The sequence below is a fragment of the Mesorhizobium sp. CO1-1-8 genome (assembly GCF_020164875.1).
GTDB lineage: Bacteria > Pseudomonadota > Alphaproteobacteria > Rhizobiales > Rhizobiaceae > Mesorhizobium.
Genome location: NZ_JAIUGZ010000002.1, coordinates 115,343 through 230,685, shown reverse-complemented (window position 1 = coordinate 230,685; position 115,343 = coordinate 115,343). Strand labels below are relative to the sequence as shown.

Sequence of the window (115,343 nt, the reverse complement as noted above, 5' to 3'; positions counted from 1 at the left end):
TTTCGCCTGCAAGGCGTTGACATCGTCGGTGGTCATTTCACCGTCGGTCGCCACCTTGCCGTCAACGATCTTCCACAGCCGGAACGGGCCGGTGATGTCACCATATTTGTCGAAGGCGACCGGGCCGATGACGCCTTCATAGCGGATCGCCTTGCCGTCCTTGATCAGGCCGAGCGCCTTGGCGAACTCTTCCTTGCCTGCAAAGATCGGCGTGCCGGCCGGATCGACCGCCTTGTACATCGCGTCCTTGATCTTGGCCGGATCCTCCGAACCGGCAATGGCGATGGCCAGACCTACAATCGCGCCGGCATCATAGGAACGGTCGGCCGCCGGATTGGTCGGTTCGATGCCGGAGAATTCCTTGTAGTTCTTGGTGAAATACTCCGTCGAGGCGGTCGGGCTGGTGCCCGATGACGTGCCATAGGCTTCCTTCAGATAATCGGCGCCGACTGATTCGATGAAGTCAGGGCTGTTCATGCCATCATTGAGCAGGAATTTCTGCACGCCGCCCTGCGAGATCCAGGTACGAGCGACCGTTGCGCCGTCGACCGGCGTGCTGACGAGATAAAGGCCGTCGGGCTCTCCGGCCATGGCAGCCGTGACTTCCGAGGCATAGCTCGACTGCTTCTCGTTGTAGGGCGTGTCGGAGACGATGGTGCCGCCGAGCGCTTTGTAGGCGCGCGAGAATTCGGCCACCATGTTGACGCCGAAATCGTTGTTGACGTGGATGATCGACAGCTTCTTGAAGCCCTTGTCGACGGCATATTTGGCGGCGGCGACGCCCTGCAGCGCATCCGAGGTGATGGTGCGGAAGAAGATGCCGTTGGTCTTGCCGTCGCGGCCGAGCGCGGTCAGCGTCGGCGAGGACGAAGCCGGCGAGACCTGGACGATCTTGGCTGGTGCCGTCACCGAGGTCAGGATCGGGATCGACACCGAGGAGATGATGCCGCCGATGATGACAGGCACCTTCTTGACCTGAACCAGCTGGGTGGCTGCGTCAACGGCTATGTTGCCCTGGCTCTGGCTGTCGCGCGTGTCGGTGACGAGATCGCAGCCGCGCACACCGCCGGCGTCGTTGATGTCGCGGAAGGCCATCTCGACCGACTTGGCGCCGGCCTGGCCGTATTCGCCGGCCGGGCCGGTCAGCTCCATGACGAGGCCGACGGTGATCTTGCAATCGGCGGCTTGCGCAGCACCCGCCATCGTGACGAGAGCGAGCGCGGTGGTGAGTTGGAGTATCGTCTTTGTCATTGTTGTTTCCCCTTTCGTTACTCGACTGTTATTTGAATTCTGTAGCCTGTTCAGCGTTCCGGCACCTGCAGCCAGGTTTCATGCAGATGTCGCCATTCGACGCCGTTGGGCGCCGATGAACTGGTCGTGAAGACGGCGCTCGACTGGCGGCGGCTGTGCTTGCCTGCGCGCAGCTGCGCTTCGACATAAAGGACGACGATGGTATCGGCGTCCTGCCAGCCGGGCCGGATGTCCTCAATCGAAATGGCAAAGCCGTCGTCACAAGAAGCGCGGCTGGTGCGGACATGATCGACGACCGCGTCCCGATCGAGGACCTGCCCGTCCGGCGCGACCATGCCGAAGCCTTTGCCCATGACGCGCTCGAAGCGGCCGAAGTCCGCCTTGTCGGCGCGCGCGGCGACGAACCAATCGACGAAGAAGCGATGCAGGTCGATGATTTCGGCACTGGCACGTGAAAACAGGGAGGGTTCGCCGCTCATTTCTTCCCCGCATTGAGGTTGTAATGCATGATCGAACCGTGGCGGCCGTGGCGGTCGCGCTCCAGCGTGTAGACGTCGCCCTCCAGGCCCGTGCCTTGCGCGATGACGGCCGCAATCCGCGCCCGGTCCTCGGCGTCGAGCGCAACGTCCATGATTTTCGCATTGGCCAGCGCATGCGCCTGATTGCGGGCACCGACGATGACGGCCGCCACTTGCGGCTGCTCCAGCACCCAGGCGCTGGCGATGGTGGCGATGTCGACGCCGTGGCGGTCGCCAACGGCCTTCAGCGCCTGCAGCAAGTGCTGAAACAGGTCCCAGCCACCGAAATCATCGATGATCAGCTTGTATTTGATCAGCGAGCGGTTTTCGAGCGGCGTGGCGGGCTCGACCGCACCGAGCCATTTGTCGCTGAGGAAGCCGCCGGCCACCGAGCCGTAGCAGAGGAAGCTGATGCCGTTCTGCTTTGCGAGTGCGGCAAGGCTGTTGCCGGGCCGCTGATCGAGCACCGAATATTGCAGCTGCTGGCTGACAAGAGGGATGCCGGCCGCCAGAATTTCGGCCAGCCGCGGCGTGTCGAAATTGGTGGCGCCGAGATTGCGCACCTTGCCTTCCAGCCGAAGCTCGTCGAGCCAGCCCATCGCCTCGACATAGCGAGGTTGCGCATAGTCCCACCAGTGGAACTGAACGAGATCGAGCCGTTCGGTCTTCAGCCGCCGCAGCGACTGGTCGACGATGCCCCTGATGTAGTCGCGGCTTATGCTGGCCAGCCGTTCCAGGTCGGGCACCAGCTTGGTGTGCACCTTCATCCTGGCGGCGACATCGAGACCACGCTCGCTGGCCAGCCGCAGACGCGCCGCGCCTATGAGTTCTTCGACACCGGTGTAGATGTCGGCGCAATCATAGGTCCAGATGCCGGCATCGAAGGTGGCGATCAGGTCGGCCACCGCCTGGCTGCGGTCGATGGCGCCGTGACCGCCGGCCAACTGCCAGCCGCCGCGAATGACGCGCGAGATGGTGTAACCGGGGCCGAGTTCGAAGGTCTTGGCGGTCATCTCAGGTCATCCTCCTTCGGCAGCGGCACCGCCGTGGTCTCGGCATGGCTGAACCGCCGCTTGGCCACCCTGACGATCCGCAGCCGGCTGGCGCAATTGGGATCGGGACAAGCGATCTCAGCGTCCGAGGTCATCCAGTCGTTCGGGTGGGTGGGGCGCTGCTTCGCCGCCAGCAGCGGCAAGACGGCGGCGAGCGAATAGATCGAAAAACCCAGCCCTGCCGGCATCGACAGCATCTCGCCCTTGAGCTCGAAATAGTCGCCGGCCTTGGCGCCGCAATAGATCGGTTTGCCCTCAGGAATGACCGCCTCGACGCGAAGGTCGAACAGCTCGAAACTGTCGTCGGCCATTTCAGGCCTCCACCAGGCTGAAGGTGACGTCGCAAGCGCCGTTGCGGCGGATGACACCGCAAGCGGCGGCGAACTGATCACGCTCCCCGGCGCGCACTTGTGCCACCACACTGCCGGCCAACCAGCCGATCGGGAACAAAAGCCGCGCCCCCTGCCCGTAATACAGGCCGATGTCGAAGATCGGATTGGGATTGCCGCCCCACATGCGTGGCGGCACATAGGACAGCACGATGTCGCCCGGCTGCGGCGTCAGCGTCGCGTTCTCGGCCGGCAACGGCCTGGCATAGGCCTGGCCCTCGAGGTCGGCTGATGGAACCGGACAGGAGATTTCCGGCCCTGTCCACATCGCATGGATGCCCGGGACGACGCGTGGCGTGCCGAGATGGGCCAAGAGGAAGGCGGCGTTTTCCGGTGCCTTCTCGGGCAGCAACAGCGCCGTGACGGAAAGCTTCGAGCGCGGCTCGGTGATTCTGATGGCGGTCATGTCTGGTCTTTCGCGGCGGCTGCCTGCAGCTTGCTGCGCAGGAAGGTGAAGGGGCGGCTGATGTCGGCGACCAGCGACTCGCGCGCCGCCTGCGCATCCTGCGTGGACAGCGCGGTGACGATGCGGCGGTGATACTGGGCGGTGTCGACTTCGCCGGCTTCCGAGAAGGCATAGATGGCGACGCGAATGCAGGGGCCCGATTGCAGCCACAGGCTCTCGATCATCGGGATCAGCACAGCCGAACCGCAGGAGCGGTAGATTTCGAAGTGAAAGCTCTGGTTGAGCGTCACTTCGCGATCGACGTCCTTCTTGTGCTTCAGCGCCCGCATCTCGTCCCATTCGCCGAGAATGGTCTCGATGGTGGCGATCTGGCGCGGCCCCATGCGGGCGGCGGCAAGCGCGATCGCCTCGCCCTCGATCAGGACGCGGGCGCGCAGGAGATCATCGAGGCGCTCCAGCGTGATCGGCGGCACGCGCACCGAACGGTTGGGCAGCGCCTCCAGCGCCTTTTCCGTGATCAGCCGGCCGAGCGCTTCGCGCACCGGCATGGTCGAGGTGACCAAAGCGTCAGCCAAGCCCCTGATGGTCAGCACCTGGCTCGGCTCGAATAGGCCGCCGATCAGGGCGCGGCGCAATTCCGAGTAGACACGATCCTGCACCGTTTCGCGGCCAACCGGCGCCAGCTGGGCCGCGATCGCCTCGTTGTTCTTTTCGATGGCAGCCTTTTGCATGGAATTCCGTTCTTGGCCGGTTTTCGGCTTGCAGAGGAAATTAAAGCCGAATAGCGTGATCAAAGCAAGTGTGATCACAAATCATAATCAGGAGACGGCAACGATCGTCTTCGGCCAGAGGGTTTGATGAGCCAGGCAACCAAAGGGCAAGGGGAGACCCGCGCGCCCGTTCTGACGGCAAGAAATGTCGTCAGGCGGTTCGGCGGCCTCGTCGCGGTCAACGATGTATCGTTTGACGTCAAAGCGGGAGAAATCCTCGGCCTGATCGGCCCCAACGGCGCTGGCAAGACGACGATGTTCGACCTGCTCGCCGGCAGCATCCTGCCGACCAGCGGCGATATCCTTCTCAACGGCACGCCTGTCTCGGGCGAAGCCGCACATCTGCGCATCGGCCGTGGCCTTGGCCGCACCTTCCAGATACCGCGGCCGCTGCCCAATTTGACGTTGATCGAAAACATCATGCTGGCGGCACAGGGCCAGGCCGGCGAAAAGCTGCTCGCCAACTTCGTCACGCCATGGCGGGTGGCGGCGCAGGAAAGAGCCGCCAGGGCAAAGGCGCTCGAACTGCTGGAGCTGGTCACCCTCACCCATCTCGCGCAGGAGCCGGCGCGCGTGCTTTCCGGCGGCCAGCGCAAGCTGCTCGAACTTGCCCGCGTGATGATGGCTGACCCAGCGATCATCCTGCTCGACGAACCGGCGGCGGGCGTCAACGCGACGCTGCTCGAAGTCATCATCGACCGCATCCGCGACATCAATGCGCGCGGAATCACCTTCCTGCTGATCGAGCACAACATCGACATGGTGACCCGGCTCTGCCACCGCGTCCTGGTCATGGCGAGCGGCCAGTTGCTCAGCGAAGGCACGGCGGAAGAGGTCGCGCGCGATCCGCGCGTCATCGAGGCCTATCTCGGAGGCGCGGTATGAGCGAGATCGTCCTCGACGTCCGCGATCTCGAAGCCGGTTACGAGCCTGGCGTGCCGATCGTGCGCGGCGCCTCTATCACCGTCAAAAAGGGCGAGATCGTCGTCGTGCTTGGCCCCAATGGAGCCGGTAAGTCGAGCTTTATCAAGGCCATCGCCGGCCTCGTCCCGATCACCGGCGGCACCGTGTTTCTGGACCGCAAGGACATCACGGCCGCCCCCGCGCATACCATGGTGCGCCTTGGGCTGGCTTTCGTGCCGCAGACCGAAAACATCTTCCCGCTGATGTCGGTCGAGGACAATCTCAGGGTTGCCTGCGGCATCCTCGAGCGGCGCGAAATCCCCGGCCGCATCGAAGAAATGTATGCCGCCTTCCCCGACCTCGTCCGCCAGCGCCGCACCGCCGCCGGCAATTTGTCGGGCGGGCAGCGGCAGATGCTGGCCGTCGCCCGCGCACTGATTGTCCACCCCAAGGTGCTGGTGCTCGACGAGCCGTCGGCCGGCCTGTCGCCGAAATTCGTCTCGATGGTGTTCGAGATGCTGGCAAACATTCGCAAGTCCGGCGTCACCATCCTGTTGGTCGAGCAGAACGCCAAGGCGGCGCTCGCCATCGGCGACCGCGCCTATGTGCTGGTCGAAGGCAAGGACCGGCACGAGGGCATCGCCTCCGAACTGTGGAACGATCCGGTCGTCGCCGAACTCTATCTCGGCCAGCGTCCGCTTGGCGCAGAGAAGACTGGGCACGCAGCCAAAGGAGGGACGGCATGAGCCTGCAATTTGTCGTCGACGGATTGCTGACGGGTTCGATGATCGGCTTGGGCGCCATCGGCGTGACGCTCACCTATTCGATCCTGCGCTTCTCGAACTTCGCCCATGGCGACTTCATGGCCTGGGGCACCTATGCGACGCTGGCCGTCGTTGGCGCCATCGGCGCGACATTCGGCAAGGTGGCCCCGATCGCACCGCTGTCCTTCGGCTGGCCGCTGATTGTCGCCCTGGTCGTCGGCATGGCGTTCACTGCCCTCTTGGCGCTGCTGCTCGACAGAGTGCTGTTTTCGCGGCTGCGCTCGCAAGGCCAGGCGATCATAGTGGTGATGGCGAGCTTCGGTGCCTCGATGGCGCTAAGAAGCCTGCTCGAATTCACCTTCACCTCGCGGCCGGCCTATTTCAGTCGGGCGATCCAGATCGCCATGCCGGTCGGCTTCGGCATCCGCATCACGCCCGACCAGATCGCCTTGCTGCTGCTGACAGCCGTGCTGGTGCTCGGCGTGCATTTGTTGATGACGCGCACGCAAACCGGCCGCTCGATGCAGGCCTTGAGCCAGAACGCGGCACTGGCCCGCATCGTCGGCATCGATGTTGCCAGCGTGGTGCGCGTCACCTGGGTCATAGGCGGCGCGCTAGCCTGCGTGGCCGGCGTGATGATCGGCATTCTGGTGCAGATCCGCCCGTTCATGGGCTTCGACATGCTGCTGCCGATGTTCGCCGCCGCCATTCTCGGCGGCATCGGCAGCATCCCCGGCGCGGTGCTCGGCGGCCTGATCATTGGGCTAGCCGAAGCCGGTGCCGTGCAATTGATCGGCGCCGAATGGCGCGCCGCCGTTTCCTTCATCATCCTGATGGCGGTGTTGTTCGTGCGGCCGATCGGCCTGTTTGGTGTGAGGGAGCGCTGATGGACCTGCTCGGCTACGGCGCCTTCTTCCTGACCACCGCGCTGATCTTCTCGCTGGTCACGCTGGGGCTCAATTTGCAATGGGGCCTGACCGGCCTGTTCAATGTCGGCCTCGCCGGCTTCGTCGCCATCGGCGCCTACACCTCGGCGCTGCTGACCACTCCCGACGACGCCGCGCGGCTGGGCGGCTTCGGCCTGCCGATCGTTGTCGGCTGGGCGGGCGCCATGATCGTCGGCGGCATCGCCGCGGCGCTTACCGGCATGGCGACGCTGCGGCTGCGATCCGACTATCTGGCGATCACCACCTTCGGTGTTGCCGTGGTGGTGCAACTGGTCGCGCTCAATGCGCAGAAATTGACCGGTGGCCCGTTCGGCATAGGCTTCATCCCGCGCCCCTTCGGCGGCCTTGCCGAGAAGCCGCTGCTGTTCAACCTGTCGAACCTTGCCGTCGTCTCGGCAGTGACGCTGATCGTCTACCTCGCCTTGGAGCACCTGTCGCGGAGCCCGTGGGGCCGCGTGCTGAAAGCGCTGCGCGAGGATGAGCGGGCGGCGATCTCGCTCGGCAAGAGCGCGCGTTTCTACCGCGTCCAGGCCTTTGCCGTCGGCGGCGCCATCATGGCATTGGCCGGCGCGCTCCAGGCGCATTTCACCGGCTTCATCGCGCCGGACAATTATTTGCCGATCCTGACCTTCCAGGTCTGGGTGATGCTGATCGTCGGCGGCTCGGGCAGCAATCTCGGCGCCGTCATCGGCAGCATCCTGGTGTGGGCGATATGGGCCGGGTCGGGCACGCTGACCAGCATCCTGTTCCCGCCGGAACAGCAGGCGCGCGCCGCCGCGCTGCAGGTCGCCGCGATCGGCGTCATGCTCTGCGTCATCCTGCTGATCCGGCCGAACGGCCTGCTCGGCGACAGGCCGCGGCGGCCGTGGTTTGGTAAGCGGGCGAAGGTAGCGACGGCCAAGAGCATCTCCCCGTCATGAATGCCGCGATCCGGCAGGAGGCGCATGGCGCTTCGATCTGGCACGCGGTCAGCCGCAATCGCCGTGACCGGCCGGCGCTGCAGAGCGGACTCGATGTGGACCTCGCCATCGTCGGCGGCGGGTTTTCCGGCCTTTCAACCGCGCTGCACACGGCGGGCAAAGGCCTTTCCGTCGCCGTTCTCGAAGCCGGATTCATCGCCTGGGGTGCGACCGGCAGGAATGCGGGCTTTGTCGTGCCGAACTTCGCCAAGAAGGATCCAGTCGACATACTGGCCCATCTCGGACCGTCGCGCGGCGACAGGCTGATCGATTTCGCCGCCGGCAGCGCCGATCTGGTTTTCCGCCTGATCCGGCAGCACGGCATCGACTGCGACGCCGTGCAGAACGGATGGATCCAGCCGGCGCATTCGCCTGCCGCCTTCGAGAAGGTCAAATCACGTGCCGGGCAATGGGCGCAGCGTGGCCGGCCGGCAGTCACATTGGATCGGCAGGAAATCGAAGCCCTGACGGGCGTGCCAGGCTATGTCGGCGGCTGGATGGATCGTTCCGGCGGCGTGCTCAATCCGGTCGCCTATGCGCGCGGGCTTGCCGATGCGGCGGAGAAGGCCGGCACAAAGATCTTCGAGCAGACGCGCGTCACCTCGGTTGATCGCATAGCCGATGGTTGGATGCTGAAAACACCGGCAGGATCGGTACGCGCCGCAAAGGTGTTGATCGCCACCAACGCCTATGGCTGGTCCCTCAATCCGTCATTGCAGCGAACCTATTTCCCACTGAAAGTCTTCCAGATCGCGACTCCGCCAGTGCCTCGTGAAGTGCGCAGCCGGCTGCTTCCCGGTGGGCAAGGCGTCGGCGACACCAGACGCAATCTGTTCACCTTCCGCTTCGACGCCGAAAACCGGCTGATCAGCGGCGGGATGCACATCCTTGGCGCCGGTGCGGATACGCGCGTGCCGCAGGCGATCTGGCGGCGGCTTGGCCGGCATCTCGACCTGCCCGATCTGCCGCCGCTTGCCTACAGCTGGTCGGGAATGGCGGCGGTCGAACCGGATTTCCTGCCGCACCTGATCGACCTCGGGCCAGACCTGATCGCCGGCCGCGCCTGCAACGGCCGCGGCATCGCCATGACGACGGCGATGGGCAAGGTGCTGGCCGACTGGGCCGCTGGAACCGACGCCCGCGTCCTGCCGCTGCCCTTCGCGGCGCCGGCGCCGATCCCGTTCCATGCGGTGCTGCGGCACGCACCCAACATGCTGCTTGGCTGGAGCATGCTGCGCGACCGGCTGGACGAGGCGCGATAGGCGGATAGTCAGCCGGCAGCGTCAAGGTTTGCCGACAGCACGGCGGCTGCCATGATGATGTCCTCTTCTATGAACATCCGCGCCGTGGGACCGTTGCGCTGCTCCAGCGCGGCGACGATCTTGCGGTGGGCGTCGTTCGACCGCGGAATGTAGCGGTCGGCCTGCATCAGCAGCTTGAGATAAGGTCCTACCCGCCCCCAGAGGTCGCGGATCATGTTGAGCAGGATGGGCGCGCCGGCATGATGGTAGATGGCGAAGTGAAAAGCCTCGTTCAACGAGAGATAGGTTCTGGCATCGCCCGCCTCGATGGCTCGCTGCATGCCGGCGAGCGTCGCCTGTATGTCGACCAGCCCGCTTTCGCTCATCCGCGAGGCAGCCATCTCGCCGGCCAGTCCCTCGACGGCGATGCGGATGCGCGTCAATTCCTCGAAGGCCGACGCGGACAGCAGGGGCACGATGACCGAGCGGTTGTTCTGCATCTCGAGCAGCCGCTCGGCGACAAGCCTTTGCAGCGCCTCACGGATCGGTGTCGTCGATATGCCGAAGGTCTCGGCGAGCTTGCGGATCACCAGCGTCTGGCCCGGGCCGAAGCCGCCGGAAATCAACTCCTGCTTGAGCGCACCATAGGCGCGGTCATTCAGGGTTTGATGTTCGAGCTTCAGCACGCGCGGTCCGCTCCGATCACCAGTTCGACAGCGCGCGATCGAGCGTCTCGGCCAGTTGCTCGGCATTGTCCCTGGCAAACGGCAATGGCGGCCTGATCTTCAGCACATTGCCGCGCGGGCCGCAGGACGAGATCAGCACGCCGTCCTCGCGCATGGCTTCGACGACCGCCGATGTCTTGGTGGCGGCCAGTGCCTCGTTACCGTCCGCCGTCAGTTCGACGCCGAAATAAAGGCCGTTGTGCCTGACGTTGGCGACCGCGCCATGCCTGCCCTGCAGCGCGTGCAGCAGTTCACTCGTATAGGCGCCGACGATGCGCGCATTCTCGATCAGCCCCTCGCCGTCGATCACCTCCAGCACGGCGAGGCCGACGGCGGCCGCGACCGGATTGCCACCGAATGTGTTGAAGTAACCGGTGTTCGAGCCGAAGGAGGCGACAAGCTGCGGCCGTACCAGCACGGCGCCCATCGGATGCCCGTCGCCGATCGGCTTGCCCATCGTGACGATATCAGGCTCGATGCCATAATTGGCGAAGCCCCACATGCCCTGGCCGAGCCGGCCGAAGCCGGACTGGACTTCATCGGCGATGACGATACCGCCCGCCTTTCTGACGTGATCCGCCGCTTCGCACATCACCGCCGCATCGGGAAAGAAGATGCCGTCGCTGGAAAAGGCCGAGTCGAGAAGCAGCGCCGCCGGCTTGATGCCTTTTGTGCGCATGTCCTCGATGGCGGCGGCGACATTTTTGGCGAAATCATGCGCGGCCCGGCCATGATCTCGGAATGTGTCCGGCGCCGACACGGTGCGATGGTGTGCGGGCACGCCCTTAGCTCCTACCGCCGCCGGCGACAGTTGCGCCGTCGCAATGGTGGCGCCATGATAGGCGAAATCGGTGATGATCACGCCGGTGCCGCCGCTGGAATGCTGGGCGATGCGGATGGCGAGGTCGTTAGCCTCGCTGCCGGTGCAGGTGAACATGGCATGGCCGAGATGGGCCGGAACGGTGCCGAGAAGCTTTTCCGCGTAGTCGAGGATGATCCCGCTGAGATAGCGCGTGTGGGTGTTGAGCGTGGCGGCCTGTCCGGAGAGCGCCTCGACGACACGCGGATGGCAGTGGCCAACCGAGGCGACGTTGTTGTAGGCGTCGAGGAACTTGCGGCCCTGTGCATCGTAGAGCCACACGCCACTGCCGCGCACCAGATGGATCGGGTTGCGATAAAAGGCGCGGTAGGTCGGACCGAGCAGCCGGGCGCGGCGCTCGAGCAGCGCGCGCTCCGATGCAGCCGCGTCGGCATTTGCGGGGTATGGCGAGGACTGGGACACGAGCATCTACTCCGGATTGGAATGGTCGAGAAAATAGCGGCGGGCATCAGCGGACGACAGCTCGTCCAGCCGTTCGAGTGAAGCCCAGACCTCGGTGGCGAGGCGCAGCACATAGTCGCGCTTGGCCGGGAACCGCTCTGCCTGCCAGCTGGCGATGTTGACGATCAGCGCAAGCCGGGCACGAATCAGATCGAAGAGAATGCCGATCTCGTCCTCCTCGAGCGGCTGCACCGATTGATAGCCGGCGACAAAGCGCGCTGCCGGCGCCAGCGGATGGGCTTTTGACGGCCAGCGGTAGACGGCGCCGATGGCGAGGTCGCAGATCAGCGGCGAATGGATCATGTCGCCGAAATCGAGGATGCCGCTGACGACCTCCGGTCGCGACGCGTCCATCACCACATTGTAGGAGTTCATGTCGTTGTGGACGATCTGCGCGCGCAGGCTCGGGATGACCGGCGCCGCGTGTTCCTCGAAAGAGTCGATCGCACGTTCGACCATCGCCCTCCGACTCGGATCAGTGATGTGCGCCATCATCGGCCGTGTCTTGGCGACCTTGCGGATGTCCCAGAGCAGGTCATTGCCAGCGGCCGGGTGGAAGAAGCCGCGCAGCGCCCTGCCGAGGCGGGCGAGGAAGACGCCGAGATTGCGATCCTGCGCCTCGGAAGTCGGCGATCGCGACAGCAGCTGGCCGGGCAGATAGGTGACCACCCGGATGATGCGCGGCGCCGACCCACCGACGCTGACCGCGAACTGCGCCTCGCCCTCAAGGCTCTTGCGCACCGAGGGAACCGGCAAGGTGGGGTCGACCGCAAGGATGTGGTCGAGCGCCTTGTTCTGGAAGTCGGTGAAGCCGGCCCCTTCCGCCGGATGGGAAATCTTGAGGACGAACTCGCCTGCGCCGTCGGTCTGGATGTGGAAGTTGTGATCGCGTTCGCCAGGCAGCGGACGCGCAGTGCCGGTGAGCCCATAGTGCCGGCGCAGGATGGCGAGCGCGTCGGCCGTCGACACGTCAGGCGCATCCTCGGCGAGCGTTTCGCCGAACGCATCGGGGACGGCCGCATTCATGGCCTAGCCTCGATAGGCTCGAGGCCGCACCAGTCGGCGATGAACAGCGCGATCGTCTGGGTGACCTTGCGCACCGAGTCGAGATCGACGGCCTCGTCATAGCCATGCGGCATGCGGCAGATCGGGCCGTAGACCATCGCCGGCGTGTCGGCATAGAGGCCGAAGAAGCGTGCATCCGTCGTCGCCGAGGTGACGTGCTCCGTCAGCGGCTCGCCCCAGACGGCGGTGTGGCTGCGGCGCAGCACCGCTTCCATCTCGTCGGCGCCCTCCAGCACATAGCCCTCGGCCATGAAGCCGTTGTAGGTCATCGTCGGTGGGCGATTGGCCAGGAACGGATCGGCACGCGCCGCATCGGCAATGCAGGCTTCAAGCTCCGCCCTGGCGTCTTCGAGCCTCTGGCCGGGATAAGTGGCGACGCGCATCTCGAAGACACATCGCGCCGGAACGCTCGATGTCCATTCGCCGCCTTCGATCTTGCCGAGATTGAAGCGGATCGGGTGCGGATGATCATGGAAATGCGGATCATCGACCTTGCGCGCGTTCCAGACGATTTCGAGCTGCTTCAGCGCCTGGATGATGACGAAGGCTTTTTCGATGGCATTGGCGCCGGCCGAGAATGCACCAGAGGCATGCTGCGGATCGCCGTCGACCTCGACCTGGAACCAGATCGGCCCGACCTGCGCCCGCATCAGTCTCGGCTCCAGCGGTTCGGGAATGAAGGCGGCGTCGGCGCGATAGCCGCGCTGCAGGCATGCGAGCGCGCCATTGCCGGTGCACTCCTCCTCGACCACCGACTGGAGATACACGTTCGCGGCCGGCTGATAGCCAAGGCGGCGCAACGCGGCCAGCGCATAGAGGCAAGCGGACAGGCCGGCCTTCATGTCGCCGGCGCCGCGGCCATGCATCCAGCCATCCTCGATCGCCGGATCGTAGGGATCTCTGACCCAGCGGTCGAGGGGCCCGGTCGGAACGACATCGATATGACCGTTGAGGATCAGCGAGCGGCCGGTCGCGTTTCGCGGCGTGTGCGAGGCAACGACATTGAAGGCGTCGTCATAGGAGACGGCTACAGGGGAAAAACCCGGCAAGTCGCGAATTGCATCGACGTCGACACGCCACATATCGACCGCGTAGCCGTCAGCCTCATAGGCAGCCGCCATGAACGATTGTGCGGCATGTTCCTCACCACGCTGCGAAGGAAACCGCACGAGGTCTTGCAGAAACGCGACCTGTCTGGCGAAGCCGTCATCGACCGCGCTGAGAATGGCCTCGTCCGCAATCCGCTCAGGCATCATATTTCGCTTTCATCTGGATGGTGTATCATATCTCATATGCCATTCCTGTGAAATGCAAGAGGCATACGCGCCAAACTTTCAGTCCAGGACTTGCCGCCGATGCTTGGGAGTTGGCATCGGATGCGGCAAGCCGATACTGCTATCTCTGGAAGACATGACGAGGAATGCATTGATCACCGAAGACACGATGCCGGCCGAAATCACCGACCTCGCCATTGGCTACCATCGCCTGCCGGCGGGCAAGCTTGCCAATGCGGTGACGTGGATGGAAGCGCGCGCGCCACAGCCCGGTCTCGCGCACCCCTTGGCCATGACACGGATCACGACGCCCAACTGCGCTTCCTACCGAGCGATCTTCCTCGAGATGGGCGCGCCCTGGCTGTGGGACCGCGTTTCCGAAATGTCCGATGCCGAAATCGCGGTGCATTTCGCTGACCCGCGCCAGCATCTCTTTTACGGCTACGATGAAAGCGGCGCGCATCTCGGCATGGTCGAATTCTTCGTCGCCGACAGCAGCGAGATCGAGATCACCTATTTCGGCCTGTTCCCGTCCCTGACCGGCAGGGGTTTCGGCAAACGGCTGATGGCCGGGGCCCTGGACGTTGCATGGCGTCTCAACCCGAGCCGCATCTGGCTGCATACAAGCAGCTTTGATCATCACAGTGTCATCGGTTTCTACAGCGCCTGCGGGTTCGTGCCCTTCGCGACCGGATTTGAGATCGTCGACGATCCGCGGATCAAGGGAACCTTGCCGCGCGATGCCGCACCGCAGATTCCCCTGATCGAAACGGAGTGGAGTAATGGCAAGGGAGCCTCGCCCTCCCCGGAGAAACGGCAGGTTGCGCGGACCTAGATGAGAACAGCTCCGCAATCTGTCAGCCCAGCGTCGCCGCACCATCGCCGATGGGTGCGCCGCGAGACCATCCTGTCGACGCTGGAGCGCCATATCGACACGCGCATCGTGCTGTTCGCCGCGCCCGCCGGCTTCGGCAAGTCGACGACGATGGCGCAGTGGGCCGCGGAAGTCGCGCGCCACGGCCGACTGACCGCATGGCTGTCCTGCGAGGCAACGGACAATGATGAGGGCGCCTTCCTGTCGCATCTGGTGGGCGCGCTCCGCCATCTCGTCCAGAGCCCGGCGGAACTCGACCTCGCCTTCCAGTCGAGCCCAATCCCGCAGCTCGATGTCATGCTCGCAGCACTTGTGGCGGGTCTGGCGGCGCGCGAGGCCGGCATCACCTTGTTCTTCGACGACTACCACGCCATCGAGGCACCCGCGGTGAAGCGGTTCATGGAGCGTCTGACCCGGCAGGCGCCGGCAAACGTCGCCTTCGTCATCGGCTCGCGCAGCCTGCCTGATCTGCAGCTCGGCAAGCTCAGGGTGCTTGGCGACGTTTTCGAGATCGGCCTCGACGATCTGCGCTTCGCCTCGTCCGAGGCCGAGGCATTCTTCAACGAGAAGCTGGGCCTGAGCGTCAGCAGCGGCACGGTGGAAACCTTGTGCTCGCGCACCGAAGGATGGGCCGCCGGCCTGCAACTGGCCTCATTGTCACTCAGCGCTGCGCATGCCCCCGAAACCGTGATCGGCAATTTCACCGGCGCCAACCGCAACGTCGCCGACTTCCTCATGGGCGAAGTGTTCCTGGAATTGCCGCTGGCAATCGCAAAGTTCCTGCTCTACAGCTCGATCTTCGAACGCTTCAGCGCCGAGGCCTGCCGGGCGGTGATGCGGGCGGCCGATGCCGAGGCCGCGATCACCGAGATCGAGACGCGCAACCTGTTCCTGGTGCCCCTAGACGAAGAGCGGCGCTGGTTCCGCTATCATCACCTGTTCCGCGATTTCCTCAGCCGCGAAATGGAACGGCGCGAACCGGAGATGATCGCGCCGCTGCATCTGGCGGCAGCCGAATGGTTCGGCGAGCGCAAGATGCTGATCGAGGCGATCGGCCACGCGCTCGCCGCCGGCGACCAAGCCCGCGCGGCGGTGTTTGTCGAAAACAACGCGCTCGACCTCATCGCCCAGTGCCAGCTCCTTTACGTGCGCCAGCTGCTGGCGCTGCTGCCGAGGCAGCTCATTGACCAGCGCATCCGGCTGCAGCTCGTCGTGCTGTGGCTGGCGGTGCACAGCAGCTAACCCGAGATTGCCCAGCAGACGCTCAGCAATGCGCGCAAGCTGGTCGAGACCGGACCGACCGACAGCAACGACCCAGGCACGATGACCGGCACAACGATCGAGGCCGAGCTCGTGGTCCTCGCCGCTGCCGTCCACAGCACGCTGGAGCAGTTCGATGAGGCGCGCGACACGGCACTTGCGGCCCTGCGCGTCATCGCGCCCGATGCCTGGTTCATGGAGGGCGCAACCGCCAACGTCATTGGCTACAACCTCTATGCGCTGGGTGACCTCGACGGTGCGCGCGCCGCCATCGATGCCGCGCGACGGGCGCACGAGCGAAGCGGCAGCCTGCTCGGCGTCACCATCGCCAATTGCTACATGGCAGTGATCGAGCGTTCGGCGGGGCGCCTGCCCGCCGCCGAGCGGCTGCTGCGCAACGCCATCATCGAGGCCAGGGCGCGGATCGGTGCGAACTCCTATGCCGAGGCCCTGGCCGGAACGCTGCTTGCCGAACTCGCCTACGAGACCAATGCGTCTGGCGAAGCGCTGACCCTGGTCGAGAATCTCGGACCGCAGATCGAAGGCGCGGCGGTCATCGTCTATCCCCTGGCCAGCGTGCCGACCTATGCCCGCGTGCTACAGCTGACGGGTCGCACCGAAGCGGCGCTGGATATGCTGGAGCGCGTCTATCAACGCGTGCGCGGCACGGTCTATCGCCGCCTGGCATCGATGATCGTGCATGACCGCATACGTGTGCTGCTCGACCAGAAGCGTGCCGCCGAAGCGCGCGCGCTGCTGACCGAGCATCGCGGCGAAGGGACCGAGGCTTCGATGGCCATCACCACCGCCAACGAGTTCGAATTCTTCGCCGAGGCCCGCCTGCTGACGGCGGAGAAATCCTATGCCGATGCCGCGCGGATTTTCGACGCGCTGCTGGAGCGCACGAAAGACAGCGGGCGTATGCGCCGCCATATATTGGCGCTGATCCTGCGCGCCAAAGCGGCCAGCGCTGCCCACGACCAACGCGAGGCAGACCGCAATCTCCTCGATGCGTTGCGTCTCGCCCAACCCTCCGGCTTCATCCGTTCCTTCGTCGACGAGGGAAAGCCCGTTATCGAAGGGTTGATGCGGCTGCGCGCAGCTCAGGCGAAGACCGATCCCGCGCTGTCAGCCTATGCGACGCGCATCATCGACGCAGCGCAGGCAATGCCCATGGCGACGCGCAAGCTGACCGCACCAGCCGCCGAGAAGGAACATCTCACCCAGCGCGAGACCGAACTGCTGCGCCATCTCGCCGAGGGCATGTCCAATCGCGATATCGCCCTTGCGCTGTCGGTGAGCGAAACCACGGTGAAGTGGCACCTGAAGAACATCTTCGGCAAGCTCGCGGTGACCAACCGGGTCCAGGCCGTGCGCGCCGCGCAAGGGTCCGCGGACGTCCATACCCCTCCGAAAGGAGGGGCACAGATAACAGGCGCAACCCCTCTTTCGGGTCGGGCCACATGATCGTTAGCCTGCTAGCGTCACCTGGTTTTCAGAGGACGCTGCGGATGGCGACAGGTTACGTTTTTCACGAACAGCTGATGTGGCATGACACCGGCTCCAGCGCCGACATGATGCCGCCCGGCCGCTTTGTGGAACCCGGCCGACATCTGGAATCGCCCGGCTCGAAGCGCCGGCTGAACAACCTCATCCAGGTCAGCGGCCTGTCGCGCCATCTGGTGCCGATCATCCCCGAGCCGGTCTCGGTCGAGGACCTGCTGCGCGTGCACACACAACGCCATGTCGACGATATCCGCATGCTCAGCGAACGTGGCTCCGGTTTCGCCGGTCCGCAGGCGCCGATCGGCCTCAACAGCTTCGACATCGCGCTGCTGTCGGCCGGCACCACCTACGCCGCCATGCGCGCCGTGCTGACCGGCCGCGTCGACAATGCCTATGCGCTGGCACGGCCGCCGGGACACCATGCCGAGCCCGACCAGGCGATGGGCAACTGCCTGTTCTCCAACATCGGCGTCGCTGTCCGCCGGCTGCAGCATGAAGGCCTGCTCGGGCGCGCGGCGATAGTCGACTGGGATGTGCATCACGGCAACGGCACCGAGACGGTGTTCTATTCCGACCCTTCAGTGCTGACCATTTCCGTGCATCAGGACAATCTCTATCCGACCGGGCGCGGTGCGCTGGCCGACAGCGGGAAAGATGCCGGCGAAGGCTACAACATCAACATCCCGCTGCCGGCCGGCAGCGGCACCGGCGCCTATGAAGCGACTTTCGGCCGCGTCGTCGCGCCGGCGCTGCGTGCCTACAGACCTGACCTCGTCATCGTCGCCTCCGGCTTCGATGCCTCCGGCTTCGACCCGCTCGGCCGCATGATGCTCAACAGCGAATGCTTCCGGCGCCTGGCCGCACGCATGGTGGCGCTGGCCGCCGAAACCTCCCAAGGGCGCCTGATGATGACCCATGAAGGCGGCTACTCCGAAGGCTATGTGCCGTTCTGCGGCCATGCCGTCATCGAGACCTTGGCCAACCATCGCACCGAAGTGGTCGACCCTTTGTCGGACCATATCGACGAATGGGCGGGGCAAGACCTGCAGCCCCATCAGGCCGCAGTGATCGATGCCGCCGAAGGCCTGCTTGCGGGTCTGCGCCAACGTCTCGCCAGTGCGGCCTGACGCGATGGATTTCGTCATCACCACGCTGCTCAATGCGCTGACGCTGATCAGTATCCTGATGCTGGTTGGGCTCGGGCTGGCTATCAGCTTCGGGCTGATGAACGTGACCAATTTGGCGCATGGCGAGTTCGTTACCGTCGGCGCTTTCGCGGTCTACTTCGTCCAGAGCATGGGCGGCTCGTTCTGGCTCGGCCTGGCCGCGGCACCCATCGCCGGCGCGGTGGTAGGCTGTATCCTCGAATTCGCCATCATCCGCCATCTCTACTCCAGACCGGTGTCGACCGTGCTCGCCACCTGGGGCGTCAGCCTGATCCTGCAGCAAGGGCTTGAGCTGACCTTCGGTCTCGGCGCCAAGCCGGTGACGCCGCCGATCGAGGGCACGCTCGACCTCTTCTTCACCGTCTATCCGGCCTACCGGCTGATCCTGATCGGCATCGCCATGCTGACCCTGCTCGGCGTCGTCCTGCTGATCAGCCGCACCTCCTTCGGGCTCGACATCCGCACCGTCATCCAGAACCGCGAGATGGCCGAAGGCGTCGGCATCAACACGCGGCGCACCTACGCCGTCGCCTTCACCTTCGGCGCAGCCATCGCCGGCCTCGCCGGCGGACTGGTGGCGCCGCTGGCGATCGTGCTGCCGCAGATGGGGGTGAACTATCTCGCCAACGCGTTCTTCGTCGTCATCGTCGGTGGCGTCGGCTCGATCGGCGGCCTTGTCGCCGGCAGCGTCTTCGTCGGCGGGCTGACCAGCATCCTCAACTATCAGATCTCGCCGTCGCTGGCGCAGGCGATCGTGCTGCTGGCGGCCATCGTCGCTGTCCGTCTGCGGCCCAACGGCCTGTTCAACGGGGCATCGCGATGATCGCCCGCGACCGCAATTGGCTGCTCATCTTCGCCGTCTGCGTGGCGCTCGCCGTTCTCTATCCGCTTTTCGCCGACGGCTATCAGCTGACGGTGATCCGCGACGCGCTGATCTTCGGCCTGTTCGCCGCAAGCCTCGACTTCTTCTGGGGCCGCACCGGAATCCTGTGTTTCGGCCACGCCGCCTTCTTCGGCATCGGCGGCTACATCATGGCGCTGGTCACGCTCAACGACGCCATCCCCTTCGGAAGCCTGCTTGGCATCATCGGTGCCGTGGCCGGTGCGGCCTTCGTCGCCGCCATCATCGGCTACTTCCTGTTCTTCGGCGGTATCCGTGGCAGCTATTTCACCATCGTCACGCTGGCCATGGGTGTCATCTGCCAGCAGGCCGCGGTTTCCTGGAGTTCTGTCACCGGCGGCGACAGCGGCCTGATCGGCATTCCGCCGATCGCGTTCGATCTTGGCGGGCTGCATGTCGATCTGAGCCAAGATCTGCCCAGTTATATCTTTGTCACAGCCATCGTTGCGGTGGTTGTGCTGGCGCTGTGGTCGATCAGCCGTGGCCGCTGGGGTACGGTGCTGACCGCCATCCAGGACAATGAAGTCCGGGCGGCAGCGCTCGGCCACAATGCGCCGTTGCGGCTGCTCGTCACCTTCGTTCTGTCGGCGGCCATCGCCGGACTTGCCGGCGCGCTCTATGTCTGCATGGCGGGGTTGGTGGCGCCCGACCTGTCCGGGCTGCTTCTGTCGACGGAGGTCATCGTCTGGGTGGCGGTTGGCGGGCGCGGCACGCTGCTTGGGCCGGTGCTCGGCGCCATCTTCATCCAGCGGGCGCAGCAGACCATCAGCAGCTTCAATCCAAGCCTGTGGCCGCTGCTGCTGGGCTGCGTCTTCGTCATCATCGTTTTCGTCCTGCCGGATGGCATCCTGTCGATCTACGCACGGCTGAAGGCCCTGTTCAAAGGCGGAAGGCGGGCGCAATGAGCGACATCCTGCTCCAGGCCGAGAATGTCGGCATCCGCTTCGGCGGGCTGCAGGCGCTGGAGGATTTGAACCTTACCGTGCGCGACAAGGAACTCTGCTGCATCATCGGGCCGAACGGCGCTGGCAAGAGCACCTTCCTCAACGTGCTGACCGGCACGCTGCGCTCAACCAGTGGCAGCGTGCGCTTCCTCGGCCACGACATTGCCGGCCTGCCTTTGCATCGCATCGCCCGGCTCGGCATTGCCCGTAAATTCCAGATCCCGTCTGTCTTCCCGAGCCTCTCGGTGGAGGACAATCTGAAGGTCGCGCGGTGGGGCGCGCCCTCGCCTGTGCGCCCCGTTGGCGAACTGTTGGAACTGGTCGCGCTGAGCAATCGCGCCGCCACACCGGCCGGTGAACTCGCGCACGGCCAGAAGCAATGGCTGGAGATCGGCATGGCGCTGGCAATCGAGCCGAGGCTTCTGCTGCTGGACGAGCCGACCGCCGGGATGACGCCACAAGAGACGCTGGCGACGGCCGAGATGCTGCTGCGGCTCAAGGGCGAGTTCTCGATCGTCGCGGTCGAACACGATATCCGCTTCGTGCGGGCACTGAACTGCGAGACGCTGGTGCTGCACCAGGGACGCCGGCTGCGCAGCGGTCCTTTCCATGACGTCGAGACCGACGAAATGGTCCGCGACGTCTATCTGGGGAGGCGCTGACCATGCTGCGCACACTTGCGGTCTCGGCCGGCTACGGCCTGCTCCCGGTTCTGAACGGCATCGGCCTCAGTGTCGCCCCGGGCGAGGTCGTCGGCCTGCTCGGCCGCAACGGCGCCGGCAAGACGACGCTGCTGCGCGTCATCGCCGGTGCGCTGCGGGCAAGTGGCGGTGCGGTGGTTCTCGGTGACAAGGACCTCACCAACGCGCCGGCTTTCCGCCGCGCGCGCGCAGGCATCGCGCATGTGCCGCAGGGACGTGGCATCTTCAACCAGCTTACCGTGCGGCAAAACCTGGAGGTCGGCACCCGCGCCGCCAAGGACCGTGGCGACAGCGGTATTCCGGCCGACATCTTCGGCTATTTTCCGATCCTGCGCGAACGTGAAGCCCAGGTCGCCGGCACGCTTTCGGGCGGCCAGCAGCAGATGCTGGCGATCGGCCGCGCATTGTGCGGCCTGCCGTCGGTGCTGCTGCTCGACGAGCCCTCTGAAGGCATCCAGCCGAACATCGTGCAGTCGATCGCCGAGCTGGTGCCGCGCATCGCCCGCGAGCGCGGCATCGCGATCGTTCTCGTCGAGCAGAATCTCGATCTCGTTCTCAAGGCGGCGGACCGCTGCCTGGTGATGGAGAAGGGCAGGATCGTCCATGAAGGCGCGCCGGAGGCGTTCGCCGACGAGACCCTGCTGAAGGACCTGTTGGCTTTGTAAGGCGTGCATGGGGCGCGCCTGGGACTGGAAGGGAAACACAACAATGATAAGCAGAAGAACTGTCTTGAAATCGGGCGGTGCTGCCGCCGTCCTCGCCATGGTCGGCGCGCCATCGATCCTGCGCGCCGCCGACACCGTCAAGGTCGGCCTATCGATCCCCATCACCGGGCTGCAGGCGATCCTCGGCGAGACGCTGCTCAATTGCTACAAGCTCGCCGCCGCCGAACTCAACGCCGCCAACGGCATTGGCGGGCGCCAGGTCGAGCTCATCATCGAAGACAACCAAACCACCACCAAGGGCTCCATCGACAAGGCGCGCAAGCTCATCAACGAAGACAAGGTCGACGTGATCATGGGCACGATCATTTCGCCGGAGCGCAGTGCGACGCTGTCGGTGACATCGAGGGCCAAGAAGCTGTTCTTCTACCCGACCAATTTCGAAGGCGGCGAATGCAACCGCTACTTCGTCGCCACCGGCCCGATCCCGATGCAGCAGGTCGACCCGATGATGCCTTGGGTGGCCGAGAACCTCGGCAAGACCATCTATGTCATGGCTTCCGACTATGCTTGGCCGCAGAAGATGACCGAGGCGATCACGGCGGCCTATGAGAAGGCCGGCGGCAAGATCATCGGCGCCGACTACTATCCGTTCGGCACCACCGATTTCGGCCCGGCCTTCCAGAAGATCAAGTCGCTGAAGCCCGATGTGGTCTGGTCGATGGTGGTCGGCAACGACGCCGTCACCCAGCTCAAGCAGTATCGCAGCTTCGACATCAAGCAGCCGCTGATCGCGCCGCTCGACGAGGTCTTTAACAAGGACGCTCTGCCGCCCGGCGTCGCGGCCGGGACTTACGCGCCGCAGCCCTACTGGATGGCGCTCGACAACCCGGTCAACAAGAAGTTCATCTCGAGCTTCCGCGAAAAATTCGGCCAGGAGAAGATGGTCAACGGCATCGGCGAGGCCGGCTACAACGGCCTGCATCTGTACGCGCTGGCCGCCGAGAAAGCCGGATCGCTGAAGGATGACGATGTGCTCAAGGCGCTGCCGTCGATCGAGTTCGACGCGCCGCAAGGCAAGATCCGCGTCGACGCCACCAACAACCACACGCTGTGCCATTCCTATGTCGGCAAGGCGGCGGCAGACGGCATCGGCTACGAGATCGTCAAGGATTTCGGGACGATCGCGCCGGTCACGCCTTACTGCAAGCTGTAGGGCTTCCGCCCAAGCAATCCTGACGGCGGCCTTGTCGCTGCCGTCAGGGCGTCTGCGGCGCCGGCAGCCGCTCGCGCAGGTCATCGACAAGCACCCTGGTGTTTTCGGAATAGTCGATGGGCACGACAACGAGATGCACGCCGCCGCCGGTGAAGGCCTGTTCCAGCACCGGCCGCAAGTCGGCGATCTCGCCAACCCTGGTCCCCTTGGCGCCATAGGCCTCGGCATACTTGACGAAATCGGGATTGCCGAACGTCATGCCGAAATCCGGGAACGCGTCGACCGCCTGCTTCCAGCGGATCATGCCATAGGCATGGTCTTCGAGCAGCAGAACGACGAGGTTGAGCTTGAGCCTGACGGCGGTCTCCAGTTCCTGGCTGTTCATCATGAAGCCGCCATCGCCACAGATGGCCATGACACGGCGCAGCGGATAGAGCAGTGCCGCCATCATCGCCGACGGCAGGCCCGCGCCCGTGGTGGCCAGCGCATTGTCGAGCAGGATCGTGTTTGCCATGCGCGTCCGGTAGTTGCGCGCGAACCAGATCTTGTACATGCCGTTGTCGAGGGCAAGGATTCCGTCCGGCGGCATCACGGCGCGCACGTCATGCACGATGCGCTGCGGCGTGAAGCGATCTTCGGTGGCGCGCGCGGCGATCCGGCTCAGAATGCCTTCCCGCAGCGGCAGCAGGGCCTGCGCATTGGGGATCTTGCCCTCGATGCGGTCGGCCAGCAGCGCCAGCGAAGGGCCGAGGTCGCCGACGATTTCGGCTTGCGGGAAATAGACCTGCTCGACATCCGCGGACTGGTAGCCGACATGGATGACCTGCGGCCCTTTCGCCCCCATGATGAAGGGCGGCTTCTCGACCGTGTCGTGGCCGACGGTGATGATCAGATCGGCCTGCTCTATGGCCTCGTGCACATAGTCGCGCTCCGAAAGGGCTGCCGTTCCCATATAGAGCTCCGTGCCGCCGGGCACGGTGCCCTTGCCCATCTGGGTGGTGAAATAGGGAATTTGCGTGCGCAGCACGAACTGGGCGACATCGGGGGTCACGCGCGGTCGCGACGCCGCCGCGCCGAACATCAGCAGCGGGCGCCTGGCTTCCATGATCATACGAGCGGCGCGATCAAGCGCAGCCGGGCTGGCCAGCGGCAGTTCGACCGGGTGCGTCGGCACAAGCGCGATCGGTTCACACTCGGCCGCTGCAATGTCTTCCGGCAGTTCCAGATGCACGGGGCCGGGACGCTCTTCCTGGGCGACACGGAAAGCTTCGCGCACCAGCGAGGGGATCATCTTCGGCGAGACGATCTGGCGCGACAGCTTGGTCAGCGGCTTCATCGCCGCAACGATATCGACGATCTGGAAGCGCGCTTGCCGGGATGACAGGATGCCCTTCTGGCCGGTGATCATGATCATCGGCATCGCGCCGAGCAGCGCATAGGCCGAACCGGTCGAAAGATTGAGCGCGCCTGGGCCAAGCGTGGTGATACACACACCCGGCTTGCCGGTAAGCCTGCCATAGGTGGCGGCCATGAAGGCCGCGGCCTGCTCGTGGCGGGTCAGGATCAGCTGGATCGACGAGCGGCGGATGGATTCGACGATATCGAGATTTTCTTCGCCCGGAATGCCGAAAATCCGTTCGACCCCTTCGTTCTCGAGGGCCGCGACGAACAGATCCGAACCTTTGGTCATAACCGTCTCCCGCAACATTCCGTCGGCCACCTTCATATGGCATCGGAATGCGACGCCTCAAAGAGGCATCTTCGGCCGCGGATCAGAGGCGCGTGTTGCAGCTCGCCGCTTTCGGCGAAGCGAAAAGTTCCTTCGGCGCAGACCATTGGCTGATCGGCGCGCCGCGCGTGCCGGTAATCAGCGACCGCAGTTCCGACAGATAGGTCTGCACGAAGAACGAGGTTTGGCTTTCCAGCGGCGTGTAGGGTCCCGGCCGGTAGGCGCGTGACATGATGCCGTCGGCATTGTCCTCGGTGATCTTCTTGTCCTGCATTGTGGTCACGTCCCACATCCAGCTGATCGCATCGGCGTCCACGGCCTCATCGGCATCCTTGTCGACAAGCCAGGTCAGGACGACGTCGGTTTCCGTGGCGCTGCGCGGTATCATCTGGAACAGCGTGACATAGTCATTGGCAGCACTTGCAAACGACAGGCGCCCGAGGCGGAAGCCGCTTTCGCCGCCATCATAGGCGTGACGGCCACCCATCAGGCACGAGACCCCCTCACCCGTATTGGACAGCGTGTTGCGGCCGGAGCCGATCGGCTTGCGATGCATGGCGAACGGCATCGTGTCGAGGCCGCCCGCCTGCCATGCACCCTTGTGGAACTCGGCATCGCCAATGACGCTGTGCCAGGCTTCGATTTCGTTCTGCCACTCGACCGCCTTGTCGGCGTCGCGGGTCGCGGTCACTTTGACATGGCCGTTGACGCGGTAATATTCGGGATGGGCTGGCCGGCAGTGATAGCATTCGAGGAAATTCTCGAGCACCAGCTTCCAGTTCGCCTTGGTCAGATAATTCTTGCGGGCAACGATGCGCGCCCGGTCAAGACCGTTTTCGCGCAAGCCGCCGGCCAGCCCGTCCGCGACAGGCTGGATGTCGGGCAGCGAATTGGCATCGAGACCGCAGAATACCAGGCCGCCGAAACTTTTGCAGGGCACGCGGTGCAGCCCCAGTGCTTCCGGGTCGACGCTTGCCGGTAGATCCTGCCGCGACTGCAACTCGCCGGTCAGCCTGAACGACCAGGCATGATAGGGGCAGACCAGAAGCTTGCTGCGACCATCCTTGGCGCAGAGCCGCGAACCTCGGTGGGTGCAGACATTGTAGTAGGCCGCGATGTCCTCCTCGCCGTCGCCGAAGCGCACGACGATGATCTCCTCGTCGAACAGTTGGCGCACGATATAGCGGCCCTTTTCGGGGACTTCGCTGGCATGGGCGACAAGCATCCATTGGCGCGGAAACCACAAGTCCCGCTCCAGCGCAAAGATTGCCGGATCGGCATAGAACGCCTGTTCCAGCGACCAGTCCGGACGTTGCCGGTCGATCAGCCTGACGGTCTCGCTTGTGTCGATGGGCTGGCTGTTCGGTGTGTAGGCCTGCACGGCGAACACCTTTCTGCTTGCTGGCGTTAGGATGATATTTCGATAGAGTTTGCGTTACGGAGATGCTTGCGGCAAATACAGAAATGATAGACCTTCATATCGAAAAGGCATCAAAGCTGAGACCGGATGGTGAAAACACTCAAGACATCGCTTCCCCTGCTGAACGCCATGGTCGTCTTCGAGGCTGCCGCAAGGCATGGCGGGCTAACGCTTGCTGCCCAGGAACTCAACATCGCACAATCCGCGGTCAGCAGGCATGTCGCCAATCTCGAGCGCCAGCTGTCGGTCGAGCTGTTCACGCGCAGGGGCAACCGCGTCGCCGTCACCGGGGCGGGCAACACGCTGGCCGAAGCGATCCGCGAGGGTCTCGGCACCATCAGGCAAGCGGTCGAGGATTTGACCGCGCACGACAGCGATACATTCGTGGTCGGCTGCAGCCACGACTTCGCCCAGGCATGGCTGATGCCGCGCTTCGGCCTCATCACATCGCAGATTGCCGATGGCCGGGTGCTGCTGCAGACATCCACCGACTACAGGGATTTCGACCAACCCGAGGTGGCATTGTCGATCCGTTTCGGCGAAGCCGGGCAATGGTCCGAATTCGTGACCGAAAACCTGCTCGACGGTGAATGGTTCCCGGTCTGCGCGCCGGCGTTCCTGGCGCGTTATCCGGCGCTCGCCTCGGAAGAGCCGGAGGCCTTCATGGCAGTGCCGCTGTTGCATCAGGTGACGCCGCCGGGCGCGATCGACAGCTGGCAATCTTGGATCGGAACCGACCGGAAACTCGATGGACCTCGGTTCACCGGCTACATGTCGATGATCCACGAAACCATCGCCGGGCGCGGCGCGGCACTCGCCTGGGCCGGGTTTGCCGACGAGCATCTGCGCCGCGGCCAGCTCGTTCGGCTGACGAAGACCTCGCGTCGCCATGCCGGTTCCTTCCACATCGTCACGCGGAAGAATGCCGGCCCGACGGTCAGGGCGGTGGCGCAGGCGCTGCTGGCCAGCGTCGACAACAGCTGACGTATCGCGTCGGCAACAAGCTGACAAGCCAGCCTCGGGACAGCTGACGATCAGGCCTCGCGACCGAACCGCGACGCTTCCTGACGCGCGCCCCAGGCCGGCATGGCGGCCTCGATCTCGGCTTCCGACTTGAAGGCATCGGAGGCGTAGCGATCGACACGGAACCGCTCGGCGGAAACGAACGGGGTCTGCCCGAGGACCAGCTCGCTGGAGAGCCGGCCAAGACCCGGGCCGTGGGTGACGCCACTCTCATTGTCGCCGCCGACAACCACGATATTGTCGCTGCCGGGGACCTTGCCGACAATAAGGCCGTTGTCGGGCGTGTAGCACGGCACGCCTTGCGCCCAGCTCGCGATCGTCGAACCGCGCAGCGGCGGGAACACCGTCTGCAGCTCGGCAAGCTCCTGCTCGGACGTTTCCTGCATCAGTTCGAGATTGTGCGGCTGGCCGGGTTCGATTTCGCTGTCGTTTGTCTTGTACAAGGGTTTGTAATGCCGGCCGGTTCCCCACATGACTGCCCCGAATGTCTCGCGCAGCCACAGCCGCAATTCGCGGCACTGGACGGTGGGGATGGTCGACGGCAGCCCGCGGTCGTCGGTGACGATGCGCGTTGCGACGACCCGCAGCAGCGGCAACTGCCAGCCAAGGCCAGATATGACCTGGTTGTTCCAGGCGCCAGCGGCAACGATCACGCCATCGGCCTCAAGGCTGCCCTGGTCGGTCTCGATCGTCACCCGGTCGCCGGCATCACGGACGGCCGTGACGCGTGTGCTGCTGCGGAAGATGCCGCCAAGCTCGCTGATCTGGCCGGTCAGCACCCCCATCGCCAGCTTGGTGTCGAGCTGGATGCCATGCGGATTGTAGGCCGCTGAATGGACCCGCGCCGGATCGATGAGACCCTGCATCTTCTGCCCGATCTGCGCGGCGTTCAGGTCCTGCATTTCCGGCGGCGCATAGGGAGAGTCCAGCACCGGGCGGACAAAACGTTCGCGGCCGTCCTCGGTCAGCGCCATGATCAAGGTGCCGTTCGGCCGATAGCCGATCTCAACGCCGACCTCATGCAGCCGGCGATAGAAATCGAGGCCATATTGCTGCAGTTGAAAACCCTCTTCGCCGAGCGGGATCATGCCGGCGGACCAATGGGAGACGAATCCGGCGCCAGCGCTGGTGGTTGCGGCACCCGGCTGACCCGCATCGATGACCGTCACCCGACCCACGCCGGATTGCAGCAGATGGAAAGCCGCGCTGCAGCCGACGATGCCGCCGCCGATCACGGCGAAATGTCTGCTATCGCCCCCGCAATGGCTGCCGTTTGAACGCATCATTTGTTCTCCCTTTGCCGATGAACCGGTCTGAGCGGCATGCAGCGACGGCGACCATACAGGCTCATCCCGCCCTGTCTAGACACATGTGTCTGTGGCCTGATACTTGATGCACACTGCATCTGGATCACACGTCCGGAACGCCGCTTGATCCGGCCTTCCGTTGTGTTGGTGTTGCCAAGAGAGTGAGGAAAAAGTGAGCGTTTCGACTGCCGCCCAGGCCATTTTCGACAGTGAAATCATATGGGACGCGCATTCCGGCTTCATGCCGGACCCGGCTGCGGACCTGAACAATCTGCAGATCTGGCGCGATGCCGGCATCAACTATCTGTCGATCGATGTCGGCTTCGACCTGTTGCCCTGGGAGCAGACAGTGCGGACGCTCGCAAATTTCCGCCACTGGATCCTTGCCAATCCTGAGCACTACGCACTGGTCTCCTCGGTAGCGGAAATCCGCAACGCCAAGCTCGAAGGAAAACTGGCGATTACCTTCGACATCGAGGGCATGAACGCGCTCGACGGCCGCATCGAGATGGTGGAGTTCTATTACCATCTGGGCGTCCGTCAAATCCTGTTTGCCTACAACAGGAACAACCTCGCCGGCGGCGGTTGCCACGATGTCGAGACCAGCCTGACGTCGTTCGGCCGCGACGTCATCGACGAAATGAACCGTCTTGGCATGTTCGTCGACGTCACCCACACCGGCTACCGCACCTCGATGGAGGTGATGGAATATTCCAACCGGCCTGTGATCTTCTCGCACTCCAACGCCAAGGCCTTGTGCGGCCATGGCCGCAACATCACAGACGAGCAGATCAAGGCCTGCGCGCGCACCGGCGGCATCGTCGCGATTGTCGGGCTCAATCGTTTCCTGGGAGAGGGACGCACGGACTCGGACAGGCTGGCCGACCACATAGAATATCTCGTCGATCTGGCTGGCCCAAATCACGTTGGCATCGGCCTGGACTACGCCTTTCCGGTTGACGTGAAAGGCATCGACCGCATCATTTCCGACAATCCGCAATTCTGGCCCAAGAGCGAATATCCGGAGGGGGCAACGACCTACGCGGCTCCGGGTCAGATGCGCGAACTGACCGAGGTGCTTCTGCGCCGCGGCCAGTCCGAGCAGACCGTGCGCAATGTCCTGGGCGGCAATTTCATGCGCCTGGCGGCTGAAATCTGGAAGTGACCGGCGGCGGAGAAGCCCATCTCCGCTCCAGCTCTTGATCCAGGCCCTACCGAATGGCGGGCCAGGCCGCACCGTGTGCGCGATCACATTTCGCCGCCTGCTTGCCCAAGCCGACGCGTCGGCAGGGTCGGAACAGATGTCGAGATTTTCCGCAAGATCGTCCGTATCCGAGATTCGGACATGCCGGCAAAATTTTCGCTAGACATAGATGTCTATTATTAGCAGTTTTAGCGGACCGATACATTGGCCCGGCTTGGAGAATGGCCCGCGGCCTGAAAACAAGACAACGAAACAGCAGAGGGGTAGAGCATGTCCATTCTAGCCGACACCAGGGTTTCGCGCCGCAGCCTGCTTGCCGGAGCCGGCGCTTTCGGCCTCGCCTCAATGGTCAATCCAAAAGTTTCCTGGTCGAGCGACGGGCCGATCCTCAAGGTGCGATCCTACGCCGACATCCAGACGCTCGACCCTTGCTTCCGTCTGGCGGCGCCTGAAGGCGACATCACCAGCGTCATCTTCGCCGGCCTCGTCGTCACCACGCCAGGCGACAGCTGGGGCTGGCGGCCGATGGCGGCGGAAACGATCAAGCAGCTCGATCCGCTGACCGTCGCCTTCCAGCTGCGCGACAATATCGGCTTTACCGATGGCTACGGCCAGATGACGGCCGAAGACGTCAAGTTTTCGATCGAACGCATTGCCGACCCCGCCAATAAGAGCCCCTATTCCGGCGACTGGGCGACGCTCAAGGAGGTCGAGGTCAAGGACAAGCTCTCGGGCCTCATCCACCTGAAGCAGGCCTTCGCGCCGCTGTGGACGTCGACCTTGCCGACGCCGTCGGGCACCATCCTGTCGAAGCGCGCCATCACCGAACTCGGCGGCAAGATGGGCGTCAAGCCAGTGGCTCAGTCGGGCCCCTACATCCTGAAGGAATGGCTATCCAAGCAGCGCACGGTGCTGGTGCGCAATCCCGACTGGAAGTACGAGCAAGGCGCCTTCGCGGAAATCCACATCCATCCGATCGAGGACGAGAAGACGGCCGAACTCGGCTACGAAGCCGGCGACCTCGACTACACCTGGACCGCGGTCTCCTCCATCTCGCGGCTGAGGCAGACGCCACCGCCAAAGACGACCGTGGCGGAGAAGCCTTCGCTGGCCTTTGTCTGGCTGGGCATGAACCAGGATGTCGCGCCCTTCAACAATCCCAACATGCGCCGTGCGGTTCAGTACGCCGTGGACCGCAAGGCGGTGGTCGATGCCGCCTATTTCGGCGCCGCCGCAACCGCCACCGGCATCATCGCGCCTGGCCTGCCCGGCCATCGCGAGAAGAACCTCTTCGATTTCGATCCGGACCGCGCCCGCGACATGATCGCCAAGGAAGGATTGGCCGGCACGACGATCACGCTCGACATCCTCAACAAGACCGAGCGCCTGACCGCGGCGCAGGTCGTGCAGTCGAACCTGCAGGATGTCGGCCTCACCGTGGAGATCAAGCAGAACGACAGCGGCACCTTCTGGACGCTGGGCGCCAAGGAAGGCGACTACTACAAGAAGCTGCAGATGATCATCAGCCGCTTCTCGATGCAGCCGGATCCGAGCTGGGCGACCGCCTGGTTCACCCGCGACCAGATCGGCGTCTGGAACTGGGAGCGTTTTTCCAGCGAGGAGTTCGACAAGCTCAATGCCGAAGGCATGGTCGAGCTCGACCCGGCAAAGCGGGATGTCATCTACAAGAAGCTACAAAACCTGATGGAGGAGAACGGCAATTACGTTTTCCTGACGCATGAGGTCACCGGCATCATGAATCGAGACACGCTTGTCGCCGGCCTGAAGCCGAATGGCGAGCCCGTGTTCACCGATTTCAAACCGGCATGATATCGGCGGGCGGGGCTCGTTCCCGCCAAAGACCGTTCGACAGGTACCGAAAATGATCCGCTACGCCCTCAAGCGTCTGTGGCTTGGCGCCATCATCATCAGCGTTGCCATGATGATGATGTTCGCCATGGTTTACCTCATTCCCGGCGACCCGGCCTCCGTCGCGCTGGGGCCGCGCGCGACACCGGAGATGATGGAGGCGCTGCGCGTGCGCATGGGCCTCGACCAGCCGGTGTGGCGGCAGTTCCTGCATTTCTACGGATCGGTCCTGCGCGGCGACCTGGGCACAGAGGTGCTGTCGAACCGGCCGGTGCTGGACGTGGTGATGGAGCAGCTGCCGTTCACGCTGGCGCTGGTGGTCGGCGGCATCACCTGGTCGGTGGCGCTCGGCATTCCGCTTGGCTGCATCGCGGCGGTGCGGCGCGGCGGCTTTGTCGATCAGGTGATCGGGGTGCTGTCGGTGGCGATGATCGCGGTGCCGTCCTTCGTCGTCGCCATCTATTCGCTGCTGGTGTTTGCGGTCGCCCTGCAATGGCTGCCGGCGATCGGCGCCGGCGAGCCGGGCGACCTCGCCAGCCGGCTCCAGCACCTCATCCTGCCCTCGCTGGCGGTCGGCCTTGGCTGGATCGGCTACATCTCTCGCATGGTGCGCGCCTCGATGCTGGAGACGCTGGAAGCCAGCCATATCCGCACGGCGCGCGCCTTCGGCCTGACCGAAAACAGGATCGTCTACACCTATGCGCTGCGCATCGCCGTGCTGCCGACGATCACCCTGCTTGGCGTCGGCATTGGCCATATGCTGTCGTCTTCCGTTTTCGCCGAAATCGTCTTCGCCAGACCCGGCATCGGCAAGCTGGTCTATGAGGCGATTTCGGTGCGCAACTATCCGATTGTTTCCGGAGCCGTGCTGGTCACCACGGTGTTCTTCGTCCTCGTCAACGTAGCGGCCGACATTCTGGTCGGCCTATTGGATCCCCGTGTCAGATCAAGTTTCAACTGAGCTGCCATCCCGCAGCTTCCGTCTCGGCATGATATGGCGCACCGTGCGCCGTATCATGCGTGAGCCGCTGGGCGCCGTCGGCCTGACGCTGGTGACGGTGGTGGTGCTATCGGCGGTCTTCGCCAGCCTCCTGACCAGCTATGCGCCGAGCAAGATATCGCCGGCCGAACGCTTCGCTTCGCCGAGCCTGCTGCATCTCCTCGGCACCGACCATCTCGGCCGCGATCTTCTGACCCGGGTGCTCTATGGCGGACGCGTTGCGCTTTTGATCGCGCTCGGCGCGACGGCGGTGTCGCTGGTCGTCGGCGTCGTGCTCGGGCTGATCGCCGGCTATGGCCCGCGCTGGCTCGACAATGTGCTGCTGCTGATCTTCGACGCAGTGAAGAGCTTTCCCACCGTCATGCTGGCGCTGACCCTGGTCACCCTGTTCGGTCCCTCGCTCTATGCGGTGGTGCTGGTGGTGATGCTGGTCAATGTGCCGGGTTATGCCCGCATCATCAGGACGCAGACGCTGGTGCTGAAGTCAGCCGAACATGTCATGGCGGCGCGCTCGATGGGCGCCAGTGCCGGCCGCATCCTGCGCGTCCACATCCTGCCCAACATCATCGGCCCGATCCTGATCCTGATATCGATGGACATTCCCGTGGTGGTGGCGATCGAAGCCGGGATGAGCTTCCTCGGGCTCGGCGTGCGGCCGCCGACACCAAGCTGGGGCGCAATCCTCAATGACGGCTTCGCCAACATCCGCGATTCCTATTGGATCGTGATTGCCGGCGGCCTGCCGATCGTGCTGACCACGCTCGGCTTCACCTTCTTCGGCGAGACGCTGCGCGACCTCTTCGATCCCCGCCTGAAGGGACGGTCATGACGGTTCTCGAGGTCAAGAATCTGAACGTTGCCTTCCACACCGAGAGCGGAAGGCTGGAAGCGCTGAAGCAGGTGAGCTTTTCCGTGCCGGCCAACCGCAGCGTTGGCGTGGTCGGCGAATCCGGCTGCGGGAAGTCGACGCTCATCAACGCCATTCTCGGCCTGCTCGCCGACAATGGCGAGATCACATCGGGCGAGATCATCTTCGAGGGCAAAAAGGACCTTGCCCGGCTCGACCACACGGCGATGCGCGGCCTGCGCGGTCTCAGGATCGCCACCGTGTTCCAGGATCCGATGGGCGCGCTCAACCCGGTGCTGTCGGTGGGGCGGCAGATGCGCGACATCCAATATCGCTCGGGTCAGTCGAAGCGAGACAAGGATGCACGCTCCGTCGCCATGCTGCGCAAGGTTCGCATTCCCGATCCGGAAAGCCGGCTGACGCAGTTTCCACACGAGTTCTCCGGCGGCATGAAGCAGCGCATCGCCATTGCGATGGCGCTGATGATGGAGCCGGCGCTGCTGATCGCCGACGAACCGACGACGGCGCTCGACGCGACGCTGGAGGTGGCCACCATCGAACTGCTCAAGGATCTGCAGCGCGATATCGGCTGCTCGGTGCTGTTCATCTCGCACCATCTGGGGGTGATCGCCGAACTCTGCGACGAGATGATCGTGATGTATGCCGGCGAAGTGGTGGAGAGCGGAACGACCCGCGAGATCTTCCACGATGCGCGTCATCCCTACACGCAAAAGCTGTTGGCTTGCGATCCCGCGCGGCTGTCGCAGCGTGTGCCCCGGCTGCCGACGATTGCCGGGACCTTGCCGGATCTGCGCCGTCGGCCAAGCGGTTGCGTCTTCCAGCCGCGCTGCGATCGCGCCGGCGCCCAATGCCTGACGACGCCGCCCGACGCCCCTGTCGGCGGATCTCATATCGCCCATTGCTGGCACGCGGACGTTCCCCTGGGGGCGATGAGCGCATGAACGAAGACCTGCTCCGTGTCAGCGACCTGCGTGTCTCGTTCCAGGTTGGCGGCCTGTTAGCCAGGCTCGCGGGACGGGCCACCGAGATCGAAGCGGTCTCCGGCGTCAGCTTCACGCTTCAACGAGGCAGCACCTTCGCGCTGGTCGGCGAATCCGGCTCGGGCAAGACGACGCTGGCGCGCACCCTCAACGGTCTTCAGCCGGTGAAAGCGGGCACGATCGTGTTTGAAGGTCAGGAACTGCAAGGCCTGTCCAACGCCGCGATGAAACCGGTGCGGCGACGCATGCCGATGATGTTCCAGGATCCGGTCGGATCGTTGTCGCCGCGGCTCAGCGTGCGGTCGCTGCTGTCGGAGCCTTTCGTCATCCACGGTTTGTCGCATCGCGATCTCAACGCCGAAGTCATACGACTTCTTGCACTGGTCGGGCTGCCGCGCGATTTCGCCGACCGCTACCCGCACCAGCTTTCCGGCGGCCAGGCGCGCCGCGTCGGTGTGGCGCGGGCGATTGCGCTGGACCCGGTGCTGGTCGTCGCCGACGAACCGACCGCCGGTCTCGACGTCTCCGTGCAGGGAGAGGTGCTGAACCTGCTCAACGATCTGCGCGACCGCATGGGCCTGTCGATGCTGATCATCACTCACAATCTGCATGTCGTGCGCCAGATCGCCGACCGCATGGCGGTGATGTATCTTGGGCGCTTCGTCGAGCAGGGCGAAACCGAAGCGATCTTCCGCGCCCCGCATCATCCCTATACGGCGGCCCTTCTGTCCGCCAATCCGGAGCCGGATCCCGACAGGCTGCATCAGCGCATCACCCTGCCGGCTGACGTTCCGTCCTTGCTGGCGCGCCCCTCAGGCTGCGAATTTCACACACGCTGCCCGCAGGCCCAAGGCCGTTGCGCAGTGGATGTCCCCATCCCGGTTGCGGTCGGCGACAGCCGCCTGACCTGCCATTTCCCGCTGAACACATAAGGATCGTCACCGGCGCAAGTGTCGGCCGGGGCGTTGAGAGGAGCCGCCATGCAAGATATCCGCGTCGTCACCGATTTCCCGCGAAAAGCCCGCGAGATCGAGAACCTGTGGATTCCGATGCCTGACGGCATCAAGCTGGCGGCGCGTGTCTGGCTGCCGGAAGACGCGGAGGCCGATCCGGTGCCGGCGATCCTCGAATATCTGCCCTATCGCAAGCGCGACGGAACGGTGGAGCGCGATGCGCTGACGCATCCCTATTTCGCCGGTCACGGCTATGCCGGCGTGCGGGTCGACATGCGCGGCTCGGGCGACAGCGAGGGGCTGTGCAAAGGCGAGTATCTGAAGCAGGAACAGGATGACTGCCTGGCGGTCATCGAATGGCTAGCCCGCCAGCCTTGGTGTTCGGGAAGCGTCGGCATGATCGGCATCTCCTGGGGCGGCTTCAACGGGCTGCAGGTCGCGGCCCGCCGCCCGCCGGCACTGAAAGCCGTCGTCTCGCTGTGCTCGACCGACGACCGCTACAACGACGACGTGCATTATCTCGGCGGCGCGATGATGTGCGACAATCTGATGTGGGGGACCACCGCCTGGGCCATCGCCATGACTCCGCCGGATCCGCTGATCGTCGGCGATCGCTGGCGCAAGCTTTGGGAGCAGCGGCTGAACGGCAACGGCATCTGGATGCATGACTGGTTCGAACATCAGCGCCGCGACGATTTCTACAAGCACGGTTCGATCTGCGAGGATTATGCCGATGTCGAAATCCCGGTCTATGCCGTCGGCGGCTGGGCCGACGGCTATCCCAATCCGATCTTCCGGATGCTGGAAAAGCTGAGCGGTCCCTGCAAAGGCCTGATCGGACCCTGGGGCCACAAATATCCGCACTTCGCCATGCCCGGGCCGCGCATCGGCTTCCTGCAGGAGTGCCTGCGCTGGTGGGATCAATATCTCAAGGGCATCGACACCGGCATTGCCGACGAGCCGGTGCTGCGCGCCTGGATTCAGGATCCCGCACGGCCAGCGGCGATCTATGACGAGCGGCCCGGCCGCTGGGTGGCGGAACCGTCGTGGCCCGGACCGGGTGTCGGCGAAAAGGTGCTGAACCTTGGCCCCCATGTGCTGAGCGAGGCCAAGGGCGAGGATACGATCCTGAAGATTTCATCGCCGCAGACGGCTGGCCTGTCGTCCGGCGCCTGGTGTGGCTATGGCGTCATGCCGACCTTGCCTGTCGACCAGCGCATGGAAGAAGGCAATGCCCTGATCTTCGAGACCGCGCCCTTGACCGAAGCGGTCGAGATCCTTGGTTTCCCGGAATTCGAGGTCAAGCTCTCCTGCGACAAGCCCGTCGCGCTTCTGTCCGCCACGCTGTCGCAGGTATTCCCGGAAGGTGCTGCCTCGCGCATCAGCTACGGCGTCCTCAACCTGAGCCATCGCAACGATGATCTGGACATCGCACCCATGGTGCCGGGCCAGGCGGAAACGGTGCGCATCAAGCTGCGCTGTTGCGGGCAGCGTTTCGAGGTTGGCGAGCGTATCCGGCTGGCACTGGCGACATCGCATTGGCCGATCGTCTTTCCGACCGCAGAGCAGGCGACGCTGTCGATCCATTGCGGCGACAGCCGGCTGATCCTGCCGGTGCGCCCACCGCAGCCGCTGGACGACACGCTGGGGGCTTTCCTGGCTCCGGAAAGCGCTGCGCCGATGGAGCAGGAGGTTCTGGCCAAGGGCGACGGTTTTCAGCGCTCGGTGTCGACGGACCAGGTCACTGGCGAGACCGTCTACCAGATCGTCAATGACGGCGGCACGGTGCGGCATCCGCATACGGGAATCGTCCTTTCAGCGAAGCATGTCGACCGGTTCTCCATTCACCCCGACGACCCGAACTCGGCGGTCGGCACCTGCACCTGGGAAAAGTCCTATGGCCGCGGCGACTGGCAGGCGCGCCTTTCAGTGAAGGCGACGGTGCGCGCGCTGCGCCACGTCTGGCGGATCGAGACCCACATCACTGCCCATGACGGAGACGAGCGGGTCGTCGACCGCAGCGAGGTCAAGGAGTATCCGCGCGATCTCAACTGAGCGGCGGCGATTGACGATCACTCCATCGATTTCGGCAGGGCCGTCGCCAGCGCATCGACGGCCAGCCGCACCTTCAGCGGCAGATGCGGCGTCTGCAGCCAAAGCGCGTGGCAGTCGTAGAGATATCGCGGCTGGTCCGGCAACAGCGCCACCAGCGCGCCGGCTTCGATGCGCTCGCGCACCAGCCACCAGGGCAGCCAGGCAAGCCCCATGCTCTCAACAGCTGCATCGGCGATGGCATCGAGATCGTCGAGCCGCAGCCGCCCGGTTGGCGTGATCTCGAGCGTGGGTTGCCCTTCGCGCACAAACAGCCATGGCTGAACAACTTGGCCGAGCCGGCGGTAGACAATCGCCTGATGGTGGGCGAGATCCTCGATACGCCGCGGTTCGCCATGAACTCTGAGATAGGGGGGCGCCGCGCAGACGACCATGCCCTGACGCGCGACGCGACGCGCGATCATTCCCGCCTTGTTGTCCAAGACACCGGTGCGGATGGCCAGATCGTAGCCGTCCTCGGCGAGATCGGCGAAACGATCGCTGAGCGACAGGTCGAGTTCCAGCATCGGATATTGCCGGGCGAGCTTCAGCAGCACGGGGGTCACGCAGTGGCGGCCGAAATGCGCCGGCATGGTGACCCGCAGTTTTCCACGTGGTTCCGAAAACTGGTCAGCGGCGAGCGCATCGGCGGCTTCGGCTTCGGCCAGCACCACCCGACAGCGTTCATAGTAAGCGCGGCCGAAGTCGGTCAGGCTCTGCCGTCGCGTGGTCCGGTTGAGCAGCCGCACGCCCAGCCGCTCCTCCATAAACCGGACATGCTTGCCGACCATCGGGCCAGACAGGTCGAGCGCGACCGCCGCGGCCGCGAACGAGCCGAGATCGACCGCCTTGACGAACACGGCCATGCTCTCAAGCCGATCCATATTCGGAACTCCTGGTTTCTACTGTCCTTCGCTTACAGCCATTTATCCCCGGCAAGCCTGGCTGCATAGCTCATTCGGTTCAGATGATTTGGAGTATCCCGAATGACACGCGTAGTTCGCTTTCGCCAGCATGGTGGCCCCGAGGTTCTGCGCATCGAGGATGTCGCGCTTTCCCCACCGGGTCCGGGCGAAGTTCAAATCCGGGTCAAGGCACTCGGCCTCAATCGCGCCGAAGCGCTGTTGCGCGCGGGTTCCTATATCGAGACGCCGACGCTCCCCTCGGGGCTTGGTCTTGAAGCGGCGGGCGTCATCGAGGCTATTGGCGACGGCGTGAAGGATTTCGCGCCGGGCGACAGGGTCAGTGTCATCCCGCCGCAATCGATGATCCGCTGGCCGGCCTATGGCGAGTTTGCCACCTACCCCGCCGGACTTGTCGTCAAACATCCGCCGTCGCTCGACTGGCAGACGGCAGCGGCGGTCTGGATGCAGTATCTCACCGCCTACGGCGCGCTGATCGGTATCGCCAGGCTGCACAGCGGAGACGCCGTCGTCATCACAGCAGCATCGAGCAGTGTCGGGCTTGCGGCGATCCAGATCGCCAACAGGGTCGGCGCGACCGCGATTGCGGTGACGCGGACATCGGCGAAGAGGCAGGCCCTGCTCAACGCCGGCGCGGCGCATGTCATCGCCTTGGCCGAGGAGAACCTGGCGGCACGGCTGAACGGGATCGCTGGGCCTGAAGGCGTGCGCGTCGTGTTCGATCCGATCGGCGGCCCGATCTTCGAGCCGCTCACATCGGCGATGTCGCGTGGCGGGATCCTCATCGAGTATGGCGGCCTCAGCCGTGAGCCGACGCCGTTTCCACTGTCAACCGTTCTGAGCAAGATACTGATACTGCGCGGCTACCTCGTCCACGAGATCACCGGCAACCCGGCGAAACTGGAGGCCGCCAAGGCGTTCATCCTCGAAGGACTCGGGACCGGGACTCTAAAGCCGATCATCGACCGGACCTATGCGTTCGACCAGATCGTCGAGGCGCACCGCTGCCTGGAGTCGAACGAGCAGTTCGGTAAAATCGTGGTGACGATCTGATCGTGGTGACGGTCTGAGCAACGATGGCGAACAAATCATTCTTGCAGGGCAATATCGCTCTTGAAGGCGCGACTCTGCATTCCTAACTGTTCGGTGCGGGCCGGGCCCCTCTGACTGTCGCTTTTGGCGATCGTGATGTCGGACCGCTTTAACGGGCCCGTTTCCATTCTTTCGGTCAAGCGGCCTCATTCCTTCGGTTTGGAGCCCCGTATGACATCTACTTCCCTCCTTGGCATGACTTGCCCCTCCTGCCGCGTCGCCCTCGTGATGAGCGAACGCCAGGGTATCGAAATCGACTACTGTCCGCAGTGCCGCGGCGTCTGGCTTGATCGAGGAGAACTCGACAAGATCATCGAGCGGTCCGGCAGGGAAGCGGCGCCCGCGCCGCAGCCACAGCCGGCAGCATTCTCCCAGCCGCAGCATGGCCAGAGCCGCGACGACGATTATTCCCGCTCGCACGGTCACCGCTATCCGAAACGGAAGAAATCGTTCTTCGAAGAGTTGTTCGACTGACCGCCCGGCGTCCAGGCCGGCGCTTGCTGAAACTTCCGAAACCGCATCGACAAAGGTCCATCTCTGATGATTTCCCGCACCAGCCGATTTGCAGCCCTCTTTGCAGGACTGTTCCTTGCATTCTCCATGGTTGCGATGGATCACGCCGAGGCCCGTCGCGGCGGCAGTTTCGGCAGTCGTGGCATGCGTACGTTCCAATCGGCACCGCCGACCAGAACCGCACCAGCAACGACCGCTCCGGTCGAGCGGTCGATGACGCCCAACACCGGTGTGAGCAACGCGGCCCGGCAGCCGCAGGCCGGCCTGCAGAGGCCCGGCTTTATGGGCGGCTTCGGTGGAACAATGATGCGCGGCCTGCTGCTCGGCGGCCTGATCGGCTTGCTCGTCGGCCAAGGCTTCGGCGGCCTGGCCGGCATGTTCGGTTTCCTGCTTCAGGCCCTGCTCATCGGTGGTGCGATCATGCTGGCCATCAGGTTCTTCCGGTCGCAATCGGCGCGCGGTCCTGCCCCTGCGTTCGCTGGTGCCGGTAATGCCCAGGCTTCGCGATTTGAGAACCGCGCGACGGCAGGGCAGCAGACTGCAGGCTCCTTCACAATTCCCGGTTTCGGCGGCGGTTCGGGCGGAAGCTCTGCGGCCACCGGTTCCGATGAGATCACGCTGGCCCAGACCGACCTCGACGCATTCCAGCAGCTGTTGACCAATGTCCAGGAAGCATTCGGGCGCGAAGACCATGCCGCTCTGCGCCGGGCGGTGACCCCCGAAATGGTGTCCTATCTGTCCGAGGAACTGGCCGACAATGCTCAGAAAGGTCTCAGGAACGAGGTGACTGATATCACCTTGCTGCAGGCCGACATTGCAGAAAGCTGGCGCGAGGATGAGCGCGACTACGCCACGGCCGCATTGCGCTACGAGTCTCGCGACGTAACGCGCGAACGGGCCAGCGGCAAAATCGTCGAGGGCGACGAGGACCATCCGACAGAGACGACCGAGCTGTGGACCTTCGTGCGTGATAATGGCTCGAACTGGAAGCTCTCGGCAATACAACAGGCCTGAGCCCCGGCTGGCTGTCTCCGAGGCTTCGGTGCGACTTGCGGTCGTTCAGGGCACGATCTTGACGCACATCGGCGTGCCGATCTCGATGGCGCATCCGGTGTCGGTCAGCATGCCGCTGTCGGCGTCGCGCGCAAAAATCGAGATGCGGTCGGCATTCTGGTTGGCCGAGAACAGATGGCCGCCGGATGGCGTCAGGGCCAGGTTGCGCGGCGTGGCACCGCCGCAAGGGACGTAGCCGACGAGGCTTAGCGACCCTGCCTGCTGGTCGATCGCCATGATGACGACGCTGTCGTGGCCACGGTTGGAGCCGTAGACGAAACGGCCATCCGGTGAGATCTGGACGTCGGCGCAATGGTTGCTGTCACGCGCCTCGGATGGCACCGCCGGCTTGGCGTCGATGAGCGTGAGTTTGCCCGAGGCTTCGTCCAGCGCCATCGACACGATGGTCGAATCCAGTTCGTTCATGACGAAGACGAAGCGTCCGTTCGGATGCAGTGCGAGGTGGCGTGGACCGGCGCCGGATGGCAGACCGGATTCGGCTAGCTTGGCCAGATTGCCGTCGCGCTCGATCCGGTAAGACACCAGCCGGTCGATGCCGAGGTCGGCGACGATGGCTGTGCTGCCGGCAATGGTTTCGGTGACGCTATGGGCGTGCGAACGTTCCTGCCGCGCGGCATTCGGGCCGCTGCCTTTATGCGAGATGCTGGCCAGCGGCGCCGACAGTGCGCCGTCCTTCTCGAAACCATAGACAGCCACGGCACGATCCGGACCGCCCTCGCCCATGCCGTAATTGGCGACCAGCAGCTTCGTCCCATCGCGGGTGATGGTGTTGTGGGCGGTGATGCTGCCGAGCGACGGCTGCTTGTTCAGATAAATGAGCGTACCCGAAGCTCGGTCGAAGCTGTAGGCGGAGACAGTTCCCTCGCGCCAGGTGAACACTTCCGAATTGGCATAGACGTGCGAGCCGTCCGGTGTCACCGAGAGGAAGGTCGGATTGTCGACGTCGTTGGTCTCGGCCAGTTTTCGTGTTCCCAGCGTCGTCTCGTCAAAGCTGTAGACGCCGAGACCGACGCCCCGAGCGCCCTGAAAATACGGCGCTTCGCGGTTCAGGCTGCCGACAAAGACCAGACAATCCTTGCGCATGATTTTCCTCCCCTGCCCGCCTGCGCTTCGGCGCGCGGGAGCAGCCAAAATTCGCCTGTTCACGCTTGCAACGCAACCCCATATGTGAAAATACTATTCACAAAAGAAGATTGATGGGAGGAAACGCCTTGCATTTCGACGCCTTGATGCGTTCTCCGACAGCTGTGACGTCCCTCATCCACGCCTGGCGGTGCTGGCTATGAACGATTTCGCGCCCACCGTCGGCGTCGCTTCGACGCATCCCAAGAACATGCCTAGGGATCATGCCGCGCTGCCGGTGTGGAACGCCGAAAACTGGTTCTATGAGGACTGGCCGGCCGGTCAGAAGATCCGCTCGTTGCGACGCACCATGGCTGAAGGCGACAGCCATTTGTTCAACACGCTGGTGCTCGACATCCACCCCTATGTGCAGGACCAGATGTTTGCCGAGAGCGAAGGCATTTTCGGCAAACGACTGATCGCCGGCGCCTTCGTCTTTTCGGCTGGCCTGGGACTGGTCGCCACCAACTGCATCAACGCCTTTTCCTATGGCTACGACAGGCTCCGCTTTATAAAGCCCGTCTTCATTGGGGACACGATCTATTCGATCCGCTCCAACCTCGACAAGACACCCCGCTACAAGGAGATGGGGCTGATCCGCGCCAGCTATGAGGTGTTCAAGGGCGAAGGCGAACTCGTTCTCTACTGCGAACATCTGCAGACGGTGAAGTACCGCAACCCGGCCGACTTCGTCGGCAAGACGGAGAAATAGCATGCCGGCAGCAGCCGAATTGCCGCTCGCCGGTCTCGTCGTCGTCGACATGAGCCAGTTCCTGTCAGGGCCTTATTGCTCACTCAGACTGCTCGATCTCGGCGCCCGTGTGATCAAGATCGAGCGTCCGGATGGCGGCGACCTGTCGCGCCGGCTCTATCTCAGTGACACCGAGATCGGCGGCGATTCCACCATCTTCCACGCCATCAACCGGGCCAAGCAAAGTCTTGCCATCGACCTCAAGAACGGGGCCGATCTCGAGGCGTTGCGCGGCCTTCTGGCCAAGGCGGATGTGCTGATCCAGAATTTCCGGCCGGGCGTCATCGAACGGCTCGGCTTGGACTATGAGGCGGTCCGCAAGATCAATCCGCGGCTGGTCTATGCCTCGATCAGCGGCTATGGCGAAGACGGACCATGGGTCAAGAGACCCGGCCAGGATCTCCTGGCGCAGGCGCGTTCCGGAGTGATGTGGCTGAACGGCGACGAGGACCAGGGGCCGGTGCCGTTCGGCCTCGCCATCGGCGACATGCTGGCGGGTGCGGCCTGCGCGCAAGGCATCCTCGCGGCACTGGTGCGGCGCGGCATCACCGGCCAGGGAAGCCATATCGAAACCAGCCTGCTGGAAGCGCTGGTCGATTTCCAATTCGAGGTGCTGACGACGCATCTCAATGACGGCCGCCGGCTGCCCAGGCGCTCCAGCTTCCGCAGCGCGCATGCCTATCTGTCGGCGCCTTACGGTGTTTACCCGGCCAAGGACGGATATCTCGCCATCGCCATGACGCCGATCCCCAAGCTGGCCGATCTCCTGTCGCTCAGCGAACTCGCACCCTATCGCGACAACCCTGCGTCGTGGTTCACCGCGCGCGACGACATCAAGGCGATCATCGCACAGCGGGTCGCCACCAAGACGATCGACGAGTGGCTTGATATCCTCGAGCCGGCCGACATCTGGTGCGCCAAAGTGCTGACCTGGCCGGAGATGCTGGCGAGCGAAGGGTTCCAGTCCCTCGACATGCTGCAGACTGTGACGCGCGAGGACGATGTGTCGATCCTCACCACCAGTTCGCCGCTCCGGGTCGATGGCATAAGGGCCAAGGTCGATCGGGCGGCGCCCCGCATCGGCGAGCACAGTGCCGCCATCCGCGCGGAGTTCGGCCTGTGAGTTCGCCCAAGCTCAAAGGTATGACCTGGAGCCATCCGCGTGGCTACGATCCGATGGTCGCCTGCTCGGCTCTGTGGCAGCAGAAGACCGGTATTGCCATCGAATGGGACAAGCGATCGCTGCAGGACTTCGAATCCTTCCCGGTCGAAGAACTGGCGCGCGCCTATGACCTCATCGTCATCGACCATCCGCATGTCGGCCAGATCACGGCTGAGCGTTGCCTCGAGCCGCTGGATGTCGCCGGCCGCGAGGCGGAGCGCACAGCCCTTGCCTCGGGCAGCGTCGGCCAATCCTATCCGAGCTACAACTGGCAAGGACGGCAATGGGCTTTCCCGATCGATGCGGCAACCCAGGCCCAGGCATGGCGTCCGGATGCGCTCGAGGCGCCGCCGGCGCGCTGGAGCGAGGTGCTCGATCTCGCCCGGCAAGGCCGCGTGCTGCTGCCGCTGCGACCGCCTCACGTGTTGATGGTGTTCTACACGCTCGCCGGCAATCTCGGGCATGCCTGCATGACCGATCCGTCCCACGATCTGATCGATGTGGAGATCGGTAGCCAAGTCTTCGAGACAATGCGCGAGATTGCAGCGCTGGTCGATCCCGCGTGTTTCGAGATGGATCCGATTGCCGTCTCCGAACGTATGGCGGAGGCCGGTTCCAGGCTCGTCTGCGCGCCACTGATCTACGGTTACGTTTCCTATGCGACGGCTGGCTTTCGGGCGAACCGGCTGGCCTTTGCCGATGTTCCGGTCATTGGTTCCGGCGGCCCGATCGGTTCGGCGCTTGGCGGCACCGGCATAGCCGTATCGGCATTCTCCAAGGCCAGGGGTGCCGCGATCGACTTTGCCTATTGGGTCGCGAGCGGCGATGTCCAGCGCGGCCCCTATGCCGCCGCCGGCGGCCAGCCCGGCCATGCAGCGGCCTGGGAGGACCAGACCGTCAATGCGGCGACCGGCGACTTCTATCGGGATACGCGCGCGACGCTGGAGGGCGCATGGGTGCGGCCGCGCCATGACGGCTACATGGCGTTCCAGCAAGCCGCGTCCGAACGCATCCTTTCCGGCATGACCTCCCGGCATCAAGCCCGACAGGTCGTTGCCGATCTCAATCGCCTGTTTCGGGAGAGTTCCCCGGCGCAGGTGTCCGGCGCTGCCGGTGGAGGAGCCTGAACCAAACCGAACGGAGGAGAATCAGATGACAGGAATGATCCGCGGCCTACTGGCCGCAACGGCGCTTGCCTCGCTTGCAACGACCGCCTTTGCCCAGGATGTGCAAGGCGTCATCGGCGGGTTGCCGACCGAACTCAAGGCGCAGTATGACGGCGCGCCGCAGAAGGTGCTGCCCTCGGCCTGGGACAATTTCACAACGCCGCCGAAGCCGTGGAAATGGTGCCACTCGGAATCCTACCAGGGCAATCCGTGGCGGGTCACGGTGACCAAGGAGTTGAAGCGTCTTGTTGACGGGCTGATCGCCGACGGAACGGTGTCCAGCTTCGAAGTGTCTGATTCCAACAACGACGCCAGCCAGCAGATCAACCAGATCCGCGCCTTCATCGACAAGAAGTGCTCGATCATCACCTCGATCCCGGGCTCGGCGACGGCACTCGATGATGCGATCGACGCTGCCGCCAAAGCCGGCATTCCGTTCATCACCGCGGCCGGCTCGGCGACCAGCCCGAACGCCATCAATGTCGATTCCAACTATGCGCGCTGGGGCTACGACATGATGACGGCGATCGGCAAGGCGCAGCCGGACGGCGCCAGCATCCTTCTGGTCGAAGGCATCGCCGGACACCCGATCGTGGTGCAGGAGCGCCAGGGCGCGGACAAGGCGCTGGCCGAAAATCCGAAGCTGAAGATTTCACGCAACGTCAACGGCAACTGGACAGCCAACGTCACCAAGACCGTGGTGCTGCAGGCGATCGCCACCAACCCGGCGCCGATCGATGCGGTGTGGACGACAGGCAGCGAAAGCCGCGTCGTCGCCGAAGCCTTCGCGGAAGCCGGCCGACCGGCGCCATTGATCACCGGCTCGATCACCGGCGATGCACTGGGCTACTGGAAGGCCAACCCCGACAAGTACCGCTTCGAAGGCCATGCGGTTCTGCCGCACTGGACCGCCGAAACGCTGTTCCGCGTCGGCGAGCGCATGCTCGACGGACAGAAGCCGAAGCTGAACACGCTGCTGATCCCGATCCCGCCTGTCCACACCGCCGATCTCGGTGCCTGGTACAGGGACTGCATGACGACGGATGCCGTGTCGATCTTCCCGATCCCACCGAAAGATCCGATGCCGGAGGAATGGCTCGACGCCTATTTCTCGAACTCGGCGCCGACCAAGGGCTGGGATTATTCGAAAGTGCCCGACGCCTGTGCAAAGTGACGCCTGCGCAAAGTGACGCCTGCCAATCTCTCAACAGGCTGGCTCCTTTCGGGGAGCCGGCCTGCTAGCATCGAAATGCGACATGCTTGAAATCAAAACCATATCCAAACGCTATGGCGAGACGATCGCGCTCGCGGACGCATCGATCGCGTTTCGGGCGGGAACCATCCACACGATCCTGGGCGAGAACGGTTCGGGCAAGAGCACGATGGTCAAGCTGTTGTCCGGCATCGTCCAGCCGGACAGCGGTGTGATCCTGCTGCACGGCAAACCATTCTCTGGCGCCAATCCATCTGCCTTCCAGGCGCAAGGCTTCGCCACGGTGTTCCAGGAGGTGCTGATCGCACCGGACCGCAGCGTCACCGACAACATCCTGCTCGGCCTCGACGGACTGGTCCGGCGTGCCGTTCCCCGCCATGAGCGCCGTGACAAGGCGGAAGCTGCGCTGAAGCGCTTTGCGGTCACCGACGTCCCCCTCGACAAGCCAGCCGGCCTGCTGCCGCTCGCCGCGCAGCAATTGGTCGTCCTTGCCCGCGCGATCGTGCGCAACCCAAAGATCCTGATCCTCGACGAGGTCACCGCCGCGCTCGACTTCGCCGATCGCGAATCCGTTTTTTCGTTGATGCGAGCGCTTGCCGGTGAAGGCTGCCTGATCCTGTTCATCACCCACCGCATGGACGAGGTGATGTCGCTTTCGGATCGCATTTCGATCCTGCGGGGCGGCAGCGTGGTGCGCACCGAAGAGCGCGGCGCTTCAACGCCGGCGGAACTTCTCAAGGCGATGGCGCCACGTACCGCCGCGGAGCTTGCGCATGGCTGATCGCACCGCGCTCGATTTTGGTGGTCTTGCCGTTCGCGAACTCGTCATCGCGCCCGGCGCCAGCCCGATCACGCAGGCAATCGCTCCGGGTGAGATCGTCGGGCTTGCCGGCCTCGATGGTCACGGCCAGGAGTTGTTCCTCAAGATGCTTGCTGGCCTGGAACCGCCGCATGGCGGCTCGATCGAACTCGGTGCATCGGGTGTGTCCCGCAAGATCACCGGGTTTCGCAAGGCTGTCGCCAGCGGCATCGCCTATTTGCCGCGCGACCGACGCGCCAACGGCATTTTCCCGACGCAGTCGGTGCTCGACAATTTCGCCGTTTCGACTCTGTCGCGCGACACACGGCTCGGCCTGATCAGCCCGGCGGCGCGCATGGCGCGCTACGACATCTACCGCGAAAAACTGTCGATCGCCGCCCCCCGGCCCGATGCGCCGATCACCACTTTGTCGGGGGGCAACCAGCAGAAGGTGCTGCTGGCGCGGGCCTTGGCGCTGGAGCCCGCGATCCTGCTCCTCAACGATCCGACCCGTGGCGTCGATGTGGCGACGCGGCATGTGCTCTACGACGTGTTTCGCGGGTTGGCGGCCGACGGCATGGGGCTCGTCATCCTGTCCAGCGAAATCGAGGAGATTCTTCTCCTCTGCCAGCGCGTGCTGGTGTTCCGTGAGAATGAAATCGCGGCCGAGATCGCCGGCGACACGCTCACCACCGACGGCGTGATATCAGCCATGTTCGGACGTGCGGCATGAGCCCTGTTGCGCGTCTCCTATCCCTTGGGCGAAATTTCGGCTTCGCCGTCGTGCTGCTGGTCGTGCTGCTTGCGGTCAATCTTATCCTCAGCCCCGGACGGTTCCAGCCGGGTTCCTGGGGCGCGCTGGTCGGATTGGCGGCGCCCTTGATCGGTGCGGCCATTGCGTCCACGCCTGTCATCCTCGCCGGCCGTGGCGGCATCGACATTTCGGTCGGGCCGCTGATGGGCTTCGTCAATGCTTTTGCGATCCAGTTGCTGTTCCTCGGCGCCGACATCTCATCGCCCTTGGTGCTCGTTCCGGCGGCGCTGCTCGTCGGCGCGCTGGTCGGTGCGGCGAACGGCTTTCTGGCGACAATCGTGCGCATCCAGCCGATCGTCGCCACGCTCGGCACCTATCTGATCCTCACCGGCGTGACGCTGACAATCCTGCCGGCGCCGATCGGCCCGGCGCCGGCCTGGCTCAAGGCACTGTCCGGCCCGCTGTCGATGCTGCCGCTCGCATTGATGTGCATCGCCTGGTGGCTGGTGCGACGCACCCCTTACTACGACCAGTTGATGGCGGTCGGCAGCGACGACCGCGCCGCCTACACCGCCGGTGTCGACGTCACGCGCGTGCGCTTCATCGCCTATGTCATGACTGGCGTCCTCGGCGGATGCGCCGGGCTGATGCTGACCGCGCTGATCGGTTCCGCCGACCCCAACATCGGGCCGACCTACACGCTGATCGCCATCGCCGCCGTAGCGCTCGGCGGCGTCAGCCTGACCGGCGGCCGTGGTGGCGTGGCGGGTGCCGCCATCGGCGCCATCGACATTTTCCTGCTGCAAAGCGTGCTGACGACGTTCAACGTCTCGACCTTCGTGCTGCAGATCGCCTACGGCGCGATCCTGGTGCTGGCCGTGATGCTGACAGCGCTGCAGGAACGTCTTGCCATGGGGAGACGCTGACATGGTTTTGCGCCGAAATCTCTTCGCGACCACCAACGCCCGCGTCGTCGGCGCCTTCTGCGTCGCCGCCCTTCTGCATCTCGCTGGCACGGTCCTCATTCCTGGCTACTCCGCGCCGTTTGCCATACGCGCCATGCTGGTGCTCGCCTCGCTGCTCGCCGTCGCGTCGATTGGCCAGACGCTGGTCGTCATCATGGGCGGCATCGACCTTTCGATCCCCTTCGTCATCGGCTTTGCCAATGTCGTGGCGGCGCAGCTCTATGGCGATGGCTGGAATTTTGTCCTGGTCTGCGGCCTCATCGGCGTGCTGGCGCTCTTCATCGGCGGGCTGAACGGGCTGATCTCGCGCAGCCTCGACATCCAGCCGCTCATCGTCACGCTCGGCATCGGCATGGTCGTGCAAGGGCTGGTGTTGCTGTGGACAGCCGGCTTCCCGTCAGGCTCCGCACCGCAAGCGGTATCCAGCTTCGTCTCGATCGGCGGATCGGCCGGACCGCTGCCGGTGCCGTGGCTGGTGCCGAGCCTGGTCGTGCTGGCCGCGCTCGTCGTGCTGGTGCTGGAGCGGACACCCTATGGCCGCCGGCTCTATGCGCTGGGCAGCAATCCGGGCGCGGCGCCGCTGGCGCTGATTGACCCGGTTCGCATGTGGGTGATCACCTATGCGGCAAGCGCTTTCTTCGCCGCCGTGGCAGGGGTGCTGCTGCTCGGCTTCACCGGTTCGGCCTATGGCGATGTCGGCCAACCCTATCTCTTCCAGACCATCGCGGCGGTCGTCGTAGGAGGCGCAGCACTTGTCGGTGGCCGGGGAAGCTATCTCGGCACCATCGCCGGCGTGCTGGTGCTGACCGAGATCAACACGCTGCTGATCGGCCTCGGCTTTCAGCCCGCAGCGGTGCAGGCCGCGCTCGGCTTCGTCATCGTGCTGCTGGTTTCGCTCTATGGCCGCGAACGGCACGTCTCGACAACCATCTGAAAGGACCCGTCAGTCGAGCCGCCACAGCTTGCGGGCATTGCCGGACAACAGCCTGTCGCGCTCGCCAATGCTGCAGCCCCCAAGCAATGCATGGGTCGCCGCCACCCAGGTCGACAGGCCGCCGCCAAGCGTGCAGACAGGCCAGTCGCTGCCCCAGACGACGCGATCCCAGCCGAATGAATTGATGGTGTGCTCGACGTACGGCCGCAACGTCTCAACCGTCCAGCTACCGGCATCGGCATAGGCGACGACACCGGAGATCTTGGCCATGACATTTGGGCGCCGGGCGATGTCGCTTATATGCTCGCGCCATGGATGTTCGCTCTTGCCCTTGATGTCGGGGACGCCGCAATGATCAAGGACGAACGTCACATCGGGTGCAAGGTCGGCCAGCGCGATCGCCCTGGGGATCTGGTGCGGCAGCACGACGAGATCGAAGGTCAGGCCGGTGCCGCCAAGCCGCTTGATGCTGTCGCGAAACACCGCACCTTCCGAAAGCTCGTCGGGCACGACATGGAGGACGCGGCGAAAGCCCTTTACAAACGGGTTTGCCCGCTGCCGTTCGAGATAGGCTGCGAAGTTCCCTTCCTCAGGACGGCAGGACGCGATCACCCCGGCCAGCATACTGCCGGGCTGCCGTGACAATCCTGTCACACGAGCGGTCTCGGCTTCGATGTCGGCCGCATCGACATCGACCTCCATATGCAGCACACGCCCGACGCCGACACGCTGCGCCTCCGTCGCGTAGTCTTCATAAGAGAAATCGCGGTTGAGCGCCGGCACGCCGGCGAGCCAGGGATAGCGCAGGGCCGAGCGATCGATGAGATGAAGATGGGTATCGATGATCATGGTGAGGCTCCTCCCTCTGGCTTTTCAAATCATCTCACGGGAGAATTCCTCATTCAAATAAGAATTCACACCGATGAGCCGACTGCTGATCCAGCGAGGTGCGACAGCTTTTCACACGTTGCCAGCAACAGTTCGATCGTCCTGGTGATGTCGGGCGCGGAAGGCGCATTGACCACCGTGATGTAAGGAATCGACAGCGCGGCGATCGCCTTGCCGTCGGAACTGCGCACCGGGGCCGACAGGTTGAAGACGCCGGCTGTCTGCATCGAGGCCATCATCTCGTAGCCACGGTCGCGGATCTGGTCGAGACGGGTGAAGAACTCGGTCGATTGCGCCGTCTTGTCGGTGCTGCGGACGTGTTCGGAGATCATCATCTGGCGCTCTTCCGGTGAGCGGAAAGCGAGCAGAACATGTCCCGAGCCGGTGTCGAACAGACTGATATGGGACCCGACCCGGATCGATATGCCCCAGTAGTTCGGTGCTTCCTGCTGAGCGATGACCACGGCAGAACCGCGATCAAAAACAACCAGTTGGTTGGCCTGCTGCGATGTTTCGGCAAGCTCACGCATCAGCGGCGTGGCATAGGAGACCAGCCGCCGTACCGGCGCGTGCAGCTGTGCCAGGCCGAACAGCTTGAGCGTCAGCGAATAGCGGTCGCCGTCGAGGCGCGTGACGTAGCCGCGCCGCACCAGCCGGTCGAGCATGCGATAGAATTCATTGGGACTGCGGTCGAGTTTCTTGGCGATTTCGGCCTGGGTCAGGCCACCGTCGACGGCCGCCAGCAGTTCGAGGATATCGAGCCCCTTGTCGAGCGCCGGCGCGCGATAGCGCTCGTCTTCGCTGTCGTCCATGGGCTCATCCTCCAGTGAATTTCACCCTTCATATACGCAGGAACGTGCGCGGCGGAAACAAATTTCGCCTTGACGTGTCTATGAATGTTTTGTTTGTATATGAATGTAGCACTTCTTGTCATCAGACGCGTTGCGGTCGCCGCGGAGGCGGCACCAAGGGAGGATACCAATGAACAGACAGCTTTCCGGCGTGTGCGCCGGCGCATTGTTGCTCGCGTCAGGTGCGGGCGCTGCCCTTGCCGGCGACCTGCCCGGCAAGTTCGAAGGCGTGACCATCGACGTGAAGCTGATCGGCGGCCAGCAATATGAAAAGCTCTACGAGCGCATTCCCGAATGGGAGAAGGCGACCGGCGCCAAGGTCAACATCCTGACCAAGAAGAACGGCTTCGACATCGACAAGGAGCTCAAGTCCGACATCGCCTCGGGCAGCACCAACTGGTGCGTCGGCTGGAACCATTCGTCGTTCGCGCCGCAATATACGGGCCTCTACACCGACCTCAGCAAATTGCTGCCCAAGGCAGAGATCGACGCCTTCGTGCCGTCGACCATCCAGTCGGCGACCATCGACGGCAAGCTGGAGATGCTGCCGCGCGCGCAGTTCGACGTTTCGGCGCTCTATTACCAGAAGAGCCTGTACGAGAACGCCGACAACAAGACCAAATTCAAGGCGAAATACGGCTATGATCTGGTGCCGCCGGACACCTGGAAGGAAGTCACAGACCAGGCCGAATTTTTCGCCAACCCACCTAATTTCTACGGCACGCAGTTCGCCGGCAAGGAAGAGGCGATCAACGGCCGCTTCTACGAAATGGTCGTCGCCGAGGGTGGCGAGTATCTCGACAAGGACGGCAAGCCGGTCTTCAACTCCGAGGCCGGCATCCGCGCGCTCGACTGGTTCGTCAACCTCTACAAGGCTAAGGCCGTGCCGGCCGGCACCACCAACTATTTGTGGGACGATCTCGGCCAGGGCTTTGCGTCCGGCACCGTCGCCATCAACCTTGACTGGCCGGGCTGGGCAGGCTTCTTCAACGATCCGAAGTCGTCGAAGGTTGCCGGCAATGTCGGCGTGAAAGTCGCGCCGAAGGGTTCGTCCGGCAAGCGCACCGGCTGGTCCGGTTTCCACGGCTTCTCGGTGACCGAGAACTGCCCCAACAAGGAGGCCGCAGCTTCCCTGGTGTGGTGGCTGACCAACGAGGACAGCCAGAAGCTCGAGGCCGCCGCCGGCCCGCTGCCGACCCGCACCGCGGTCTGGGACTGGGATTTGAAGCAGGCCGAAAACGATCCTTACAAAAAGGAGGTTCTTACCGCCTTCCAGGAAGAGGCCAAGCACGCGTTTGCCGTGCCGCAGACGCCTGAATGGATCGAGATCTCGAACGCCGTCTATCCTGAACTGCAGGCGGCGATCCTCGGCGACAAGACGTCGAAGCAGGCACTGGATGAAGCGGCGGCCAAGGCGACGCAAATCCTCCAGGACGCCGGCAAGCTCTAGCAACGGCTCCCAAGGCTGCCTCCCCCATCAGCAATGGGGGAGGCGATCGCGTTTCGCAGGATGCTAGGCGGTTCGCGCTAATCCTTCGTCCCTCGCCCACGCATCTCCCGGCCCAGGCGCCGTCCAAATGCAAACACCTCAAGGATTCTGATGAAGGGCTTCAAGCCACCCGCGCCATTCCTGCTGCTGCTTCCGGCCATGATCGTGCTGGCGGCAGTTGTCGTGGTGCCGTTGCTGTTGTCGCTCTATTCCAGCTTCACGCCGTTCCGCCTGACGCGGCCAGAGACATTCTACGTCTTCATCGGCGTCCGGAATTATCTCTCGATCCTGTCCAACACCGATTTCTGGTGGGCCTTCAGCCGCACTGTGCTGCTGCTGACCATCGCGCTCAATCTTGAAATGCTGCTCGGCCTCGGATTGGCCATGCTGGTCGAGAAGGCGACGCGGGGCCAGCGCATCCTGCGCACGCTGATGATGTTCCCGATGATGTTTTCGCCCATCCTGGTTGGCTTCCAATTCAAGTTCATGTTCAACGACAATATCGGCCTTGTGAACAATGCGCTGCAGTCGCTCGGCATCACGCAAGACGCCATACCGTGGCTGATCGAGGGCCATCTCGCCTTCATCGCCATCTCGATCGCAGAGATCTGGTCGTCGACGGCGATCTTCGCCATCCTGATTCTCGCCGGTCTGCTCGCCATGCCCAAGGAGCCGATCGAGGCGGCGCGGGTCGACGGCTGCACGCCGTGGCAGACATTCCGCTATGTGACCTGGCCATTCGTCATGCCCTTCGCCTACATCGCCATGACCATCCGTTCGCTCGACGTCGCGCGCGCCTATGACATCGTCAAGATCATGACGGATGGCGGACCGGCGGGCCGCACCGAACTGCTTTGGACCCTGGTGGCCCGCACCGCCTACAGCGATGGGCGCATGGGCATGGCTAACGCCATGGCCTATTTCTCGATCCTGCTGTCGATCGCCTTCACCGTCTATTTCTTCAACAAGCTCGCCGCGGCGCGCACGCAGATCGGTGCGGAGTGGTGAAGATGGACGAGAATTCTTCCGCCCGCCTGAAGCGCCGGCTGCTGGGCGTCGTCTATCGCATCGGCCTGTTCCTGGCGATGCTGACCATCTGCCTGCCGGGCCTGTGGATCGTCATCTCGTCGCTGCGGCCGACCGTCGAGATCATGGCCAAGCCGCCGGTGTGGATCCCACAGGAGATTTCGTTCGACGCCTATGTCGCCATGTTCTCAGGCATCGGCAAGGGCGGCATCCCTGTCATCGAGTACTTCCGCAACTCGCTGATCATCTCGGTGACCTCGACGGTCATTGCGGTGGCCATCGGCATGGCCGGCGGCTATGCCTTCGCGCGCTACCGCTTCCGCGGCAAATCGAGCGTCTTCCTCGGCCTGATGCTGACGCGCACCGTGCCGGGGATTGCGCTCTCGCTGCCGCTGTTCTTCCTCTATGTGCGGCTCGGCATCATCGACACCCATTTCGGACTGATCCTTGCCTATGTCGCGCTCAACGTGCCGTTCACCATCTGGCTGATCGACGGCTTCTTCCGCAAGGTGCCCAAGGACCTCGCGGAGGCGGCGCAGATCGACGGCTGCACGCGCTGGCAGGCGTTCTGGCAGGTCGAGTTTCCGCTCGCCGGTCCAGGAATCGCCTCCGCGGCGATCTTCGCTTTCCTGACCTGCTGGAATGAATTCGCGCTGGCCTCGCAGCTGACCCGCTCGGTCAGCGCCAAAACGCTGCCAGTTGGCCTGCTCGATTATACCGCCGAGTTCACCATCGACTGGCGCGGCATGTGCGCGCTCGCCGTGGTGATGATCATCCCGGCGCTCACCCTCACCTACGTCGTCCAGAAACACCTTGTCGGCGGCCTGACCTCCGGCGCGGTGAAAGGCTGATACCATGGCAACCGTTACCCTCACCAAGCTGACCAAGCGCTACGGCAACATCGGGATCGTGCACGGCATCGATCTCGATGTCGCCGACCGCGAATTCATCGCGCTGGTCGGCCCGTCCGGCTGCGGCAAATCGACGACGCTGCGCATGATCGCCGGGCTGGAAGAGATCAGCGCCGGCTCGATCGAGATTGGCGGGCGCATCGTCAACGACCTGCCCCCACGTTCACGCAACATCTCGATGGTGTTCCAGTCCTACGCGCTCTATCCGCACATGACGGTGCGCGAGAATCTCGGCTTCTCGCTGAAGATCGCCGGTGCCGCCAAGGAAGACATGGACCGCCGTGTCGCCGAAGCCTCGGCCATCCTCGGCCTCGACACGTTGCTCGATCGCCGCCCCTCGCAACTCTCCGGCGGCCAGCGCCAGCGCGTCGCCATGGGCCGCGCCATCGTGCGCGACCCCGATGTCTTCCTGTTCGACGAACCGCTTTCCAATCTCGACGCCAAATTGCGCACGCAGATGCGCACCGAGATCAAGAAGCTGCATGCCAAGGTGCAGTCGACGGTGATCTACGTCACCCACGACCAGGTCGAAGCGATGACGCTGGCCGACCGTATCGTCATCATGCGCGACGGGCATATCGAACAGGTCGGCACGCCCGACGAGGTCTTCCGGCGGCCGGCAACGCGTTTCGTCGCCGGCTTCATCGGATCGCCGCCGATGAACCTGCACGAGGCCACGATCGATGACGGCCAGATGGTTTTCGCCAGCGGTGAAAAGCTGCCGCTGCCCGCTCAGTTCAAGGCCAATGTCACGACCGGCGACAAGGTTGTGTTCGGGCTGCGGCCGGACGACATCTATCCGACCGGCCATGGTATCAGTTCCGGAGGTGCTGCCGACGTGCACCAGATCGAACTTCCGATCACGGTGACCGAACCGCTCGGCAACGAGACGCTGGTGTTCGTCGAATTCAACGGTCCGGACTGGGTGTCGCGCATGCTGAACCCGAGGCCATTGAGGCCGGGCGAGCGGGTCGCCATGAGCCTCGACATGTCGCAGGCGCATCTGTTTGCCACTGAGACCGGAAAGACATTGCGGAGCTGATGGGCATGGCCAAAATTGAGAAAGTCGACCTTTGCATGGTGGACCTTGTGCCCAAGGTCAAGCGCACCGACGCCATCCAGAGCTTCGTCAGCCAGGAAACGCCTATCGTCACCATCACCGATTCCGACGGCGCGGTCGGCACCGGCTACAGCTACACGATCGGCACCGGCGGTTCGTCGGTGATGCGGCTGCTCTCGGACCATCTGGTGCCGCGCCTGATCGGCCGCGACCCCGATAGGATCGAGGCGATCTGGCACGATCTCGAATTCGCCACGCATGCCACCACGATTGGAGCGATCACGGCCATCGCGATTGCGGCCATCGATACCGCACTGTGGGATCTGCGGGCCAAGAAGCAGAACCTGCCTTTGTGGAAGTTGGCCGGCGGCGCCAAGGACCGCTGCCCGCTCTACACGACCGAAGGCGGCTGGCTGCACATCGAGACGCAGGCGCTGGTCGACGACGCGCTGGCCGCCAAGGCGAAGGGCTTTCGAGGCTCGAAGGTGAAGATCGGCAGGCCGCACGGCTCGGAAGATCTGGCGCGCTTGTCGGCGGTACGCAAGGCGGTCGGCGACGGCTACGAGATCATGACCGACGCCAATCAGGGATTTTCGGTCGACGAGGCGATCCGCCGCGCGTCCAGGCTGCGTGAGCTCGATCTCGCCTGGATCGAGGAGCCGCTGCCGGCCGACGACATCGACGGGCATGTGCGCTTGTCGAACTCGACGCAGACGCCGATCGCCATCGGCGAGTCGCTCTACTCCATCCGCCATTTCCGCGAATACATGCAGAAAGGCGCCTGCTCGATCGTGCAGGTCGATGTCGGCCGCATCGGCGGCATCACGCCCTGGCTCAAGATCGCCCATGCCGCGGAGGCTTTCGACATTCCGGTCTGTCCGCATTTCCTGATGGAGCTGCATGTCAGCCTGACCTGCGCTGTTCAGAACGGCAGATATGTCGAGTACATTCCGCAACTCGACCAGTTGACCGGTAAGCGCATGCGCATCGAGGATGGCCAGGCGCTGGCGCCCGACGAGCCTGGTATCGGCATCGATTGGGACTGGGACGCGGTCAAGGCCATGAGCATCGCCGAATTCACCACGGCGATCACCAGATAGGAGACGGGCATGCAGCGGATGGGAATGGTTCTGGGGCTGAAGCCTGAAAAGGTCGAGGAGTATGTCCGCCTGCATGCGGCCGTCTGGCCTGACGTGCTGACCATGATCTCGGCCTGCAACATCAAGAACTATTCCATCTACCTGAAGCGTCCGGAGAACCTGCTGTTCAGCACTTTCGAATATCACGGCAGCGACTACGAAGCCGACATGGCCAAGATGGCAGCCGACCCCACGACGCAGGAATGGTGGGCGGTCTGCATGCCGTGCCAGGAGCCGCTGGCGACGCGTGGGGAAGGCGAGTGGTGGGCCGAGATGGACGAGGTCTTCCATCATGACTGAAGGCGGTTTCGACCCTGCCTTGCTCGTCCAGTCCTGGCCCAAACCCTCCAAGCCCAGGCCGATCGTCACCTTCGGCGCCGGGTCGATCGTCGGCGACGCGCATTTCCCGGCCTACCGGAAGGCCGGCTTTCCTGTCGCCGGCCTCTACGACCCCGACCACGCCAGGGCTGAAAAACTGGCCAGTCAATGGGGCGTGACAGCCTTTCGCTCGGCCGAGGAGGCTGCTGCCGTCGAGGGGGCGATCTTCGACCTTGCGACGCCGCCATCGCGTCATGCCGACGTGCTGAAATCCTTGCGCGACGGCGCGGTCGCGCTGATCCAGAAGCCGATGGGCAGCAACCTTGCCGAGGCGACCGCGATCCTCGAGATCTGCCGTGCCAAAAAGCTCCATGCGGCGGTGAACTTCCAGCTGCGCTTCGCGCCGATGATGTTGGCGCTCAAGGACGCCATCGCCAAGGGCTGGCTCGGCAAGATCGTCGACTTCGACGCGTGGCTGGCGCTGGCGACACCGTGGGAGCTGTGGGAATTCCTGCTCAAGGCGCCGCGCGTCGAGATTGCCATGCATTCGATCCACTATCTCGATCTGATCCGGCAGTTACTCGGCGATCCCAAGGGCGTCCACGCCAAGACGCTCGGCCATCCCAACCATAAGGTGGCGCAGACGCGCACCAGCGCCATTCTCGACTATGGCGACACCGTGCGCTGCGCCCTGTCGATCAACCACGACCACAAATTCGGTCGCAGGCACCAGGCCTGCGAGTTCCGCATCTGCGGCACCGAGGGTGCCGCCTATCTCAAGCTGGGTCTCAACCTCGATTATCCCACAGGTGAGCCGGATGTGCTGGAAATCTATCCGAAGGGCGGAACGGGCTGGATCGCCGTGCCCTTGGCCGGCGAGTGGTTTCCCGATGCCTTCGTTGGCCGCATGGCCAATGTCCAGCGCTTTGCGGCCGGAGAAGATGATACGCTGATAAGCCCCGTCGAAGATGCCTGGAGCACGATGGCGCTGGTCGAGGCAGCGTATCAGTCGAGTGCGGCACCGGCGACACCGATCGCGGAAAGACCCTGATGGAACAGATCCAGTATTTCGAGGACTACGAGATCGGCTCGTCGCGCCTGACCAGCGGCCGCACCATCACCGAGACCGACTTCATCGTCCATGCCGGCCACACCGGCGATTTCTTTCCGCATCATATGGACGCCGAGTTCATGAAGACGACGCCGTTCGGCCAGCGCATTGCGCATGGCACTCTGGTGTTCTCGGTCGGCATCGGGCTGACGGCAACCGTCATCAACCCTGTCGCCTTTTCCTACGGCTACGACCGGTTGCGCTTCATCAAGCCGGTGTTCATCGGCGACACGATTCGCACGCGAACCACAATTACGGCCAGGGAAGACGACCCGAAGAGGCCGGGGTCGGGACGGGTTATCGAGCGCTGCGAGGTGATCAACCAGCGTGGCGAAGTGGTGCTGGCGGCCGACCACATCTACATCGTCGAACGCAGGCCGGCGCAGGGCTGAGGCCATCGCAATGCCCATGAGCCACGCCGTCAGGATTTTCGCGACAAGCCATCTTCCCTGATCGCGCTGACCAGCGCCTCGCTTCCTTCGCGAAGATGCTGCCTCAGAATGCTCATGGCCCTGTCACCGTCGCGCCGCCGGCAGGCGGCCAGCAGGTCGCGATGCTCCGTCTGCGAGCGGCTGCGATAGTCCAGGTGCGACAGCAGGATGCGGACGTAGCGATCGGCGGCATTGTGGTGCGCCTCGATTAAGGCCAGCAATCGATGGTTGCCACAGGCGTCGTAGAGAGCCAGATGAAAGGCACGGTTCAGCGCGCCCCATCGGCCGACATTGCGCTCGGCGTCGATCTGATCGAGCACCTGTTCCGCCTCGTCGAGCTTCGCGGTAATAAGAGTGGGGAGCGAGAGCCGCAACGCCTCGCATTCGAGCAATTCGCGCAGTGCGTAGATTTCACTGATCTCGGCGCTGTCCATCCGGGCGACCTGCGCGCCTTTTGTCGGATGGATGGAAACAACACCTTCGGCTTCCAATTGGCGAAGGGCGTCGCGGATTGGCATGCGGCTAAAACCAAACTGCTCGGCCAATTCATCCTGGCGCAGCGGAGTGCCTGCCTTGATGGTTCCACTGACAATCGCTTCGCGCAGGACATTGGCGACCTGTTCGGCCACGGTTCGCGGCCCCTGCATCACGCTTTCCGCAAATCCCCGCAATCGATGCTCCCATTTCACGCGACGCTCAGCCTAACGGAAACCCCTCTGTGTGGATATATGTATGCCTGTATACGCACACGTTCGGCATTGATTGCCGAACTTACCCCGTTTGGATAGATGGCAGTTACCACGGCTATGTCGGGCCTATTTCGGAACCATCCTGTGGACGCTCGACCTCTGCGTTCCTCACGCTCCCTTGGAACCTGATCCGACCTTGGAAGCCGCGCACAGGCGACTTCTCGAACGCGGCTTGGTTTCGGCCCATATTCTCAGCGAGGCTCCGGCGAGCCAAGGCCTGCCTGGCGTCAGCTGCCGAAGCGGGGTTCCGCAACGCCGTTGACGCCAAGACCCGTAATGGCGAACAGGCTGCCGCGCAAAACGCCGTCGCCGGGAAAACGGGGCAGCGGCGGCTTGGCCATCGAGGTGACATAGAGGGTGTCGAGCTTCGGTCCGCCGAACATGACGCTGGTGATCTTCTTGACCGGCATGTGGATGATGCGATCGATGCTGCCATCGGGCGCATAGCGCACCAGTCGGCCGTCATAGACCAGCGCATTCCACAGATAGCCCTCGGCATCGACGGTCGAGCCGTCCGCCGCACCGCCCCGGCTGGTGTCGACGCGTACGAAGGTACGCCTGTTGGTGGCGGCACCGGTGGCGATGTCGTAGTCGTAGGCCCATATCTCGCCGGTCCAGGTGTCGGCGAAATAGAAGGTGCGGTCGTCGGGGCTCCAGCATGGACCGTTGGAACAGATGATGCCAGAATCGATCCGGGTGACGGAGAAGTCCGGATCGAGCCTGTAGAGCCCGCCGGACGGCCCCTCTTCCATCGTATCCATGGAGCCGGCGAAGAAGCGGCCGTGCCGGTCGACCTTGCCGTCGTTGAGCCGGTTCATCGGCTTGTCCGGCTCGGGATCGTGGATCAGCGTCACATCGCCGGAGGCGAAATCGAGCAGATGGAAACCGCGCTGCAGCGACACCACGGCGCCGCTACCGTCCTTGCGCAGCGCCATTGAGCCGATCTTCATCGGCACGTCCCATGACCGTATCTCGCGTCCGTCGGCGGTCGCCTGAAACACGCGCCCGTCGAAGCTGTCGATCCAGTAGAGTCGTTCCTGTTCGGCGTCCCACAGAGGTCCTTCGCCCAGTGTGGTCTTCACGTCCACCACGACTTCGATCTTCATGCCGTCCTCCTCCGTTTTGCGTCTCGCGGCGATTGCTCGGGCCGCCTCAGAAAGCGACCTTGTCCCCGCCTTTCAATGACAGGATCTCGCGTGCCTCGTCGGGCGTCGCGACCTCCATGCCGAGCCCTTCGATGATCTTGCGGGCCAGCAAGACCTGCTCGGCGTTCGATTTGGCAAGCTTGCCCTTGCCCGCCCAAAGGCTGTCCTCCAGCCCGACGCGGATGTTGCCGCCAAGGGCTGCCGATTGCGCGGCGATGCGCAGCTGGCTGGCGCCAGCGCCGAGAACCGACCAGCGGAACTGGTCGCCGAACAGCCGGTCGGCGGTGCGCTTCATATGCGCGACGTCTTCGGGGTGGGTGCCGATGCCGCCAAGCAGCCCGAACACCGACTGCACGAAGAAAGGCGGCTTCACCAGCCCGCGGTCGGCGAAGTGGGAAAGGTTGTAGAGATGGGCGATGTCGTAGCACTCGAACTCGAAGCGCGTGCCGTTGTCGTAGCAGGTCGCCAGAATGTACTCGATGTCCTTGAACGAGTTGCGGAAGACAAGGTCGCGGGTCGCTTCCAGATGCGGCTTTTCCCAGTCGAACTTGAAGGTCTCGTATTTGTCGGCGAGGTGATAGAGCCCGAAATTGATCGAGCCCATGTTGAGCGAGGCGACTTCGGGTTTGAACTGGGCGGCCGGGCGCACGCGCTCCTCGACCTTCATGTACGGGCTGCCACCGGTGGTGATGTTGATGGCGGCGTTGGTGCCTTGCTTGACGCGCGGCAGGAAGCGGGCGAAGGCCTCCGGCGTCTGGTCGGGCTTGCCGGTTTCCGGGTCGCGGGCGTGCAGATGCAGGATCGCGGCACCGGCTTCGGCAGCGGCGATCGCCTCCGAGGCGATCTGGTCGGGCGTGATCGGCAGATAGGGCGACATGGTCGGCGTGTGGATGGCGCCCGTCACCGCGCAGGTGATGATGACCTTGCCCCTGATCTGTGCAGGCCCCGTCTTGCGACTGGTTTGCGTCATTCTCCAAACTCCTGATCCGATTTTCTCTTGTGGGCGGCGAGCGCCATGAGCCGGCGGTCACGCCACACCTGCCGGTCGCCTAAGCTTTGCTGTGGCAGTCGCTTGCGGCGATCAGCCTCGACCGTGTCGATGACCTTGCCGGCCCAGTCGACGCGCCGCTGCGTCTGGGGAAAGATGTTGGAATAGATGCCCTGATAGCGCTCGACATAGTCGCGCACGCCGCCGGGTGCATTGAGATCGATTGTCTCGAATGGCCCCATGAACGACCAACGCAGCGCCAGCCCGTCGCGAATGCCAATGTCGACATCCTCGACGCTGGCAAAGCCGTCGGCGACAAGCCGGAAAGCTTCCTCCAGCAGTGCGCCTTGCAGGCGGTTCATGATGAAGCCGTCGAGCTCGCGCTTCATCACCAGCGGTGCATGACCGGCGTCGATAAGAAACGCGCGGGTTCTCTCGAGCGTGTCAGCAGACGTCCACGGCGCCGGCACGACCTCAGCCGCCGGGATGAGATAGGGCGGATTGATCGGATGCACGACCAGACAGCGATGCCGTCCTTGCAGATGGTCGGTGAATTTCGACGGCAGCAGCGCCGAAGTGGAACTGGCGATGACTGTTTGCGGATCGGCAAGGCTGTCGATCAGCGAGAACACCTCCCGCTTCACCTCGAGGTTTTCAGGCGTGCTCTCCTGGATATGGACCGCACCAGCCAGCGCCTCTGCCAGCTCGGCGACAATGGTGATCCGGCCGAGCACGGTGTCGACCGCCTGTCCTCGCAGCAGGTCGTTCTGGACGAGATCGTCGAGCACGCCGGCAATGTAGTCGCGGGCGCCACCTGTCGCTGCCGGCGACTGGTCCCACATCCGCACATCATGGCCGGCGCGGGCGAAGCTGATCGCCCAAGCTCGCCCGATGAACCCGCTTCCGACGATCGCGACATTGGCCATGGCTTGTTCCTCAAAGTGTTTCGACGTTGCCGTCGACGCCGAGCGACTGGCCGGAAATGTTGATGCCCGCATCGGAGAGCAGGAAGGCGACCATCGACGCGACATCATAGGGGCTGGTCATGCGGCGCAGCGAGATGTTTTGGAGATAGCGTCCGGTCATCTCCTCGTGGCTGATACCGACCTGCTTGGCGCGCGCCGAGATAACACCTTCGATGCGTGGTCCCTCGATGATGCCGGGCAGGATGGCGTTGACCCTAATGGCGTGCGGCCCGAGCTCCTTGGCCAGGCTTTGCGTGAGACCGATGACACCGAACTTGGCCGCCGAATAAGGCGTGCGGAAGGCGTAGCCATGGCGGCCGGCGGCCGACGACATCGAGACGATCGAACCGCCGCCCGCCGCCTTGATCAGCGGCACGGCGCGACGGGCGCACAGGAACTGGCCGGTCAGGCAGATGTCGATGCAGCGCCGCCAGTCGGCCGGATCGATCTCGTCGACACCGCCGGTCGGCCCTGCGATGCCGGCATTGTTGATCAGCGCATCGAGCCCGCCGAGCTTTTTCTCGACCGCCTCGAACAGACGGTCGACGTCCTCGTCGCGCGAAACATCGGCCTTGACCGCGGCGACGAGGTCGATCTTGCCGGGAGCAGCGGCCAGCGCCTCGTCGGAAACGTCACAGACCACGATGCGGGCGCCGAGGCGTGACAGCGTGTCGGCTATGGCAAAACCGATACCGCCTGCGCCCGCCGTCACCAGCACGCGCTGGCCTTTCAGCCCAGTCAGAAATTCGTCCCCCGATGCCGGCGCCCTTGTGCTCATGGTCCTGTCCTTCTCATTGCAGCCGCCGTTCGCGCAGCGCCATGACGGCGCCCAGAACGACCAGCCCGTAAAGAATTGCCCTTGTGGCGTATGGAAGCGTGGTACCGGCCAGCAGCATTTGCAGCGCTGTCAGCAACAAGACCCCGCCAAGCATGCCGAGATAGTGGCCACGGCCGCCGGTGATCAGCGCGCCGCCGACCACCACCACGGCGATCGAGGGCAGGAGATAATCGTCGCCCATGCCGAGGCTCGCCTGGCCGGAAAAGCCGGTCAGCATGATGCCGACAACAGCCGCGCAGACGGCTGACAGCATATAGACCAAGATCAGCGTGCGCTCGACCCCGATGCCCGACAATCGCGCCGCGCGCAGTCCGTTGCCGATGCCGTAGACTCTGCGCCCGAACGGCGTGCGCCCCAGCAGCAGCACCGCCGCAACGACAAAGACCACCATCAGCAGGACGATCGGCGTCAGCAGGCCGCCGAGTTTGGCCGTCATGACCCAGCGCAGCATCGGCGAGGAAAAACCGGCCGGCGTTCCCTGCGAATAGAGCAGCGCGCAGCCTTGCAGGATACCGTTGGTGGCGAGCGTCATGACGATCGGCGAGATGCCGAGATAGACGATGCCGAAACCATTGGCGAAGCCGATGGCGCAAGCCATCACCAGTACGACCGGCAGAGCGTAGACAAGGGCCGCATCGGAACCGTTGACCATGCCTGCCAGGATGATGCCGGAAATGCCGATCGTCCACGGCACGGAGAGGTCGAGGCCGCCGGTCAGGATGACGGTTCCCTGCCCGAGCGCCAGGACAGCGAGGAAGGACGACAGCACCAGCAGCGAATTCCAGTAACCCGGATTGAGGATGGCGCGGCCAAGCCAGATCTGGGTGACGATCACGATGAGCAGCAGGCAGACATAGGCGGGCAGCGCATAGCGCAGCGTCTCGGCATTGCGCAAATGGAAGGCAGGGCGCGGCGATGCCGGGCTGCGTTGGCCATAGGCTGGTTCGGCGATCTTGAGACGCCGGTCCACGCGCTCGAGTTGCGAGGGCAATATGCCGGCGCGCCAGGCGGCAAGCCGGGCGCGCGCGGCGCGCAATTGCACGGCAAGCACCGATGCGTGGGAGATGGAGCCGGCAAGTGCCGCCAGCACCAGAATGGTGCCTTCGGCGATGGTCGCATAGTAGGCCGACACATTGAGCACCAGCAGGATGTTCACCACGATCATCAGGATGTAGGCGCCGAAGACAGAACCCACCGGGCCACCCTGCCCGCCGCCGAGACGCGTGCCGCCGACGACGACCGCCGCGAACATCGACAAGAGCAGCGGATTGCCGACCAGTGGATCGCCGCTGCCGGTCTGGGCGCTGATGAACACGCCGGCGAGGCCATAGCAGCCGCCGGCGGTCACGTAGACGGCAAAGCGCACCAGCACGACATTGATGCCGACGGCAGCGGCAGACTCCGCATCGCCGCCGACCGCATAAAGTGCTGTGCCGAAGCGGGTTCCCTTCAGCCAGAACCAGGCGAGCAGGACGACGCCGATCACCACCAGCGGCATCGGCAGCCAGCCGGTGATCGCGTCGCCAAGATAGAAGGTACCGAGATCGGGCGACACGAAGCCGCCGGGTTTGTCCATCACCAGCAGCGTCACGCCTTGCAGGATGAACATGGTCGACAGCGTCACCACGATGGGCTGCATACGCAGCACGGCGATGAAGAAGCCGTTGAAGGCGCCCACCGCCATACCGACGCCGATGCCGACGGCGGTCCACAGGATGATGCTGGCGCCTGGCGCCATCGGGTCCATGCTCGATGCCAGCACGGCATTGACCAGCGATATCACCGCGCCGGCGGACAGGTCGAAGCCACCCGACAGGATGACGATGGTCTGGCCGATCGCCGCGAGCGCCGAGGTGGCGCCGCCGCTCGACAGGAACGACACATCGAAATAGGTCAGCGGCCCGGCGCTGATCCAGTCGACGACGAAGAGCAGGATCGCCAGGACGAGAGCTGCGATCAGCGCGCCGCGATTGCGCATCAGCGCACGGCGCAATCCGAAGCCGCCGGGAACAGGGGATGAGGATGCCGCGCTGCTCATGCGGCGGCTTCCCCGGCATGCCCGAGCGCCGGGCGCATGATGGCCGGTTCGGTGATGGCGTGGCCTTCAAGTTCGGCCGCGATGCGCCCGTCGTAGAGAACCAGGACCCGGTCGCATTGGTGGACGAGTTCGGGGATCTCCGTCGAGTGCAGAAGGATCGAGCCGCCCGAAGCCACGTAGTTTCGCATCATCACATAAAGCTCGTGCTTGGTGCCGACGTCGATGCCTCGGGTGGGATCGAACAACAGCAGGATGCGGCTCTGCGCCACCAGCCATTTGGCGATGGCGATCTTCTGCTGGTTGCCGCCGGAAAACGCACCGGCCCGTGTCCACAGCGCCCGACGGTCGACCTCGACAGTGGCGAATGCCGCCTCGACGGAGCGGGTCTCAGCCTGCGCGTCGACAAGGCCTAGCCGTGTGAAGCGCGATATCACCGGCAGGGTGGCGTTCTGGTTGCCCGACAGCTTCAGGAACAGGCCTTCGGATTTGCGGTCTTCCGGCACTAGTCCGATGGCCATGTTGGGGCGCAAGGCATCGGCCGGCGAACCGAGCCAGACCTTGCGGCCGTCGACGAGGATGTGGCCGCGCTCGATCTCGGCCATGCCAAAGCAGGCCAGGAACAGGTCCTGCTGGCCCATGCCCTGCAATCCGGCGACGCCGAGGATTTCGCCCTTGCGCAGGTCGAAGCCGACGCCGTCGAGCTTGCGCCCGACCTTGAGGCCGCGCACGCCCAGAACCGGCGGACCGAAAGCTTGGGCGCTGTCCGGCTTGGGCGGGAAGGTCTGCTCGATGCTGCGGCCGATGATCTTTTCGATGACGTCGCCATCCGAGACGTCGGCGACCGGCGCGGTGACGATGTGGCGGCCGTTTCTCAGGATCGTCAGCGCGTCGCAAAAGGCGCGGACCTCGCGCATGCGGTGCGTGATGAAGACGATGGTGGTGCCCGCCGCCTTCAGCCTGGCGATGATGTCGCCCAGCCAGTCAACGTCGCGGCCGGCGAGCGTCGAGGTCGGTTCGTCGAGCAAAAGGATGCGCGGCCTTCTGTAGACAGCGCGCGCGATTTCGATCTTCTGGCGCACAGAAAGCTCGAGTTCGCTCACCTCGGCATCGAGATCGACGGAAAAACCGAGATCCTCGATGTGGCGACGGACGGCCTTGCGGGCAGCACCGCGGCGGATCAGGCCGGAGATGCCGACGGGGGCATAAGGCAGCATCATGTTGTCGAGGACCGAGAGGTCGCGCACCAGGGTCATCTCCTGGAACGCTGTCTGCATGCCCAGCGCATGTGCTGCGCGCGGCGCGCCGTAAGCGATCTCCTTACCGAAGACACGGACATCGCCTTGGCTCGGCCGGACCAGCCCGGACAGCAGTTTCACCAGTGTCGACTTGCCGGCTCCGTTTTCACCGAGCAGGGCATGGACGCTGCCGGGCGCGATCCGAAACGACACGCCGTCCAGCGCGACGGTCGGGCCGAACGCCTTGCTGATGCCGTCGATCTCGATGGCGGGAAGCTCGGAATGTTCTGTCATTGTCCTCGATCGCCGGGCTGGCATGGACCGACGATGCACGGACAGAAAATGTCCGCGCATCGTCAAGATCGCCTTGGGAGGCTTATTCTTCCGGTTGTCCGACGAGGGCAGCCGCGAGGCCGACCTCGGGTGTCTGGTCCGAGAAGATCGAGGCAAACCAGCCCGGATTGGAGACCAGCGACGGCTTGAAGGCGTTGCAGCCGGCCTTCATCTCCGCCCATGTGCCTTCGTCGCACAGCTTGATCGTCTCATTGGTGACGACCGGCAGCGGCAGGATGGTGGTCTTCGGCACGTCCTTGCCTTCGATCGCCTCGACGGCAAGCTTCAGCGCCAGCGCACCCGAATAAGGCGGCGAGGCATAGGAAATGCGTTGTGCGCCCGCAGGTGCATAAGGGGGAGCAGCACCTTCGACTTCGGTGCCCTCCGGCAGCATCTGGATGCGGCCGCCATTGGAACCTTCGCCGGCGCAAGGCAGGAGTTCGCTGGTCTTCTTGCCAGCCTCGAGCTGCATCGAGTTGGCGGTGAAGCAGCCGACCTGCATCCACAGACCGTTGATGTCGTCCCAATTGCGGGTGGCCAGTATCTTCGAAAGCTCAGTGCGGGCGACCGCCTGGCTCCACATGCCGACAGCCTCGCCGACGATCTTGATGTCAGGGTATTTGGCGAAGACTTCCTTGGCGGCCTTTGTCCGCTGATCGTCAACGGATGTTCCCGGGACGCCCGTGATGGCGATGATGTTGCCCTTGCCGTTGAGCTTCTTGACCAGCCATTCGGCGGTCACCCTGCCCGCTTCCAACTGGTCTATGTGGACGTTGTAGGCGCAAGGCTCGGTGATCTCGGCGTCGTAGGCAAAGACCTTCACACCCTTCTCGCAAGCATTCTTGACGACCTGGTTGAGCGCGGTCGGTGAAATCGGATACACGACGATCGCTTCGGCGCCGCTTTGCACCATTGCGTTGATCTGCTGAATCTGGCGTTGCGCGTTGGGGCCAGCGACCTGGACCTGCAAGTCGACCTTGTCGGCCAGGCTCTTGTGAGCGGCCATGGCCTTGACCATGTTGGCTGCCTCCGCCTGCCAATCATTGCCGATGTAGCTCATGCTGAGAAAGATCTTGTGCTTCTCGGCGGCCTGCGCGGCGGAGAGGCCGAAGGCGCACGCAGCCATGCCGGCCAGCAGCGCGAGCCGCCGGACTTTCGATCCGATACCCATGTGAAACTCCTCCCAAACAGAACGATCGAATGCCTCCCAAGGGCACAAAATGTAACCCTCGTCATTCGATGCCCGCACCCTAACACGATTTGATCAAATATCAATGATGAAATCGCTTATATCAAAACCGGCTGTGTCAGCCGCTTGACGTGGCACCACGAACCTTGCATTCCGACACAAGCACACAAGCAAGGTGTCGCTCTCAGGCGGGAAGGTTGACAGGAGATGGCTGGATCCGCGTTCAGGAAGCCTGGTGTCGAGATCATTCCACTATCCAAGGAAACTCTGCAGGACCGGGTCTATAACCAGGTCACCGAACTGATCCTCGACGGCAGCATCGTGCCGGGCGAGATGGTCACGGTTCAGAGCCTCGCGGACGCCTTTGGCGTCAGCCCGATGCCGGTCAGGGAAGCGCTGCGGCGCCTGACGGCAGCCAACGCGCTGACCGTAGTATCTGGGCGCTCTATCGGTATTCCGGCGCTCAGCCGCGAGCGGCTCACCGATTTGCGCAATGTACGTTTTGAGATAGAGGCCATTGCTGCCGGCTGGGCCTCACAGAACCGCAGTGAAGCGGATCTTGCGATTCTCGCGCGCGATTTGGACTCGCTGGAACGGGCGAATGGCGCGGACGACGTAAAGGCCTACCTCAGGGCGAATTACACCTTCCACTTCGCAATCTACCGAGCAGCGGGATCCGAGACCCTGCTCAAGATTATCAAGGATCTATGGCTGCAGATCAGCCCCTATTTCAATATGCTGCATGGGTCCTATTCGACCGCGAACGCGTACCATCAACAGATGTTTGCGGCCCTGCGCGACCGAAACGAGCAGGCAGTTCAGGCGGCGGTCCGCGGCGATATCGATGCAGCTTTCGACGTGCTTGTCGACCTTTTGAAGTAGCGCCCCGACTCCCTAGAGAGCGATCACGAATTACCACCGGGGTGGCAGCCCCAACAACAGGCGATGCACGGCAGTGTCATGCCGACGCTTGCCTATTTGGTATGCTGGTATAATATGTACCTGACATAGCGTGTCTCTGGGAGGTTGCGCTATGCTCGTGTGGCAAGCCAAGCCGATCGTGTTTTTGGGAGGAAATACCATGAGATTTGTAACTGTGGCGGCGCTTGCCGGCGCCGCGCTGGCGAGTGTCTCCGTGTTGCCGGCAATGGCATCACCGGACGCGCCGGTCATCGCGCTCGCCAACGCCTATTACGGCAACACCTGGCGGCACCAGATGGTCGAAGCGTTCGAAGCCTCCGCCAAGGAAGCGAAGGCCGCCGGTCAGATCACCGACTATATCGTCATGAACGGCGACGGTTCGGTGGCGCAGCAGAACAGCCAGATCGCCGAGCTGATCCTGAAAAAGGTCGACGTGCTCGCCGTCGACGCCGCCTCGGAAACGGCGGTCAATGGCATCATCGAAAAGGCCTGCAAAGCCGGCATCATCGTCATCTCTTTCGATTCGGTGGCCTCGGCGCCCTGCAACTACCAGCTCAATTTCGACTTCAAGGGCTACAAGGCGACCCAGGCCGAGGCGGTCTTCAAGATGCTCGGCGGCAAGGGTAACATCCTGCAGGTGCGCGGTGTGAAGGGCTCGGCGCCCGACAACGATATGTTCAACGCGCAGCAGTCGGTGCTGGCCAAATATCCTGACATCAAGGTGGTCGCGACCGTCTATGGCCAGGCAACCGCCTCGGTGGCGCAGGCGGCGATCGCCAATGTGCTGCCCTCGCTGCCGCATGTCGACGCCGTGCTCGGCCAGGGCGGCAGCGACGATGTCGGCATCGCGCAGGCCTTCGTCCAGTATGGCGGCGACTACGCCGGCAAGATGCCGATCATCGAAGGCGGCGGCGGCACCGACTTCGTCAAATGGTGGGCCGAGGAGAACGCCAAGAACGGCTACCAGACGGTGTCCATGAACACCACGCCCGGCATCGGCGGTGCTGTCTTCTGGCTCGGCCTGTCGCTGCTGAAGGGCGCCCAGGCGCCCAAGCTGATGATCATGCCGGTGGCGACGGTCGATGCCGGCAACCTCAAGGAGTACGCCAAGCTGCCGGGCGGCCAGATCATCAGCCCCAGCTATTCGCTAGACTGGGTGAAACAGAACCTGCTGAGCAAGTAACGCGACCCAGCGCTGCCGGATCGAGCGGTGCCGCAGCACCGTTCGATCGTCGCTGTCGAAGAAACGGAGGACGAATGTCCCAGCCTGCCGTCGCCGATCAGGACAGGGCCGCCGCCAAGGCGCCTGCCGCTCCAATCCGGCAAAGCGTCGTTTCGCTCACCGGGATCACCAAGAGCTTTGGACCGACGCTCGCCAATGCAGGCATCGACCTCTGCGTCGGTGCCGGCAACGTGATCGGGCTGGTCGGCGGCAATGGCGCTGGCAAATCGACGCTGATGCGTATCCTGTGCGGTGCGATGTGGCCGACGCTGGGTTCGATTTCCTTCACCGACGATCAGGTAAGCTTCGCCGACTACGGCACCGCCGAGGCACAGCGGCGCGGCATCCGCATGGTGCATCAGGAGCTTTCGCTCTGCGCTAACCTGTCGGTCGCCGAGAACTTCTTTCTGGAGACGCCTCAGGATGCGGCGGCCCGACCTGGGTGGAGAGCGGTTTACAGGGCTCGGGCTCGAGCCGCGCTCGATGCGGTCTTCCCGGGCAACGGCATCGATGCCGACGCCGAAGTCGGCCACCTCTCCATCGCCGAACGGCAAATGGTGGAGATCGCGCGTGCCGCGGCAACGCCCGGCGTCAGGCTGATCGTGCTTGACGAGCCGACCTCATCGCTCGATCTCGACCGCTCCAAACAACTGCGAGCCTTCATTCGCGAGCGGGCGAAGGCTGGGCTTGCCTTCATCTTCATCAGCCACAAGCTGCAAGAGATCATCGACATCGCCACCGAGATCGTGGTGCTGCGCAACGGCCGCACGGCATGGCAGGGCCAGGTCGCGGACGCCTCTATCGGCAGGCTGGTGCAATTGATGGGCGGCGATGCCAATCCGATCCACCAGCACGCCGTCTCCGCTACCTCTGCCCAGGACGTGCTGGTGCGGCTCTCCGGCCCGCTGACATCGGAACTCGGCCGCGACATCGAGATCGTGCGCGGCGAGATCGTCGGGCTGGCCGGCCTCGAAGGCAGCGGCCAGAAGGACCTGCTGCATGCGATCTTCAGCGGCAAGCAGATCCCGGCGGTCACAAGACATGCGCAGGCCGGCTTCATCGCCGGCGACCGGCAGAAGGAAGGCGTGTTCCCGTTGTGGAGTGTGCTCTCGAACATCAGCATCGGCGCACTGGCCCGCCGCCCGGTGTTCGGGCTCGTTTCTGATCGCGCCAACCGCGACATGGCCACCGGCGCCGCCAGCAAGCTACGGTTGGACGACAGCCGTTTCCGCTCCAACATCACCGAACTCAGCGGCGGCAACCAGCAGAAGGCGCTGGTCGCCCGGGCGCTGGTCGCCGATACCCCGATCATCCTGCTCGACGACCCGACGCGCGGCGTCGACATCGCGACCAAGCAGGATTTCTATCGGCTATGCAACGAGATCGCGCGCACTGGGCGCGCGCTGGTCTGGCATACGACCGAGGACGCCGAACTGCTGGCCTGCGATCGCGTGCTGGTCTTTGCCGGCGGACGAATCGTCAGGGAACTCACCGGCGACGCGATCACGGAATCGGCTGTTGTCGGCGCGTCCTTCACCCAACCGGCAGACAGGCACGCAACTGCCCGAGACAAGGTTGCGCCACCGACAAGGCTTGGCCGCAGGCTGGTGGATGCGGCACCCTTCATCGGGCTCGCCACCGTGCTGGCCGTGATGATCTCAGCCAATCCCGCCGTCGCCTCGATCTTCGGCCTTGATCTGCTGCTGATGCCGGCGCTGTCGCTGGTGCTGGTGACGGCGGCACAGATGTTCATCGTCGGCGGCAGCGAGATCGACCTCGGCGTCGGCGCCTTCGCCGGCCTCGTCAGCGTGCTCGGCGCCACACTGCTCTACGACCAGCCATGGCTCGGCGCGCTGGCGCTGGTGGCGGCGCTCGCCGCCTATGCCGGGCTTGGCGGGGTGATCCAGGCGCGCAAGATCCCGGCCATCGTCGTCACGCTCGGCGCGTCCTTCATCTGGGTCGGGCTGGGTTATGCGCTGCAGCCGACGCCCGGAGGCGCCAGCCCGGAATGGCTGACGGCGCTCTTTGGCTGGTCGCTCGGCTTCATGCCAACCTCCATCATCCTCATCGCGGCCGTCGCGCTGATCGTCTTCGTCATCGACCGGCTGCCGCTTGGTGTGGTGCTGCGCGGCTTCGGCAACAATTCGGCGGCGATGATCCGCTCGGGATGGTCGCCGACGCGCTATGCGCTGGTGCGCTATCTCATCGCCGGGCTGTTTGCGGGTGCAGCCGGCCTGTCGCTGACGGCGATCAACACGGCGAGCGACATCAACTCCGGCAATTCGTTCACGCTGCTCAGCGTCGCCGCCGTGGTGATGGGCGGCTGCTCGCTGCTGGGCGGCATCATCTCGCCGGTCGGCGCCGTTGCCGGGGCGGTGACGCTGTCGCTGATCGGTGCGCTTCTCGGCACGCTGAACGTCAGCAGCGATTTCAACGCCGCGACACAAGGCCTGATCCTGATTGCGCTGCTGACGCTGCGCAGCCTGACCGCCGACCGCAGGAGCGAACAATGAGTGCGCTCACCGCCTTCAGCATCTGGACGCAGAGGAACCGCTGGATCTGGGCGGCGATCGGTGTGCTGCTTCTGTGGCTGGTGCTGTCGATCGTCACCAACCGCTTCAGCCTGTCCAGCCTGTCGGGCATCGTCCTGTCGGCGTCCTTCCTGACGATTGTCGGCATCGGCCAGATGTTCGTGGTGACGACAGGGCGCGGCAACATCGACCTCTCGGTCGCCTCGGTGATCACGCTCAGCGCCTTCGTCGCGCTGCTCACCATCAAGGGCCAGGATGCCAATCTCGCCATCGGCGTTGCCGCCGCGGTCCTGCTCGGCCTTGCTGTCGGTGCGCTCAATTCGCTGCTAGTCGTCGGGCTCGGCATCCCAGCCATCATCGCCACGCTGGCCACCGGCTACGTGCTGGCCACCGCGACGCTGCTGTCGAACCGGGCGATCTCGGGCTTCGCCGTCAGCCCGGCGCTGAAATACCTGGCATCGGGCCGTATTCTGGGCGTGCCGATCATGGCGATCATTGCAATCCTTGGCGTGGCGGCAACCTCGTTTGTGCTGCGCTACACGGTGTTCGGCCAACTGTTGTCGGCGGTCGGCCAGAACCGCACTGCCGCGCGGCTCGCCGCCATCAGGACCGGCCCGGTGATCGCATCGGCCTTCATCATCTCGTCGGTGCTGGCATCCCTCAACGGGCTGCTGCTCGGCGCCTATATCGGCGGCGCCTTCCTCGAAATGGGCCAGCCCTACCTGTTGCAGTCGATTGCCGCGGTGGTGCTCGGCGGAACGCTGATCTTCGGCGGCTCTGCAACCGCCGTCGGCACCCTGTTCGCCAGCATCCTTTTGATCCTGATCGTCACCACGATGCAGATCATCGGCCTGCCTCCCGGCGCCCAGGACATCGTGCAGGGCATCGTCGTCATCTTCGTGCTCGCGCTTGCCGGACGACAGGCGATGACGCGGCGAGCGCCGGTCGAGCCTACAGGCGGCGACGTCGCGGTGCCGGCGGGAGACCAGCAGTCATGACCGCACCCATTCGCCATTATCGGATTGCCAAAATCTGGTAGCATGATTATACCAGTTGATAAGTTGACGACGGGCAATACCGTCGCCCGAGATCAGGAGTAGTGACCAGATGACAACGATTGCGCTGTTCGGTGCCGGCGGAAAAATGGGCTACCGCCTGTCGACCAATTTTCGCGGATCGCCCTACACGATACGCCATGTCGAGGTCAGCGATGCCGGCCGCGAACGGCTGAAGACCGGACTGGGTTTCGATACGGTCAGCGCCGACGAGGCGCTCAAGGGCGCCGACGTGGTGATCCTGGCGGTTCCCGATACGCATATCGGCAAGGTGGCGACCAGCATCGAGAGCAAGCTGGCGCCAGGCACGATGGTGGTGGTGCTCGACGCGGCGGCACCCTTTGCCGGCCATCTGCCGAAGCGGTCGGACCTCACCTATTTCGTCACCCACCCCTGCCATCCGCCGATCTTCAACGACGAGACGGACATGGCGGCGAAGAAGGACTATTTCGGCGGCGTCAAGGCCAAGCAGCATATGGTTAGCGCGCTGATGCAGGGACCGGAAGAGGATTACGCCAAGGGCGAGGCGATCGCGAAAATCATCTGGGCGCCGGTCATGCGCTCGCACCGCGTCACCGTCGATCAGATGGCGCTGTTGGAGCCCGGCCTTTCGGAGACGGTGTGCGCCTCACTGCTGGTTGTCATGAAGGAAGCCGTCGACGAGGTCGTGGCACGCGGCGTCGACAAGCAGGCGGCGCTCGACTTCCTGCTCGGCCACATGAACGTGCTCGGCGCCGTCATCTTCGGCGAGACCAAGGGCGTTTTCTCGGACGCCTGCAACAAGGCGATCGAATTCGGCAAGCCGGTGCTGATGCGTGACGACTGGAAACGGGTGTTCGAGCCGGAAGAGATCGCCGCCAGCATTCAGCGCATCACCTGAAAGAGGACAAGCGCGCGCCGCAGCGCCTCGATGCGCCGGCGTACCGTTGCCGACGCCTCGGTTCTTTCCGCTCATCAGGTACATGTCACCTGAATTTGTGATTGACTCATTATACCAGTTGGCTTAGCTGTTAATGGCTCGGATCGACAAGGTTTCGCAGGCAGTTCGAAGCCTGGGCGAGTGGAGGATGGCCGGGGAGCAACGATCCGTCGAGGGGAAGCCGACAACGGCTTTTGGGCCCGAAAGCGATCCGCCACCCGCGCCGCTGACGAATTCGGAAGCCGACAGAGGCCTTGGTTGACCAAGGCATTTTTTCAAATGGGAGGACTTCATGAAACTCACACGCAGAATGACGCTTGCGGCTTTCGCCGGCATGCTGGCGCTTGGCACGGCAGTTCCTGCCTACGCGGCGGATCTCATCGCCATCATCACGCCCTCGCACGACAATCCGTTCTTCAAGGCCGAAGCCGTCGGTGCCGAAGCCAAGGCCAAGGAACTCGGCTACGAGGCGCTGGTGCTGGTCCATGACGACGACGCCAACAAGCAATCCGAGCTGATCGACACCGCGATCGGCCGCGGCGCCAAGGCGATCATCCTCGACAATGCCGGCGCCGACGCCACCGTCGCCGCCGTGCAGAAGGCCAAGGACGCAGGCATTCCGTCCTTCCTGATCGATCGCGAGATCAACGCCACCGGCGTCGCCGTCGCGCAGATCGTCTCCAACAACTACCAGGGCGCCCAGCTCGGCGCGCAGGAATTTGTCAAGCTGATGGGCGAGAAGGGCAATTTCGTCGAGCTGGTCGGCAAGGAATCCGACACCAATGCCGGCATTCGCTCCAAGGGCTATCACGACGTCATCGACGACTATCCGGACCTGAAGATGGTCGCGCAGCAGTCGGCCAACTGGAGCCAGACGGAAGCCTATTCCAAGATGGAATCGATCCTGCAAGCCAACCCCGACATCAAGGGCGTCATCTCCGGCAACGATACGATGGCGATGGGCGCCTATGCGGCACTTGCCGCGGCGAACCGCAAGGATGTCATCGTCGTCGGCTTCGACGGATCGAACGACGTGCGCGACTCCATCACCTCCGGCGGCATCAAGGCGACCGTGCTGCAGCCAGCCTTCGCGCAGGCGCAGATGGCCGTCGAGCAGGCCAACGACTTCATCAAGAACAAGAAGTCGCCGGCCAAGGAAAAGCAGCTGATGGACTGCGTCCTGGTCAATGGCGACAATGCCGCCAAGCTGGAGACCTTCGCGCTGACGAACTGAGCCCGCGCGAGATGAATAGCGAGGGGCGAACATCGGTTTCGCCCCTCGTCTCCATTTTTTCCGTGGATGCCGACCACCATCCTGAACCACAGGCCGCCATGCTGAACACCAAGCCGAACTGGCCGATCCTTGCCGTGATGGTTGGCATCAGCCTGACCGCCTGCAAGATCCTGCCGACGAAATCGGACGACGGCAACAACGCTCCCGCCTTCAATCCAGACAAGATGGTCGAAGAGATCTGGGCGGCAAAGGTCGTGCCCTATCTCCAGCAGAAAGCCGGACAGTTTGCGCAGGTTCACACCCTGGCGACAACCGATCCATCAGCTGCCGGCGCCAAATACGGCAATCCGAACAAGCAGGCGAATTCGCCTTGGACTTTCGCGGTTCGCCTGGAAGGCAAGATCGTCGCGGCCAACACGCAGTCGCGGGCGGCAACCGTCGATGTCGATGTCGACGGCGACGGCAAGGCCGATGCACGGGTGCAGATCGGACCGGCGGTGCGCGGTACCGCGCTGCGCGACAGCCTGGACTTCATCCAGTTCAGCGACTTCACCAACCAGATCGACTTCGCCCAGTTCGGCAAGGCGTTCAACAGCTACACCGACAAGACGGTGCTGTCGAAGCTGCCGCGCGAAGCGCTGGAAGGCCGCACCGCCAAGGTGGTGGGCGCCTATACGCCGGGCAGCGGCCACGACCTGCCGCTGGTGACGCCGGCGGAGGCAGAGATCGGACCGAAGCCATGAGCGCGACCGCAGAGCGCGAAATCATCCTGAAGCTCGAGGACGTCTCCAAGGTCTATTCCGGCACCGTCGCGGTCAAGCGCGCCAATTTCGAGGTGCGCAAGGGCTCGGTCAACGTGCTGGTCGGCGAAAACGGCGCTGGCAAGTCGACGCTGATGAAGATCATCGCCGGTGTCGAACGACCGACCGCCGGCCGCATCCTGCTGGAAGGCGAAGAGGTTTCCTTCTCGTCATCGGGCGATGCGGTGAACCGTGGCATCGGCATGGTGTTCCAGGAGCTGAACCTGTTCGGCAACATGAGCGTCGCCGAAAATATTTTCGCCACCCGGGAGATTACCAACCGCTTCGGCAAAATCGACCGCGAGCAACAGGAAAACCGCGCGGCGGAATTTCTGGAACGCCTGCAAGCCGGCATACGGCCCGACATGCTGGTCGAGGACCTGCGCATCGGCCAGCAGCAGCTGGTCGAGATCGCCAAGGCGGTTTCGCTCGACGCGCGCATCCTGATCATGGACGAGCCGACCTCGGCGCTGAGCGCGGCTGAGGTCGAGATCCTGTTCAAGGTGATCGCCGACCTCAAGGCGCGCGGCGTGGCGATCGTCTACATCTCGCACCGGTTGGAAGAGCTGATCCGCATCGGCGACTACATCACCGTGCTGCGCGACGGTCGTATCACCGGCCAGGAAGAGATGAAGAACGTCGATACGCAGTGGATCGTTCGCCAGATGATCGGCTCCGACGCCAAGGACTTCGCCAAGGCCGACGGCCATCTTCCGGGCGAAGAGATTTTTCGTGCCGAGGAGATCTGTCTGCCTCGTGCCACCGGCGGACTTGCCGTCGACCATGTCTCATTGTCGCTGCGTGCCGGCGAGATCCTCGGCATCTACGGCCTGATGGGTGCCGGGCGCAGCGAATTGTTCGACTGCATCATGGGCCGTCACGGCCATTCGACGGGCGAGATCTTCATTGGCGGCATAAAGGTCAAGGAGCGTGATACGACGCGGCGCATCCGGCGCGGGCTGGCACTGATCCCCGAGGATCGCCAGCGCGAAGGGCTGGTGTCGATCCTCTCGGTCGCCAGCAATTTGACACTGGCCAGCCTGTCGCGATTTGCCCGCCTATTCCATATCCGTGGCGCCGCCGAAAGGCAGGCAGTGACGCAAATGGTGAGGGAGCTGGCGATCAAGGTCGCCGACCCGGCGCAGGAGGTGTCCTCGCTGTCGGGCGGCAACCAGCAGAAGGTGGTGATCGGCAAGGCGCTGCTCACCGAACCCAAGGTGCTGCTGATGGACGAACCCAGCCGAGGCATCGATGTCGGCGCCAAAGCCGACGTCTTCCGCACCATGCGCAAACTGTCCCGCGACGGACTGGGGATTTTGTTCGCCACCTCCGACCTCGATGAGGTGATGGCGCTGTCCGACCGCATCGCAGTGATGAGCAACGGAAAACTGACCGGCATATTCGATCGCACTGAAGCGACGGAGGCGGCACTCGTCGCCGCGTCGGCGCTTGGCCACGGACCGGCCCCACACACGGAGAGCACCGCCCATGACTGACATCCCAGCCAAGGCGTCAGCTCCCTCGGCTTCCAGCGGCTCGGTGTTGTTGACGCTGATGAAACTAAGGACTTTCATCGCGCTGATCGCCGTGCTGATCTTCTTCTCGATCGCGGCGCCGAATTTCCTGTCGACCGCCAATCTGATCCTGATGTCGAAGCACGTGGCACTGAACGCGTTCCTGGCGATGGGCATGACCTTCGTCATCATCACCGGCGGCATCGACCTTTCGGTCGGCTCGATCGTCGGCCTGTGCGGCATGGTGGCCGGCTATCTCGTGCTCAACGGCATCGACCTGCAGATCGGCTACACCATCTATTTCAACGTCTTCGAGATCGCGCTGATCACGCTAGCCGTCGGCATATTGATCGGCGCCGTCAACGGATTGTTGATCACCAGGCTGAACGTCGCGCCGTTCATCGCCACGCTCGGCGTGCTCTATGTCGCGCGCGGCCTGGCGCTGCTGTCGTCGGACGGCCGCACCTTCCCCAACCTCGTCGGCAAGCCGGAACTGGGCACCACCGGCTTCGGATTCCTCGGCGCCGGCCGGCTGCTCGGCCTGCCGGTGGCGATCTGGATCCTGATCGTGGTTGCGCTGGGAGCCGCCTATCTCGCCAAATACACGCCGCTTGGCCGCCACATCTTCGCCGTCGGCGGCAATGAACGGGCGTCGCGGATTTCGGGCGTCCGTGTCAACATGGTGAAGATGTTCGTCTATATGTTCTCCGGTTTCTGCGCGGCGATCGTCGGCCTGATCATCTCGTCCGAGCTGATGGCCTCGCATCCGGCGACGGGCGAAAGTTTCGAACTCAACGCCATTGCGGCGGCAGTGCTCGGCGGCACCTCGATGTCGGGTGGTCGCGGCACGATCGGCGGCACCATCGTCGGCGCCTTCGTCATCGGCATTCTTTCGGACGGGTTGGTGATGATGGGTGTGAGTTCGTTCTGGCAAATGGTAATCAAGGGCCTCGTCATCATCGTCGCCGTCGTCGTCGACCAGGCACAGCGCCGGCTGCAGAGCCGGGTGACGTTGATGCAGATGGCAAAGGCAGGCTGAGCATGGCGGAGTTGCGGGGAGCCGTGATTGGCTGCGGCTTCTTTGCCGTCAACCAGATGCATGCCTGGCGCGACATAGCGGGCGCCTCGATCGTCGCCATCTGCGACCGCGATCCGGAACGCCTCGAGATCGTCGGCGATCAGTTCGGCGTTGCGAAGCGCTACACCGATGCGGCGGAACTTTTTGCCGGCGAAAGCCTGGATTTCGTCGATATCGCCACCACCGCGCCCAGCCATCGCCCGCTGGTCGAAATGGCGGCCGCCCATCGCGTTCCGGTGATCTGCCAAAAGCCGTTCGCGCCGACACTCGCCGACGCCAAGGCGATGGTCAGGGCCTGCGCGGAAGCCGGGGTGCCGCTGATGGTACATGAGAATTTTCGCTGGCAGTCGCCGATCCAAGCGGTGCGCGCCGTGCTCAACAGCGGTGAGATCGGCACGCCGTTCTTCGGGCGTATCTCCTTCCGCTCCGCCTATGACGTGTTTTCCGGTCAGCCCTATTTGGCGACGGGAAAACGCTTCATCATCGAAGACCTCGGCATCCATATCCTCGACATCGCCCGTTTCCTGCTCGGCGACGTGTCTGTCATTACCACGCGGACGGTGCGCATCAACCCCGGCATATCAGGCGAGGACGTCGCGACGATGCTGATGGATCACAACAGCGGTGCGACGTCTGTGGTCGATTGCAGCTACGCGACGAAGCTCGCCACGGAGCCATTTCCCGAAACGCTGATCGAGATCGACGGCAGCGACGGCACGATCCGGCTGGCGCAGGGCTACCGACTGACTGTCACCGGCAAGAGCGGCACGGCCGTCACCGACGTCTCGCCGCCGCTGCTGCCATGGGCGTCGCGGCCCTGGCACAACATCCAGGAAAGCGTCGTGGCCATCCAGCAGCATTGGGTCGATTGCCTGGTAAAGGGCGTACAACCGGCGACCTCGGGCGCGGACAACCTCAAGACGTTCGCGCTGGTCGAGGCAGCCTATGCTGGGGCCGCGAGCCGGCAACCGGTGCAACTCGATGCCTTGCTGAAATGACCGACGACGCCTTCCTCCTCTACGGCACGCGCGCGGTCGAGGCCGAGCCGGTCAGGCTCAGCGCGGGCCTGCTCAGCGCCGACTTCGTCAACGGCAATCTGCGCACCATCCGCCATGGCGGCACCGAAGTGCTGCGCGCCATCGCCTACATCGTGCGTGACCGCGACTGGGGCACGTACGAACCAAATTTGAGGGACCTGATCATCGACCAGGGTGCCGACGCTTTTTCGGTCAGCTATTCGGCAAGCTGTGTGGCCCCCGATGGAAGCCGGCTCGGCTTCCGCGCCACCATCAAAGGCTCTGCCGATGGCCGTCTGGTCTTCGACGTAGGCGCCCTTCCCGAAAGCGATTTCGAAACCAACCGCTGCGGCTTCTGCATCCTGCACCCGATCGCCGACCTCGCCGGCGGCCCGGTCACAGTCGAGCACACAGACGGCAGCGTGATGGCGACGAAGCTTCCCGAACTCATCGACCCCTGGCAGCCTTTCAAGGATATCCGTGCCATCACCCATCAGGTTCGGCCTGGTGTCGCTGCCGAATGCCGGATGGAAGGCGATACATTCGAGATGGAAGACCAGCGCAACTGGTCGGACGCGTCCTACAAGACCTATGTGCGGCCGCTGGCGCTGCCCTGGCCCTATGTGCTGCCTGCCGGCCATCCGCTGCGCCAGACCATCAGCCTGCGCATCACGGGTGAAGGTAAAGCCCCGGTTGCCGCAGTGGCCAGCGAACCGGTGCGCGTCGAACTCGGCGAGGCCGGACCAAGGCTGCCCGATGTCGGCGTGATCATCTATCCCGAAGATGTCGAGACGGCACTGGCGAACCTTTCCACGCTCTCGACACTCGGCCCACAACAGCTGCTGTTCCATTACGATCCGACGCGCGGCCATGGGCTCGACGCCTTGCGCGCTTTCGCCCGACTTGCAACCGCTTGCCCAGCTGAAACGACCCTCGAATGCGTCGCTGCCTGCGCTGGCGATCTTGACGCCGAGCTGTCAGGCGTCGCCGGCCTGGTGCGTCGGGCCGGGCTGAAACTTTCGGCCATTGCCGTGTCGCCTTCGGTCGACCGGCAGTCGACGCCGCCGGGCAGCGCGTGGCCGGATTGCCCGCCGCTCGACGACGTCTATGCCGCGGCGCGGCGCGCCTTTCCCGATATCCGCCTCGGCGGCGGCATGTTCAGTTATTTCACCGAACTCAACCGCAAGCGCGTGCCGGCGGACCAGCTCGATTTCATCACCCATTGTACCTGCCCGATCGTGCACGCCGCCGACGATCTCAGCATCATGCAGTCGCTGGAGGCGCTGCCTTTCATCACCCAATCGGCGCGGGCGATCTTCGGGGCAAAACCCTATCGGATCGGCCCGTCGACGATTGCCATGCGTCAGAACCCCTATGGCGGCGCGACCAAACCCAATCCCGGGGGACAGCGCATCGCCATGGCCGACAGCGATCCTCGCCATGCCGGCCTGTTCGCGGCGGCATGGACGATCGGCTATGCCGCGTGCGTGGCGCCCGCTGGACTGGAACAGCTCACGCTCTCCAGCTTCACTGGACCCTTCGGCGTGCTGGCGTCATCCGGAGAACCCGTCGTGGAAGGATCGCCCCGACCGCTCTTCAAGGCTATCAGGGGGCTTTGCGAACTGGCCGGCCTTGCGCATGTGGCGGCAAGGACGAGCGATGAGACCAAGGTGCTTGCGCTGGCTGGACGCTCGGCCTCAGGCGACACTGTCGTGTGGCTGGCGAACTTGACGGCGGACGACGTGCCGGTCGACATTTCAGCTTTTGGCCGAGGCCATCTCGTCATGACGCCTTACGCGATCGTTCGGATCGGCTGAAGTTACTTTTCGGAATTCATCACGTAGAGCGCGCGAGAGCGTTCGAGATGCTTGATCATCGCCTTCTCGGCGCCGTCGGCATCCTTCTTCTCGATGCGGCCGATGATCTCTTCGTGCTCGGTGAGCGTGAACTTTTCCTTGCCGGTCCAGATCAGCATCTCGGTGTGATATTCCTTCAGCCAGCCCAGCATCGCCTCGCTGACGGCGACATAGATCGGGTTGCCGGAGATCGCGGCGATCTGGGTATGGAATTTCATGTCGGCGGAGATGAAGGCTTCGGAATCGCCCCGGAAGCCCCGTTGTTCGGCAACGGTTGCCCGCAGCCGCTGCACATCCTCGGCGGTGGCCTTTTCGGCGGCCTCCCTGACCATGCCGCGTTCGAAGAAGATGCGCGCGGTCTTCAGGTGTTCCAGCGTGTCCTTCGACGACGACAGGATGATCTTGGCGGCGCCATCGACCTGCTTGATGATCGACTTTGCGGTCAGCTGCAGCACCTTGGCGCGTTCGCCATGCGAGATCGCGACCAAGCCCATATTGCTCAGCGCCTGCATCGCCTCGCGAATCGCCGGCCTGCCGACCTCGAAGCGCTCCATCAGTTCGCGCTCCGACGGCATGTCGTCGCCCGGAATCAACTCGCCGCTGGTGATCAGGCGTTTCAGCCGCAAGAAGACCTCATCGGAAAGCTTGCGCCGGACAATCGGTTCCGAACGGTTCATCGTCGCGAATCACTCCCTTGACCCGGCCCTATCTAACACTGCCGCCACAATTCCCGGAATTGCCGTCTGTCGATCCCGCTGCAGGATATGACTTGCAATACTTATGTACTCATTATACCAGATTTGAAACACCAGTGAACCTTTTTCGAACGCCTCGGCTTGAGACAGCGGACCATGATCACCCTCACCTACCGCATCGAAACGCCTGGAAGCATCGAAGCGCTGGCGGCCAAGATCGCCAGCGACCAGTCGACCGGTACCTTCGTCGCGCTGCCCGGCGAGACCGAGGAGCTGAAGGCCCGGGTGGCGGCGCGCGTGCTGGCGATCCGGCCTCTGCCCGACGCCGAGCGGCCATCGCTTCCTGATGACGGCAACGGGCCGTTCCGGCGTGCGGATGTCGACATCGCCTTTCCGTTCGATGCCATCGGCACCGACCTTTCGGCGCTGATGACGATCGCCATCGGCGGCACCTATTCGATCAAGGGCCTCACCGGCATTCGCGTCGTCGACATGAAGCTGCCGGAGGATTTTCGCGGCGCGCATTCCGGTCCACAGTTCGGTGTCGCCGGCAGCCGCCGGCTAACCGGTGTGACGGACCGCCCGATTATCGGCACCATCGTCAAGCCGGCGCTCGGCCTGCGGCCACATGAGACGGCGGCAATGGTGGCGGAACTGATCGCTGCCGGCGTCGACTTCATCAAGGATGATGAGAAGCTGATGAGCCCGGCTTATTCGCCACTGGCCGAGCGGGTGAAGGCAATCATGCCGCTGATCCTCGACCATGAGCAGAGGACCGGCAAGAAGGTGATGTATGCCTTCGGCATCTCGCACGCCGACCCCGACGAGATGATGCGCAACCACGATCTGGTGGCGACGGCCGGCGGAAATTGCGCTGTGGTCAACATCAACTCCATCGGTTTTGGCGGCATGGCGTTCCTGAGGAAGCGCTCCAGCTTGGTGCTGCATGCCCACCGCAACGGCTGGGACATCCTGACCCGTCACCCGGGCCTCGGCATGGACTTCAAGGTCTGGCAGCAGTTCTGGCGGCTGCTCGGCGTCGACCAATTCCAGATCAACGGCATCGCCTCGAAATACTGGGAGCCGGATGACTCTTTCGTCGAATCCTTCAAGGCAGTGACGACGCCGATCTTTTCGCCTGAGGACTGCGCCTTGCCGGTGGCGGGCTCCGGCCAGTGGGGCGGTCAGGCGCCTGAGACATATGCGCGGACCGGCCGGACCGTCGATCTTCTCTATCTCTGCGGCGGCGGCATCGTCAGCCATCCGGACGGACCGGGCGCCGGCGTGCGTGCCGTGCAGCAAGCCTGGCAAGCAGCGGTCGACGGCATTCCGCTGGCGGACTTCGCCTTGAACCATCCCGAACTGGCGCGGTCGATCGAAAAATTCGGCGACGGCAAGGCAGCCTGACGCCATGCAGAACCTGCTTCTCAGCTATTATGGCGACGACCTGACCGGCTCGACCGACGTCATGGAAGCGCTCGAGCTCGGTGGCGTATCGACCGTGCTGTTCATGCGCCAGCCGGACGCGGCCCTGCTGTCCCGGTTTGGCCATTGCCGGGCGATCGGGCTGGCCGGCACCAGCCGCAGCGAGGCGCCACAGTGGATGGACACGCATCTGCGCGATGCCTTCGCCTGGCTGAAGACGCTCAACGCCGCGATCTGCCACTACAAGGTCTGCTCGACCTTCGATTCCAGCCCGACGATCGGCAGCATCGGCCGGGCCATCGAGATCGGCCGCTCGGTGTTCGCGCAGGACAGCGTGCCGCTGCTGGTCGGCGCGCCGCAGCTCAAGCGCTACACCGCCTTCGGCCATCTGTTCGCCGCCTATCGCGATCGATATTTCCGCATCGACCGCCACCCTGTGATGAGCCGCCACCCGACGACGCCGATGCATGAATCCGATCTGCTGATCCATCTGTCGCGGCAGACGGCGCTGAGCTCCGGGCTGGTCGACCTTGCGACGCTGCAGTCCGCGTCACGGTCGGCGGCGTTCGATCTTATGACCGGAAACGGCACCGCCATCGTGCTTGTCGATGTCGACAATCTGGAAACCCAGGCCTTGGCCGGCAAGGAGCTGTGGCGCGTTCGCAAGCCCGGCGGTTCTTTTGTCGTCGGCTCGTCCGGGGTCGAGTATGCGTTGCTGGGCGAATGGGCGTCGAATGACATTGTCGGCGATGGACAAGGTTTCACGCCGCCGGGCGCTGCCGACCGGATAGCCGTCGTGTCGGGCAGTTGTTCGCCGACCACCGAACGGCAGATCCGGCATGCCCTGACTGACGGTTTCGACGGCATCGAGGTCGATCCCGTCGAACTGGTTTCGGAGGCTTCGCAGGAGGCTATCGCGCGCGCAATGGCAAGCGGCCGTGCCAGTCTGCAAGCCGGGCGCAGCGTCATCCTCTACACCGCGCTTGGCCCCAGTGCCGACAGGGGCGCCGAAATCGACCGGCAGGAAGGCGCCCGCCACAAGCTTGGCCGCGGCCTTGGAGAAATCCTTCGCAGCCTGACGACCGGACAGAGCCTGCGGCGCGTCGTCATTGCCGGCGGCGACACGTCGAGCCATGCACTCGGCGAAATGGGTGTCGATGCGCTGACAATCCGCATGCCGCTGCCCGCTTCGCCTGGCTCGCCGCTCTGCGTTGCCCACTCGCGCGTCAAGGCGATCGACGGACTGGAGGTCGCGCTCAAGGGCGGTCAGGTCGGAACCGATCGCTATTTCTCAGCCATCCGCGACGGCCTCGGCACTTGAACCAGCCGACACCTGGATTTCAGGGTGCCGCTGTGCGAGAGCACTTCAACACGCGAAATGCGCCTTGCCGGGTGGAAATCCCGGTAACACCCGGTATTATCTGCGAAAATGCCGAAATCGGAGGATGCCGGGTGCAGACCAAGAAGATCATCAACGATGGCAACCGCGCCGTCGACGAGATGCTGGAAGGCATCCTGGCAGCGCATCCCCGCCATCTCAAAAGCGTGGACGGCAGTCCACGCTCCATCGTCGCCCGCGACGGACCGCGCCAGGGCAAGGTGGGCCTCGTGATTGGCGGCGGCTCGGGCCACGAGCCGAGCTTTCTCGGCTTTGTCGGCAAGGGATTGGCTGACGCTGCGGCCATCGGCAATGTCTTTGCCTCGCCGCCGCCGGACCCCATTCTCGAATGCGCCAAGGCAGTCAGCGGCGGCGCCGGCGTGCTCTTCATGTACGGCAATTATGCCGGCGACGTGATGAATTTCGACATGGCGGCCGAGATGGCCGCCATGGACGACATCGAGGTGCGCACGGTGCTGAGCACCGACGACGTCGCCTCGGCACCGCGCGACCAGCGGCACAAGAGGCGCGGCGTCGCCGGCAATTTCTTCATCTTCAAGGCGGCCGGTGCCGCCTGCGACCGGATGTTGTCCTTCGACGAATGCGAGCGCATCGCCGGCAAGGCCAACGACCACACCTTCACCATGGGCGTGGCGCTGTCGCCCTGTTCGCTGCCGCAGACACGCCGGCCGAATTTCGAGATCGGGCCGGACGAGATGGAGATCGGCATGGGCATCCACGGCGAGCCCGGCATCGCGCGCGAAAAGTTGAAAACAGCCGACGAGATCACCGACGAGATGCTGGACAGGATTCTAGACGAGATGGCGCCGGCGCGCGGCGACAAGGTCGCGGTGCTCGTCAATTCGCTGGGCTCAACGCCGCTGATGGAACTCTACATCATGAACCGGCGCGTGAAGCAGAGGCTCGATCAGATCGGCGTGTCCATACACGCAAGCTGGGTCGGCAATTACTGCACCTCGCTCGAAATGGCCGGGGCCTCGATCACTCTGCATCGGCTGGACGGCGAGTTGCAGACGATGCTGGACCACCCCTGCGACTGCGCCATGTTTCGCGCCGGCTAAACCACTTCTGTGGCAAGGACTAGACATGACGACAATCGACACCTCCCACCTTGTCGCGATGTTCGCGGCGATCGCAACCGCAATGTCCGCCGACAGGGACCGACTATGCGCGCTTGACGGAGTTATCGGCGACGCCGACCACGGCATCGCGATGGAGCTTGGATTTTCCGCGGCACGCGATGCAGTCGCCGCACTGGACACCGAGACCACCGATCCGGCCACCTTGCTGAACACAGCGGCAAAATCGTTCCTGAATGCCGTCGGCGCCTCCTCAGGTCCGCTCTATGCGACCGCGTTCATGCGCGGCGCGGCAGCGGTCAAGGGCAAGGCGACGCTCGACGACGCGGACGTGGTCGCCCTGTTCCAGGCCATGGCCAAGGGCATTCAGGATCGCGGCAAGGCAGAGCTTGGCGAAAAGACGATGATCGATGCATGGGCGCCGGCCGCGCAGGCGGCGGGCGAAGCGCTGACCTCAGGAAAAGGGCTGGCTGGCAGTCTCGAGGCTGCGGCCCAGGCGGCAAAGGCAGGCGCGGAAGCGACCAAGGCAATGGTCGCCACCAAGGGTCGGGCCTCCCGCCTTGGCGAGCGTTCGCTTGGCCATATGGACCCAGGCGCCGCGTCCGCCGTGACCGTGATCGAGGCGATGCGGGTCGCCTTGATCACCTGATCAGCAACGGACCTTCCGCGCCTCAGCGCTTGGCGTCGAGCTTGTCGACGGCTTGCACGTTTGCGGCGGAGGGGCCGTTCGGATCGAACTCCGAGGCCAGCCATGCGTCGGTGATCGATTTCGCCAGTTCGGGACCGATGACGCGCGCGCCCATGGTGATGATCTGGGCGTTGTTGGACTTGGCGGCGCGCTCAGCGGAATAGGTGTCGTGGGTCAATGCGGCTCGAATGCCCGGCACCTTGTTGGCGGAGATGCTGACGCCGATGCCGGTGCCGCAAAACAGGATGGCCCGGTCGTAGTTGCCGTCGAGAATTTCGTGGCCGACCGCAGCAGCGATATCGGCGTAGAACCCGGCCTGGCTGAGGTCGACGACCTGCAGCTCCGGTTTGCTGGCGAGATGCTTGGCGATGACGTCGAGCAGTGGCTTGCCGGCGCTGTCGGCTCCGAGTGCGATCTTCATGATGATGAACTCCTTTTCTTCCGTGTCGTAGCAGTCAACGCGCAATGGCGGCCGACGCCTTTTTCAGAATGTCGATGTAGCCTTCCGCTTGCCATGCCGAGCGGCCAATGAACAGACCATCCACATGCGGCTGGCCGATCAATTCGGCCGCGTTGCTGGGATTGACGCTGCCGCCATAGAGCACAGGCGGGGCAATCGGCAGCCGGTCGGCGGCAACCTTCTTGATCAGCTGCTGCTGCCTGTCGGCATAGTCGGCGCTTGCGGGAATGCCTTTCTCGCCGATCGCCCAGACGGGCTCGTAGGCAAAGAGGATTTCCGCCTTCAGTTGATCGCCGCTCAGCTCTTGCAGCGCGCCGAGAACCTGTGCCGTCAACACCGCCTCGGCGCGGCCTGATTCACGCTCAGCCAGCGTCTCGCCGACGCAAATCAGCGGCACGAAACCGTGCCTGACAGCGGCCTCCGTTTTCAGTCCCACAGTCGCATCCGTCTCGCCGAAATGCTCGCGGCGCTCGCTATGGCCGAGTTCGATTACATCCAGCCCGCAATCTTTCAGCATCACCGGCGAGACTTCGCCCGTCCAGGCGCCGGCGTCAGCCCAATGCATGTTCTGGGCGCCGACCTTTACGTGGGTGTTGGCCAGCGCCGCTTTCACCTGCCGCGCAGCGGTAAACGGCGGAATGACGAAAGGTTGTACCGCCTGATCGAAACCCGGCACGAAGGCCGCCAACGCATCGGCGAACTGCAGCGCCTCCGCCAGCGTCTTGTTCATCTTCCAGCTCGTGCCGACCCAATATGGGGCCATTCTTTTTCTCCTTCGATACTTTTCCGGCCGACATCGGCGCCGGCTTTCGGGCGGCGTATTCGTTCAGGCCCGAGGCTTGAGACTGTCGCGGCCGCTGTCGACGTAAGGCACCCAGAAATCCACAGACTCGCGGATCATCTCGATAACCTGATGATCGACTGGTTCCCTCTCCCTGAAGGAAAGTTCAAGGCAAATTTCATTGTCGGTTCCGCCGCCCTGCCGGACCGCATCCAGCAGCTTCTGCGGGACTATGCGGCCGTTCTTGTTGTAGGCGGCGGTGAACGGCCAGTGCCCGCCCTTGTTCATGGAAGACTGCTTGATGTGGATGATCGGCGATTGCAATGGAAACGCTTTCGCCCAGGCATAGGGATCGGTATCGGCAGGATCGGGTGAGGTCACGTCGCCATGATCGATATCCACCATCATCTGCATCGGGATAGGCAGCTTCGCGGCATCGATGGCGCCTTGCAGCGTGACGCAGCTTTCGATCGTGTGGCCGAACTCGCGACCCACCGACATCGGCTCCCAGAACAGATAGGACAGGCCCGCCGCCTTGGCGTGTTCGGCCACCTCGCGCCAACATTCAAGCGCGATGTCGAGAAGCGCTGCCCGCCGTTGCGGATCGTCAAAGTCCTTGTAGGTGAAGATGGCGAACTGCGTGCCCATGCCTGAGGCGCCGAGTTCGGCGGAAATGTCGGCGAACGTCTTGAACCAGTCGACATAGTAGCGCCGGACATCCGCGTCCGGATGGCCGAAATGATTGAGCCGGCCATAGGGTCCGGTCATGCCGGAGGTGATCCTGACACCGGTCCGCGAAAGCGCGCTGTTGAACAGGCGCAGGAATTTGACAATCGTCGCCGCCGGCCAGCCCGGATTGACGAATTCGTGCGTCAGCTGCACGTCGCGGATGCCGATGCCATAGGCGATCGCGTCGATCAGATCGTCCGGATCGGCGAAGCGGTTGACCAGCGGATTGGTGTTGAGGGAAAGCGTGAAGGCCATCAGTCCGCCCTCGCCATGATGCTGCCGAACCAGTCTTCGAATGCTTTGCGCTCGGCTGCATTGATATGCAGCCCATGTTTGGTGCGGCGTTCCAGGATATCGGCAGGAGTGCTTGCCCATTCGGTTTCGACCAGGAACCTTGCCTCCCGCTCATAGAGATCGGGACCGAAACGGCGGCCGAGATCTGCCTCGCTTTGTACGCCGGCGAGCAATTGTCTGGCACGGGTTCCATAGCTTCGAGCGTAGTGCTTCACCAGCGACGGGCTGAGCCACGAAAACTCGGCATGCAGATCGCTCAGGAACTGCTCGAAATCCGCATTGGGCAGGTCGCCTCCCGGCAAGGGAATTTTGGCCGTCCAGGCTTTCTTCATCTTCGGAAAGAAGGGCTGGATCTTTTCCAGCGCATGTTCGGACAGCTTGCGGAAGGTGGTGATCTTGCCGCCGAACACCGAAAGCAGCGGTGCGTTGCGATCGGAGGCGTCGAGTTCGAAAATATAGTCGCGCGTCACCGCGCTTGGATTGTCGGCATTGTCGTCATAGAGCGGCCGCACGCCGGAGAAACTGTAGACCACGTCCCGTGGCGTCAGCTGTCGTTTGAAGTAGCGATTGACCACCTTGATCAGGTAATCCACTTCGCTGGACTCGGCGGCCACTTCCTCGGGCCTGCCTTCATAGGGAATATCGGTCGTGCCGATCAGCGCCAGATCGTTTTCATAGGGGTTGACGAAAATCACCCGCTTGTCGCTGTTCTGGATGAGATAGGCCTGCCGTCCCTCCCAGAATTTGGGCACGACGATATGGCTGCCCTTTACAAGCCGAACATTGCGCGTCGAATTCTGCCCGGCAACGCGGCTGACAATGTCGTTGACCCAGGGCCCTGCCGCGTTGATGAGCGCGCGCGCGAGGACTTTCGTGACGGCGCCCGTGCGGCCGTCCTGCATCTCGATCGACCACAGTCCGTTTTCTCGGCGGGCCGCGACACAAGCCGTGCGCGTGAGCACTCTGGCGCCGCGCTGCCCGGCGTCCAGGGCGTTGAGCAGCACCAGGCGCGCATCGTCGACCCAGCAGTCGGAATATTCGAAACCGCGCCTGAATTCGTCCTTGATCGGCGCGCCTTCAGGCGCAGTCCTGAGGTCCAGCGTTCTTGTCCCCGGCAGGCGTTTACGGCCGCCAAGGTGGTCGTAGAGAAACAGCCCGAGCCGGACCAGCCATGCCGGCCTGTCCTGCGGGCTGTGCGGAAGAACGAAGCGCATCGGCCAGATGATGTGCGGCGCCGCCTCGAGCAGCACCTCGCGTTCGATCAGCGCTTCGCGAACCAGCCGGAATTCATAATATTCGAGATAGCGCAGGCCGCCATGTACCAGCTTGCCAGAGCGCGAACTGGTGCCCTGGGCGAGATCGTCTTTTTCGCACAGGATGACGGACAGCCCGCGACCTGCCGCATCACGCGCTATGCCTGCCCCATTGACGCCGCCGCCGATCACGAAGAGATCGACGACATCTGTTGTATTGCTCAAGATCTTGCTCCTGTGCGGTGCGCCATGCCCTTCCACACCGGCCGAAGCGCCTGACGCGCCGCAACGAAGGAAGGGAAGAGCGCATCGTAGGTTTGCGACAGCGCCTCGTCATAGGCATCGCAGTCGCCGAGAAGCGGCGTCACCCACTCGGCGGCGCAGTCTTCCATGGAGCCATAGACGCCGAGCCCGACCGCGGCCATCATCGCGGCGCCTGCCGCGCCGGCTTCCTGGCGGCTGCTGGTGCGCACCTGCGCCCGGGTCACTGCTGCGATGATGCGGCGTAGCGACGGGCTGCGTGCGGCGCCGCCCGACAGGCGGATCTCGCTCGGCACGGCGCCCATCGCCTGGTAGCAATCACGGGCTGCGAAGGCCAACCCTTCGAGCACGCCGCGTGCCAGATCGCCAAAGCTATGCTTGACCGAAAGGCCGATGAAGCCGGCGCGTGCGTCAGGGTCGACGAAAGGCCCTCTTTCACCGGCCAGCGATATATAAGGCTGGTAGATCAGCGATCCCGGCTCCGATGCTTCCACCCAAGCGTCGAGGGCCTTCAGCAGCTCGTCATGAGAAGGCTTGCCGCCAGCCGTCGTGAGCACGTCGCGCGCAAGGCCAAGCACCCAGTCTATGTTGAGCGTCGCCGCCATGTTGGATTGCAATTGTGCAAAGGCGCCCGGAATAGGCATGGCGATCGTGTAGCCGGAGCCATCGTCGTTCAGCACGACATCGTCGGGAGTGGCGGCGAAGCGCGTGTGTATGCCGGTCGAGCCGATGACCGTGCAGCCGACATTGCCCGAGGGATCATAGAGGCCGGCTCCGAGCGCTGTCATGACCATGTCGACGTAACCCAGCACCACCGGCGTGCCTTCGAGCAGGCCAGTTTCCGCCGCCGCCGATCGCGACAGCGGATGATGGTCGGTGGTGCCTTCGAGCATGGGAGGCAACAGGCGGCGATGCGTCGTCAGATCCAGGATGTCGAGGGCTTCGTCGGAATAGGTGCGCGACCGAAAATCGCCGAAGGTGAAGGTTCCCTCGGAGGGATCCGTGGCGCGTTCGCCCGTCATCTTGAAGTAGAGCCAATCCTTGCAATGCAGTGCGGTCGCCGCCCGCTCCAGCATGTCGGGATGGTTCTTTTTCATGAAGGCAAGCTGGGCGCCTTGCTGGCAGGAATTCAGCCCCGTGCCGGTCACCTCGAACCGCCTGCGATCCCGGGGATCGGCGCGCATCTCGTCCACCAGATGTCCGGCGCGGGCGTCGAGCCATAGCCAGGCGCGCGAGACAGGCAAGCCGTCGCCATCGATCAGCCAGGTTCCGTCGCCCTGCCCGGTGATGGCCACCGCCGCGGTTCGTTGCGCGAGGTCGGGAATCTTGGCCGCGAGATCGCGAACGGTCCGCGCCATGTCGCGCCAGGTCTGGTCGAGGTCCTGCTCGGCGCCGCCGCCTTCCAGCGTGACGAAGCTATTGGGCACCGACGTCATGGCGAGCTGCCGCCCCGACAGATCGAAAGCGATCGATTTGATCACCGACGTTCCCGCGTCGATGCCGATCAGCAGGTCTTTCATGCCGCAAATTCCGATTGGTTGCGAAGGCAGTTCACGAGGGCAGTCATTTCGTAGAGGAGGCAGGGAGTGTCCGCAAGGACACCCCCTGTGCAGGTTTCATTCAGACAGCACGAAGGGAGCGGTGTACTTGTCGACATTGTCCTTGGTGATGAGAAGGCAATCGAACAGCTGCTTCTCGGTCGCCGCACCGGTGGCACCCGTCTTGATAAACGAGTCCGCCTGCTGCACGGCCTTGGCCGAGAAGATGGCGACCGGCTGAAGCACCGTGTACTGCAGTTCGCCGGACTTGATCGCCGCAACCGCGTCCGGGGAACCGTCGAAGCCGCCGACCTTGATGCCGGCGAGCTTGCCGGCTTCCTTCAGCGCCGCAACCGCGCCGAGGGCCATTTCGTCATTGCCGCTGATCACCGCGATGATGTCGGGATTGGCCTGCAGCATGCTCTGCATCTTGTCGTGACCCTGGGTACGATCCCAGTTGGCGACCTGCGAAGCAGCCTTTTCGAGATCCGGATACTGGCTCAGCACAGTTGCGTAACCATTCGAGCGCGTGGCCGCGTTGTTGTCCGACGGGGCGCCGAGCAGTTCGACATATTTGCCCTTTTCACCGACGGCCTGCACCCACTGCTGGGCACCGAGAGCAGCACCCTGCGCGTTGTTGGAGACGAGCTGCCCCTTGGCGAGGCCTTCTTGGTTGATCTCGGCATTGACGAGGAAAACCGGGATGTTGGCGGCAATCGCCTTCTTCACCGCGCCGACCGAACCGTCAGCGTTGGCCGGGTCAAGGATGATGGCCACCGACTTGTTGGTGATGGCGGTGTCGATCAAATTGCTTTCGGTATTGGTATCGCCCTTGTGGGCGCCGACATTGGCCGTGTAGCCGAGCTTTTCGGCCTCGGCCTTGGCGACGTTGCCCTCGGTCAGCCAGTAGGGGTTGGCCGGATCGTTGACGATGATCGAGATCAGTCCCGCGGCCGACGCGGCGGCCGTGAACCCGACGACCATCGCGGCGGCGAGCAGACTTTTCAGCATGGTTTTCATGTACATTCCTCCAATGATTACGCGGTGTTGCTGCCAGTTCACCTGGCAGTCTTCCCTTGGGCAGGATTGGCCGGTTCGGCCTTCCCCCGTTTCTGAGAAGTCGGTTGGCCACCTGTCGCGCTTGGGAGCTTGCTGCGGCGGCGATACTGAACGGCATTGAGGAGCACGGCGAGCACGATGACCGCGCCCGTGAACACTGTCTGCCAGTAGGATGAGATGCCGATGATCACCAGACCGTCGGACAGGAAGCCGATGACGAAGGCCCCGAGCAGGGTCCCGCGGATGTTGCCGCGGCCGCCGGTCAGTGCCGCGCCGCCGATGACGACGGCCGCGATGGCCGTCAGTTCGTAGGTGGTGCCGGCGGTCGGTCCCGCCGACGTCAACTGCGAGGACAGGATCAGACCGGCAATGGCGGCACAGATACCCGACAGCACATAGACGGAAATCTGCACCGTCTTGACCGGAACGCCGGAGAGTTCGGCCGCGCGTTCATTGCCGCCCGAGGCGTAGAGCCAGCGCCCGAAAGCGGTGCGGTTCAGGACGATACTGCCAATGAGCGCGATGACCACGAGAACCACGACGCCCGTCGGCACGCCGAACAGGCGGTTGAAGCCAAGCGCATCGAAGCCGGTGTTTCCGAGCTCCGGCTTGCCGCCGAGATTGTTGTAGGTCAGACCGCTGGTCATCAGCAGCGCCAGGCCGCGCGCCATGTACATGACGCCGAGCGTGGCAACGAACGCCGGAACCTTGAATCGCGCGATGAGCACGCCGTTGATCAGCCCGACGACGGCGCCCAGCATGCAGGCCAGCACCGCGACTACCCAGACCGGCGGATAGAGAACGACGCCCAGCCAGGTCAGCGTCACCCCTTGCATCAGGAAACCGGCAACGACGCCGGCCAAGCCCAGAGTCGATCCCACCGACAGATCGATGCCGCCATTGAGGATGACGAGCAGCATGCCGATCGCGAGAATTCCGAAGATGGCGACATGCGAGGCCATGGTCAGGAAGTTGGCCACCGAGAGGTAGTAGGGCGACAGGATCGAAAAGACGACAATGATGACGATCAGGGCAAAGAAAGCGCGGCCCTCGAGCAGCAGCTTGGCGAGATCGAAGCCTTCGCTCGCGCTTGGACTGGACTGTTTTCTGGCCTGGCTGACATCGGTCATGGTGTGGGCTCCGAAATTCTGGTGATCAGGCGACCACGGCTTCGCCGGAGGCGGCCATGATCTGCTCTTTGGTGGCGTTGGCGCCGAATTCAGCTGAAATCCTGCCACGCCGCATGACGACAATGCGGTGTGCAATGCTGAGACACTCGTTGACCTCCGAGGTCGAGAAGACGACAGCAAGGCCTTGCGCGGCGCGTTCGCTCAGCAAGCGGAAGACCTCGGCCTTGGCGCCGACATCGATGCCCCGGCTCGGCTCGTCGAGAAGGATGACCTTGGGGTTGGTCGTCAGCATCTTGCCGATGACGACCTTCTGCTGATTGCCGCCAGACAGCGATCCGATCATGGCGTTGCCGCCAGCGGTCTTGACGGTCACCTTGCGGATCGAGTCTTCGACCAGCTCTCGCTCTCTCGAAGGAGACAGAAACAGGCCCTTGGCGAACGCTTCGATGCTGGCGAGCGAGAGATTGCGGCCGACGGTCATCGTTTGCACCAGCCCGTCGCGCTGGCGGTCCTCGGGAACCAGCACAAGCCCTTTGGAGATGCGCTGGGCAATGCTCAACCCCGAGACGTCCTCGCCTTCCAGCAGCGCGCGGCCGCCCGCCATCGGCACTCGTCCGGCGACGGCTTCCAGCAATTCCGTGCGCCCTGCGCCCATCAGCCCGTAGATGCAGACGATCTCGCCTGCTCGCACATCCAGCGACAGGTGATCGACGACGGAATAACCTGAGCCCGAAGCGTCGACGACGCTGACATCCTCGATAGACAGGGCGACCTCGCCGAACACATGACCGGTCGGCGGCGAGCCGAGATCGAAATTCTCGCCGACCATGTTGCGCACGATCCACTCGAGATCGATATCCCTGGCTTCGGCCGTCGCCGTTATCGCGCCGTCGCGCAGGACAACGGCATAGTCGGTGATCTGCAGCGCCTCTTCGAGGTGATGTGAGATGTAGACGATCGAGACGCCGCGACTGGTCAGATCGCGGATCACCTTGAACAGCACCTCCACCTCTGCCGCGCTGAGCGCCGAGGTCGGCTCGTCCATGATCAGGATCCGGGAATCGACCGACAGTGCCCGGGCGATCTCGACGATCTGCTGTTGGCCGAGGCGCAGATCCTCGACGAGGGTCATCGGATCGATGTCCTCTTCAAGGTCGGCCATCAGCGCGCGCGCCTGGCGCGATTCTTCGGCGAAGTCGAGGCCGGTCCTGGTGCGCAGTTCGCGGCCCATGAAGATGTTGTCGCGAACGCTGAGATTGGGCGCCAGGCTCAGTTCCTGGTGGATGATCGAGATGCCGCGATCGCGTGCGTCCGAGGATGAGGAAAAACTGACGAGATTGCCGTCGAGCACGATGTCGCCGGATGTCGGGGTGACGACGCCGGAGAGGATCTTCATCAGCGTCGACTTGCCGGCGCCATTTTCTCCGAACAGCGTGGTGACCTTGCCACGATGGATGTCGAAATTGACGCCCTTGAGCGCATGGACGCCGCCATACGACATGACGATGTTGCGCGCCGAAAGCACGGCGTCGCCATTCGCGGGTCCTGTGTCGGCAGCCGGCTTCATTTGACGTCCAGCCTCACGGGGGTGACGAGCCAGCTCTTCGGGTTGACCAGCTTGAACGCACCGACCACCGATATGGCTTTGCCCGTCAAGGCGCTGGTGTCGACCTTCGCCAACACCTCCTTCTTCATCTCGTTGTTCAGTGCCGAGCCGGCGTCCTGATATTCGATCTGATTGGTGAACTGGCCGAATGTGATCTTGCCGGTGGCGTCACGAAGCTCGGTGCCGTTGATCGCCGGCCCGGTCTGCACGCGGATCATCAGCGTGTCCGGCACGCCATCGACTGCGACCTTGTAGATGCCGGATTTTCCTTCGCCGACGATACCGGTGAACTTGACCGAGATGACCGGTCCGACGCCCGCAGGCACACCGTATTCCTTTTCCGCCGTTGCCCTGTCCTTGGCGATCGCCGTCGCCACCGTCACCGCGTCGGCGGCACGCGCCTCGACATCGGCCTGCACCTTGGGAAACTCCGACTTGCCGTAGTCGGCGGCGGAAAAGACGGCGCTGCGGACATCGCCGGCAGAGCCGATCCTGACCACCTTGGTGTCGAGCGCCATGGCGCCGAGCAGGACGACAACCGCGGCGCCGGCAAGTGCCCGACGCAGGCCGGGCGAAGCCGGCCTGGTCGATGCGGTGGCGGCCTTCGCGCTCATGACGCAACCGCCAGCAAGGCTGATCCGCGCTTGTCACGCATTTGACGATCCTCCGTTCACATGGCGCTTCGCACCATTGGGTTTGTTCTGTTCGACAAGGGCACGGCCGGTGGACTCGTCGGTGATCAGGCCGCTGAGATAACGGCTTTCGAGCACTGCCTTGACGGCGCGTATCTTCACCTTGCCGCCGGCGACGGCGACGATCCGGCGGCCTTTCAACTGGTCCCGCGGAAGCGCCAAAATCCTGTCCGACAGCGCCGTTTCCACCGGGCATCCGTTGTCATCGAAGAAGTGGGCGAGCAGCTCGCCGACGCCGCCATCCCGTTTGACCTCATCGATTTCGGAATGTTCGATCATGCCGGTAGCGACCAGCGAAGCTTCCCGCTCGGCGGTCCCTATACCGACAAACATCAGGTCGGACCGGCCTGCGAGGCCGAAGACATCGCTGATGCCGCGCTGGCCAAGCAGCACCTCACGGTCCTCGGCGGTGTTGGCGACGAAGGGCACCGGCATCACATAGGCCTGCGCGCCGGTCCGCTCGGCCAGACGATGCATGACATCGTGCGGGTTGGCCGCGAATTTGCGCGTCACGCCGCCAAGCAGCGAGACGAAACGGATATGGGCGGCGGCTGTGCGCGTCAGATACTCGACACTTGCGGCAAGGGTACGGCCATGGCCGACGCCGATCAGCATGTCCTCGCCGCGATCGATCTCCCGCTTCAGAAACTGAGCGCCGGCGATGCCAAGCGCCTTCAGCGGCAGCTCGTCCTGATCGAGATCAGGAACGACCTCGCAGTAATCGAGCCCGTAGGCATCGATCAGCTGCTGCTCAAGGTCGATGCATTCGCCGACGTCGCCGTCGATGATCACCCTGACAAGGCCATCCTGGGTGGCCCGGGTGATGAGCCGATGCGCCTTGAGGCTGGTCAGGCCGAGCCGCTTGGCCACCTGGGCCTGCGTCAGACCTCCGGCATAATGAAGCCAGGCCGCGCGGGTGGCGAGGCTGGATTCATGGTCGCGGTTAGCGGTTCCGCCGGATTTCAAGCCATCTCCTCCCTGAGATGATATTATTATCTTTGTCTGCAAAAATTTTCACATCCTTGCATTGCTGTCAATCCCTCGCTGGATTTGGCGCACGCCTGCGGGATTCACAGATCTCGCCCCTGCCGAAACGCCGGTCTGCCAGCGTTTCGGCAGGCAGCATCGACCTATTAGGAGATAAGCATGTTATTCGATCATATGCTGATGTTAATTTAACGTCAATCTATGTTATCTCCTGCTTAAACGAGCATAATTGCACAGCCTGACGCCATTCTGTTGTTCACCAACTATTTGTTTTTAATGAATAATGTCCGCTCTCAGGAAAATCCCAATCTGTCTGTGAGCTGGGCGATTGCGCACGCGGCGCATCCATGGGCAAACCGACCGGATTGCCTTGGGAAAGAGCCCCGGCGACGGAACGATCAGTCCAACCGCATCAGGTTCCGGCCCTCAAGTTCCACAATTGCGGCCGCGACTTCCTCTGCAAGGCGCACGGCGCTCCAGCCCAGCGCCCGTCCGGCAATCGCGGCGATCTCCTGCAGATCCCGGCCTGTCAGAGAACCTGATATTGCCAGGGTGCTGCGGCGCATAACGATATCAGCCAGATGTTCGACGAACTCGTTGCGGACGATGTAGTCAATTTCCGACCGGCTGTAGCTTTCTGAATCCGGCAGCCGACCCTCATCACCCGACCCGTGCGTGGCGATCTGCGTGGCTCTGGTGCCGTATCGCGACAGCAGCTCATCGAGACGCCGTTCCTCAGCCCCCGTCTCCGAGTGAGCCAGAGCCAGCCAGGTTGCTCGCGTTGCGGTGTCGAGCGGGAAATCCTTGCCGCCGCCAATCGGCATGGCTTGCGTCGTCACCTTGCGGCTGCGCTGCAGGCGATCGAGCACGGTGTCGGCGACTTCCTCGGCGAAGCCACGGAATGTCGTCCATTTGCCGCCGACCAGCGAGATCACCGCGAAAGGTCTGTTTTGATCCGGCTCGGCGACCGGCGCCGAGTGGTCACGGCTGATCAGCCCGGGCACCGATGCATCCGAGGCCGGCAGCGGCCTGATGCCGCTATAGGCGTAGACGATCTGGTCGCGCTCGAACGCCATCCCCGGCAGCAGCGTCCGTACGCTGTCGAGCAGGTATTCGACTTCGTCAGGCTCGCAGCGCACCGCGTCGGGATTGTCGGCCTTAATGTCGGTGGAGCCGACCAGCGCCAGGCCGAGATAGTCGTAGACGAGGCAGATACGGCCGTCATCGGCCTCGAAATAAAGCATGCGCCCGGCCAGGCTTCTGACCAGTTCGTCGTGCTTCAACAGAATGTGCGAGCCCTTGGTGCCGCCGATCATCTTCGACGGCACGCCAAGCAAATCGTTGACATTGTCGATCCACGGACCGGCGGCATTGACCACCAGCTTCGGCCGGACCGAAAAAGCCGCGCCGTTTTCCGGCTGGAAGGTCAGCACGCCATCGGCAGACTTCACCAGCTCCGTGTAGTTCGCGCTGGCCGACGTCGGGTTTGCCTGCAACCCATCGAGGATCAGTTCGAGCACCAGCCTTTCGGGATGGCTTATCTTGGCGTCGTAATAGGTGCCGGTGGCGACGATCGAGGGATTGAGCGCCGGCATCTCGCTGAGCGCGTGGCGCCGCCCGACCATGCGGTGGCGCGGCATGACCTGGTTTCGCGAGCCGTAGAAATCATAGATCATCAGGCCGATCTTGATCAGGATGGCGCCGCGGCTGCGTGGCGCACTGGTCGAGCCTAACAGCGTTCGCAGCGCCGCCGGCATGCCCTTGCTCCAGGAGAAGATCGGGATGACGGTCGGCAGCGGGCTGACATAGTGTGGCGCGTTCTTCAAAAGCAGATTGCGTTCGAGCGTCGACTGCGCCACCAGACCGAACTCGCCGGTTTCGAGGTATTTCAAGCCACCATGAATGAGCCGCGATGGCGCGGCACTGGTGCCCGAGCCGAAATCCGTCTTGTCGACGATCACGCAGCTGACGCCTTGCACGCACAGCTCGCGAAACAGACCAGCCCCGTTGATGCCGGCGCCGAGAATGACGACGTCGACCTCGCCGGTCCGGGCCATGGCGGCCAGACGCCCGGCGGAATTTTCCGTACGTATTGCTTCGCTCGAGCTCATGACGCTTTCGTCTTGACGATGCGCAGCTTCACGCCTGCCCGTTCGAGGGCTTGCGCCCGCGCATCGCTCAGGCCTTCGGTCGCCAGCACGACATCGAAGCTGGTCAGATCGTCGAAGACATGCAGTGCGATTCTGTCGAACTTGGCATGGTCGATCAGAAGGATGCGCTTGACCGATGCGGCCATCATCGCCTGCTTGACCCGCACCACATTGGGATCCTGGATGAAGGCCGTGGTTCCGGTGATGGCCGAAGCCGAACAGATCAGCACATTGGCGCGCAGCTGCGCCACGGCGTTCTCGCAGACGATGCCGATATAGGCGTTGTAGGTGTTGTGGTACTGGCCGCCGAGACAAATGAAGTCGAGTTCGTCGACATTGGTCAGCAGTGACGCCGTCGCCACGGAGTTGGTGATGACGGTCAGCGGCTTGACGTCGAGCAGCAGTGTGGCGACGGCGTTTGCCGTCGAAGAATCGTCCAGCATCACCACCTGGCCGGCTTCGACATAATCGAGTGCTGCCCGCGCCAGCGCATCCTTCTCGGCCCGGTTGACCGTCACCCGGTAGCGGAAGGCGCTTTCATAGAGGCCGGAAGGCTGAACCGTCACCGCACCGTGCAGCTTGCGCAGCACGCCCTGCTGCGCCAGCCGGTCGATGTGCCGGTGGATGGTCATGCGCGATACGCCGAAATACTCGACCAGATCGTCGATGCGCACCTGGCCGAGCTTGATCACATAGTCGGCGATCTCTTCGCGTCGTTCATCGGCCTTGATCATGCGGTTCCCCCAGTGTCTGGCCGCGCCAGCTTCTCGATCTCAGGCCAATGCGGTTCGAGCGCACCGGCTATGCGGCCATAGAGGGAAAAGCGCGCGTTGAACACAGCACTCGAGGCGGGCACAGGCTCGTATTGGCGCACCGTCATGCCGACCTGCCTGGCACCCTGTTGCGGCGTCGCGAAGATGCCCACCGCCGCACCCGCGCAAAGCGCAGCGCCAAAGGCCGCGGCCTCGTCGGTCGAGGTGACGATGACCGGGGCGTTCAGTACATCGGCAAACATCTGAACGAAGGCCGGATTGCGCGAGCCGCCGCCGGTCAGGCGGATTTCGCTGATGGCAAATCCGTCGCGCAAGGCTTCGACATGGGTGCGATGATTGAAAGCAATGCCCTCCAGAACCGCCTTGAGCATATCGCCGCGATTGTGCCAGCCGTGCAGGCCGACAAAGCTGCCGCTGGCAACATCGCCAAAGGGGGAGCCGAACAGATAGGGATGAAACAGGATGGTCGACCGCTTTTTCAGCGCCGCGTCGATCTCGCCTGCCAGAAACTCGTGGATCGAGTCACCATCGACCGATACCTTTTCCTGCTCCGAGCGGCAGAACGTGTCGAGAAACCAGTCGTAGTTCGCGGTCGAGGCCGGCGAGATCGCCATGTTGTTCCAGCGGCCTGCGTCGATGGCGTTGCGACAGAGCCAACGCGGGTCGACGCGTGGTTGCGAAGAGACGACTTCGTTGATGGAATAGGTCCCGGCGACGATGGCGAGCACGCCCTCTTCATGACCGCCCATGCCAAGTGCGGAGGCAGTCACGTCATGCAGCCCGCACGCAACCGGTGTTCCCTTGGCAAGGCCGGTCATTTCGGCTGCCTCGGCCGTGACATGCCCGGCGATTTCAGCCGAATGCGCTATCGGAGGCAGCGCGTCGAAAAGATCGTCCAGCCCGAAGATGCGCATTGCTTCCGGCGCGTAATCCTGCGTGCGGAAATCCGTGAATGAGATGCTGGCCTCGGTACGGTCGGTGCCGATCGTGCCGGTCAGGCAAAAGCGCAGCCAATCCTTGCAGGCCAGTATGTGCCTGATGCGACTAAAGCGTTCCGGTTCGTGCTTCCTGATCCAGGCCAGCAGCGCCGACGGCGCCGAGACGTGGGGCGCCTGGCCTGTTCGCGCTAGCGCGTCTCCGAAGACCCGGTCCGCCGACCATCGTTCGACAATCTTGCCGGCGCGGCTGTCGAGCGACAGTATCCCGGGGCCCAGCGGCCGACGATCCTTGTCGAGCAAATAGAGACCGTCGCCATGCGCGGTTGCCGCCACCGCCCTGATGTCGTCGGTCGGGCGGCCACACAGCGCGATCGCCTCCTTGATTGCATCGGCGGTCGCTTGCCAGAGGCCGGCCATGTCGCGCTCCACCCAGTGTGCATGGGGCATCGATTGCGGAACCCGCCGACGCGCCACGGACAACTGCGTGCCATCGGCATCGAAGATCACCGCCTTGGTGACCGTGAGACCGTTATCGATTCCGAGCAAACTGGGCATGGGCGCCGCCGCTTTCAGCAACTGGTGAAAGGCGCTGCAAGGCAATCCTGCAGGTTGGGATAGGGATGACAGACATGACGACAATCAACGAGCAACGGTGATACAAAAGCGACGCATCCGGCGTGGCAAACAGACCATAATAGCATGTTAAGTTAACGTCAACATGTGAGATATTTTGCGGAAAAGTCTTACATCATCTGCGACGAAAAAATTGAGGGACGAAGTTCCGGCCAGTGCCAACTGGCCGGATGACCCTCAACCCTGCGCGGCGAGCCAGGGAGCGCGGTGCGACTGACGCCGGAAGCGCTTCGACTGGCTTTGCGAGTTCCCTGCGCAACGACCGGACAACCCGCGCCGCTTCGGCGCCGTGCAAAGAAAAGGCGACGACTCAAGAAGCTCAGCCACCCCATCCAGTTCCTAGTGCAGGCGATGCCAGCGACGGTCGAGATAGACCAGCGAATGCGCCTCCGGGGGACCTCGTCCGGCTGCACCTCCTATGAAGCTGAACGAGCGCCACCTGATGCAGCTCGCCGCGGTGCTGGATGCAGGCGGGGCGTGTCGGAAGGAGCCGCCATGCTGGGCCTGACCCAGCCGGTGGTCAGCCGATCGCTGGCCATGCTGGAGGCGCGGGTGGGTGAGCCGCTCTTCCGCTGATGAGCGTGATCAACTTCCTTGCCGAAACCGATGCGCTGGCCGTGCTGCCATTCTCCGTGGTCTTCGCACGGCGCAAGGAAAACCGGGTGACCGTGCTGCCCTATGAAATCCCGCAGCCCAGCCGCTCACTCGGCATCCTGCGCCGGGTCAGCGGGCCACGCCACGACCGCCTTCGAGAATCTGAAGCACATCATCAAACGGCACGAGAATGCCGTCGTCTGGGGGCGGTAGTCCAGCCGACATAGCGCCCCTTGGCCGCGCCAGCTCCTGCCATCGACGGCGCCTCCGGCGGTTGGGTCCCGACCATCCGCACCATAGCAAGGTCATCTTTAATGGGTGATCTTGCGGTTCCGTTCGGGCGGCGTTCAAGACGCCATCCGCGTTCGTTTATTCGTTGAGCAAAACACTGCCAACAGCGGACAAGCTGGCGCGCTATTCGAATGATGCGGTAGCGTCACATAACGCGCATGTTTCCTCCAGCCGGAGGCGCTTCATCCCCGCGTCGCCGGTTAGGCTCGACGGCCGCCCGCCCCCAAAAGCCGTCGGGCCGCCAGAAATCCCGACATCCTATTGGTTACGCCCTCCTCCACCTCGCCATCACTGCGTAAACGCTTTGGACATCTGATCCGCAAAGGGTTTCAACAGATAAGACCAGACATTGCGTTCGTCGGTGCGGATATGAACCTCGGCGGGCATACCTGGCCTCAGCACCTTCGCTTCAGTCAGGCAGTTCGATTTGCTTTCGACCTTGATACGCGCCGAGAAATAGGAAAGCTGACGTTGCGGGTCTTTAATCAGATCTGCCGAGATGTGTTTCACCGACCCTTGGCAGACCGGAGTGGTTCCCACGTCGAACGCCGGAAAACGGATCGATACCGGCTGCCCAGGCCGGACGTCGTCGACCCGCGACGGAGGGATCAGTGCGTCCACCACAAGATCGTCGGCATCAGGTACGATGGTCATAAGCATCTCGCCAGGCGCGATAACGCCGCCGACAGTGTGGACAGCCGATTCCTGTATCGTTCCGGACTGCGGCGCGCGGATCGTTGTTTTGGTCAATTCATCCTGCGCCACAATCCTGCGTTCGTTGAGTTCGGTCTGCTTGGCTTCCGTCTCGCGGAGTTCAGTCGTCACGTCAGTGCGCCTTTGGTCATCCAGCTGCAGCATCTGCAACCCCGTTTCGCTGATGCGCGCCTGGGCTTCAGCTACTGATGCAGCGAGGCGCCCCGATTCTCCCCTGGCCCGGGTCGCATCCAGCTTGATGTTGCTCACCCTCTCCTTGGAGACGAGTTTTTTGGCGTAGAGGGAATCAACGTCGGCGAAATCCTTATTCAGCAGAGCAACCGATTCATCCACAGCGCTCTGTTGCGCTTTAAGCCCGTCGATCTGACGTTCAAGTTGCTGGGATTGGCTTCTCAACTGTGCCTTCTGCCCAGACAAAGCCGAAGCGCGCGTTTCAAAGAGAGCGCGCTCGCCATTGACGAGCGCAGCCAGCTCCGGTTGGTTCATTCGCGCCTTCAGGCCGACCGGCAGCTGCATTTCCGCCAGGCCCGTGCGCTCGGCCTCCAGCCGGGCGAGGCGGACGGTCGCGCGATCGAGATCCTCGCTGATGATTTGCAGGTTCGCGCGAGTCAGCGTGTCATCCAGCCTGACCAGCACGTCGCCGGCTCGTACATGATCTCCGTCCTGCGCGAAGATCCCGCCCACTGTGCCTCCGGTTTGATGCTGGACCTTCTTGACGTTGGTTTCTACCACCACGGTGGCTGGTGCAACCACAGCGCCGGCGATGTTGGTCAACCCCAGCCACAGGCCGCCGCCAAGGACCAGCAGACCTGTGATCACCAAACCGAATATCAGGTTGGCTCGTATACCGTCCGGCAGATCCGGCGAATTCACGGCAGGCTGTTTGCTGCCACGAAGGGTCCGAGCATACGAGGAGAAGGTGACGAATGTTTCGAGCAGAGCCTCATGCATGCCCGGCAACCCCCGGCATCGGCGCCAAAGAAGATGGCCGAGGTGAAACAGGCGGTGAAGGTCGGAGCACGTTCGCCAGGACCTCCTCGCGCGAGCCAAAGGCATGAACCGTTCCATTCGACATAACCAGCACCTGATCGATGTTCGCGAGTGCTGAGGGACGATGCGCAACGACAATGACGATGCCTCCGCGCTGACGCACTGCCCGTATGGCGCCGGCCAGGGCAGCGTCCCCGTCCACGTCGAGGTTCGAGTTCGGTTCGTCGAGCACGACAAGAAACGGCTCGCCGTAAAGAGCTCGGGCGAGGCCCACGAGTTGCCTCTGCCCTGCCGACAGGGCAGCTCCCCCCTCGCCGATGCGGGTCTGAAATCCCTGAGGGAGTTGCATTATCATTTTCTCGACGCCGGCTGCTCTTGCCGCCGCAAGGACGCCTTTCGGATCCGTCTTGCCTCGGAACCTCGAAATGTTGTCTGCTACCGTGCCGTCAAACAACTCCACGTCCTGCGGCATGTAGCCGATATGGGCGCCAAGCTGTTCCGAGTTCCATTGATCGAGAGAGGCGCCGTCCAATCTCACCGAGCCGTGGAGCGGCTTCCACACCCCGACCAACGAACGGGCCAGCGTCGTCTTGCCGGAGCCGCTCGGACCGACGACGGCCATTCCAGCGCCCCTCGACAGGTGGAAGCTTACATTTACAACGGTCGGTCTTGTCAGGCCGGGCGGCGCGACTGTCAGTTGCTCGACGGCAAATCGTGTCTGTGGGCGAGGCAATTCCATCGGGTCGTCCTGACTGCCAAATGCAGTCATGACAGCTGCCAGCTCGCTATAGCTGCGCCGGGCCGAAAGAAAGCCTCTCCAGTTTGCGATCGCCGCGTCAACCGGGGCCAAGGCCCGGCCGAGCAATATGGAAGATGCGATGATCACCCCAGGAGAAGCTTCACCGCCGATGACCAGGTAAGCACCGAGCCCCAGAACGCCGGATTGCAGACCCATGCGAAGCGCCTTCGAGAAGGAACTGGCGCCACCGACGACATCCGAGAGGCGTTCCTGCTGGGCCAGATATGCGCGGCTGACGTCGCTCCAGCGTCGAGCCAGTCGACCAGAAAGCCCCATTGCATGAACGACCTCGGCGTTGCGACGGGCGGCGTCGGCAAGCGCCCGTTGCGACGACAACTCCTCGGAGGCGCGCGCGGCCGGACCACGGCTGAAGACTTCCGCAACCGCCGTCAGGAGGACCACGGCGATCGCGCCGACGGTTGCCAGCAGGCCGAGGGAAGGATGGAGCAAATAAATGATCACCAGGTAAAAAGGGATCCACGGGGCGTCGAAGATGACCGTCGGTCCCGTTCCTGAAAGAAAGCCGCGCAGTCGATCAAGATCGTGCAAAGGCTGCAGACGGCCCGCATCACGCCCGGCCTTGAGCGGCAAGGACAGGGAGATGGAGAACACCTTTTGCTGCAAATTCCTATAGAGCCGGCTGCCGATGCGGACCAGCACGCGAAGCCGCACGAAATCCAGGAGGCCGTAGACCGCATACAGGCCCAGCATACCGATCGTGAATCCCACCAGGGTGGGAACGCTCTGCGACGGCAGAACGCGATCGTAGATCTGCAACATATAGACCGAACCGGTCAGTGCGAGAATGTTTATCACTGCCGAGAACAACGCCACGCCAAGCAGCCCAGGCATGCAGGCGAGAATGGCGGAACGTAGCTCGGGAGAACCGGCCCCCGATGCTTTCATGACCAGCGGTCGTTCGCGCGACACTGCCGCGCCGTTACTTCCGTACGTTGTGATGGCTCAAACCTTTCTTGGTGCGCATAGCAGCCGCTATCCGTCGCCCCCCTATTACGCTTTGCTTACATACGTCGACTTTGAGGAAAATGCAGCGGATTCGTGGCGCGGGACCAGCGCAACGCGACCCGCGGCGTGCACAGGCTGGGGATAACTCCAAAAAAAACGGCAGTTCGCGCTAGTAACGCAGTCCAGAACGGAACACGCAAAACAGGCCTATGTCCTTGCTTCCATACACTTTCAAACACGCCGCGGTCCGCGGCCCAAAATACCTGATACGGAGCAACAACTTAGATCAATCAAACCTTTTATCGTTCTGTATTTTGTATTTGATTTCGTCCTGATTACACCACTCACCTGAGCAGACAAGGGCTTTAACCGAATCAACCAAATGATCTTTGGTTGGCACTCCGTTGCGTAAGATAAGGCCATGGGTGCGCAGTTAAGTCCGGCATCCCGATCGACAAGATCGTCCAGTCCTCCAGACTTCAGCGGCGGCAAGTGGACGACCGTCAGGCCGGCGCGCAGCATGCGTCATTCAAACGGACGAGGACAGTGATCGAGCCTGACCGTATTCTGGGTTTAGCTCATGCGCAGGATGGCGACTGGATAAAGGGCTCGTTCACCTCGGGGCGCGCTGGCCGACGGGCTCGAACCCGCCTCGGCTGCGACGGCTGCCAATCTGCCCAAGAAGCCGGATCGCGCCTTCGCCATCGTCGTTATCAGAGCGGAGGCTGCGTTAGTCTGTGCGTTGGGCTGAATTCGAAACGTAGTGGGGTGTGGCGTGGAAAAGAAGTATCGAAAATTAAGAAGAGCTGTCTGGGAAACGATATATAGGGTCAGCTTGATCACCCCGAATTTTTACGTTCTGAACTACCCCATAGCAGCCGCCGGATTCTTTAACGGAAACAATAGGTTGCCAAGACGGGTTTCCAGCCAATCTGCCACGATAAATGATTTTATCTTTGACAGAATGATACGGAATAGATGGGGTTATCTCGAGAAGATATGCGTTGATAAGCATTACGCCAAGTACATAGTTGGTGGAATCGCGGGCCTAAAAGTCCCAAAGACGATTTCTGTATTCAAGGTAGATAGAAATACAACGGCAGATGATATTCTACTTTGGACCGAGCCTTTCATCGGACGTCATTTCGTGATGAAGCCGACCCATTCCTCCGGAAAAGTGATATTTCTCGACAAGCCGCTCAACAGGAAAACCATAGAGGAATTCTTAAATTTTTCTAAGAGGTCGTATTTCAATATTGGACGAGAGACGCAATATTATAAAATGGAAAAGAAGATAATTATTGAAGATAACATTTCTACCGGAGTAGAATTAAGTGATTACAAATTCTTTTGTGTTCGCGGTAAGGCAGTTTATCTTCAGGTCGACGTCGGTAGATTTGTTGATCATAAGAGAGCTGTTTTTTCTCTTCCGGACTTTAAGCAGATTGATGTTATGTACGGTTATGACATACCAGAAAACGTAGAAAGGCCGGAAAATCTCGAAAAAATGATTGAGATTGCGGAAACGATATCTAGAGATCTTGAGTTTGTCAGGGTTGATTTGTACAGCGTTAATGGGGATATATATTTTGGAGAGATGACCTTTTCTCCATGCGCTGGATCGGATCATATTTCAAACGAGAGTTGGGCCATAGATTTTTTAAATAGGATCAAGGCACAAAGTGTTTCTAAAGCAGCCACGGGTGGCCGCTTCCCGCCGCAAGCGGCACGATCTTTCGATCGCCAAGTCGGCGGCTGAGCTACAAGGTTATGTGCCGAGGCACCTCCATTGGCTTTCCTCTAATTGGGGATAACCCGGTCGGGAAAGGCGGATATTTCCCAATCACGCGGCTCAACAATGAGCCGGATGAGAGGGGGTTATGTTGTTGTTGCGGCACCGTTTTAAAAGACTTCGGTTGGCCGAAGCAGGACATTTCCTGCTGTGCACCAATCCTGTCGGCGATCAAAGATTCTATCCAGCGGGTGTCGTATTTGATTTGGGCCTAATATGCGCCGTCAACTAAGCAGACGTGGGGCATTAACCGAATCAACTAAAGGATTTTTGGATGACACTCCACTACGCGTCCGGTGGATCAGCCGCCGAGATCGCAACCGCCGGATTCAATCTGGCTGATGTTCAATACGTTTCGCAAGTCAATGCTTTACCGGACGGCATGAAAGGCTTGGTTTATCTCGGTGAGCACGACGGAGTAACTTCGTCTTTCATTGATAAAGTCACGCCCTTCATAGGCAATCCGGATGTGTTCGGGTTTTACCTTAGCGACGAGCCTGATCCGACAGGCAAGTGGGGCAGCTACGCAACCGCTGCAAACCTAAAGGCGGAATCCGACTGGATCCATTCTCATTTTCCAGGCGCCAAGACCTTCATCACCATGATGAACCTGGGCACGGATGGCTCCCCGAGCTACATGAACCCGAATGACCCGTCCCACGCCGCTTACAATCCGGCGAATACGGGCATCGATTTCTACGGCATCGGCTATTACCCCATCAATAACACCTCTGCTCCCGACTACACTCATATCGACAAGATGGTAGCGGCTGCCGGTGAAGCGGGCATCCCGATTGACAAGATCGTCCCGCTTTACCAGGCGTTCGGTGGTGGCAACTGGGAAACCAGCGCCGGGGGCAAGTTTGTCATGCCCACCGCTGCCCAGGAGCAGGCCATGATTGATCGTTGGGCCGCACTGGTTCCGTCACCGGCCTTTGACTATACCTATAAATGGGGAACGCAGAATGGCGACACCGCGCTTGAAAGCGCCTCGGAACTGAAAGCCTTTTTCCTTCAGCACAATCTCGAGGGCACCCATGCCCCGGCCTCGCCCCCGGTTAGTGATCCTGTCACCCCGCCGGTCGGTGATCCGGTCGGCACACCGACCACGCCTCCAACTCACGCCGGCCCCCCTGCTCCCGCAGCGCCGGCCCCGTCGGGCAGCGATCATGTTTTCCATGGCACGCGCGGCGCAGACGTTTTTCACGCAACCACGGGCAATGACAAATATCTCGTCAACAATGCTCATGACAAGGTGATGGAAGCGCCAAACGGGGGGTTCGACAAGGTCGCGGCCTCGGTGAGCTACGCTCTTACGGCGGGATCACATGTCGAACAGCTCTCCACCGCCAATTCGGGTGGCAGGGCGTCCATCAACCTGACCGGCAACGAATTCGGTCAAGCCATCTATGGGAATGGCGGCGCCAACAAGATCAATGGTGGTGGTGGCGCCGACAAGATGACCGGATATGGCGGGAATGACACCTATTCCGTCGACAATGCTCACGACAAAGTGGTGGAGCAGAAGGGCGGCGGCATCGATAAAGTCCTCGCTTCTGTGAGTTTCGCCCTATCGGCTGGCTCGCACATCGAGCAACTCGCGACCAGCAAGGCGTCAAGCAAGGCCGCAATCGACCTGACGGGCAATGAGTTCGCTCAGACCGTCAAAGGCAACGCTGGCGCCAACAAGATCGACGGTGGCGGCGGAGCCGACACTTTGACCGGCCGCGGCGGCAGCGATGTCTTCGTTTTCAGCACCGCGCTTGGCGACGGAAATGTCGACAGGATCACCGATTTCAACAAAGCCCAGGACAAGATCCACCTCGATCATTCCATTTTTGCCGGCCTCGATCAGGGTGGCCTCTCGTCGGAGGCTTTCTTCGCCGGCAAAGCTGCGCACGACAGTTCCGACCACATTGTCTACAACAGTGCGACGGGAGCTCTTTCATTCGACAGCGACGGCGTCGGAGGGGCAAACCAGATCCATTTCGCGACCCTCTCTCCACATCTGTCGATTACCGCATCGTCCTTCCTGGTCACCTGAACCAGCCCAACGACGAATGCCTTAAAAAATGTCGGCGAGGCGTTAGCGCCTCGCCGACTTTCGTCTGCACGGTGCCACGCAAATCAAGCGTCGGGAAACTTCTGCGCTCATCGGCCAACCGCGAAAACCCAAGCATCACGTCTTGCTCCAGTTGAGCACCTACCAGTCGCTATCCTTTCCAACATCATGGGTGTCATTCAAACGGACGAGGACAGGAACCTGGCCTCACCATAGCGTGCACTCGGGCGCATGCGCTCAGAGGTGGTGAAACCGGGCGATGGCAGCATCGAGAGCCGATCGGTTCCTCGACTTGACTGCCATGTGCGCGTGGGAGAGGCAGATGAACCCGCATCTGGTCTGCGTGGGAGGCGAGGATCACGCCTTGAGAGTTCCCTTCCTCATCGCGCTGCGAGAGAAGGGCTTTCGCGTTACGGCGGTCTCGAGCGGGTCTCCCGTACCGTTTCTACGGCATGACATTTCGCATCACAGATTCTCCTTCGACCGGTTTGCATCTGGCGGCGGGGAATGGCGGGCCCTCGGAACGATGCGCCGTTTGATTCGGGAGCTTCAGCCTGACATCATCCAGAGTTTCGACACCAAGCCAAATCTGTTGACGCCCCTTTCGGTACGGGGAACCGTCCCGGTCATTCGCACAATCAACGGGCTGGGATGGACGTTCTCATCGCTGGAGCCTCGTGCCTTGGCGTTGCGTCCGGTCTATTGCGCACTGCAATGGCTTGCGTCTTCCTGGACGGCAGCGACCGTTTTCCAAAATCGCGACGACCAACTGTTTTTCGAGCGCTTTCGGCTGATCGGTCGCGGAAGCTCACGACTGATACGCAGTTCCGGAATCGATGTCGATGCGTTCGCAACGGTGCGCCATCTCGGGTCCTCGGCAACGAAGATGCGTAGGGAACTCGGCCTTCAGTCCGCCGAAGTGGTGATCTTCGTCGGCCGCTTGACCCGTCAGAAGGGTGTGGGAACCCTCCTCAAGGCGGTTCCTCGCATCGTGGCCGAAAGACCCGCAGCACGGTTTGTGCTTGTCGGTCCGCGAGAATCCGAAGGCTCATTCGCAATCGACAAGTCGGAGATCGATCGGCACGCACCTCATGTGCTGGCCTTGGGGCCACGGCGCGATGTAGCTGATCTCCTTGGCATGGCCGATGTATTCGCCTTTCCCACGCAGTATCGCGAAGGAGTACCGCGTGTGTTGCTGGAAGCGGGGCTTGCGGGACTGCCAATCGTGGCTTCCAGGATGCCAGGCTGCAGAGACGTCGTTGAAGACGGGTGGAATGGCTATCTGGTCGCACCGCATGATGCCGATGCTCTTGCCTCGCGAACAATCGACTTGCTGTCCGACCGCGCTGCGGCCAAGGCGATGGGCGCCCGTTCCGCTGAACTTGTGCGGGAGCGATTTGCCCTGCCGTTGGTGGTCGATCAGTACTGCGACCTGTACGAAAACACACTCCGCGCGAGGCTTCCGCGACCGCTACCTGCTGTCGCACTTGAGGGCAGCCTCGCAGATCACCGGGGCGGAGCACGTCAATGATCCGGGACGCCTTGCTTGCCCTGGGAGTTGCGATGTCCTATGCGACGCAACTGGGCGTTCCGGGATTGCCGCTCGGCTATGGCGAATTGTTCATCGCGATCTGGATCGTTCTGGCGATTGGACGAATATTCGCTGGGGGTCGTCTCCAGGTCACACCCGCTTTTGTGCAACTGGCGAGCTTCTGGCTGATCTTGTCGCTGGCGTTGGGAATCGGCACGATCGTCGGCTACCTGACCACCGTCCTTTACCTGACCGGGCTGGTACATGACGTGATGGCCTACATGCTGCTGGCCGGCTTCACATGCCTGGCGGCCGCGGAGCCCGACGCCGATCGTCACCTTCGCCGCAGTGCCTGGTGGGTGATTGCCATCGCCAATGGAAGCTTCGTAATTCAGCTGGGACTGGCATTTGGGGTAGCCCACCAGTCCGGCGTCGATCCCTGGTTCTGGGACAGGTTCCGTGGCTGGTCCGAGAACCCGAACCAACTTGCGCTCTATTGCGCGCTTTTTGGCCCCCTGGCTTTGCACCTTGCCACGACCACCCGCAACCCATGGCGCCGCTTGCTCGCATTCTCCAGCCTGATCCTGACCTTTTATGTCGGCCGGCTGACGAAGAGCGACACCTATCTCTACACCAGTATCCTGGGCTGCCTCGTCTTTCTCGGATTGCGGCTTCGTGCATGGATCGCAACGAGCGGTCGCGCCAGCCTGCCCCGTCTGGCAGCAATTGTGCTTTTGGCGGGGTCCCTGCCTCTGGCGCTGGCGATGACGCCGTACGCGCTCACCGAAGAGGCCAGCGTCGCCCATTTTGCCAAGAGCCTTACCAAGGACCAGGGTGGGGAAGCGACACTCGAAACGTTCGAACTCCGGCTCTACCTGTGGCAGGAGGCCGTGGAAAAAGGGTTGAAGTCCGGGTCCCTGGGGTTGGGCCCTGGCCCCCACCTCGAGCGCCCGCCCGTCGCCGACCGTCAATTTCTGCAGCGACCCTTCGAGGCCCATAATACCGTTCTCGACCTTTACCTGCAGGGCGGATTGCTTGCCGTGATGGCATTGGTCTGGATCGTGGGAGCCGCCATGTCGCTTGCCTGGCGAGCGGGATTCGACGCGCTGCTGGTGCTCGGTGCGTCGACGATAATCTTCAGCATGCCTCACCTGATCATCCGCCATCCGATCGTGTGGTTTTCGCTGGCTTTCTGCCTCGTAGCCGGAAATCCGACCGCACTTCGGCGCCGGCTTGCTGAACCGAGGGTGTCCTAATGTGCGGGATCGCGGGAATTCTATTGGCTTCCGACGCCACAGACATAGGGCCGCTCAGAGCGATCGGGCGGATGACCGCATCGCTGCGTCACCGGGGCCCGGATGGCGAAGGGCTCTGGGCCGATCGCGAAGCTGGAATCGCACTGGGCCACAGGCGATTGGCAATTGTCGACCTGTCAGCCGCCGGGCACCAGCCGATGCATTCCGCCAGCGGACGGTACGTGATCACCTTCAACGGTGAGATATACAATTTCCGCGATTTGCGTTGCGAACTCGAGAGTGCGGGCCAAACCTTTCAAGGTGCCAGCGACACTGAAGTTATGCTCAGCGCAATCGAGCATTGGGGGCTTGAGACCTCCCTCAAGCGCTTTGCCGGAATGTTCGTGTTCGCATTGTGGGATCTGAAGACAAGAAGCCTTTATCTGGCCCGCGACAGAATGGGCAAAAAGCCCCTCTATGTTGCTTCGACCCGAGATGCATTGGTTTTCGCCTCTGAGCTGAAGGCGATCAACTCCTTTCCGGGCTTTTCTCCCGACCTTGATCTTGATGCCGCGGCCGCAATGCTTTCAACGGGATGGGTGCCGGACTACCGCTGTATCTGGCGAAGCGTGTTCAAACTGCCACCCGGTTCTGTCCTTTCCGTCACCGCGGCGAATTTTGCCGAAGACCGCAGCGCGGACCGTCTTTCCCAACGCGTTCACCGCTGGTGGTCACTGGCTGACGTTGCTGCCGACGGGCGACGGAACCCCGCCACCGGCACCGACGAAGATCTGGTTGACGAACTGGACAACCGGCTTCGGCTGGCCGTGCGGGAACGCATGATCGCCGACGTCCCTCTAGGCGGCTTCCTGTCGGGGGGGATCGACAGTTCAGCCGTGATCGCCTTGATGCAGGCTCAATCCTGCAAGCCGGTTCGCAGTTTCACGATCTCGTTCGCGGAGGGCGGCTTTGATGAAGCTCCATACGCAGCGGCCGTTGCCCGTCATCTGGGTACCGACCACTCCGAACTTCACCTCTCGCCCAGCGCCGCACGTGACGTCATTCCCGAGTTGCCGCAGGTCTGGGATGAACCCTTCGCCGATGAATCGCAGATACCGACCTTGCTCGTTGCCAGGCTCGCTCGTCAGCACGTCACCGTAGCGCTGTCGGGCGACGGCGGTGACGAATGCTTCGCAGGATACGGCCGCCACTTCATGGCGGA

103 protein-coding genes and 1 pseudogene (2 of these 104 running past the window's edge) are annotated in these 115,343 nt (G+C 63.2%); 63 read left to right on the top strand and 41 right to left on the bottom strand.

The features are described from left to right. The 6 genes in view from LB558_RS04485 to LB558_RS04460 are tightly spaced (at most 50 nt apart) and all read right to left on the bottom strand, a layout consistent with a single transcriptional unit that may run on beyond the window. Positions 1-1,251, bottom strand: partial view of an ABC transporter substrate-binding protein gene (locus LB558_RS04485; RefSeq protein ID WP_224696414.1) — the 5' portion only. Its footprint begins 9 nt before the window's first position; only the first 1,251 of its 1,260 coding nucleotides appear in the window; the start codon lies at positions 1,249-1,251; its stop codon lies off the left edge, out of view. A gap of 50 nt (positions 1,252-1,301) precedes the next feature. Further along, complete coding sequence (locus LB558_RS04480; protein WP_224696413.1) at positions 1,302-1,730, bottom strand: hypothetical protein; 429 nt, start codon at positions 1,728-1,730, stop codon at positions 1,302-1,304. Beyond that, entirely contained in the window at positions 1,727-2,782 is a 1,056-nt protein-coding gene (locus tag LB558_RS04475) for an aldo/keto reductase (RefSeq protein ID WP_224696412.1), read from the bottom strand. Before LB558_RS04475 ends, LB558_RS04480 begins: the two co-directional genes overlap by 4 nt. Continuing rightward, positions 2,779-3,132, bottom strand: a complete 354-nt coding sequence (locus tag LB558_RS04470) for a TIGR04076 family protein (protein WP_224696411.1) — start codon at positions 3,130-3,132, stop codon at positions 2,779-2,781. Before LB558_RS04470 ends, LB558_RS04475 begins: the two co-directional genes overlap by 4 nt. 1 nt (position 3,133) lies before the next feature. Next, a complete protein-coding gene (locus LB558_RS04465) occupies positions 3,134-3,616 on the bottom strand; it encodes a DUF3830 family protein (RefSeq protein WP_224696410.1) in 483 nt (160 codons plus the stop codon). Continuing rightward, the gene (locus LB558_RS04460) at positions 3,613-4,347 is read right to left on the bottom strand and encodes a GntR family transcriptional regulator (RefSeq protein ID WP_224696409.1); all 735 of its coding nucleotides are present in this window, start codon (positions 4,345-4,347) and stop codon (positions 3,613-3,615) included. The genes LB558_RS04465 and LB558_RS04460 overlap by 4 nt, the downstream gene beginning before the upstream one ends. A 126-nt stretch (positions 4,348-4,473) precedes the next feature. Here LB558_RS04460 and LB558_RS04455 point away from each other — a divergent pair, with 126 nt between their 5' ends. From LB558_RS04455 to LB558_RS04435, 5 genes are read left to right on the top strand one after another with little or no spacing between them, the layout of a single operon-like run. Continuing rightward, positions 4,474-5,271: an ABC transporter ATP-binding protein gene (locus LB558_RS04455; protein ID WP_224696408.1), complete on the top strand. Its 798-nt coding sequence runs from the start codon at positions 4,474-4,476 to the stop codon at positions 5,269-5,271. Next, on the top strand, positions 5,268-6,035 hold the full coding sequence (locus LB558_RS04450) for an ABC transporter ATP-binding protein (RefSeq protein WP_224696407.1): 768 nt from the start codon (positions 5,268-5,270) through the stop codon (positions 6,033-6,035). Before LB558_RS04455 ends, LB558_RS04450 begins: the two co-directional genes overlap by 4 nt. Beyond that, on the top strand, positions 6,032-6,940 hold the full coding sequence (locus tag LB558_RS04445; protein ID WP_224696406.1) for a branched-chain amino acid ABC transporter permease: 909 nt from the start codon (positions 6,032-6,034) through the stop codon (positions 6,938-6,940). Before LB558_RS04450 ends, LB558_RS04445 begins: the two co-directional genes overlap by 4 nt. Continuing rightward, positions 6,937-7,920, top strand: a complete 984-nt coding sequence (locus LB558_RS04440) for a branched-chain amino acid ABC transporter permease (protein WP_224696742.1) — start codon at positions 6,937-6,939, stop codon at positions 7,918-7,920. Before LB558_RS04445 ends, LB558_RS04440 begins: the two co-directional genes overlap by 4 nt. Next, the gene (locus LB558_RS04435; protein WP_224696405.1) at positions 7,917-9,221 is read left to right on the top strand and encodes an NAD(P)/FAD-dependent oxidoreductase; all 1,305 of its coding nucleotides are present in this window, start codon (positions 7,917-7,919) and stop codon (positions 9,219-9,221) included. The genes LB558_RS04440 and LB558_RS04435 overlap by 4 nt, the downstream gene beginning before the upstream one ends. Positions 9,222-9,229: 8 nt before the next feature. On the opposite strand, the gene LB558_RS04430 is transcribed toward LB558_RS04435, so the two are convergent. The 4 genes from LB558_RS04430 to LB558_RS04415 are packed head-to-tail and all read right to left on the bottom strand — an operon-like array spanning position 9,230 to position 13,564. Further along, entirely contained in the window at positions 9,230-9,886 is a 657-nt protein-coding gene (locus LB558_RS04430; protein WP_224696404.1) for a GntR family transcriptional regulator, read from the bottom strand. Between the two features lie 16 nt (positions 9,887-9,902). Beyond that, positions 9,903-11,213, bottom strand: coding sequence for an aspartate aminotransferase family protein (locus LB558_RS04425; RefSeq protein WP_224696403.1), 1,311 nt, complete (start codon positions 11,211-11,213; stop codon positions 9,903-9,905). Next, positions 11,214-12,272 carry a phosphotransferase gene (locus LB558_RS04420; protein ID WP_224696402.1) on the bottom strand — a complete coding sequence of 353 codons (1,059 nt, stop codon included), beginning with the start codon at positions 12,270-12,272 and terminating at the stop codon, positions 11,214-11,216. It abuts the gene before it with no gap. Continuing rightward, positions 12,269-13,564: an ArgE/DapE family deacylase gene (locus tag LB558_RS04415; RefSeq protein WP_224696401.1), complete on the bottom strand. Its 1,296-nt coding sequence runs from the start codon at positions 13,562-13,564 to the stop codon at positions 12,269-12,271. The genes LB558_RS04420 and LB558_RS04415 overlap by 4 nt, the downstream gene beginning before the upstream one ends. 157 nt (positions 13,565-13,721) lie before the next feature. On the opposite strand from LB558_RS04415, the gene LB558_RS04410 reads away from it, so the two are divergent. The 9 genes from LB558_RS04410 (at position 13,722) to LB558_RS04370 (ending at position 22,815) form a co-directional block, all read left to right on the top strand. Beyond that, positions 13,722-14,420 carry a GNAT family N-acetyltransferase gene (locus LB558_RS04410; RefSeq protein ID WP_224696400.1) on the top strand — a complete coding sequence of 233 codons (699 nt, stop codon included), beginning with the start codon at positions 13,722-13,724 and terminating at the stop codon, positions 14,418-14,420. Beyond that, entirely contained in the window at positions 14,421-15,701 is a 1,281-nt protein-coding gene (locus LB558_RS04405) for a hypothetical protein (protein ID WP_224696399.1), read from the top strand. 81 nt (positions 15,702-15,782) lie between these two features. Beyond that, complete coding sequence (locus tag LB558_RS04400; protein WP_224696398.1) at positions 15,783-17,186, top strand: LuxR C-terminal-related transcriptional regulator; 1,404 nt, start codon at positions 15,783-15,785, stop codon at positions 17,184-17,186. Between the two features lie 44 nt (positions 17,187-17,230). Further along, complete coding sequence (locus LB558_RS04395; protein ID WP_224696397.1) at positions 17,231-18,352, top strand: class II histone deacetylase; 1,122 nt, start codon at positions 17,231-17,233, stop codon at positions 18,350-18,352. After that, positions 18,297-19,214: an urea ABC transporter permease subunit UrtB gene (gene urtB, locus LB558_RS04390; protein ID WP_224696396.1), complete on the top strand. Its 918-nt coding sequence runs from the start codon at positions 18,297-18,299 to the stop codon at positions 19,212-19,214. The genes LB558_RS04395 and urtB overlap by 56 nt, the downstream gene beginning before the upstream one ends. Further along, on the top strand, positions 19,211-20,197 hold the full coding sequence (locus tag LB558_RS04385) for a branched-chain amino acid ABC transporter permease (protein ID WP_224696395.1): 987 nt from the start codon (positions 19,211-19,213) through the stop codon (positions 20,195-20,197). The genes urtB and LB558_RS04385 overlap by 4 nt, the downstream gene beginning before the upstream one ends. Beyond that, positions 20,194-20,898, top strand: a complete 705-nt coding sequence (locus LB558_RS04380) for an ATP-binding cassette domain-containing protein (protein ID WP_224696394.1) — start codon at positions 20,194-20,196, stop codon at positions 20,896-20,898. Before LB558_RS04385 ends, LB558_RS04380 begins: the two co-directional genes overlap by 4 nt. 2 nt (positions 20,899-20,900) lie before the next feature. Further along, positions 20,901-21,602, top strand: a complete 702-nt coding sequence (locus LB558_RS04375) for an ABC transporter ATP-binding protein (RefSeq protein ID WP_224696393.1) — start codon at positions 20,901-20,903, stop codon at positions 21,600-21,602. A gap of 43 nt (positions 21,603-21,645) precedes the next feature. Further along, positions 21,646-22,815 (top strand): ABC transporter substrate-binding protein, encoded by a 1,170-nt coding sequence (locus tag LB558_RS04370; RefSeq protein ID WP_224696392.1) that lies wholly within the window; start codon positions 21,646-21,648, stop codon positions 22,813-22,815. A gap of 43 nt (positions 22,816-22,858) precedes the next feature. On the opposite strand, the gene LB558_RS04365 is transcribed toward LB558_RS04370, so the two are convergent. Together LB558_RS04365 and LB558_RS04360 are read right to left on the bottom strand one after the other, a co-directional pair. Further along, entirely contained in the window at positions 22,859-24,505 is a 1,647-nt protein-coding gene (locus LB558_RS04365; protein ID WP_224696391.1) for an acetolactate synthase large subunit, read from the bottom strand. 82 nt (positions 24,506-24,587) lie between these two features. After that, the gene (locus LB558_RS04360) at positions 24,588-25,925 is read right to left on the bottom strand and encodes an aromatic ring-hydroxylating oxygenase subunit alpha (RefSeq protein ID WP_224696390.1); all 1,338 of its coding nucleotides are present in this window, start codon (positions 25,923-25,925) and stop codon (positions 24,588-24,590) included. Between the two features lie 126 nt (positions 25,926-26,051). Here LB558_RS04360 and LB558_RS04355 point away from each other — a divergent pair, with 126 nt between their 5' ends. Continuing rightward, entirely contained in the window at positions 26,052-26,948 is an 897-nt protein-coding gene (locus tag LB558_RS04355) for a LysR family transcriptional regulator (RefSeq protein WP_224696389.1), read from the top strand. Positions 26,949-26,998: 50 nt separating this feature from the next. Here LB558_RS04355 and LB558_RS04350 read toward each other — a convergent pair whose 3' ends face one another. Further along, a complete protein-coding gene (locus tag LB558_RS04350; RefSeq protein ID WP_224696388.1) occupies positions 26,999-28,273 on the bottom strand; it encodes an NAD(P)/FAD-dependent oxidoreductase in 1,275 nt (424 codons plus the stop codon). A gap of 193 nt (positions 28,274-28,466) precedes the next feature. Between LB558_RS04350 and LB558_RS04345 the strand changes: the two genes are divergently transcribed. From LB558_RS04345 to LB558_RS04315, 7 genes are all read left to right on the top strand, one after another. Beyond that, on the top strand, positions 28,467-29,459 hold the full coding sequence (locus LB558_RS04345) for a dipeptidase (protein WP_224696387.1): 993 nt from the start codon (positions 28,467-28,469) through the stop codon (positions 29,457-29,459). 309 nt (positions 29,460-29,768) lie between these two features. Next, on the top strand, positions 29,769-31,328 hold the full coding sequence (locus tag LB558_RS04340) for an ABC transporter substrate-binding protein (protein WP_224696386.1): 1,560 nt from the start codon (positions 29,769-29,771) through the stop codon (positions 31,326-31,328). Between the two features lie 52 nt (positions 31,329-31,380). Further along, positions 31,381-32,328: an ABC transporter permease gene (locus tag LB558_RS04335; RefSeq protein WP_127811119.1), complete on the top strand. Its 948-nt coding sequence runs from the start codon at positions 31,381-31,383 to the stop codon at positions 32,326-32,328. A gap of 28 nt (positions 32,329-32,356) precedes the next feature. After that, a complete protein-coding gene (locus LB558_RS04330; RefSeq protein ID WP_224696385.1) occupies positions 32,357-33,196 on the top strand; it encodes an ABC transporter permease in 840 nt (279 codons plus the stop codon). Then, positions 33,193-34,176: an ABC transporter ATP-binding protein gene (locus LB558_RS04325; protein ID WP_224696384.1), complete on the top strand. Its 984-nt coding sequence runs from the start codon at positions 33,193-33,195 to the stop codon at positions 34,174-34,176. The genes LB558_RS04330 and LB558_RS04325 overlap by 4 nt, the downstream gene beginning before the upstream one ends. Continuing rightward, entirely contained in the window at positions 34,173-35,147 is a 975-nt protein-coding gene (locus LB558_RS04320) for an ABC transporter ATP-binding protein (protein ID WP_224696383.1), read from the top strand. The genes LB558_RS04325 and LB558_RS04320 overlap by 4 nt, the downstream gene beginning before the upstream one ends. Before the next feature lie 48 nt (positions 35,148-35,195). Further along, the gene (locus tag LB558_RS04315; RefSeq protein ID WP_224696382.1) at positions 35,196-37,223 is read left to right on the top strand and encodes a CocE/NonD family hydrolase; all 2,028 of its coding nucleotides are present in this window, start codon (positions 35,196-35,198) and stop codon (positions 37,221-37,223) included. A gap of 17 nt (positions 37,224-37,240) precedes the next feature. Here LB558_RS04315 and LB558_RS04310 read toward each other — a convergent pair whose 3' ends face one another. After that, positions 37,241-38,143, bottom strand: coding sequence for a LysR family transcriptional regulator (locus LB558_RS04310; RefSeq protein WP_224696381.1), 903 nt, complete (start codon positions 38,141-38,143; stop codon positions 37,241-37,243). Positions 38,144-38,245: 102 nt separating this feature from the next. Here LB558_RS04310 and LB558_RS04305 point away from each other — a divergent pair, with 102 nt between their 5' ends. From LB558_RS04305 to LB558_RS04295, 3 genes are all read left to right on the top strand, one after another. Then, positions 38,246-39,235, top strand: a complete 990-nt coding sequence (locus tag LB558_RS04305) for a zinc-dependent alcohol dehydrogenase family protein (protein ID WP_224696380.1) — start codon at positions 38,246-38,248, stop codon at positions 39,233-39,235. Positions 39,236-39,445: 210 nt separating this feature from the next. After that, on the top strand, positions 39,446-39,748 hold the full coding sequence (locus tag LB558_RS04300; RefSeq protein ID WP_224696379.1) for a zf-TFIIB domain-containing protein: 303 nt from the start codon (positions 39,446-39,448) through the stop codon (positions 39,746-39,748). Positions 39,749-39,814: 66 nt separating this feature from the next. After that, complete coding sequence (locus LB558_RS04295; RefSeq protein WP_224696378.1) at positions 39,815-40,801, top strand: Tim44 domain-containing protein; 987 nt, start codon at positions 39,815-39,817, stop codon at positions 40,799-40,801. Between the two features lie 45 nt (positions 40,802-40,846). Here LB558_RS04295 and LB558_RS04290 read toward each other — a convergent pair whose 3' ends face one another. Continuing rightward, positions 40,847-41,944 (bottom strand): lactonase family protein, encoded by a 1,098-nt coding sequence (locus LB558_RS04290; RefSeq protein ID WP_224696377.1) that lies wholly within the window; start codon positions 41,942-41,944, stop codon positions 40,847-40,849. A 199-nt stretch (positions 41,945-42,143) separates the two neighbouring features. Here LB558_RS04290 and LB558_RS04285 point away from each other — a divergent pair, with 199 nt between their 5' ends. The 8 genes from LB558_RS04285 (at position 42,144) to LB558_RS04250 (ending at position 49,727) form a co-directional block, all read left to right on the top strand. Further along, on the top strand, positions 42,144-42,695 hold the full coding sequence (locus tag LB558_RS04285) for a MaoC family dehydratase (RefSeq protein WP_224696376.1): 552 nt from the start codon (positions 42,144-42,146) through the stop codon (positions 42,693-42,695). A gap of 1 nt (position 42,696) precedes the next feature. After that, a complete protein-coding gene (locus tag LB558_RS04280) occupies positions 42,697-43,857 on the top strand; it encodes a CaiB/BaiF CoA transferase family protein (RefSeq protein ID WP_224696375.1) in 1,161 nt (386 codons plus the stop codon). After that, positions 43,854-45,023 (top strand): extracellular solute-binding protein, encoded by a 1,170-nt coding sequence (locus tag LB558_RS04275; RefSeq protein ID WP_224696374.1) that lies wholly within the window; start codon positions 43,854-43,856, stop codon positions 45,021-45,023. The genes LB558_RS04280 and LB558_RS04275 overlap by 4 nt, the downstream gene beginning before the upstream one ends. A gap of 25 nt (positions 45,024-45,048) precedes the next feature. Beyond that, positions 45,049-46,236: an ABC transporter substrate-binding protein gene (locus LB558_RS04270; RefSeq protein ID WP_224696373.1), complete on the top strand. Its 1,188-nt coding sequence runs from the start codon at positions 45,049-45,051 to the stop codon at positions 46,234-46,236. 82 nt (positions 46,237-46,318) lie between these two features. Beyond that, a complete protein-coding gene (locus tag LB558_RS04265; protein ID WP_224696372.1) occupies positions 46,319-47,056 on the top strand; it encodes an ATP-binding cassette domain-containing protein in 738 nt (245 codons plus the stop codon). Then, positions 47,049-47,807: an ATP-binding cassette domain-containing protein gene (locus LB558_RS04260; protein ID WP_224696371.1), complete on the top strand. Its 759-nt coding sequence runs from the start codon at positions 47,049-47,051 to the stop codon at positions 47,805-47,807. The genes LB558_RS04265 and LB558_RS04260 overlap by 8 nt, the downstream gene beginning before the upstream one ends. Further along, positions 47,804-48,754, top strand: coding sequence for an ABC transporter permease (locus LB558_RS04255; protein WP_224696370.1), 951 nt, complete (start codon positions 47,804-47,806; stop codon positions 48,752-48,754). Before LB558_RS04260 ends, LB558_RS04255 begins: the two co-directional genes overlap by 4 nt. A 1-nt stretch (position 48,755) precedes the next feature. After that, entirely contained in the window at positions 48,756-49,727 is a 972-nt protein-coding gene (locus LB558_RS04250) for an ABC transporter permease (protein ID WP_224696369.1), read from the top strand. A gap of 9 nt (positions 49,728-49,736) precedes the next feature. On the opposite strand, the gene LB558_RS04245 is transcribed toward LB558_RS04250, so the two are convergent. Next, positions 49,737-50,576: an amidohydrolase family protein gene (locus LB558_RS04245; RefSeq protein WP_224696368.1), complete on the bottom strand. Its 840-nt coding sequence runs from the start codon at positions 50,574-50,576 to the stop codon at positions 49,737-49,739. A gap of 65 nt (positions 50,577-50,641) precedes the next feature. Next, on the bottom strand, positions 50,642-51,427 hold the full coding sequence (locus tag LB558_RS04240) for an IclR family transcriptional regulator (protein WP_224696367.1): 786 nt from the start codon (positions 51,425-51,427) through the stop codon (positions 50,642-50,644). A 169-nt stretch (positions 51,428-51,596) separates the two neighbouring features. Between LB558_RS04240 and LB558_RS04235 the strand changes: the two genes are divergently transcribed. From LB558_RS04235 to LB558_RS04200, 8 genes are all read left to right on the top strand, one after another. Beyond that, entirely contained in the window at positions 51,597-52,916 is a 1,320-nt protein-coding gene (locus LB558_RS04235; protein WP_224696366.1) for an ABC transporter substrate-binding protein, read from the top strand. A gap of 150 nt (positions 52,917-53,066) precedes the next feature. Beyond that, a complete protein-coding gene (locus LB558_RS04230; RefSeq protein WP_224696365.1) occupies positions 53,067-53,963 on the top strand; it encodes a carbohydrate ABC transporter permease in 897 nt (298 codons plus the stop codon). Positions 53,964-53,965: 2 nt separating this feature from the next. Beyond that, complete coding sequence (locus tag LB558_RS04225; RefSeq protein ID WP_224696364.1) at positions 53,966-54,832, top strand: carbohydrate ABC transporter permease; 867 nt, start codon at positions 53,966-53,968, stop codon at positions 54,830-54,832. Between the two features lie 4 nt (positions 54,833-54,836). Then, complete coding sequence (locus tag LB558_RS04220; RefSeq protein ID WP_224696363.1) at positions 54,837-55,934, top strand: ABC transporter ATP-binding protein; 1,098 nt, start codon at positions 54,837-54,839, stop codon at positions 55,932-55,934. 5 nt (positions 55,935-55,939) lie between these two features. Beyond that, positions 55,940-57,052 (top strand): mandelate racemase/muconate lactonizing enzyme family protein, encoded by a 1,113-nt coding sequence (locus tag LB558_RS04215; protein WP_224696362.1) that lies wholly within the window; start codon positions 55,940-55,942, stop codon positions 57,050-57,052. 9 nt (positions 57,053-57,061) lie between these two features. Then, the gene (locus LB558_RS04210) at positions 57,062-57,391 is read left to right on the top strand and encodes an L-rhamnose mutarotase (protein ID WP_224696361.1); all 330 of its coding nucleotides are present in this window, start codon (positions 57,062-57,064) and stop codon (positions 57,389-57,391) included. Then, the gene (locus tag LB558_RS04205) at positions 57,384-58,460 is read left to right on the top strand and encodes a Gfo/Idh/MocA family protein (RefSeq protein WP_224696360.1); all 1,077 of its coding nucleotides are present in this window, start codon (positions 57,384-57,386) and stop codon (positions 58,458-58,460) included. The genes LB558_RS04210 and LB558_RS04205 overlap by 8 nt, the downstream gene beginning before the upstream one ends. Further along, positions 58,457-58,912, top strand: a complete 456-nt coding sequence (locus LB558_RS04200; protein ID WP_224696741.1) for a MaoC/PaaZ C-terminal domain-containing protein — start codon at positions 58,457-58,459, stop codon at positions 58,910-58,912. Before LB558_RS04205 ends, LB558_RS04200 begins: the two co-directional genes overlap by 4 nt. 29 nt (positions 58,913-58,941) lie before the next feature. Here the strand turns inward: LB558_RS04200 and LB558_RS04195 are convergent, their stop codons facing one another. From LB558_RS04195 to LB558_RS04160, 8 genes are all read right to left on the bottom strand, one after another. Next, positions 58,942-59,598: a GntR family transcriptional regulator gene (locus tag LB558_RS04195; protein ID WP_224696740.1), complete on the bottom strand. Its 657-nt coding sequence runs from the start codon at positions 59,596-59,598 to the stop codon at positions 58,942-58,944. A gap of 329 nt (positions 59,599-59,927) precedes the next feature. Further along, positions 59,928-60,806, bottom strand: coding sequence for an SMP-30/gluconolactonase/LRE family protein (locus tag LB558_RS04190; RefSeq protein WP_224696359.1), 879 nt, complete (start codon positions 60,804-60,806; stop codon positions 59,928-59,930). A gap of 46 nt (positions 60,807-60,852) precedes the next feature. Then, complete coding sequence (locus tag LB558_RS04185; RefSeq protein WP_224696358.1) at positions 60,853-61,815, bottom strand: 3-keto-5-aminohexanoate cleavage protein; 963 nt, start codon at positions 61,813-61,815, stop codon at positions 60,853-60,855. Further along, on the bottom strand, positions 61,812-62,759 hold the full coding sequence (locus tag LB558_RS04180; protein WP_224696357.1) for a 3-hydroxyacyl-CoA dehydrogenase: 948 nt from the start codon (positions 62,757-62,759) through the stop codon (positions 61,812-61,814). The genes LB558_RS04185 and LB558_RS04180 overlap by 4 nt, the downstream gene beginning before the upstream one ends. Before the next feature lie 10 nt (positions 62,760-62,769). After that, positions 62,770-63,576: an SDR family oxidoreductase gene (locus LB558_RS04175; RefSeq protein WP_224696356.1), complete on the bottom strand. Its 807-nt coding sequence runs from the start codon at positions 63,574-63,576 to the stop codon at positions 62,770-62,772. A gap of 13 nt (positions 63,577-63,589) precedes the next feature. After that, positions 63,590-65,674, bottom strand: coding sequence for an ABC transporter permease (locus tag LB558_RS04170; RefSeq protein WP_224696355.1), 2,085 nt, complete (start codon positions 65,672-65,674; stop codon positions 63,590-63,592). Next, positions 65,671-67,203: a sugar ABC transporter ATP-binding protein gene (locus LB558_RS04165; protein ID WP_224696354.1), complete on the bottom strand. Its 1,533-nt coding sequence runs from the start codon at positions 67,201-67,203 to the stop codon at positions 65,671-65,673. The genes LB558_RS04170 and LB558_RS04165 overlap by 4 nt, the downstream gene beginning before the upstream one ends. A gap of 82 nt (positions 67,204-67,285) precedes the next feature. Continuing rightward, on the bottom strand, positions 67,286-68,413 hold the full coding sequence (locus tag LB558_RS04160) for a sugar ABC transporter substrate-binding protein (protein ID WP_224696353.1): 1,128 nt from the start codon (positions 68,411-68,413) through the stop codon (positions 67,286-67,288). A gap of 225 nt (positions 68,414-68,638) precedes the next feature. Between LB558_RS04160 and LB558_RS04155 the strand changes: the two genes are divergently transcribed. The 11 genes from LB558_RS04155 to LB558_RS04105 all read left to right on the top strand — a co-directional run bounded on the left by LB558_RS04155 (position 68,639) and on the right by LB558_RS04105 (position 82,538). Then, complete coding sequence (locus LB558_RS04155) at positions 68,639-69,313, top strand: GntR family transcriptional regulator (protein ID WP_224696352.1); 675 nt, start codon at positions 68,639-68,641, stop codon at positions 69,311-69,313. A gap of 199 nt (positions 69,314-69,512) precedes the next feature. Next, entirely contained in the window at positions 69,513-70,535 is a 1,023-nt protein-coding gene (locus LB558_RS04150) for an ABC transporter substrate-binding protein (RefSeq protein WP_224696351.1), read from the top strand. Positions 70,536-70,609: 74 nt separating this feature from the next. Then, positions 70,610-73,087, top strand: coding sequence for an ATP-binding cassette domain-containing protein (locus tag LB558_RS04145; protein WP_224696350.1), 2,478 nt, complete (start codon positions 70,610-70,612; stop codon positions 73,085-73,087). After that, positions 73,084-74,103 carry an ABC transporter permease gene (locus LB558_RS04140; protein ID WP_224696349.1) on the top strand — a complete coding sequence of 340 codons (1,020 nt, stop codon included), beginning with the start codon at positions 73,084-73,086 and terminating at the stop codon, positions 74,101-74,103. The genes LB558_RS04145 and LB558_RS04140 overlap by 4 nt, the downstream gene beginning before the upstream one ends. 109 nt (positions 74,104-74,212) lie before the next feature. Further along, positions 74,213-75,040 carry a phosphogluconate dehydrogenase C-terminal domain-containing protein gene (locus LB558_RS04135; protein WP_224696348.1) on the top strand — a complete coding sequence of 276 codons (828 nt, stop codon included), beginning with the start codon at positions 74,213-74,215 and terminating at the stop codon, positions 75,038-75,040. 331 nt (positions 75,041-75,371) lie between these two features. After that, positions 75,372-76,313 (top strand): D-ribose ABC transporter substrate-binding protein, encoded by a 942-nt coding sequence (locus tag LB558_RS04130; RefSeq protein ID WP_024502459.1) that lies wholly within the window; start codon positions 75,372-75,374, stop codon positions 76,311-76,313. A gap of 98 nt (positions 76,314-76,411) precedes the next feature. Beyond that, the gene (locus LB558_RS04125; RefSeq protein WP_224696347.1) at positions 76,412-77,056 is read left to right on the top strand and encodes a DUF2291 family protein; all 645 of its coding nucleotides are present in this window, start codon (positions 76,412-76,414) and stop codon (positions 77,054-77,056) included. Next, the gene (locus tag LB558_RS04120) at positions 77,053-78,609 is read left to right on the top strand and encodes a sugar ABC transporter ATP-binding protein (RefSeq protein ID WP_224696346.1); all 1,557 of its coding nucleotides are present in this window, start codon (positions 77,053-77,055) and stop codon (positions 78,607-78,609) included. Before LB558_RS04125 ends, LB558_RS04120 begins: the two co-directional genes overlap by 4 nt. Next, positions 78,602-79,666: an ABC transporter permease gene (locus tag LB558_RS04115; protein WP_224696345.1), complete on the top strand. Its 1,065-nt coding sequence runs from the start codon at positions 78,602-78,604 to the stop codon at positions 79,664-79,666. The genes LB558_RS04120 and LB558_RS04115 overlap by 8 nt, the downstream gene beginning before the upstream one ends. A 2-nt stretch (positions 79,667-79,668) precedes the next feature. Beyond that, a complete protein-coding gene (locus LB558_RS04110; protein ID WP_224696344.1) occupies positions 79,669-80,703 on the top strand; it encodes a Gfo/Idh/MocA family protein in 1,035 nt (344 codons plus the stop codon). Next, positions 80,700-82,538, top strand: a complete 1,839-nt coding sequence (locus LB558_RS04105) for a hypothetical protein (protein WP_224696343.1) — start codon at positions 80,700-80,702, stop codon at positions 82,536-82,538. Before LB558_RS04110 ends, LB558_RS04105 begins: the two co-directional genes overlap by 4 nt. Before the next feature lie 2 nt (positions 82,539-82,540). On the opposite strand, the gene LB558_RS04100 is transcribed toward LB558_RS04105, so the two are convergent. After that, positions 82,541-83,254, bottom strand: coding sequence for a transcriptional regulator NanR (locus LB558_RS04100; RefSeq protein ID WP_224696342.1), 714 nt, complete (start codon positions 83,252-83,254; stop codon positions 82,541-82,543). A 174-nt stretch (positions 83,255-83,428) separates the two neighbouring features. Between LB558_RS04100 and oiaX the strand changes: the two genes are divergently transcribed. From oiaX to dhaL, 4 genes are all read left to right on the top strand, one after another. After that, positions 83,429-84,679: a 3-oxo-isoapionate-4-phosphate decarboxylase OiaX gene (oiaX, locus tag LB558_RS04095; protein WP_224696341.1), complete on the top strand. Its 1,251-nt coding sequence runs from the start codon at positions 83,429-83,431 to the stop codon at positions 84,677-84,679. Positions 84,680-84,683: 4 nt separating this feature from the next. Next, positions 84,684-86,018 carry a four-carbon acid sugar kinase family protein gene (locus tag LB558_RS04090; protein WP_224696340.1) on the top strand — a complete coding sequence of 445 codons (1,335 nt, stop codon included), beginning with the start codon at positions 84,684-84,686 and terminating at the stop codon, positions 86,016-86,018. A gap of 131 nt (positions 86,019-86,149) precedes the next feature. Further along, positions 86,150-87,157 carry a dihydroxyacetone kinase subunit DhaK gene (locus LB558_RS04085; protein ID WP_127255097.1) on the top strand — a complete coding sequence of 336 codons (1,008 nt, stop codon included), beginning with the start codon at positions 86,150-86,152 and terminating at the stop codon, positions 87,155-87,157. A 25-nt stretch (positions 87,158-87,182) separates the two neighbouring features. Continuing rightward, positions 87,183-87,824 (top strand): dihydroxyacetone kinase subunit DhaL, encoded by a 642-nt coding sequence (gene dhaL / locus LB558_RS04080; RefSeq protein ID WP_224696339.1) that lies wholly within the window; start codon positions 87,183-87,185, stop codon positions 87,822-87,824. Positions 87,825-87,846: 22 nt separating this feature from the next. Here the strand turns inward: dhaL and LB558_RS04075 are convergent, their stop codons facing one another. The 13 genes from LB558_RS04075 to LB558_RS04015 all read right to left on the bottom strand — a co-directional run bounded on the left by LB558_RS04075 (position 87,847) and on the right by LB558_RS04015 (position 103,069). After that, the gene (locus tag LB558_RS04075) at positions 87,847-88,284 is read right to left on the bottom strand and encodes an RpiB/LacA/LacB family sugar-phosphate isomerase (protein WP_224696338.1); all 438 of its coding nucleotides are present in this window, start codon (positions 88,282-88,284) and stop codon (positions 87,847-87,849) included. 34 nt (positions 88,285-88,318) lie between these two features. Continuing rightward, entirely contained in the window at positions 88,319-89,086 is a 768-nt protein-coding gene (locus LB558_RS04070) for a triose-phosphate isomerase (protein ID WP_224696337.1), read from the bottom strand. Between the two features lie 63 nt (positions 89,087-89,149). Beyond that, on the bottom strand, positions 89,150-90,088 hold the full coding sequence (locus LB558_RS04065; RefSeq protein ID WP_224696336.1) for a sugar phosphate isomerase/epimerase family protein: 939 nt from the start codon (positions 90,086-90,088) through the stop codon (positions 89,150-89,152). After that, entirely contained in the window at positions 90,088-91,605 is a 1,518-nt protein-coding gene (locus LB558_RS04060) for a glycerol-3-phosphate dehydrogenase (protein ID WP_224696335.1), read from the bottom strand. Before LB558_RS04060 ends, LB558_RS04065 begins: the two co-directional genes overlap by 1 nt. Continuing rightward, positions 91,602-93,161: an FGGY-family carbohydrate kinase gene (locus LB558_RS04055; protein WP_224696334.1), complete on the bottom strand. Its 1,560-nt coding sequence runs from the start codon at positions 93,159-93,161 to the stop codon at positions 91,602-91,604. The genes LB558_RS04060 and LB558_RS04055 overlap by 4 nt, the downstream gene beginning before the upstream one ends. A 96-nt stretch (positions 93,162-93,257) precedes the next feature. Next, a complete protein-coding gene (locus LB558_RS04050) occupies positions 93,258-94,199 on the bottom strand; it encodes a D-ribose ABC transporter substrate-binding protein (protein ID WP_013533072.1) in 942 nt (313 codons plus the stop codon). 38 nt (positions 94,200-94,237) lie between these two features. Continuing rightward, positions 94,238-95,368 (bottom strand): ABC transporter permease, encoded by a 1,131-nt coding sequence (locus LB558_RS04045; RefSeq protein WP_127382043.1) that lies wholly within the window; start codon positions 95,366-95,368, stop codon positions 94,238-94,240. A gap of 25 nt (positions 95,369-95,393) precedes the next feature. Continuing rightward, positions 95,394-96,935 carry a sugar ABC transporter ATP-binding protein gene (locus LB558_RS04040; RefSeq protein WP_224696333.1) on the bottom strand — a complete coding sequence of 514 codons (1,542 nt, stop codon included), beginning with the start codon at positions 96,933-96,935 and terminating at the stop codon, positions 95,394-95,396. After that, a complete protein-coding gene (locus LB558_RS04035) occupies positions 96,932-97,588 on the bottom strand; it encodes a DUF2291 family protein (RefSeq protein ID WP_224696332.1) in 657 nt (218 codons plus the stop codon). The genes LB558_RS04040 and LB558_RS04035 overlap by 4 nt, the downstream gene beginning before the upstream one ends. 33 nt (positions 97,589-97,621) lie before the next feature. Next, positions 97,622-98,632 carry a sugar-binding transcriptional regulator gene (locus LB558_RS04030; protein WP_224696331.1) on the bottom strand — a complete coding sequence of 337 codons (1,011 nt, stop codon included), beginning with the start codon at positions 98,630-98,632 and terminating at the stop codon, positions 97,622-97,624. Positions 98,633-99,051: 419 nt separating this feature from the next. Continuing rightward, positions 99,052-100,764 (bottom strand): glycerol-3-phosphate dehydrogenase/oxidase, encoded by a 1,713-nt coding sequence (locus tag LB558_RS04025; RefSeq protein WP_412033433.1) that lies wholly within the window; start codon positions 100,762-100,764, stop codon positions 99,052-99,054. Further along, a complete protein-coding gene (locus LB558_RS04020; protein ID WP_224696330.1) occupies positions 100,761-101,537 on the bottom strand; it encodes a DeoR/GlpR family DNA-binding transcription regulator in 777 nt (258 codons plus the stop codon). Before LB558_RS04020 ends, LB558_RS04025 begins: the two co-directional genes overlap by 4 nt. Further along, complete coding sequence (locus tag LB558_RS04015; protein ID WP_224696329.1) at positions 101,534-103,069, bottom strand: FGGY-family carbohydrate kinase; 1,536 nt, start codon at positions 103,067-103,069, stop codon at positions 101,534-101,536. The genes LB558_RS04020 and LB558_RS04015 overlap by 4 nt, the downstream gene beginning before the upstream one ends. Positions 103,070-103,565: 496 nt before the next feature. Between LB558_RS04015 and LB558_RS33020 the strand changes: the two are divergent. Continuing rightward, a pseudogene (locus LB558_RS33020) lies at positions 103,566-103,717 on the top strand (helix-turn-helix domain-containing protein); the annotation flags it as partial. A gap of 5 nt (positions 103,718-103,722) precedes the next feature. Beyond that, positions 103,723-103,968, top strand: coding sequence for a hypothetical protein (locus LB558_RS04005; RefSeq protein WP_224696327.1), 246 nt, complete (start codon positions 103,723-103,725; stop codon positions 103,966-103,968). Between the two features lie 352 nt (positions 103,969-104,320). Here the strand turns inward: LB558_RS04005 and LB558_RS04000 are convergent, their stop codons facing one another. Continuing rightward, entirely contained in the window at positions 104,321-105,697 is a 1,377-nt protein-coding gene (locus LB558_RS04000) for an HlyD family type I secretion periplasmic adaptor subunit (RefSeq protein ID WP_224696326.1), read from the bottom strand. Continuing rightward, a complete protein-coding gene (locus LB558_RS03995; protein ID WP_224696325.1) occupies positions 105,690-107,441 on the bottom strand; it encodes a type I secretion system permease/ATPase in 1,752 nt (583 codons plus the stop codon). Before LB558_RS03995 ends, LB558_RS04000 begins: the two co-directional genes overlap by 8 nt. Positions 107,442-108,276: 835 nt before the next feature. Here LB558_RS03995 and LB558_RS03990 point away from each other — a divergent pair. From LB558_RS03990 to asnB, 5 genes are all read left to right on the top strand, one after another. Next, entirely contained in the window at positions 108,277-109,260 is a 984-nt protein-coding gene (locus LB558_RS03990) for an ATP-grasp fold amidoligase family protein (protein ID WP_224696324.1), read from the top strand. 307 nt (positions 109,261-109,567) lie between these two features. Further along, positions 109,568-111,337 carry a calcium-binding protein gene (locus LB558_RS03985; protein ID WP_224696323.1) on the top strand — a complete coding sequence of 590 codons (1,770 nt, stop codon included), beginning with the start codon at positions 109,568-109,570 and terminating at the stop codon, positions 111,335-111,337. A gap of 340 nt (positions 111,338-111,677) precedes the next feature. Beyond that, complete coding sequence (locus LB558_RS03980) at positions 111,678-112,886, top strand: glycosyltransferase family 4 protein (RefSeq protein WP_224696322.1); 1,209 nt, start codon at positions 111,678-111,680, stop codon at positions 112,884-112,886. After that, on the top strand, positions 112,883-114,142 hold the full coding sequence (locus LB558_RS03975) for an O-antigen ligase family protein (RefSeq protein WP_224696321.1): 1,260 nt from the start codon (positions 112,883-112,885) through the stop codon (positions 114,140-114,142). Before LB558_RS03980 ends, LB558_RS03975 begins: the two co-directional genes overlap by 4 nt. Next, positions 114,142-115,343, top strand: partial view of an asparagine synthase (glutamine-hydrolyzing) gene (gene asnB, locus LB558_RS03970; RefSeq protein WP_224696320.1) — the 5' portion only. The gene runs 796 nt beyond the window's last position; 1,202 of the gene's 1,998 nt are visible here — the first part of the coding sequence; the start codon lies at positions 114,142-114,144; its stop codon lies beyond the right edge, outside the window. The genes LB558_RS03975 and asnB overlap by 1 nt, the downstream gene beginning before the upstream one ends.

Bases quoted from the DNA above. Each gene is read 5' to 3' on its own strand.
- LB558_RS04455 (WP_224696408.1), top strand. From the start codon at position 4,474: ATGAGCCAGGCAACCAAAGGGCAAGGGGAGACCCGCGCGCCCGTTCTG.
- LB558_RS03985 (WP_224696323.1), top strand. From the start codon at position 109,568: ATGACACTCCACTACGCGTCCGGTGGATCAGCCGCCGAGATCGCAACC.
- LB558_RS04320 (WP_224696383.1), top strand. From the start codon at position 34,173: ATGAACGAAGACCTGCTCCGTGTCAGCGACCTGCGTGTCTCGTTCCAG.
- LB558_RS04135 (WP_224696348.1), top strand. From the start codon at position 74,213: ATGACAACGATTGCGCTGTTCGGTGCCGGCGGAAAAATGGGCTACCGC.
- LB558_RS04025 (WP_412033433.1), bottom strand. From the start codon at position 100,764: ATGAGCTCGAGCGAAGCAATACGTACGGAAAATTCCGCCGGGCGTCTG.
- LB558_RS04225 (WP_224696364.1), top strand. From the start codon at position 53,966: ATGGACGAGAATTCTTCCGCCCGCCTGAAGCGCCGGCTGCTGGGCGTC.
- LB558_RS04205 (WP_224696360.1), top strand. From the start codon at position 57,384: ATGACTGAAGGCGGTTTCGACCCTGCCTTGCTCGTCCAGTCCTGGCCC.
- LB558_RS04305 (WP_224696380.1), top strand. From the start codon at position 38,246: ATGACACGCGTAGTTCGCTTTCGCCAGCATGGTGGCCCCGAGGTTCTG.
- LB558_RS04260 (WP_224696371.1), top strand. From the start codon at position 47,049: ATGGCTGATCGCACCGCGCTCGATTTTGGTGGTCTTGCCGTTCGCGAA.
- LB558_RS04400 (WP_224696398.1), top strand. From the start codon at position 15,783: ATGACCGGCACAACGATCGAGGCCGAGCTCGTGGTCCTCGCCGCTGCC.
- LB558_RS04310 (WP_224696381.1), bottom strand. From the start codon at position 38,143: ATGGATCGGCTTGAGAGCATGGCCGTGTTCGTCAAGGCGGTCGATCTC.
- urtB (WP_224696396.1), top strand. From the start codon at position 18,297: ATGCCGCCGAAGGCCTGCTTGCGGGTCTGCGCCAACGTCTCGCCAGTG.
- LB558_RS04190 (WP_224696359.1), bottom strand. From the start codon at position 60,806: ATGAAGATCGAAGTCGTGGTGGACGTGAAGACCACACTGGGCGAAGGA.
- LB558_RS04180 (WP_224696357.1), bottom strand. From the start codon at position 62,759: ATGGCCAATGTCGCGATCGTCGGAAGCGGGTTCATCGGGCGAGCTTGG.
- LB558_RS03975 (WP_224696321.1), top strand. From the start codon at position 112,883: ATGATCCGGGACGCCTTGCTTGCCCTGGGAGTTGCGATGTCCTATGCG.
- LB558_RS04045 (WP_127382043.1), bottom strand. From the start codon at position 95,368: ATGACCGATGTCAGCCAGGCCAGAAAACAGTCCAGTCCAAGCGCGAGC.
- oiaX (WP_224696341.1), top strand. From the start codon at position 83,429: ATGATCACCCTCACCTACCGCATCGAAACGCCTGGAAGCATCGAAGCG.
- LB558_RS04235 (WP_224696366.1), top strand. From the start codon at position 51,597: ATGAACAGACAGCTTTCCGGCGTGTGCGCCGGCGCATTGTTGCTCGCG.
- LB558_RS04170 (WP_224696355.1), bottom strand. From the start codon at position 65,674: ATGAGCAGCGCGGCATCCTCATCCCCTGTTCCCGGCGGCTTCGGATTG.
- LB558_RS04370 (WP_224696392.1), top strand. From the start codon at position 21,646: ATGATAAGCAGAAGAACTGTCTTGAAATCGGGCGGTGCTGCCGCCGTC.
- LB558_RS04105 (WP_224696343.1), top strand. From the start codon at position 80,700: ATGACCGACGACGCCTTCCTCCTCTACGGCACGCGCGCGGTCGAGGCC.
- LB558_RS04405 (WP_224696399.1), top strand. From the start codon at position 14,421: ATGAGAACAGCTCCGCAATCTGTCAGCCCAGCGTCGCCGCACCATCGC.
- LB558_RS04265 (WP_224696372.1), top strand. From the start codon at position 46,319: ATGCTTGAAATCAAAACCATATCCAAACGCTATGGCGAGACGATCGCG.
- LB558_RS04250 (WP_224696369.1), top strand. From the start codon at position 48,756: ATGGTTTTGCGCCGAAATCTCTTCGCGACCACCAACGCCCGCGTCGTC.
- LB558_RS04110 (WP_224696344.1), top strand. From the start codon at position 79,669: ATGGCGGAGTTGCGGGGAGCCGTGATTGGCTGCGGCTTCTTTGCCGTC.
- LB558_RS04340 (WP_224696386.1), top strand. From the start codon at position 29,769: ATGTCCATTCTAGCCGACACCAGGGTTTCGCGCCGCAGCCTGCTTGCC.
- LB558_RS04290 (WP_224696377.1), bottom strand. From the start codon at position 41,944: ATGCGCAAGGATTGTCTGGTCTTTGTCGGCAGCCTGAACCGCGAAGCG.
- LB558_RS04175 (WP_224696356.1), bottom strand. From the start codon at position 63,576: ATGAGCACAAGGGCGCCGGCATCGGGGGACGAATTTCTGACTGGGCTG.
- LB558_RS04140 (WP_224696349.1), top strand. From the start codon at position 73,084: ATGAGTGCGCTCACCGCCTTCAGCATCTGGACGCAGAGGAACCGCTGG.
- LB558_RS04325 (WP_224696384.1), top strand. From the start codon at position 33,193: ATGACGGTTCTCGAGGTCAAGAATCTGAACGTTGCCTTCCACACCGAG.
- LB558_RS04445 (WP_224696406.1), top strand. From the start codon at position 6,032: ATGAGCCTGCAATTTGTCGTCGACGGATTGCTGACGGGTTCGATGATC.
- LB558_RS04380 (WP_224696394.1), top strand. From the start codon at position 20,194: ATGAGCGACATCCTGCTCCAGGCCGAGAATGTCGGCATCCGCTTCGGC.
- LB558_RS04255 (WP_224696370.1), top strand. From the start codon at position 47,804: ATGAGCCCTGTTGCGCGTCTCCTATCCCTTGGGCGAAATTTCGGCTTC.
- LB558_RS04230 (WP_224696365.1), top strand. From the start codon at position 53,067: ATGAAGGGCTTCAAGCCACCCGCGCCATTCCTGCTGCTGCTTCCGGCC.
- LB558_RS04470 (WP_224696411.1), bottom strand. From the start codon at position 3,132: ATGGCCGACGACAGTTTCGAGCTGTTCGACCTTCGCGTCGAGGCGGTC.
- LB558_RS04195 (WP_224696740.1), bottom strand. From the start codon at position 59,598: ATGCAGGGGCCGCGAACCGTGGCCGAACAGGTCGCCAATGTCCTGCGC.
- LB558_RS04475 (WP_224696412.1), bottom strand. From the start codon at position 2,782: ATGACCGCCAAGACCTTCGAACTCGGCCCCGGTTACACCATCTCGCGC.
- LB558_RS04315 (WP_224696382.1), top strand. From the start codon at position 35,196: ATGCAAGATATCCGCGTCGTCACCGATTTCCCGCGAAAAGCCCGCGAG.
- LB558_RS04100 (WP_224696342.1), bottom strand. From the start codon at position 83,254: ATGAACCGTTCGGAACCGATTGTCCGGCGCAAGCTTTCCGATGAGGTC.
- LB558_RS04295 (WP_224696378.1), top strand. From the start codon at position 39,815: ATGATTTCCCGCACCAGCCGATTTGCAGCCCTCTTTGCAGGACTGTTC.
- LB558_RS04220 (WP_224696363.1), top strand. From the start codon at position 54,837: ATGGCAACCGTTACCCTCACCAAGCTGACCAAGCGCTACGGCAACATC.
- LB558_RS04285 (WP_224696376.1), top strand. From the start codon at position 42,144: ATGAACGATTTCGCGCCCACCGTCGGCGTCGCTTCGACGCATCCCAAG.
- LB558_RS04300 (WP_224696379.1), top strand. From the start codon at position 39,446: ATGACATCTACTTCCCTCCTTGGCATGACTTGCCCCTCCTGCCGCGTC.
- LB558_RS04435 (WP_224696405.1), top strand. From the start codon at position 7,917: ATGAATGCCGCGATCCGGCAGGAGGCGCATGGCGCTTCGATCTGGCAC.
- LB558_RS04150 (WP_224696351.1), top strand. From the start codon at position 69,513: ATGAGATTTGTAACTGTGGCGGCGCTTGCCGGCGCCGCGCTGGCGAGT.
- LB558_RS04410 (WP_224696400.1), top strand. From the start codon at position 13,722: ATGACGAGGAATGCATTGATCACCGAAGACACGATGCCGGCCGAAATC.
- LB558_RS04215 (WP_224696362.1), top strand. From the start codon at position 55,940: ATGGCCAAAATTGAGAAAGTCGACCTTTGCATGGTGGACCTTGTGCCC.
- LB558_RS04070 (WP_224696337.1), bottom strand. From the start codon at position 89,086: ATGGCCCCATATTGGGTCGGCACGAGCTGGAAGATGAACAAGACGCTG.
- LB558_RS04065 (WP_224696336.1), bottom strand. From the start codon at position 90,088: ATGGCCTTCACGCTTTCCCTCAACACCAATCCGCTGGTCAACCGCTTC.
- LB558_RS04125 (WP_224696347.1), top strand. From the start codon at position 76,412: ATGCTGAACACCAAGCCGAACTGGCCGATCCTTGCCGTGATGGTTGGC.
- LB558_RS04035 (WP_224696332.1), bottom strand. From the start codon at position 97,588: ATGAGCGCGAAGGCCGCCACCGCATCGACCAGGCCGGCTTCGCCCGGC.
- LB558_RS03980 (WP_224696322.1), top strand. From the start codon at position 111,678: ATGAACCCGCATCTGGTCTGCGTGGGAGGCGAGGATCACGCCTTGAGA.
- LB558_RS04020 (WP_224696330.1), bottom strand. From the start codon at position 101,537: ATGATCAAGGCCGATGAACGACGCGAAGAGATCGCCGACTATGTGATC.
- LB558_RS04240 (WP_224696367.1), bottom strand. From the start codon at position 51,427: ATGGACGACAGCGAAGACGAGCGCTATCGCGCGCCGGCGCTCGACAAG.
- LB558_RS04000 (WP_224696326.1), bottom strand. From the start codon at position 105,697: ATGCATGAGGCTCTGCTCGAAACATTCGTCACCTTCTCCTCGTATGCT.
- LB558_RS04365 (WP_224696391.1), bottom strand. From the start codon at position 24,505: ATGACCAAAGGTTCGGATCTGTTCGTCGCGGCCCTCGAGAACGAAGGG.
- LB558_RS04420 (WP_224696402.1), bottom strand. From the start codon at position 12,272: ATGAATGCGGCCGTCCCCGATGCGTTCGGCGAAACGCTCGCCGAGGAT.
- LB558_RS04145 (WP_224696350.1), top strand. From the start codon at position 70,610: ATGTCCCAGCCTGCCGTCGCCGATCAGGACAGGGCCGCCGCCAAGGCG.
- LB558_RS04480 (WP_224696413.1), bottom strand. From the start codon at position 1,730: ATGAGCGGCGAACCCTCCCTGTTTTCACGTGCCAGTGCCGAAATCATC.
- LB558_RS04385 (WP_224696395.1), top strand. From the start codon at position 19,211: ATGATCGCCCGCGACCGCAATTGGCTGCTCATCTTCGCCGTCTGCGTG.
- LB558_RS04395 (WP_224696397.1), top strand. From the start codon at position 17,231: ATGGCGACAGGTTACGTTTTTCACGAACAGCTGATGTGGCATGACACC.
- LB558_RS04015 (WP_224696329.1), bottom strand. From the start codon at position 103,069: ATGCCCAGTTTGCTCGGAATCGATAACGGTCTCACGGTCACCAAGGCG.
- LB558_RS04120 (WP_224696346.1), top strand. From the start codon at position 77,053: ATGAGCGCGACCGCAGAGCGCGAAATCATCCTGAAGCTCGAGGACGTC.
- LB558_RS04245 (WP_224696368.1), bottom strand. From the start codon at position 50,576: ATGATCATCGATACCCATCTTCATCTCATCGATCGCTCGGCCCTGCGC.
- LB558_RS04270 (WP_224696373.1), top strand. From the start codon at position 45,049: ATGACAGGAATGATCCGCGGCCTACTGGCCGCAACGGCGCTTGCCTCG.
- LB558_RS04185 (WP_224696358.1), bottom strand. From the start codon at position 61,815: ATGACGCAAACCAGTCGCAAGACGGGGCCTGCACAGATCAGGGGCAAG.
- LB558_RS04040 (WP_224696333.1), bottom strand. From the start codon at position 96,935: ATGAAGCCGGCTGCCGACACAGGACCCGCGAATGGCGACGCCGTGCTT.
- LB558_RS04075 (WP_224696338.1), bottom strand. From the start codon at position 88,284: ATGAAGATCGCACTCGGAGCCGACAGCGCCGGCAAGCCACTGCTCGAC.
- LB558_RS04460 (WP_224696409.1), bottom strand. From the start codon at position 4,347: ATGCAAAAGGCTGCCATCGAAAAGAACAACGAGGCGATCGCGGCCCAG.
- LB558_RS04130 (WP_024502459.1), top strand. From the start codon at position 75,372: ATGAAACTCACACGCAGAATGACGCTTGCGGCTTTCGCCGGCATGCTG.
- LB558_RS04355 (WP_224696389.1), top strand. From the start codon at position 26,052: ATGGTGAAAACACTCAAGACATCGCTTCCCCTGCTGAACGCCATGGTC.
- LB558_RS04350 (WP_224696388.1), bottom strand. From the start codon at position 28,273: ATGATGCGTTCAAACGGCAGCCATTGCGGGGGCGATAGCAGACATTTC.
- LB558_RS04115 (WP_224696345.1), top strand. From the start codon at position 78,602: ATGACTGACATCCCAGCCAAGGCGTCAGCTCCCTCGGCTTCCAGCGGC.
- LB558_RS04450 (WP_224696407.1), top strand. From the start codon at position 5,268: ATGAGCGAGATCGTCCTCGACGTCCGCGATCTCGAAGCCGGTTACGAG.
- LB558_RS04330 (WP_224696385.1), top strand. From the start codon at position 32,357: ATGATATGGCGCACCGTGCGCCGTATCATGCGTGAGCCGCTGGGCGCC.
- LB558_RS04005 (WP_224696327.1), top strand. From the start codon at position 103,723: ATGAGCGTGATCAACTTCCTTGCCGAAACCGATGCGCTGGCCGTGCTG.
- LB558_RS03995 (WP_224696325.1), bottom strand. From the start codon at position 107,441: ATGAAAGCATCGGGGGCCGGTTCTCCCGAGCTACGTTCCGCCATTCTC.
- LB558_RS04050 (WP_013533072.1), bottom strand. From the start codon at position 94,199: ATGAAAACCATGCTGAAAAGTCTGCTCGCCGCCGCGATGGTCGTCGGG.
- dhaL (WP_224696339.1), top strand. From the start codon at position 87,183: ATGACGACAATCGACACCTCCCACCTTGTCGCGATGTTCGCGGCGATC.
- LB558_RS04415 (WP_224696401.1), bottom strand. From the start codon at position 13,564: ATGCCTGAGCGGATTGCGGACGAGGCCATTCTCAGCGCGGTCGATGAC.
- LB558_RS04465 (WP_224696410.1), bottom strand. From the start codon at position 3,616: ATGACCGCCATCAGAATCACCGAGCCGCGCTCGAAGCTTTCCGTCACG.
- LB558_RS04155 (WP_224696352.1), top strand. From the start codon at position 68,639: ATGGCTGGATCCGCGTTCAGGAAGCCTGGTGTCGAGATCATTCCACTA.
- LB558_RS04165 (WP_224696354.1), bottom strand. From the start codon at position 67,203: ATGACAGAACATTCCGAGCTTCCCGCCATCGAGATCGACGGCATCAGC.
- LB558_RS04055 (WP_224696334.1), bottom strand. From the start codon at position 93,161: ATGAAAGACCTGCTGATCGGCATCGACGCGGGAACGTCGGTGATCAAA.
- LB558_RS04335 (WP_127811119.1), top strand. From the start codon at position 31,381: ATGATCCGCTACGCCCTCAAGCGTCTGTGGCTTGGCGCCATCATCATC.
- LB558_RS04280 (WP_224696375.1), top strand. From the start codon at position 42,697: ATGCCGGCAGCAGCCGAATTGCCGCTCGCCGGTCTCGTCGTCGTCGAC.
- LB558_RS04210 (WP_224696361.1), top strand. From the start codon at position 57,062: ATGCAGCGGATGGGAATGGTTCTGGGGCTGAAGCCTGAAAAGGTCGAG.
- LB558_RS04425 (WP_224696403.1), bottom strand. From the start codon at position 11,213: ATGCTCGTGTCCCAGTCCTCGCCATACCCCGCAAATGCCGACGCGGCT.
- LB558_RS04375 (WP_224696393.1), top strand. From the start codon at position 20,901: ATGCTGCGCACACTTGCGGTCTCGGCCGGCTACGGCCTGCTCCCGGTT.
- LB558_RS04090 (WP_224696340.1), top strand. From the start codon at position 84,684: ATGCAGAACCTGCTTCTCAGCTATTATGGCGACGACCTGACCGGCTCG.
- LB558_RS04160 (WP_224696353.1), bottom strand. From the start codon at position 68,413: ATGGGTATCGGATCGAAAGTCCGGCGGCTCGCGCTGCTGGCCGGCATG.